Below are 112,354 nucleotides of genomic sequence, written 5' to 3'. Positions count from 1 at the left end.
GAATATGGTCAGCCGCCGGGCGCCGTAGACGCGCGCCATTTCGAGCAGCTTCGGATCGACCTCCTTGACGCCGCTGATCGTGTTGAGCAGCAGCGGAAACAGCGTCGCCCAGAAGATGACGAACACTTTGGAGGCTTCGCCTAGCCCCAGAAGCAGGATGAAGACGGGATAGAGCGCCAGGGCCGAGGTCTGCCGGAACAGTTGCAGGATCGGATCGAGCGCCGTCTCGACGCTGCGGACCTGACCCATGACGAGGCCGAGCGGGATGGCGACTGTAGCCGCCGCGGCGAAGGCGAGGCCGGCGCGCTGCAGGCTGATGGCGATGTCGCCGAGCAGGCTGCCCCCGGCGAGGCCCTTCCAGAGCGCTACGACGATCATGTCGATCGGCGGCAACACCGCGGCATTGACCCAGCCGCCGCTCGCCGCTGCCTGCCAGAACGCCAGGAAACCCAGAAGCACGCCATAGCGCGACAGCAGACGCGCCAGGGTTCGGCCAGCCAGGCTCAGAATATCGGCACCGAGCCCGTTGCCGTTTTCATGCGCGCCGATGCCGGTCGGCCGTTCAATGTGCTGCAAAGTCATCGTCATGCCTTTCGCTTCAACGCATCATTCGGCGGCGAGCACGGTCGAACGGGCAACCGTCCAGGGGTTCTGCGGCCGCTTGAGGCCAAGATTCTCGCGCAGCGTCCTGCCCTCGTAAGCGGTACGAAACAGGCCGCGCCGCTGTAATTCGGGGACCACCAGGTCGACGAAATCGTCTAGCGCGCCGGGCAGCCATGGCGGCAGGATGTTGAACCCGTCGGCGGCTTCGTTGCTGAACCATTCCTCCAGTTGGTCGGCGACCTGAATGGCGCTGCCGATCACGGTGTAGTGGCCTCGTGCGGTCGCGACCCATTGATAGAGCTGGCGGATGGAGAAGTTGTGCTCGTCTGCGATCTGGCGGATCAGCGCCTGGCGGCTTTTCATGCCTTCGGTTTCGCGGCTCGGCGGCAGCGGTCCGTCGAGCGGATAGCCCCTGAGATCGAGCGTTTGTCCGGCAAGCCCGTTGAGCAGTGCGACGCCGTCCTCGGGCAGGATCAGGTCGTTCAATTGCTGATACTTGGCTCGCGCCTCTTCTTCGGTGCGGCCGACAAAGGGCGCCACGCCCGGCATGATCAGCACCTGTTCGGGATCACGGCCGGCTAGCGCCACGCGGGCCTTGATGTCGCGATAGAATTCCTGCGCAGAAGCAAGGTTCTGATGCGCGGTGAAGATGACCTCGGCCGAGGCTGCCGCGAGCTTGCGCCCATCCTCGGACTGGCCCGCCTGCACGACCACGGGGTGGCCCTGCACCGGACGCGGCACGTTGAGCGGCCCTTTGACACTGAAATGCTCACCCTTGTGGTCGATGTCGTGAAGCTTGTCTTTGTCGTAGAAGCGGCCCGTTTTCTTGTCGCGGATAAAGGCGTCGTCCTCCCAGCTGTCCCACAGCGCCTTCACCGTCTCGACATGCTCATGCGCTCGTGCGTAGCGCTCGGCATGGTTGGGCTGGATGTCGCGGTTGAAGTTGCGCGCCGTGTCGTCGCCCGCCGAGGTGACGACGTTCCAGCCGGCCCGGCCATTCGACAAGAGGTCGAGCGAGGCGAATTTGCGGGCAAGCGTGTAGGGCTCCTCATAGGTGGTCGAGGCCGTGGCGATGAATCCGAGATGCGTCGTCAGCGGCGCCAGCGCCGCAAACAACGTCACCGGTTCGAAACCCGCGATCTTGGCGTTGCCGCCTTCGCGGGCGCCAAGCCCGACCGTCAGGTTGTCGGCGAGGAAATAGGCATCGAACAGGCCCCGTTCGGCGGTCAGCGCGAGCTGCTTGTGAAACTCGAAATTGGTCGCGCCGTCGGCCGGAGCGTCGGGGTGGCGCCAGGCGGCGACATGCTGGCCGCCACCGGGTAGAAAGGCGCCGAGCTTGATCTGTCTTGATTTGATGGTCATGGCTGGGTCCCTCTGTTCGAAAACCATTGGAGTTCAGGCGGCGAGGCCGACGCTGCGTGCCGTCCCGACGACGCGGGAAACCTCGGCAACCGCCTGCCGGGCGCGGGCATGGATGGCCTCCGACACCAGGACGCCGTCGGCGAAATCCTTGTCCGATGCGTAGATCGCGGTCGGCACGGTCAGCGCCTCGAAAAAACCGAACAGCGGCCGCAGCTGATGTTCGACGATCAGCGAGTGGCGTTCGCCGCCGCCCGTCGCGGCAAGGATGACCGGTTTCCCGCGCAACGACGACGGATCGAGCAGATCGAACAAATGCTTGAAGAGCCCGGTATAGCTGCCTTTGAAGGTCGGCGACCCCGCGACCAGCACATCGGCGCCGACCAGCTGTTCGATGATGGCGCGGGCCGCAGGATCGAGATCGCCGAGGTGCCGTGCCGCCGGCAGCGACGGACCGAGATTTTCAATATCGTATATAGCCGAGGTCGCCCCGATGCGGTTCGCCGTCTCGCCGGCGATATGGCTGATAAAGGCCTTGGTCTTCGATGGGCGGGTCAGGTTACCGGATATTCCCACCACCAGCTTGTTCGTCATCGGGCTCTCCTCGCGGTCCTTATTCATTAAGACTACCGATTTTGTAGAATTAAATGAGCGAGAAGATTTCAAAACTGGCGCAATCGGGAGATTGAGTTTGCGCCGCAGCGCCCTTCAGTGGTTCGGCAGATGCGCGGTTCCGGCTAAGGGGTGTCGCCATTCTCGGACGCCAGGCCGACCAGCGACAGGTCCAGGTCGACCTCGCCGCCGCCGGCCGCAAGCTGCCCGTCCACTGCAACGGCCCGAATGAGACCCCGACCGAACGCTCGGGCATGACGCTGGCTGAACTCGATGCCCTGAACCGAGAGATCCAGGCGCTGTCCGCGGCGTTGACGAGCGATCGTCAGCCACACCTGCGCCTGGCAGCCGTTCCGACCGATGGATTGTCCGGGGCGCCAGGATCAAATCGACGGCCCGCCGTGCGGGTCGGCGGGACCTGAGCCAAGCCTGATCAGGCGGATTTCAGCACAGTGAATGGGCGTTTGACAGTCCGCTTTGCCTGGAAACTCCCGGCCGGAGCGGGCCGGCCGACATGAAAGCCCTGGACCTTGTCAATGCCGAATTCGCGCATGAGAGCCATCTGCTCGTCCGTTTCCACCCCTTCGACCAGAATTTTGTGGCCACGGTTTCGGACCAGCGCGACGATGTCCTGGAGCATTGCCTTGCCGTTCGGGGTGGCGCAGTCATGAAGGAAGGAGCGGTCGATCTTCACCGTATCGAAATCGATCAGCCGAAGCCATGAGAGGCCCGCGAAGCCGGTGCCGAAATCATCAAGCCAGATCTTGATCCCCAGCAGCTTCAGGTCGCTGATGCAGCGAAGAATGTCCGAATGCATCTCCATCTCCAGCCCCTCGGTGATCTCGAAGGCCAGCCTGTTGCCGGTTACGCCGGTCTCGCCCAGGATGGTTGCGACCGACGCCGCGAAGCCGGGCGTCTTGAGCTGGATCGGAGAGACGTTGACGCTGACCACGCGCACATGATCGTGCGCCAGGAGCTCGGCGCACACAGTCCTGATGGCCCAGCGCCCGAGTTCCAGGATGGCGCCGGTTCGCTCCGCTACGGGGATGAACAGGCTCGGCGGAACCGATGTGCCGTCCAGCATTTTGAGGCGCATCAGGGCCTCCACCGCTTCAACCCGGTCCGTCGCGACATCCTGGATCGGTTGATAGACCAGTGAAACGAGAGCCTGGCCGATCGCGATCTTCAGCAAAGCCGCAATGTTCTCGCTCTCGTCGCTGCTCTGGGGATCGGTTGGATCGAACAGCCGGGCACAGTTTCGACCGCCTGCCTTTGCCAGATAGAGTGCGCGGTCGGCCTCGTGGATGATCTTCTCCAGCTTGGCACCGGTCTGCGTCCTGGTGAATGCAGCCCCAACGCTTACCGTCACAACCGAGATACCGTCACGCCGCAGTTCGTGGGTAAGCGCCAGGTTCTCGACGGTGCGGCAAATGGCTTCCGCGATATCTATGATCTGATCCTTGTTCTCCATGCGGGCCAGGACGATGAATTCTTCACCGCCGTAGCGGCCGATCGAGCCATTGTATTCCCTGATCATATCCCGGAGGGCATTGGCGACATGGATGAGGCAACGGTCGCCTTCCTGGTGGCCGTAGCAGTCATTGAACTTCTTGAAGAAGTCCACGTCGATGAGCATCGCCACGAAACTGGTGCCGACCCGTTGCCACTCCCCCCAGTAGTCCCTGAGCTTTTCATCGATCGCCCGTCGATTCTCCAGACCCGTAAGCGGATCGGTCCGCGACAGCCGCAGCAGCGCCTTGCCGCGTTCGGTGGCTTCCTTGTGCTGGATTTTGGCTTCCAGCGCGTTCAGGAAGACGTTGTAGCGCTCCTCGTTCAGCTTCCAGTTCACATAGGACGTGAATGTGAAGCACGAAACGTAGAAGGCGCCAAATACCATCTTGTATGTTACCGTGGCAGGCACAAAGTAATTCACAGCATACAAGACACACATGATGATGGTCGATGTCACGATCGATAGATTGAAACTGAATGTAAAGAATAGATTTGCACTCATCATGAAAATGGTGCCGAATACCATATAGTAGGCGACGCTTTCCTTGTCCGCGCTCATGAAGGCCGGGAACAACCAGCCGATATAGCCGAAAATGATGGCCCCGGCGCAAGTCACGTCGAGCCATTCCGTGGCCACTCCCCGGCGAAGTTGCGCCTCCAGGATCGACAGCGCGGTCACACCGACGGCGAAGCGCGCCATGATCGTATAGGCCGCCACGTCCGGGATCAGCAGCAGATCCGTTGCCGAAAACAGGAGATAGATGGCCACGGCGATCCAAAGCCCAGGCCGGGCTTCCAGTCTTCGCTTCGCCTGGGCTTCCCTTCGATAAAGGACGCGGAGCTCGTCGGCCCCCGGCTCGTAGCGGGCTTCGTACGGCTCTACATGCGCCATGTCGGCCAGTCTGGATGACACGCGTTCGCTCTCGACAAATCCTGGTTGAAGGGGATTTTGCGTTCCAAGTTCTTTCTGGCTTCTGCCCCCACGCGGGCCAACTCCTTGGACGCGACGGCGACTGCGCACCTCGCACGACAATGCAACGGCGCGAAACAAATTTCGGTTAACTCGGGCCGGGAATCCAATGCGGCGGGTTTTAACGCGCGAACATGGTTGGCGGGAAATTAAGCATACCGTTAAAATGCGTTCGGGACGACATTGGCAAATCGGGCATTGTACGTAATAAGTTAACTGACTGTTAACTATGGAGTGCTCGAGTGCAAAGTGTCTTTGATGGCAAAAGCCTGATTACTGCCGAGATGATTGCCGGCAGTTTTCCTCGAAAAAAGCCCGAGCATCACGGCGAGGCGTTCGAAACCGCCCGCGCCGAGCTAGCGCTCATTCTCCACGCCACACACCAGCAGGTCGAGGAAGGCAAAGACCCTGCCGAGATCGTTCGTCGCCTGCTGTCCTACCTCAACGCCCTGCGGTCCAAGGTTCATCCCGACGTTTGGCAGTCGTTGATCCCTGTGGCGCAGAACCACCCGATCCTGGACTACTTTCTCCAGGACCCGCTCACCCGGTGGTCATTCACCAAGCCGAGGGGCTACTCCGGCGACGCGCAGTTGCTCGACTACATCTATTGTGATCCGCACGTGGCCGAAAGCGTGGCGAGCGCCTCGGACACCGGAAAAGCACTCTACAGCCATACCAAGGACGTACCGTCCTGCGTGGCGGCGCGGGAACGGCGCGATCTCTTGACCCGGTATGTCGACGAGACGGCGGACAAGAGCGGACCGCAAGCCGAGGTCCTGGCGATCGCCGCCGGTCATTTGCGCGAGGCCAATCGTTCGACCGCCTTGGCCGAGGGCCGCCTCAAGCGCTGGGTTGCGCTCGATCAGGACCCCCAGAGCGTTGGATTGATCGCGCGCGACTTCCAGGGCACCGCGATCGAGGCCGTCGACGGTTCGGTGCGGACCGTGCTCACCAGGGGCCACAAGCTGGGCAAGTTCGACCTCATCTACGCCTCCGGCCTTTACGACTACCTCCAGCACAACGTCGCCGTGAAACTCACGAAGACTTGCCTGCAGATGCTGAAGCCGAACGGCAGGTTCCTGTTTGCGAACTACGCCGAGGGCAATCCCGACGCCGGCTATCGGGAAACGTTCATGGACTGGGTGCTGCTGCTGCGTTCCGAGGTCGACATGTGGAACATCATCAATGCCAGCGTCGACCGCAACACGGTCGAGGCGCAGGTTTTCTTTGGCGAGAACCGCAACGTGCTGTATGGCGTCATCGAAAAGCGCGGATAGGGCAATTCCAGGAAAAATGCGCGGCGGTTTTCCCGGAGAAAGAGCATAGCGCCTTCCCCGGGCAATTGCGTACAGACAAAGAACTGGAGCGGGTCGGTGACCCTATCGACGCTGAACCGCTCCAGTGACAACCGTGGACCGGCGCCGGCGTGAGGCCTCGAGCGCTTTCGGCCGGGCTAATCGTCCCGCCCCGGACCATCGCCTTTGGATGACTGCCTTTGGCTTGCACCTCCCGCCGCCTTCCGCTATAGAGCCGCCACCCGCGTAGACACCCTTGGAGGCAACGCGGCGGAAGGCCGCCTCACCCGGCGGCTTTCGACGTTTACGGTCAAGGCCCATTGCCAACCGCAAACGCTCCAGAACAACGCGAAAGGAAGTGCCATGAGCCACGATACTTACGAGCTCAAGGCCGAAGCGCGCGAACAGGTCGGTAAGGGGTCCGCCCGTGCAGTTCGCCGCAACGGTAAAGTGCCTGCAGTAATTTACGGTGACAAGCAGCCTCCCCTGGCGATCGCTCTCACCTACAAGGACATCTACTACAAGATCCACGGCGGCGGGTTCCTGACCACGATCGCCACGATCGACGTCGACGGCAAGAAGATCCAGGTCCTGCCGAAGGACTTCCAGCTCGACCCGGTCAAGGATTTCCCTGTCCATGTCGACTTCCTGCGCATCGGCAAGGACACCGAGGTCAATGTCGACGTGCCTGTCCACTTCATCAACGAGGACAAGTCGCCCGGCATCAAGCGCGGCGGCGTGCTCAACATCGTGCGTCACGAGGTCGAGTTCCACTGCCCGGCCAATGCGATCCCGGAATTCATCACCGTCGATCTCACCGGCGCCGACATTGGCGATTCGATCCATATCTCGTCGGTCAAGCTGCCGGCCGGCGTCAAGCCCGTCATCTCCGACCGCGACTTCACCATCGCGACCGTCGCCGGTTCGTCGGCAATGAAGCCGGAGACGGAAGAGACGGTCGAGGCTGCACCTGAGGCGGCTCCCGCCGCCGAAGAGAAGTAACTTTTCACGCCCGGAGCTGACGATGCCGCTTGTCTTTGCAGGCCTCGGCAATCCGGGCGCGAAATACATGAACAACCGGCACAATGTCGGCTTCATGGCGGCGGACGCGATCGCCCGCCGCCACTCCTTTTCGCCCTGGTCTAAGAAATTCCAGGGATTGATCGCCGAGGGCACGCTCGGCGGCGAAAAGATCATCCTGATCAAGCCGCAGACCTTCATGAACCTGTCCGGCCAGTCGGTCGGCGAAGCGCTGCGCTTCTACAAGCTCGGCCCCGGGGCGCTGACCGTCTTCTACGACGAGATCGACCTTGCGGCCGGCAAGGTCAGGGTCAAGGTGGGCGGCGGCTCGGGCGGCCACAACGGCATCCGCTCACTCGACCAGCATGTCGGCAATGCCTATCGCCGGGTACGGATCGGTGTCGGCCATCCCGGCGTCAAGGAGATGGTGCACGGCCATGTGCTCGGCGATTTCGCCAAGGCCGACCGCGAATGGCTGGACGTGCTGCTCGACGTGATCGCCGACGACGCTGGCTTGCTCGCCAAGGGCGACGACAATTCCTTCATGAACCGCATCACGCTGGCGCTGCGCGACAAGCTCGTGCCGACCGGCGATGACGACCGGCCGCCACCCAAGGCGCCGAAACAGCAAAGCCACGTCCGGCAGGCACGCCCGCAGCAGGCGCCCGTCAAGCTGCCGGAGAGCGGCCCGATGGCCGCCATGCTGAAGAAGCTGTTCGGCAACAAGGACTGAGCTTGGGTCCATGGGCGTTACAGGGCTTGACGTTCATCACCCCTATCGCCCATAGCCCTCACCAAATCTCGAATTCCCGATAGGACCGGACAAAATGGGTTTCAAATGCGGCATCGTTGGCTTGCCCAATGTCGGCAAGTCGACGCTTTTCAACGCGCTGACGAGGACGGCCGCCGCGCAGGCCGCCAACTACCCGTTCTGCACCATCGAACCGAACACCGGCGAAGTGGCGGTGCCCGATCCGCGCCTGCAGAAGATCGCCGCGATCGGCAAGTCGAAGGAGATCATCCCGACCCGCATCTCCTTTGTCGACATCGCCGGCCTTGTGCGCGGCGCCTCGAAGGGCGAAGGCCTGGGCAACCAGTTCCTCGCCAACATCCGCGAGGTCGATGCCATCGTGCATGTGCTGCGCTGCTTCGAGGATGACGACATCACCCATGTCGAGGGCCGCATCGACCCGGTCGCCGACGCGGAGACTGTCGAGACCGAACTGATGCTCGCCGACCTCGAGAGCCTCGAACGCCGCATCGCGCAATTCCGCAAGCGCGCGTCCGGCAAGGACAAGGAAGCCTTGACCGTGCTGCCGATGATGGAGGCAGCGCTTGAGCTTCTGCAGGCAGGCAAGCCGACCCGCATCCTGCTCGACGGCATCTCGGCGGAAGATCTGCGCATCCTGCAGGGCTTGAACCTTCTGACCTCGCATCCCGTGCTCTACGTCTGCAACGTCGCCGAGGCGGATGCTGCCACCGGCAACGAGCACACCAGGGCCGTGGAGCAGATGGCCGCCGCGCAGGGCGCCCGCACCGTCGTTATTTCGGCCGCGATCGAAGCCGAGGTTGCGCAGCTCTCCGACGAGGAAGAGATGGAATTTCTGTCCTCGCTCGGCCTCGACGAGCCCGGCCTGAACAAGGTAATCCGCGCCGGCTACGAACTGTTGCAGCTCATCACCTATTTCACCGTTGGGCCGAAGGAGACGCGCGCCTGGACTGTGCACAAGGGCGCCAAGGCGCCGCAGGCGGCCGGCGTCATCCACACCGATTTCGAGCGTGGCTTCATCCGCGCCCAGACCATCGCCTATAATGATTTCGTCACGCTGGGCGGCGAAGTAGCGGCCAAGGAAGCCGGCAAGGCGCGCGACGAAGGCAAGGAATATGTCGTCCAGGACGGCGACATCATGCTGTTCAAGTTCAACACGTGATCCCTCGGTCATATCCGCAGGGATCCTAGGCCGAAGTGTGAACGGGCCAAGCCGCGTCGCATTCCCGACAGGGTGAGGCCGTGCACGGGCTGCCCTCGCTAGGCCTTTCCGCTATTGGCTCAGTGAACGCGGAAGGGACCATATGAATAGGACGATCCCAACCCTGATCGGTTTCTCGGCCATCCTGACGTGGTCGTTCCTCGCGCTGCTGTCGACCGCCGCCGGGCCCGTCCCGCCTTTTCAACTGGCCGCGATGACCTTTCTGCTGGGAGGCTCAGTCGGAGCGGCCAGCTGGATGGTCCGCCCGTCGGCGCTCAAGTCGCTACGGCAGCCATGGCAGGTCTGGGCGATCGGCACGGCAGGGCTGTGCATCTATCACTGCGCGTACTTTTTCGCCATCCAGTCCGCGCCGCCCGTCGAGGTGAGCCTGATTGCTTATCTCTGGCCATTGCTGATCGTCGTCTTCGCCGCTTTCCTGCCGGGAGAGCGGCTGAGGTCTCACCACATAGCCGGTGTGATGCTCGGCCTGGCGGGTGCCATCGTCGTCATCACCAAGGGCGGCAGCGTGGGGCTTGCCGACGGCGTGAAGCCGGGCCACGTCATTGCCCTGTTCTGCGCCTTCGTCTGGTCCGGTTATTCCGTCCTGTCGCGCCGTTTCGGCCAAGTGCCGACCGATGTGGTGGCGGTGTACTGCCTGATCACCGCGGCCGTCGCCTTCACTCTCCATCTCGCGCTCGAGATCACTGTCTGGCCGCAGACGATGACGCAATGGAGCGCTATCGTCACTCTAGGCGTGATACCGCTCGGCGCCGGCTTCTATGCATGGGACTATGGCTGCAAGCATGGAGACATCATGATCCTGGGCGCGCTTTCCTATGCCGCGCCGCTGTTCTCGGTGATCGTGCTGCTGCTGGCCGGATTCGGCGTCTTCCACTGGTCTGTTGCGCTCGCTTGCGTCCTGATCACGGTCGGCGCGGTGATCGCCGCCAAGGACATGTTGCTGAAGGCGCAAAAACAACCTCTTGCCGAGGAACCGTCGCGTGCATAGGCCCGATCTGCGACTGCGACGTGGCTACTGCCCGGCCACCGTCCTTCCGCTCACCCACACCGCGGCGATGTTGGCGCGTGCCGCGTTGAGCACGATCTTCTGGAAGACATCGTCGAGCATATCGTCCGCCGGGATGATGTGGATGTTCGAGGCCTTCGCCGTCGTGTCGATCAGCAGCGCGTCGAATTCATGCCCGACGCGAAAGCTGCCCGTCGGCAGGTCAAGCGCTTCGGCACCGCCGGCGGTGGCCAGCCAGAACGCCTCCTGATGCGTGATCGGCGCGCCGGGTGCGCCGCGCTGCGCCGCGTCCAGGCCGGCATGGACACCGCTCTGCAGCGTCCTCGAGGCTGACAGCGCATGCCGGCAGCCGTCGAAGAGCGACGGGCTGTAGCCGCCGGAAATGTCCGTCCCGAGCCCGACATGCATGTGCCGGTCCAGCGCGCCGCGCAGCGGAAACATTCTGGGCTCGTCCATCGCCTTCGGCGCCGTCTGGGCCATCGTGCTGCACCAGATCCTGCCGAGCGCCCGATAGGGACATTCGCAGGCCGGCCCCCGCGGGTCCGGCCTGCTCTCCACGATAAGCCCGAACCGCGGTCGATGACCCGACCCGTCGAAGCTTTCATACTGCCGGCTGCTCTACGAGTTTTCTGAGCGTCCCTGGTGTCGGCCCCTAGTCCGGCTTGTCTTGATTTTGTCATGCCGCAAGTCTAAGCGGCGGGCACAGGCTCGGCGCACGAAGGGTAGTGCGATCCGATACGACGCAGCAATCCGAACGCGCTTTCCGGCAGGGAGATCTGGCGATGATCAAGGCTTTCGTCGTGGACAATGATCGCCTGCGTCTCACGGACGATCTCCTGGCCAATGGCGACAAGGTCGTCTGGGCAGATCTCTTCAATCCGACCAAGGACGAAGAGGCAACAATCGAGAATTGGCTCGGCATCGCCATTCCGACCCGCGAGGAGATGGAGGAGATCGAGATTTCCAGCCGCCTCTATATCGAGGACGGCGCCTACTTCATGACCGCCACCTTGCCCGCCCAGACCGACGTCGACGATCCACTGATCTCGCCGGTCACCTTCGCGCTAGCCGGCAACAGGCTGGTCACCGTGCGCTATCACGAACCGAAAGCGTTCAAGACCTTCCCCTTGCGCGCCGAGAAGGTGGCGACCGGCTGCACCAGCGGCGACACCATCCTGATCGGCCTGCTGGAAGCGATCGTCGACCGGCTCGCCGACATCCTCGAGCGCGCCGGCCGTGACGTCGAAGCGATCTCGCGCGACATTTTCGAGGCGCGATCGACCAAGGTGTCGAAGCGCAACCGTGATTTCCAGGAACTCTTGAAGGGCATCGGCCGCAAGGAGGACATCGCTTCCTCCGTGCGCGACAGCCTGATCTCCTTGCAGCGGCTGGCCGGCTTCCTCGCCCATGTCGCGACCCAGGCCAAGATGAGCAAGGACGTCCGCGCCCGCATCAAGACCTTGTCGCGTGACGTGCTTTCTCTTGCCGACCACGCCACCTTCCTGTCGCAGAAGATCTCCTTCCTGCTCGACGCCACGCTCGGCATGATCTCTATCGAGCAGAACGCCATCATCAAGATCTTCTCGGTCGCCGCCGTCATCTTCCTGCCGCCGACGCTGGTCGCCTCGATCTACGGCATGAATTTCGACGTCATCCCCGAGCTCAAATGGGAGCTCGGCTATCCGTTCGCGATCGCCATGATGGTTCTGTCGGCGATCCTGCCCTTCTGGTATTTCCGCCGCCGCGGCTGGTTATGATCGCAACGGCCGGCCGGGCGCCCGCGGCTGGCTCACCAGAAAGGGCTTGACCAAACGCCGTCCGGCCTGCATCCGGGTTTGCCGATCCATGTGGATCGCACGTTCTGCAACCGGATTCCACGCCATGACTGGAAAGACATGGGCCTATGAGGACTTCGTTGAAGGAGCCTCGTTCGACCTCGGCACCAAACAGGTGAGCGCGGCCGAGATCATCGAGTTCGCCAGTGAATTCGATGCCCAGCCGATGCATCTCGACGAAGAGGCCGGCAAGGCAAGCATCCTGGGCGGCCTCTCGGCCTCGGGCTGGCATACCTGTGCCATGTTCATGCGCATGCTATGCGATGCCTTCCTGCTGGACTCGACCTGCCAGGGCGCGCCCGGCGTCGATCAGGTCAAATGGAAGAAGCCGGTGCTGGCCGGCGACACGCTCAAGGGCAGCCTCGTCGTCCTCGCCAAGCGTCCTTCGAAATCGAAACCGCAGCTCGGCTTCGTGACCATGCGCAGCGAGCTAGTCAACCAACGCGGGGAAAGCGTCTTCGAGCTCGAGAATTCCGTCATGTTCCTCACGCGCAATGCCGCAGGGAGCCTTGCATGATGCTGGACGAATTCTTCCGCGTCGGCACCACCGTCACGCTGGGCTCGCATACGTTCGAAGCCGAGGCGATCAAGGCCTTCGCCCGCAAATACGACCCCCAGGTCTTCCACGTCGATGAGGATGCCGCGAAGAAGAGCGTTCTGGGCGGGCTGTGTGCGTCCGGCTGGCATACCGCCGCCACCTGGATGAAGCTCAACCTCGAAACCCGCATGGATGCCGAGTGGACCGGCCCTGGCCCGACGCCCGAATTTGGCCCCTCGCCTGGCTTCAAGAACCTGAAATGGCTGAAGCCGGTCTATGCCGGGCAGACCGTGACCTTCACCCGCACCGCCCTTTCCCACCGCCCGATCGCCTCACGTCCGGGCTGGCGGGTGCTGACCTTGCGCTCGGAAGCCTTCGATTCGACCGGCGACAAGGTACTGGAGTTCGAAAGCGCCGTGCTGGTCAAGGTGGAGTAGTGGCGGCGCTTTTCCCTTCTCCTCTTGTGGGAGAAGGTGGATCGGCGCGCAGCGCCGAGACGGTTGAGGGGTGCTCCAGCGGAGTGAGACGTTGGCGTTCCCTGGAACACCCCTCATCCGACCTCGCTTCGCGAGGTCACCTTCTCCCACAGGGGAGAAGGAAAACCGCCCCCTATCAGTGTCCCTCGAACCCGATCAGCGTCCGCACCGGCACGCCGAGCGCTTCCAGCTTGGCGCGGCCGCCGAGATCCGGCAGGTCGATGACGAAGCAGGCGGCGAGGATGTCGGCGCCGATCTGGCGCAGGAGATTCACCGCCGCCTCCGCCGTGCCGCCGGTGGCGATCAGGTCGTCGACCAGAATCACCTTCTCGCCCGGCGACACGCCGTCCTTGTGCATCTCCATCTCGTCCAGCCCGTATTCCAGGCTGTAGGCGACGCGCACCGTTTCATAGGGCAGCTTGCCCTTCTTGCGGATCGGCACGAAGCCGGCAGAGAGCTGATGGGCGACGGCGCCGCCGAGGATGAAGCCGCGCGCTTCGATGCCGGCGATCTTGTCGATCTTCTCGCCAGCGTAGGGATGCACCAGCTCATCGATGGCGCGGCGGAAAGCGCGCGCATTGCCGAGCAGGGTGGTGATGTCGCGGAACAATATGCCGGGCTTGGGATAGTCCGGGATGGTGCGGATCGCCGCCAGCAGCGTGTCTTCGAGCGAAGGTCTCATGAGGCGGCTCCGGGTGGTCCAGTTTCGGCGGAAAGGCGTGAAATGGCGCAGCGCCAAATCCTAACCCGGCGCGACCGACAACGGCTAGCGCGATGTGGCGGCCGAGACAAGCGCATCCGGCGAAAGCAGCACATACGTCCAAAGGCATGCCTCTGTCGGCGCTGCGATCTTTCGCATCGAAGCGATGGCGATCACCGAAACCGCAAATTCTCGCGGGTCAACTGTTCGATCGAGCTGCACCCCATCAGCTTCATGCCGCGTTCGATCTCGATGCGCATCTGTTCGAGTGCCCGTTCGACGCCAGGCTGGCCCGCCGCCGCCAGCGGAAACAGATAGTAGCGTCCGACGCCGACGGCCTTGGCGCCGAGCGACAGCGCCTTGAGCACATGCGTGCCGCGCTGCACGCCGCCATCCATGATGACATCGATCTTGTCGCCGACCGCATCGACGATTTCGGCGAGCTGGTCGAAAGCCGCCCGCGAACCGTCCAGCTGCCGGCCGCCATGGTTCGACAGCACGATGCCCTTGCAGCCGATCTCGACGGCGCGCTTGGCATCCTCCACCGACATGACGCCCTTGAGGCAGAACGGTCCCGGCCAGAGCCTCACCATCTCGGCGACGTCGTCCCACGTCATCGACGGATCGAGCATTTCGGTGAAGTAGCGGCTGATCGACATCGTGCCGCCGCCCATGTCGACATGCTCGTCCAGCTGCGGCAGCTTGAACGCCTCATGCGTGAAATAGTTGATCGCCCAGGCAGGCTTCAGCGCGAACTGGGTCATTCCCGCCAGGTTGAGCTTGAAGGGAATCGCAAAACCGGTGCGCTTGTCGCGCTCGCGGTTTCCCCCGGTGATGCTGTCGACGGTCAGCATCATCACTTCGACCCCGATCTCCCGTGCCCGCTGCATCATCGCCCGGTTGAGGCCCCGATCGCGATGAAAGTAGAACTGATAGACCTGTGGTCCACTGCTGATTTTTCGCACTTCCTCGAGGCTGACGGTGCCGAGCGAAGAGACGCCGAACATGGTGCCGTATTTTGCAGCGGCCCTGGCGACCGCCCGTTCGCCCTGATGGTGGAACAGCCGCTGGAGGGCGGTCGGCGAACAGTAGAACGGCATCGCCAGCTTCTGGCCCATGACGGTCACCGACATGTCGGTCTCGCTCACCCCGCGCAGCACGTTGGGAACGAGGTCGCAGGTCTCGAAGCTCTCGGTGTTGCGGCGGTAGGTGACCTCGTCGTCCGCCGCGCCGTCGATATAGTTGAAGATCGGCCCCGGCAGCCGCCGCTGCGCCATGCGGCGGAAATCCGAAAAGTTGTGACAGTCGTTGAGCCGCATCATGGAACCCCAAACGCCCTATAGGCGGCAAAGCTTTCGCCGCCGTCGGGGCGTCGAATAGCAATCGCCTGCCGCGCTGCCAACCGGCTTGTTGGACAAGAAAGCGACCACCTCACGCGCCAGCCGCTTCGGCAAGCAAAAAGGGCGCTTCGCGGGCGCCCTTTCCTCAATCTCCGGCCGCGCGGCTTAGTGCGCGACGGCTTCCCAAACCTTGCGCTTGGTCATGTAGACCAGTGCGCCGAACAGGAGCAGAAACACCAGCACCCGGAAGCCGGTTTTCTTGCGGGCTTCCATATGCGGCTCGGCCGCCCACGCCAGGAAAGCGGCGACGTCGCGGGAGTACTGGTCGACGGTCTGCGGCGCGCCGTCGTCATAGGTCACCTGGCCGTCGGAAAGCGGCTTGGGCATCTTCAGCGACACGCCGGACATGAAATACGGATTGTAGTGCGTGCCTTCCGGGATGACCATTCCAGCCGGAGGCGTCTGGTCGTAGCCGGTCAGCAGCGAGTGGATGTAGTCGGGGCCGCCTGCATCATACTGGGTGAAGATGTCGAAGACGAACTGCGGAAAGCCGCGCTCCACGCCGCGCGCCTTGGCCAGCAGCGACATGTCGGGCGGGGCTGCGCCGCCGTTGGAGGCGGCCGCGGCTTCCTCATTGGCGAACGGTGCCGGGAAATGGTCGGACGGCTTGCCGGGACGGTCGAACATGTCGCCGGCATCGTTGGGGCCGTCATGGATGGTGTACTCGGCGGCCAGCGTCTTGATCTGCGCATCGGAATAACCGAGGTCCGAAAGCGTGCGGAATGCCACCAGGTTCATCGAATGGCAGGCCGAGCAGACTTCCTTGTAAACCTTGAGGCCGCGCTGCAGCTGCGCCTTGTCATAGGTGCCGAACGGGCCGGTGAAGCTCCAGTCCATTTCCTTCGGTTCGTTGATCGGGAAATGCGTCGGCGCCGCCGCGTTGTGCGCCTCTTCGGCCGCGATCGCCCAGGTGCCCGCGGCCCCAATGCCGGCGGCCACAAGGCCGACCAGCGCAAGCGAGGTGAGAATCTTTTTCATGCCAAATCCCCTTAGATTCTCTACCGCTCAGCCCTTGGTCTCAGGTGCGGCCGTGGCGCCCGCCGGATGCCCGCTGCCGCCCTTGTTCTTCTCGAGCACCGCCTCGGTGATCGAGTTCGGCAGCCTGCGTGGCGTCTCGATCAGGCCGAGCACCGGCATGATGATCAGGAAGAAGGCGAAGTAGAACAGCGTCGCCATCTGCGCCATGAACACATAGCTGCCTTCCGCCGGCTGCGAGCCCAGCCAGCCAAGCAGGATGGCATCGGCCACGAACAGCCAGAAGAACAGCTTGTACCAGGGCCGGTAGACCGCCGAGCGCACCTTGGAGGTGTCGAGCCACGGCACCAGGAACAGCATGGCGATGGCGCCGAACATGCACAGCACGCCGCCGAGCTTGGAGTTGATCGGCCCTATGTTGAAGGTGATGGCGCGCAGGATCGCGTAGAACGGCAGGAAGTACCATTCCGGAACGATATGGGCCGGCGTCTTCAGCGGGTTGGCGACCGTGTAGTTGTCGGGGTGGCCGAGATAGTTCGGCAGGTAGAAGACGAAATAGGCGAAGAAGAACAGGAACACGATCATGCCGAACGCGTCCTTGATGGTCGCGTAAGGGGTGAAGGCGACGGTGTCGGTCTTCGACTTGACCTCGATGCCGGTCGGGTTCGACTGGCCCACGACATGCAGCGCCCAGATGTGCAGCACCACGACGCCGGCGATCATGAACGGCAGCAGGTAATGCAGTGCGAAGAAGCGATTGAGGGTCGGATTGTCGACCGCGAAACCGCCGAGCAAAAGCTGCTGGATCCAGTCGCCGACCAGCGGGATCGCGCTGAAGAAGCCGGTGATGACGGTGGCGCCCCAGAAGCTCATCTGGCCCCACGGCAGCACGTAGCCCATGAAGCCGGTCGCCATCATCAGGAGGTAGATGATGCAGCCGAGGATCCACAGCAGCTCGCGCGGCGCCTTGTAGGAACCGTAATAGAGGCCGCGGAAGATATGGATGTAGACGGCGACGAAGAAGAACGACGCGCCATTGGCATGCATGTAGCGCAGCAGCCAGCCGGAATTCACGTCGCGCATGATCTTTTCGACCGAATCGAAAGCGAGATTGGTGTCGGACGTGTAGTGCATGGCGAGCACGATGCCGGTCAGGATCTGCGCCACCAGCATGATCGACAGGATGCCGCCGAAGGTCCAGGCATAGTTGAGGTTGCGCGGCACCGGATAGGCGACGAAGCTGTCATAGATCAGCCGCGGCAGAGGCATGCGCGCGTCGAACCAGCGCTCGATACCGGTCTTGGGCGTATAGGTCGAGTGTCCCTCGCTCATCGAAATATCCCCTGCCTCAACCGATAAGGATCTTGGTATCGGAAATGAACTTGAATACCGGCACAGCCATGTTCTCGGGCGCCGGGCCTTTGCGGATGCGGCCGGCGGTGTCGTATTGCGAACCGTGGCATGGGCAGAACCAGCCGCCGAAATCGCCTTCCTGGCCGAGCGGAATGCAGCCCAGATGCGTGCAGACCTGAACCATCACCATCCAGGCTTCCTTGCCGGGCGTGGTGCGGTTGGCATCGGTCGCCGGGGCGTCTGCCGGCAGGTTGGCGTTGCGGGCGATCGGATCCTTGAGATCGGCGAGATTGACTGCCTCGCCGTCCTTCATCTCCTGTTCGGTGCGGTTGCGCACCACGACCGGCTTGCCGCGCCACTTGACGATCAGCGACATGCCCGGCGTCAGTGAGGAGACATCGACCTCGACCGACGCGAGCGCCAGCGTCGAGGCATCGGGGCGCATCTGGTCGATGAACGGCCAGGCGACGGCGCCCGCGCCGACCACGGCGGCCATGCCGGTGGCGACGTAGAGAAAATCTCGACGGTTGGGATCCTGGGTGTCGGTTGCGCTCACGGGTACCTGATCCTTTCGCCTCTTCCGTGCCGGTGGCCGAGCCTTGTTCCCCGCCCATTCACGCCAACCCGACAGCGCATGGCGAACAGGCTAGCGAATTCCTCCGGCATTTGGGCTTCGGTTTATGCGTGAAGTCCGTTTTTGTCCAGACGGGTGAAGGCACAAGGGCAGATTGTCGCGGGGGCAGAATCCGCCATCGCCCGACAAGACGGCGAATGGCTGTGAAACACCGCCAAACAACCGGGAAACAACGGCTAATCCGGCGTCCAGCTTCGCCTCGACACCTGGCCCCGGGATGGTCTATCCTGCACCATGGCACATGTCATAGACCGCGAGGAATGGGCTGTTCGCCCCGACCGCTGGAAGGGCGAGTTGCAATGCGCCCCCTACGGCTCCAACTCCTGCCTGATCTTCAATTATCTGCCGGAGACCGGCGGCGGACCGCGCCTGCATTCCCATCCCTACGCCGAGATCTTCATCATCCGCCAGGGCACCGGCCTGTTCACGGTCGGCGATGAGGAGATCGAGGCCTCCGCCGGCCAGATCGTCATCGTGCCGCCCGGCACGCCGCACAAATTCACCAATCTCGGCCCCGGCCCGCTGGAAACGACCGACATCCACGAGAACGGCACTTTCCTCACCCAGTGGCTGGAGTGATCCCGGCCCAGGTGATTCCTGGAAAAGCGCAATTCCTGGAAAAGTGTGAAACGCTTTCCTACCGCAACCGCGTCAAAACAATCCAGCTCTGTCGGTTTTCCGATCGCCGCCTAGATCTATGGCATAGGCAGCCGGCAGGGCCAGGACATGCAAACCTCTGAAATCGAAATCGAAGGGCTGAGCATAGCGATCCGCGAGGCAGGCCCGGCTGAAGCGCCTGCATTCCTGCTGCTGCATGGCTGGCCGCAAAGCTCCTATGCGTTCGAAGGGGTGATCGGCCGGCTGGCTGCCGACTACCGGGTCGTCGCACCTGACCTGCCCTGCATCGGCGGCTCGCAAGGCATGCCTGAGGCCGGCGACAAGAGAACCCTGGCGAGGCTGATGAGAGGCGTTGCCGAGGCTTGCGGGCTGCGGCACCTCGTGGCGGCCGGTCATGATGTCGGCGGCCAGATCGTGTTCGCCCTGCTGCGCGACCATCCTGAGATCCTTTCCGGCGCGGCGATCATGGATGTCGCCGTTCCAGGTGTCGCGCCATGGGAAGAGGTCATTCGCAATCCGCGGATCTGGCACTTTGCCTTCCATGCCGTCCCGGCGCTGCCGGAAACGCTGGTGAGCGGCCACCAAAGCACCTATTTCGACTTCTTCTTCAATGTGCTTTCGAAGGATCGGGCGTCGATCCCCGCGCAGGCCAGGGAAATCTATGCGAGAGCCTATTCCCGGCCTGAAAGCCTCCAGGCCGGTTTCGATTGGTATCGCGCCTTCCCCGAAGATGCCAAAGCCAATGCCGCGCAGCCCGCGACGCCGATAGCGATTCCGGTGCTGTATCTCAGGGGTTCGGCCGAGTCCGGCGACATCGGCGACTATGTCGAAGGCCTTAGGGCCGCCGGGCTTTCCAATGTCGAAGGCGACATTATCGCGGACAGCGGGCACTTCGTCGCCGACGAGAACCCCGAAGCGCTCGCCATCCGCCTGGCGAGATTCCACAGGGAGATCGGCGCGACAAACGCCGACCCTACATGGCGCCGAGCCTGACCAGGACCGCCTTCGGGATGTCGTATTCGCGAATGACGGCATCGTGCTTTCGAAGGCCACAGAGCTCGCGCTGGATGAAGTAGCCGTGCACCGCCACCGCCGCCTCCTTGAGCAGCCCGGGACGCAACTGCTCGTCGCCATTGTTGCGCAGCCGGGCCAGCGTTTCTTCGACGCGTTGTCCAGCGCGGCCGAGCGCCGCCGCCTTCTCGGCGAGGACTTCATGGCCAAGCGCGTCGAAGGCGGCTTCAGCGGCCGAGGCGCTGGTCAGACGGGACGGCGGGCGCAGGGACATTTCAACCTCCTTTCTCGAAAATCATCCGGTGCGTGACGAATTCTTCGCCCGCCACCGGCGCGAAGCCAAGCCGCTCATAGAAGCCGAAGGCTTCCTGAGGCGCACGGGTGTTGAGCACGGCGAAATAGCGGCGCGCCCTGTCGACAACGGTTTCGACCAGCATGCGGCCCAGGCCCGTGCGCCGATGGCGCGTGCCGACGAACAGATGCCGGACCCGGCCGTGGTCCCTTCCCTCGAAATAGGGATCGATGTTCAACCCGCACACGCCGGCGAGTTCGCCGCCGTGCCACGCTCCGAACAGCGCCTCGCCCTGTTTCAGGAACTTGTTGCGGCCGCTTGCCCAGCCGTCGCGAAGCCGCACCAGCATCCAGTAGCCTTCCCGTCGGCTCTCTTCCATCAGCGCATCGAAGGCCGGTGTCGTCGGCCGCAGCCGTTTCAGCAGATAGCCGGTCTCCTGCGTCGCGCCCATGCCGCTACTCCGCCGGCCGCGTCTCTTCCAGCACGGCTTCCTCGTGATAGAGGAAGCCGCCGGACTGACGCTTCCACAGCCGCGCGTAGAGCCCGTCGAGCGCCACCAGTTCGTCATGCGTGCCTTGTTCGACAATGCGGCCGCCGTCGAGCACGACGAGACGGTCAAGCGCGGCGATGGTCGACAGCCTGTGGGCGATAGCTATGACCGTCTTGCCTTCCATCAGCCGCGTCAGGTTTTCCTGGATCGCCGCCTCGATGTCGGAATCGAGTGCCGAGGTCGCCTCGTCCAGGATCAGGATCGGTGCATCCTTGAGGAAGACACGGGCGATTGCCACGCGCTGGCGCTGGCCGCCCGACAGTTTGACGCCGCGCTCGCCGACATAGGCTTCGTAGCCCTGGCGGTCGCGATTGTCGCGCAAGGTCAGGATGAAATCATGCGCCTCGGCTTTCCTGGCCGCCGCGATCACCTGCGCGTCGGTGGCGTCGGGCATGCCGAGTTTGATATTGTCGCGTAGCGAACGGTGAAAAAGCGCCGTGTCCTGACTGACGACGCCGATATTGGCGCGCAGCGAATTTTGCGTCACCCGGGAGACATCCTGGCCGTCGATGGCGATCTTTCCGCCTTCGAGTTGGTACAGCCGCAGGATAAGGTTGGCGAGCGTGGTCTTGCCGGCGCCGGACGGCCCGACCAACCCGACCTTCTCGCCCGGCCGCACCACGAGATCGATGCCGTTGAGCACGCCGAACCCCTTGCCGTAGTGGAACTCGACATTCTTCACCTCGATCCGCCCGCCGGCCACGACCAGTTCCCGGGCGTCGGGAGCGTCGACCAGACCGAGCGGCTGCGAGATCAGCGCCTTGGAATTCTCCAGCACGCCGAGATTGCGCAGGATGCTGTTGAGCTGCATCATCAGCCGGCCAAGCAGCATGTTGAGCCGCAGCACCAACGACAGTGTGAAGGCGACCGCGCCGACGGTGATCGAGCCCTCGACCCAGAGATAGACGGCAAAGCAGCCGATCGCCGTGATCATGATGCCCGACAGCGTCGTCAGCGCCATGCGCACGCCGGTCAGCCGGCGCGTGAACGGGCGCAACGCGTCGAGATAGATGTCGAAGCCGCTCCTGATGTAGCGGTCGTCGCCGTCGGCGGAGAACAGTTTCAGCGTCTGCACGTTGGAGTAGGAATCGACGATGCGGCCGGTGATCATCGACCCCGCCTCGGCGGTCGCCTCGGCATGTTTGCGGATTGCCGGCAGATAGAGCCTGGCCAGAAAGCCGAAGGCCGCGATCCAGATCACCACCAGCACTGCGAGCCTGATATCGAGCCCCGCGACCAGCGCCAGCGTCGTCACCGTATAGACGATCATGAACCAGACGACCTCGATGAAGCTTTCCATCAGGTCGCCGGTCGCTTGCCCGGCCTGCCAGACTTTTGTCGCGATGCGGCCGGCAAAATCGTTCTGGAAGAAGGAGTAGGACTGGCGCGACACGTGCCGGTGCGCCTGCCAGCGCACCAGATTGTAGAAGCCGGGCGTGATTGTCTGCTCGTCGACCAGGGCCGACAGGCCGACGACGATGGTGCGGACGACCAGCACCACGACGATCATGAACACAAGTTCCGGCCCGGCGGCCGTCCACAGCGCATGCCAGCTGCGTTCGCCGGGAAGCTGGTCGAGGATGTCGACCAACCGCCCGACAAAGTAGAACAGCCCGGCCTCGACCAGCGGCGCGATGCCGCCGATGACCAGCATGGCGAAGAAGGCGAACTTGGCCTGGCCGACATAGTGCCAGAGAAAACCGGCGACGCCGGACGGCGGCCGGAGATTCGTGGGCTCCCTGAACGGATAGACCCAGTTCTCGAACCAGCGATAGACGGCTGTCATCATGCGGCGGCGGCCATCATTCAGCGGCTTGTCCCTTTGCGCCAACGTCGTTTGCGACATCGATCGGGCCGTCATCGAGCAGGAAACCGCCCGACTGGCGCTGCCAGAGCTGCGCGTAGAGCCCGCCCTTGGCCACCAATTCCTCGTGCGAACCTTCCTCGATGACACGGCCCTGGTCCATCACCACAAGCCTGTCCATCGCCGCGATGGTCGACAGCCGGTGGGCGATGGCGATGACGGTCTTGCCTTGCATGAGCTTGTAGAGGTTCTCCTGGATGGCCGCTTCCGCCTCGGAATCCAGCGCCGACGTCGCCTCGTCAAGGATGAGTATGGGCGCGTCTTTCAACATAACGCGAGCAATGGCGATGCGTTGCCGCTGGCCGCCGGACAGTTTGACGCCGCGGTCGCCCACATAGGCGTCGAATCCCTTGCGGCCGCTATGGTCCGAAAGCCCGGCGATGAAGTCCAGCGCCTCGGCGCGCCGCGCAGCCTCGACAAGCATGTCGTCGCTGGCGTCGGGCCGGCCATAGAGGATGTTTTCGCGCACCGAACGATGCAGCAACGAAGTGTCCTGCGTGACCATGCCGATCTGGGCGCGCAGCGAATCCTGTTTCACCGCTGCGATCTCCTGGCCGTCGATCAGGATACGGCCGGCTTCGAGGTCGTAGAACCGCAGCAGAAGATTCACCAGCGTTGACTTGCCGGCGCCGGAGCGGCCGACAATGCCAACCTTCTCGCCCGGCTTCACCGCCAGCGAAAGGTTCTCGATGACGCCCTTCTGCTTGCCATAGTGGAAGCGGATGTCCTCGAAGCGGATCTCGCCTTTGGAGACCGTGATCTCCTTCGCACCGGGCCTGTCCTCGACAAGGCGCGGCAGCGAAATCGAGGCGATGCCGTCCTGCACCGTGCCGATATTCTCGAACAGGCCCGACATTTCCCACATGATCCACTGCGACATGCCCCACATCCGCAGAACCAGGCCGATGACCACGGCGACCGCGCCGATCGTCACCGCCTGGCCCAGCCACAGCCACAACGAGATGGCGGTAACCGAGAACAGGAGAAGCGCATTCAGGATGTAGAGCGAGCCGAACAGCACCGTCACCAGCCGCATCGACCGGTAGACCGTGTCGAGGAAGCCCATCATGCCCTCCTTGGCGAAGGAGGCCTCGCGACGGGCATGGCTGAACAGCTTGACCGTCTGGATGTTGGAGTAGCTGTCGACAACGCGGCCCGTCATGACCGAGCGCGCATTGGCCTGTTCCTCGCCGACCTTGCCCAGCCGAGGAATGAAATAGCGCAGCAGAAGGATGTAGCCGACCATCCAGACGCCGAGCGGTGCGGCCAGCCGCCAGTCGGCCGAGCCGACGATGAGCAGCATGCCGAGGAAATACACGATGACGTAGTTCAGGACGTCGATCACCTTGATCACGCATTCGCGCACGGCGAGTGCCGTCTGCATCAGCTTGGTGGCGATGCGGCCGGCGAATTCGTCCTGGTAGAAGCTCATCGACTGCTTGAGCAGATAGCGATGCACCTGCCAGCGGATACGCATGGGGTAGTTGCCCATCAGCGTCTGCTGGTTGAGCAGCGAATGCAGCCATACCGTGCCAGGCAGCGCGAACAGCACGACAAAGGCCATGCTGGCGAGCTTCCAGCCCTCCGTCTGCAGGAAGGTTTCGCGGTTCTGCCCCGAAAGCCAGTCGACGATGCGGCCTAGGAAGCCGAACATCCACACTTCCGCGATGGCAATTGCCGCCACCAGCACCGCATCGACCAGGATATAGGGCCATGCGCCGCGCGTGTAATGCAGGCAGAAGGCAACCAGCGTCTTGGGCGGCTCGACTGGCTCTGCGCCCGGGAACGGATCGAGCCTTTTTTCAAACCAGCTAAACAACAACATAGGTCATGCTCATGAAATCTGTTTCCGCTCACGCGGCGCGTGAACGTACGAAGTCCTCGGACCGCAGGGCGCCGAGGGCCGACGGTCCGGAATCATCCGGACCGTCGGCCCTGCTTCGCGCTATATAGGGGTTCGCAGGCTTTTCGCCGACAGGCTCTTTTGTTGATCCTGACGGTGCGGTGTCGACAAGGCGGATCTTCGCGCCCGGCCGGATCGCCCGGATGATACGGCGCACCAACGAGGGCCGGCTCGGGTCGGGAACCGCGCGCGAGAAATCGACGTCCGGCAGCATGCCGCGATGCGGGCGGCGGCGAACCTCGGCGTGGACCGCCGACGAATAGGTTTCGCCGATCAGCAGCGCCCAGGTCGGCAGCCGGTGGATATGCAGGCTCCTCGAGCCAGGTATTCTGTAGGGATCGAACATCGGTCCGTCCTCCGTGTGAAAATAGAGATAAAAAGGGTGTTCGACGTCCTGCCGCGGGATCGGCGGCTGATCAGTCGAGACGCGTTGGGGCGGGGCCATCGGCCCCTTCGGCAGCTTGAAAAACATCGCAGGATTCCTTCGAAGACCAGGGAATGGTTTCGGCGGAAATCGGTGCGGAAGCGTCTAAGAGATCAGGAGAACCGTCGTACCGAAACCGCCAGCGGGCATGTAAGCCCACGGAGAGGGTGCTGGATGTGCATGGTCATCATGAATTACCCCTCCTTCGGTTCGGGTTGACAATGTACGCTGTATACCCGACTTCGCAGAAAATGGCCACCCGCAGGTCCAGCAATTTCCAAAACCGCGAAGCCGCTGTGGCCGATTTGCCACTTAATAGAAGGATGCGGAAATGAACGACCGTCTCCGCATCGCCCTTTACCAGCCTGACATCGCCGGCAACACCGGCACAATCCTGCGCTTCGCCGCCTGCCTCGGGATCGGCGTCGACATCATCGAACCGGCCGGTTTTCCGCTCTCCGATAAAACGCTCAGGCGCGCCGGCATGGATTACCTCGAAATGGCTGCCCTGACCCGGCATGTCGACTGGCACGCCTTCGAGGAGTGGCGCAAGGCCAGCACGCACCGGCTGGTCCTGCTGTCGACCAAAGCCGCGACCCCATACACCAGCTTCAACTTCGCCACTGGCGACATCCTTTTGTTCGGTCGCGAATCCGCAGGCGTGCCGGATCCGGTCCATCAGGCGGCGGACGCGCGTCTGACGATTCCGATGCAGGCCGGCGCGCGCAGCATCAATGTCGCGCTCTCCGTCGCCATGGTTGCCGGCGAAGCCATGCGGCAATTGGGCCAGAATGCCATCTGCTGAAGCGGCGGCCACGGTCCCGCCGGCGGCGGCGACACGGCCCTCGCCCGTCATTCTCACCCAAGCGCACATCGCCATCTCCTGTCGTTTGCATGTCGATGGCTTCTTCGCTACAAGCTCAACTTAACTTGAGGTCAAGCGGAAAGTGCGAGATGGCGCCAGCAGCGGAATTAACGGTGGGCCAAGTGGCCGCGCGCAGCGGTGTCGCGGTGTCGGCGCTGCATTTCTACGAAGCTCGCGGCCTGATCCGCAGCCACCGCACGTCAGGCAACCAGCGCCGCTACGGCCGCGACGTGCTGAGGCGCGTGGCCATCATCAAGATCGCGCAGGAGGTCGGCATTTCGCTGGCAGAGATAGCGACGGCGCTTCAATCCCTGCCCGAGGGCCGCACCCCGACGCGCGACGACTGGAGCCTGCTGTCGACCGCCTGGCGCGACGGGCTCGACCGCAAGATCGGTCAATTGAAGAAATTGCGCGACGGGCTGACCGACTGTATCGGCTGCGGCTGCATGTCGATCGACAAATGTCCGCTCCGCAACAAGGATGACCGGCTGGCCAGGGAAGGAACAGGGGCGAGAAGGCTGGTTCTTCCTTCTCTCGGTTCACGGAGAGAAGGTGCCTGAGCGTAGTGAAGGCGGACACAAGGGGCGGTGCCTGTATTGGGTTGTTCCCGTAAACAGGCGAGGAAATCCTAATCCGCCGCCGGCAGGCGCCTTATGGTGAATTCGATCAAATCGCCCGGCCGTTCGAACCAGCTTTCGATCTCGGTCCAGTAAGCCTGCTTGGGGAAGCGCTCGAACCATTCCTTTGCCTTCAGGCGAGCGTCCGAACGCGGCAGGACGAAGGTTTCGCGCAAAAATCCGTCGCGCGGCATGCGCGCGCGTTCAGCCCGGCTTTGATCGAGCCTTTTCTTCAGGCCATCCAACGGCGGTCTTGCCGGGGTGCGCACGAAGGTCTCCTTGCTCCGATCAGATCAGACTTGACCCTTTCCCCTAAGAGATTAGGGATCGCGCCGGCAAAAGACGAGTCATTTGTAGGGGCCGGCCGCCCCGAAACCGGAGACAGCACTTGGAACGACCTGAAATACCGGCTGGCCTGCCCGCCGACATCGAAGAAAAGAAGATGAAGGCACGCCTGTGGTTCGAGGCATTGCGCGAACGCATCTGCGGTGCTTTCGAGCAGATCGAGCAGGATCTCCAGGGCCCGCTCGCTTCATGGTCGCCGGGTCGGTTCGAAAGGACGCCGTGGGAGCGTGACTCCGGCAAGGGCGGTGGCGGAACCATGTCGATGATGCACGGCCGAGTCTTCGAGAAGGTTGGCGTCCACACCTCGACCGTTTACGGCGAGTTCTCGCCCGAATTCAGGAAGCAGATGCCCGGCGCCGAGGAGGACCCGCGCTTCTGGGCATCCGGCATTTCGCTGATCGCGCACCCCTGGAACCCCAACGTTCCGGCCGTGCACATGAATACGCGCATGGTCGTCACCTCGCGCCATTGGTTCGGCGGCGGCGCCGACCTTACCCCCGTGCTCGACCGGCGCCGCACGCAGGACGACCCCGACACAATGGCCTTCCACCGCGCCATGCAGTTCGCCTGCGAGAAGAATGCCGGTGTCGCCGACCATGCGAAATTCAAGGCCTGGTGCGACGAGTATTTCTTCCTTCCGCATCGCAACGAGCCGCGCGGCACCGGCGGCATCTTTTTCGACTGGCTGCATTCGGGGCAGGACAAGGGCGGCTGGAATGCCGATTTCAACTTCGTCCAGGATGTCGGGCGCGCTTTTCTTGTCGTCTATGGCCATCTCGTGCGGGGCAATTTCAACGAGAACTGGACCGATGGCGACCGCGACGAACAGCTCATCCGCCGCGGCCGTTATGTCGAGTTCAATCTGCTTCATGATCGCGGCACCATTTTCGGCCTGAAAACCGGCGGCAATGTCGCCTCGATCCTCTCCAGCCTGCCGCCGGAGGCCCGCTGGCCGTAAAAAGATAGTGAGCGCGCCGTGAGCCGCATTGATGTCCCATTCGCCTCGAAAGGGGCATCGAATGTGGCGCGGGAGCCCTCGCAAAGTTTCTTTTTCGTCTAATAGGCTTCGGAAAAGACTGGGCTATTTGTCGGGACGGGTCGGGAAACGCCGGCGGTTCGCCTGCGCAATTCCAGGAGTGCAGAGCGGTTCTCCGTCCGGAATTGCGTCAGAACGAAGCGGATCGCGACTCGACGCAACCGGACGGCCCAGGACGATGCGGGACACCTTCGCCAAAAGGGGTGCCCGCGCTTTCCAGGAGTACTTCGCAATGCGCAAGATCATTGTTTCGGCCGCAGCGGCTGCCCTTCTCGCTTCCGGTTCGGTGGCATTGGCCGCCGTCAAGCACACCACCGGCACGATCAAGACCTTTGATACGGCGGCCAAAAGCCTGGTTCTCGACAATGGATCGTCTTTTACGCTCCCCCGGACCTTCAAGGATCCTGGCCTGAAGGTCGGCGAGAAGGTCAGAGTTTCATGGGACATGAGCGGCAAGGATAAAGTTGCCGAGGCAGTCAAGATCATGAAGTGATGACCTGCCCACAGGGCTGGCGTAAGAGGGCGGAGCAGCGCTGCTCCGCCTTTTTGCCGTTGACGGCAATCAATGCCACCCCATCTGTGTTATGGTTTCACCCGCTCGCGGTCCAGCCGGTCTCAAGGTCGGACAACGCGCCAAGAAGATGTGGAGTCCCTGCCGCCTTTTGCAGGACGGCCGACCGGACTCCATGGAGGAAAAGGAGAAATCCCATGAAGGAATTCCACTGCGGCTCGCTCGTTCCAGGTTGTGAATGGCACACGCGCGCCGAGGAGGAAGCCGAGGTCATGCGCCGTGCCGTCGAACATATGCGCGAGACGCATGGCGAGACGATCATCCGCGAAACGATGATCGAAGCGATCCGCTCGCGCATTGAGAAGGTCCGCGACGCCGCCTGATTTGGAGCAAGTTCCGGGAAATCGCAGCGATTTCCGCCCGGATTGCGTTGACGAATGCTTTATCCGGCCTTCAGGGCCTGCGCGGCGCGCTTGAGCAGCGCGTCGCGATCGGGCCCGAAACCTGCATCGACCCATTCCACTTCGAGATTCCTGAGGATCGCGCCGAGTTTTGGCCCGGGCATCCCCCCGATCGCCGTCAGATCGGCGCCCTTGAGTGGAAACACGGGCCTTTCCCATCTCAGCGCGAAGGCGAGAAGTCGGGAAAAGCCGCCGGCCTCGATGAGCGCATCGGTCTGGTCCACCGCGCGCACCCGTGCCGCTGCGAGTGACAGGCGAAGCCGGTCGACGACCCCCTGCCGGTCGCCGCGGTAGAGCGTCTTGGCCAGTTCACCTTCGGTGGTTTTCGGCTCGATTCCCGGCGTAAGCGCCCAGTGGCGCAAACGGTTTGCTTCCGCAGTCGACAGTCTCAGCCGCTCGGCCAGCGTCTTCATGCGCGCCGCATCCGGCGGCACGATCGCCTCCAGCCTGAGCATCGGCTCCGCCGTCCAGCCCAGATCCTTCTCGGCTCTGGCCAGGCCGTGGATCGCATCGATGCCCCATTTCTCGCTTTCCGGCAGCACGCTGGTCAAAACGCTCGCCTGCCGCATCCACAACAGCGCGCGGGACGGATCGGCCGCCGACAACAGCTTCTTGAGTTCGGACCAGACGCGCTCGGCCGAGAGCTGCACGAGCCCTCCCTTCAGCCGGGCGCAAGCCTTCAGCCCCTCGGCGTCCGGCCGGCCTTCGCCATACCAGGCGAAGAAGCGGAAAAAGCGCAGGATACGCAGATAGTCCTCGCGGATACGCGCTTCCGGATCGCCGATGAAGCGCAGCCGGCGCCCCTCTATGTCGGCGACGCCGCCGACCAGATCGACGACCGTGCCGTCGGCTTCCGCGTAGAGCGCGTTGATGGTGAAGTCGCGCCGCTCGGCATCAAGCTTCCAGTCTCGCCCGAACGACACTTTGGCGCGGCGGCCGTCGGTCTCGATATCCGCGCGCAGCGTGGTAATTTCATAAGACTTCCCGCCGGCAATCACGGTGATCGTGCCGTGCTCGATGCCGGTGGGAACGGTCTTGAACCTCGCCGCCTCGGCGCGGCGGATTGTCTCCTGCGGCAGGCAGGTGGTGGCGATGTCGATATCGGCGACGGGCTGGCCGATCAGCGTGTTGCGCACCGCGCCGCCGGCGACCCGCGCTGCCTCGCCGCCGCTCGCCAGAATGGCAAGCAGGCGCTGCAGATGCTTGTCGCCGAGCCAGTCGGCCCTGTCAGCGATCGAGACCTTCACGCATAGAGCCTTTCATAAAGCGTGCGGATGATGCCGGCGGTGACGCCCCAGATGCGCCGGTCGCCATAGGGCATGTCGTAGAAGAACCATTCGAGATCGTTCCAAATGCGGCTGTCCCTGATGTGGTTGGCCGGATCCATGAGGAAGCGCAGCGGCACTTCGAAGGCCAGGTCGACTTCCTCGGCATTGAGCGCCAGCTGGAAAGGCGGCCGCACGATGCCCAGCACCGGCGCGATCCTGTAACCGCTGCCCGCGACGTAATCGGGCATGCGGCCGATGACCTCGATATGATCCCGGCGAAGGCCGATCTCCTCGAAGGTCTCGCGCAGCGCCGCCGCTTCCGGACTGGCGTCGGTCGCATCGATCGTTCCGCCGGGAAAGGCCACCTGCCCCGAATGGTTGCGCAGCGTCTCGGCCCGCTTGGTCAAAAGAACCGTGGCATCGCCCTGGTGATCGACGATCGGGATCAGCACCGCCGCATCGCGCAGCGGTTTCGCCCGGTGGAGGCGCGGATGGCCTGGATTGAAGCGATGATCGCCATAGTCGTCGCCGGCATGCGCCTGCGGCTGCGCGGCAAAGCGCGCGCGCAGATCGGCAATGGAAAAGGGCGTCGGCGTCACCTGGTCCATCATGAACTGTCCGTCACGCGCTCAGCTGCCTCAGCCTGTCGGCCGGCATGATCGGATAGGCCTGGCCTTTCGAGCGAACGGCAAACATCAACCTGCCGTCGATCTCGATTTCCTCGCCATGCTCGACCAGTTCGTACATCACCGGCCGCGCCACCAGCGCCTCCAGCCGCCCGCGCACCAGCACATAAGGCTTCAGCCCGCCGGTCTCGTGTTCGTCGACGAAGCGCAGCGGCCGCTCCGGCCCGGCCTCGACGACGTCGCCGACATTGGTGCGAAACGTGATGATCTGGCTCTCGCCACTGCCCGAGACATCCAACTCGACGGCGATGAAGGGTGCGTCGGCGACGCGGATGCCGACCTTTTCCACCGGCGTCACCAGATAGGTCCTGCCGTCCGCGTCCTTGCGCAGCACCGAGGAAAAAAGCTGCACCAGCGGCATGCGGCCGATCGGAGTGCCGAGATAGAACCACGTGCCGTCAGCCTTAATTTCCATATCCAAATCGCCGCAGAAGTCGGGATTCCAGCGCTCCACCGGGGCCGGCCCCTTGCCGGCGCGGGCCGCGCGCGAGATCAGCGCCTCAAGGCCGCGCGCCTCGGTCGCGGCCGCCAGGCTTTGCTGTCTTTGTTCGGAGCCCTCTGCCATCGTCACGAAATAGTCACTGTTGTTGCGCTTGTCAGCCTAACTCTGTGATTTAAATTTGACGGCAGGCGCCAGACGGAGCCGAATCGCGGCATTCTGCGTCAAGCTGGTATTTCCAACCACAAGGATCGATGCTGCATGAGCGTGATGGTCAAGGAAAGCCCGATCAGCGAAAAAGACATGATCGCCGAGGTCGAGAAGGCGCTGGCCGACATTTCCAGGGTCCGCGACGGGGTCGGTCGCATCATCTTCGGCCAGGAAAGTGTCGTCGAACGCGCTTTGGTGGCGCTTCTGGCCGGCGGCCACGCGCTGCTGGTCGGCGTGCCCGGCCTCGCCAAGACCAAGCTGGTCGAGACGCTGGGCATCGTGCTCGGCCTCGATTCGCGTCGCATCCAGTTCACCCCCGACCTGATGCCCTCGGACATTCTCGGCTCCGAGGTGATGGAGCAGGACGAATTCGGCAAGCGCTCCTTCCGCTTCATTTCGGGGCCGATCTTCGCGCAGTTGCTGATGGCCGACGAGATCAACCGCGCCTCGCCGCGCACCCAGTCGGCGCTGCTGCAGGCCATGCAGGAGTATCACGTCACCATCGCCGGTGCCCGCCACGACCTGCCCTCGCCTTTCCATGTGCTCGCGACGCAGAACCCGCTGGAGCAGGAAGGCACTTATCCGCTGCCCGAGGCACAGCTCGACCGTTTCCTGATGCAGGTCGACATCCTCTATCCCGAACTCGAGGCCGAGCGCCGCATCCTTTTGGAAACCACCGGCGTCGAGGACGCGAGGGCGCAGAATGTGCTGCAGCCGGCACGGCTGAGGGATATCCAGACGCTGATCCGCCGCATGCCGGTGCCTGAAAGCGTGGTCGAGGCGATCCTGGCCCTGGTGCGTTCGGCGCGCCCCGGCCAGGGCAATGCCGAGACCGACAGGCATGTCGCCTGGGGCCCGGGTCCCCGGGCCAGTCAGGCACTGATGCTGTGCACGAGGGCGCGCGCGCTCTATGATGGGCGGCTGGCGCCGTCAATCGACGATGTGCGTGCTCTGGCCGAGCCGGTGCTCCAGCACCGCATGGCGCTGACCTTCGCCGCCCGCGCCGAAGGCACCAGCGTGCGCGACGTGGTGGCCAAGCTCGTGAAAGGTATTTGATGGCGCGCATCGGCGAGCTCCAGGCTCCGGCAGCGACGCGCGACGCGCTCGCCCGCGGCCGGTTGCGGGCTTCGCTCGTGCCCGACCTGCTGGTCGAGGCGCGCCGCATCGTCAACACCGTGATCGCGGGCTGGCATGGCCGCCGCAAGCGCGGCATCGGTGAGAATTTCTGGCAGTTCCGGCCCTATGTCGAAGGCGATTCCTCGCGCATCGACTGGCGCCGCTCGGCCCGCGACGACCACACCTATGTGCGCGACCGCGAATGGGAAGCGGCCCATACGGTGTGGCTGTGGGCCGACCCCTCGCCGTCCATGCTCTACAAGTCGTCCGGTGCCGCCGTTTCCAAGCAATCGCGCGGCCTGGTGCTGGCGCTGGCCATGGCCGAGCTGTTGTCGCGCAGCGGCGAGCGCATCGCCTGGCCCGGCCTTACCGATCCGTTCACCGCCCGCAATGGCGCGGAGCGCATCGCCGCCCAGCTCATGCATGCCGGCGAGTTGCCGGCCAAACCCGATCTCTCCGGCATCCGCCGCTTCTGCGACATCGTCATCGCCAGTGATTTCCTCGACCCGGTGGAGGAGACCATGGCCTGGCTCGACGTGCTCGCCCGCCACGGCGTGCGCGCACATCTGATCGAGGTCGCCGATCCGGCCGAGGAGACATTCCCCTATGCCGGCCGCACCGAATTCACCGACCCGGAGAGTGGCGACAAGCTGACCGCCGGACGCGCCGAGATGCTGGCCGATGAATATCGCCTGCTCTATGGCGCCCGACGCCAGGAACTGGCCAGCTGGTGCAAGCGGCTCGGCTGGAGCTTCACCGTCAACCACACCGATCGACTGGCTTCCGACGCCCTGGTACGCCTGCACATGGCGATGACCGATGGCGGTCAGTCCAGGCTGACCGCTGTTGGCCACGCCGGCATGATCGCCGGTGGCGATCAGCTTGGAAAGGCCGTCGCATGAGCTGGCTGCCGCTCTCCTTTGGCGCGCCCATGCTGTTGTGGGGTCTTTTGGCACTGCCGGTGATCTGGTGGCTGCTCAGGCTGACTCCGCCCAGGCCGCAGACCGAGGTGTTTCCGCCGTTGAAGATCCTGGCGCGCGTGCTGAAGCGCGAGGAAACCCCGCAGCAGAGCCCCTGGTGGCTGACACTGCTCAGGCTGCTGATGGCGGCGCTCATCGTCGCCGCCCTTGCCGAACCGGTCTTCAATCCGCGCGAGAAATTGCCGGCCGAGGGCGCGGCCTTGGCGCTGGTCGTCGACAATGGCTGGGCAAGCGCCGCCGACTGGAACAAGCGCATCGCAACCGCCGAGCGGCTGATCGCCGACGCCGGTTCGAACGGCGTGCCGATCATCATCGCCTTCACCGCCGAAAAACCCAATGCCGAGATCGGCCCGTTCGATGCTGCCGCAGCGCTCGACCGGCTGCGCGCGGCAAAGCCGCGGCCGATCCCGACCGACCGGCCGGCGGTCTACGCCCGCGTCGCCGCCGCGCTGGAGCGCCTGCCGGGCGCCAGCGTCGCCGTGCTGGCCGACGGCCTGGCGGCGAAGGGCGATGACGCCGCCTTCAACACGCTCCTGTCCAAAAACGCCGCCCGGGTCGTGTGGGCCGTTGCCGACCGGATGTCGCTGACCGGCCTGACGGGCGCCGAGAACGAGGTCGACGGTTTTGCCCTCACCGCCATCCGGCCGCCCGGCGATGCGGCCCCGGCGCAAGTCACCGCCGGCGCATTCGACGACAAGGGCCGCCGCATCGCCGATGCGACGCTGACTTTCGCACCCGGCCAATCCACCGCCACCGGCACCATGGCGGTGCCGTTCGAGCTGCGCAACGATTTCGCCTCGATCGCGCTCGATGGCGAGCGTCAGGCGGGCGCGGTGCGCGTGCTGGACGAAAGCTCCAAGCGCCGCCGCGTCGGACTCCTGTCGCAGGCCGAGGCCGACCAGGCGCAGCCGCTGCTGTCGCCGCTCTACTATATCAGGCGCGCGCTGCAGCCCTTCGCCGACCTGGTCGAACCCTCCAGCGCCGACCTGGCCGACGCCATTCCGCAGATCCTCGACCAGAAGCCCGCGATGATCGTCATGGCCGATATCGGCACCATTCCCGCACAGATCAGGCCAAGGCTCGTCGACTGGGTTGAAAAGGGCGGCACCCTGGTGCGTTTCGCCGGGTCGCGACTGGCCGCCGCCGGCAATGACGACGACCTTCTGCCGGTGCGTCTGCGCACCGGCGAACGCTCGCTCGGCGGCGCACTGTCATGGACCACGCCGCAACCGGTCACCGAATTCCCCAAGGCTGGCCCCTTCGCCGATCTGGCGCCGCCGACCGAGGTGACCGTTTCCAGGCAGGTGCTGGCAGAACCGACGCCCGATATCGTCGAGCGCACCTGGGCAGCGCTTGCCGACGGTACGCCGCTGGTCACCGGGCTGAAGAAGGGCAAGGGCACGCTGGTGCTGTTCCACGTCACGCCCGAAGCGACCTGGTCGAACCTGCCGATCTCCGGCAGCTTCGTCGAGATGCTGCGCCGCATCGTGCAGTTGTCGCGCAACCAGGGCGCCGCCATCGCCAATGCCGAAGCCGCCGCCACCTCGCTGGCGCCCTACCGCATGATAGCGGCCGACGGAATGCTGGTGCCGCCGACGCCGGATGCGCGCCCGCTGGTGCCGGGCGCCGGCGCTCTGCCGGTGACGTTCGAGAACCCGCCCGGCCTCTATGGCTCGGAGGCCGGCGTCTTCGCCCACAATCTGCTCGATGCGACAAGTACGCTCGCGCCGCTGGCGCGCCCGCAAATCACCGTCCCGGTTACCACGATCCAGTACGCCTTTGACGAATCGCGCAATTTGAAAGGCGCGCTGGTGGCCGCCGCGCTGGCGCTGATGGTGCTCGATACGCTGGCGGTGTTCTGGATGGGTGGCCTGTTCTCACGAAAGCCGCGCCGCGCCGGCGCCGTGGCCACCACGGCGGCCATTCTGATCGGGCTCGGCGCGCTGTTCGGCCAGGTCGGCGCCGCGCGCGCCGACGATGCCAAGCCTGGCGACACCGCCGCCATAGAGGACATCTCCAAGACCCGCATCGCCTATGTGCTGACCGGCGTGCCCGGCGACGATTCGATCAGCCGCGCCGGGCTCGAGGGCCTGACCCGCTTCCTCATCGAGAAGACCGCGCTCGAGCCGGGCGCGCCGGCCGGCGTCGACATCTCCAAGGACGAGCTGTCGTTCTTTCCCCTCATATATTGGCCGATCGATCCGGCCGCAGCCATGCCCAGCCAGGCCGCGATTGCCCGTATCGATGCCTATATGCAGCAGGGCGGCACCGTGCTGTTCGACACGCGCGACCAGTTCGCCAACGGCATCGGCGCCGACTCGACCAGCCCCGCCACCGAGCGGCTGCGCGACATCCTCGGCAACCTCAACGTGCCGCCGCTGGAGCCGGTGCCGTCGGATCATGTTCTGACCAAATCCTTCTTTATCCTGCCCGAATTCCCTGGCCGCTTCGGCGGCAGCCCGCTCTGGGTCGAGGCATCGCTCGACGCCAGCAATGCCGAAAACCGGCCGGTGCGTACCGGTGACGGCGTCTCGCCGATCATGATCACCGCCAATGATTTCGCCGGCGCCTGGGCCGTCGACGAGAATGGCGACCCGCTGCTGCCTACCGTGCCCAACGATCCGATGCAGCGCATCTATGCGCTGCGCGCCGGGGTCAACATTATGATGTACATGCTGACCGGCAACTACAAATCCGACCAGGTGCACGTGCCCATATTGCTTGAACGGTTGGGGCAGTAAGATGAAGCTCTTTCTTGTGCCCGCCCCGCGGATCTGCCCTCCCCTGCAAAGCGGAGGGTAAGACGTGAACTGGTCTATCTCCTTCGAACCGCTGATCTCCTGGCCGCTTTTGGCCCTGGTGCTGGTGCCGCTGGCCCTGCTCGCGGCCGTCGGCCTGTGGTTTCGCCAGCGCGGCGCGGTTCTGCGCCTCGTCGCCTTGCTGGCGCTCGCCGCCGCTCTCTTCAATCCGGTGTTCCTCAACGAGGAGCGCGAGCCGCAGCAAAGCGTGGTCGCCCTGATCGTCGACCGCAGCCAGAGCCAGGACATCGGTGAACGGACCAAACAGACCGACGAGGCGCTGGCCGGGCTTGAGCAGCGCCTCGGCCGCTTCAAGCAGTTTGACGTCCGTGTCGTCGAGGCCGGCAAGTCGGAAGCCGCCGAGGAACGCACGGAAACGCGGCTGTTCGGCGCGCTCGAAAACGCCTTCCGCGATGTGCCGCCCTCGCGCATCGGCGGCGCCGTCATGATCACCGATGGCGAAGTGCATGACGCACCCGCCGGCGCGCCTGATTTCAATGCCCCGCTGCACGCCTTGATCACCGGCAACGACCACGAGAAGGATCGCCGCATACGTTTCGAGAACGCGCCGCGCTTCGCCCTCGTCGGCAAGCCGCTCGATATGACCTATCGCGTCATTTCAACCAGCAACGAGACCGGGCCGGTCGATGTGCGCGTTTCGGTCAATGGCGAGCAGATCGCGGTCGAGCATGCCACCGTCGGCCAGGCCATGCCGCTGCAGGTGACCATTCCCAGCGCCGGGCGCAACATCATCGAACTCGCCATCGATCGCGAGCCCGGCGAGCTCACCGACACCAACAACCGCGCCATCGCGCTGGTAGACGGCATTCGCGAGAACCTGCGCGTGCTGCTCGTCTCCGGCGAACCGCATGCGGGCGAGCGCACCTGGCGCAATCTGTTGAAATCCGACGCCTCGGTCGATCTCGTCCATTTCACCATCCTGCGGCCGCCGGAAAAGCAGGACGGCACGCCGATCAACGAATTGTCGCTGATCGCCTTCCCGACGCGGGAACTGTTCGTCGAGAAGATCAAGGATTTCGACCTGATCATCTTCGACCGCTACCAGCACCGCGACGTGCTGCCGATCCTCTACTACGACTACATCTCCGAATATGTCGAAAAGGGCGGCGCGCTGCTGATTGCGGCCGGACCCGAATATGCCGGTGAAAGCTCGATCGCGCGCACGCCGCTGATGTCGGCGCTGCCGGCGATGCCGACCGGCGAGGTCGTCGACAAGGCGTTCTATCCACGCCTCACCGACATCGGCCAGCGCCATCCGGTGACGCGCGGTCTCGACGGTTCTGCCAGCGAGCCGCCGCACTGGAGCCGCTGGTTCCGCACCATCGGCGTGCAGAATCCCGAAGGCGAGGTGGTGATGAAGGGAGCCGACAACCGGCCGCTGCTCCTGCTCGACCGCAAGGGAGAAGGCCGCGTCGGCATGCTTCTGTCCGACCAGGGCTGGCTGTGGGCGCGCGGCTTCGAAGGCGGCGGCCCGCATGTCCAGCTCTACCGCCGTATCGCCCACTGGCTGATGAAGGAGCCAGAGCTCGAGGAGGAACGGCTGACCGCCGACGGGCGCGGCATGGTGCTGGAGATCCGTCGCCAGACCATGGCCGACGACCCCGGCCCGGCCCAGATCATCACGCCCTCCGGCAAGACCATCACCGTCAAGCTCGAAAAATCCGAACCCGGTGTCTTCCTGGGTAGCGCCCAGACTTCCGAGATCGGCCTTTACCAGGTCGGCAATGGCGACCTTACCGCGCTCGCCCATGTCGGGCCGGTTAACGCACCCGAATTCGCCGACGTCGTTTCCACGCAGGACCGGCTGAAGGCTCCCGCCGAAGCCACCGGCGGCAGCGTTCGCAGGCTTGCGGGATCGCCCCTTGGAGGCGGCGACGTGACCTTGCCCTCGATCGTCCCCGTACGGTCCTCGGGAGAAGCGTCCGGCGCCGACTGGATCGGCCTGCGCACCACCGACGACAGCGTGCTCAAGGCGGTCTCGCGCGTGCCGCTGTTCGGCGGCTTCCTCGGTCTCGGCCTGCTGCTGCTGGCGATGGGTTCGATGTGGTACCGCGAAGGGCGGTAGCTTCCTTCTCCCCGTATAGTGACGGGGAAAAGACGCTGTCGCGGATGGTTTCGCCAATTATCGGCGTTGCGAAGGGAGCCAAGGCTATGAAGGAGCCCTGCTCTACTCCTCAGGCTCCGTTGTGAACATCAGCGGATAGCCCTTGGCCTTGCCGGCGTCGGTGGCCCGTGTCGCCTTGGTCTCCGCGACGTCCTTGGTGAAGACGGCGACGACGCAGACGCCGCGCCGATGCGCCGTGATCATCACCCGATGCGCCTGGTCTTCGCTGAGCTTGAACTCGCCCTTCAGCACCGTCACCACGAATTCACGCGGCGTGAAATCGTCGTTGAGCAGGATGACCTTGTAAAGCTTCGGCCGCTCTGTCTTGGGCAGGGTCTGCGTACGGGGTTTTGTCGTGATTTCAGGCATGGGAGCCGACAATTGCGCGAGCCTCGGTTTCGCCCTTATTTCGCACGGGCGAAAGCGAGCGTCCAATCACAGAGCTATGTGGGAAGTGTCGGCCGCAGTTCAACGGCCCTGGCGGCCGAGGCCGCGCCGGGAAGGCGGCAGGTTCCCGGCCGCATCCGACCGGCGTTCCATCCAGGACGCGACCGGCCAGGCAACGACGCAGATCAGCGTCACGCTGGCAAGGGCAATGAGCAGCCAGGTCTGCGCGGGCGTGATGTAATCCCAGTCGGTGGAAATGACGGGCGCGAACAGCGACGGCTCGGTACGGCCGCTGGCAGGATCCGGCACGGGGCTGGCGGTGAACAGGATCAGCAGCCGGGCGGCGCCGGTGGCAACCAGGCCACCAAGCACGATCGAGCGCAGAATGGACGAAAGCCGCTTCATGCGGATTTCCTACAGGGCCGGCCTTGCAATCGGGTTAAGGGTCGGTCGAGGCGAAAGCCGCCGGCACCGGCTTCGGGTACATCGTTGGGGTCTGTCCGTCCGCTTCACGCCGATACGCGGCCTTCCGCTTTGTCGGACAGGAAGAAGGCCGCTCCAGCCAAAACGCAACTGGAGCGGCCTTGTCACAAGGCAGGCAGTGGTGCCCGACCTGGATTAAGCCTTCGGAGCGACCTTCTTGTCGGTCTTCTTGACAGTCTTCTTGGCGGCCTTCTTGTGCTTCTTGGCAGCGACCTTCTTCACCGGAGGCTTGGCGGTCGTGGTCGCCGGAGCGGTGGTCGTCGAGGAAGCAGCCGGAGCGGCGGTCGTGGTGGCAGCGGCGTTGCCGAGAGCCGGCATGGCGAAGGCGAGAGCAACGGCGAGACCGGTGGCGGAGAGGATGGACTTTTTCATGGCTTCATTTCCTTTTCATGCGGGTCGGGTTTCGAGTGTCACTGAACCGGGTCGTTCGGTGTCACCCCCAGCAGCTTCAGAGCGTTGGCGAGCATCCGGATGCCCTGTGCCTGTTTCTTGGCGGCGCAGTACCGGTTGCCCTTTCTCTGAAGTGCCTTTGCCGCGGTGACCTGCGTTGCCGTGGCATGGGTTTCGAGGGCTTCGTCGAATTGGTGGCTGAGATTGGCACACCGCTCGGTCCGGGTGGTGAGCGTCACTTTTGCATCCGATTGTCCAGCAGCGGCTGTGACGAGCGAAATGCCCATCAACGCACCCAGCAAACTGATCGACAACCTTGGCATCGGTTAATCCGTGAACCCGGAGACTTGCGTCGCGGCCAAATGACATGACCGCCACGGCACCGTTATGCCGGCCTAGTTTTTCAGGAGTTTTTCCCGATTATAGAATTTTGTTTCTGGATTGTGTCTGTGCGCCCCGGGCGGGAAGGCCTCCAGGGCATTCGGTGTGGAGATTGCCAGATTTACCTTGCCTTGAAATCCAAGGCACTGGCCAACATATGGCCCGAATTCTATCGTGTGGGTGGCCGCCTGCCGGCTTGGCAGGTCAACGAAGACAGGATCCCCGTGAAATCCGACGCACACATACTGATCGTCGACGACGACAAGGGCATTCGCGACCTGCTGCAGGAGTTCTTCCAGAAGCGCGGCCTGCACACATCGGTTGCCGCCGACGGCACCGAGATGGAAACGATCCTGCGCCGTGCACAGGTCGATCTCATCGTGCTCGACGTCATGCTGCCCGGCAGGAGCGGGCTGGAACTGTGCCGTGACATCCGGGCCCAGTATTCGACGCCGATCATCATGTTGACCGCCGTGACCGAGACGACAGACCGCGTGGTTGGCCTCGAGATGGGCGCCGACGACTATGTGCCCAAACCTTTCGACCCCCGCGAATTGCTGGCCCGCATACGCGCCGTGCTGCGGCGCAACGGCGCCTCCGAGCCCAAGCGCGCCACATCGAAGCAGATCTATCGCTTCGCCGGCTGGACGATGGATTGTTCGCGGCGCCGGCTGACCGCGCCCGACGACGTCAGGGTCGAACTGACCATGGCGGAGTTCAACCTGTTGCAGACCTTCGTCAAGAGCGCACAGCGCGTGCTGACCCGCGACCAACTCATCGAACTCTCCGGCGGTGATAGCGATTATTCCTTCGACCGCAGCATCGACATCCTGGTCAGCCGGCTGCGGCGCAAGATGGAAGATGACCCCAAGACGCCCAAGCTGATCCTGACGGTGCGCAGCGGCGGCTATCAGTTCCTCCCCGAAACGACTTCCGAATGAGACGTTTCCTGCCGCAGACCCTGCCTGTGTGGGTGCTGCTGATCGTCATTGCCGGCCTGTTGATCAGTCAGGTCGCGACGCTCTACATCGTGTCGCGCGACCGCGCGGCCGCCAATGACGTGGTCGATCTCTACCGCCTCAACGACCGCGCCTATTCGCTGGTGCAGCTGATGCATGCCGCCACGCCCGAGGAACGCAAGGCGACCGCATCCGGCCTGTTCAACGCTACCTATGCTCTCACGGTTTCAGACACCCCCGCGGTCACCTCGTCGATCGCCGGCGACGATGAACTCGCCGAGCTGGAAGACATTCTCGTTGGACGGCTGTCGAAGTTCGGCGTCACCGACGCGCGCGTCCGGCGCGATCCGGCGACGCAGGAATCCGACAGCCCCGGCGGCGAGGTCATGAACAGGGACGTCGGCCAGGTGGAACGCGACCTCCTGGTGCTGGCGGCGAACTTCGCCCAGAGCGACAAGCTGACCGCCTCGCTGCGCTTCGCCGACGGCCAATGGCTGAACTTCACCGAGCCGATCACGCCGGTCGGCCCGATCCTGAGCTTCGACAGCCTGCCGCTCTATTCGCTGATAGCGGGGCTGGTGGTGATCATGTCGATCTGGTCGCTGCGCCGGCTGACCGCGCCCTACCGGATGATGGAAACCGCCGTGAACCGGATCGGCAATGACCTCAAGAGCCCGCCGATCGCCGAAAGCGGCAGCCGCGAGGTGCGCGCTGCCGCCAAGGCGATCAACGCCATGCAGGCGAGACTGCGTGAATATGTCGAGGACCGTGAGCACCTGGCCGCAGCGCTGGCGCACGACCTGCGCACGCCGATGACCAGAATGCGGCTGCGCCTGGAGCTGTTGCGCAAATCCGCGGTTCGCGAGGCATTGGCGCACGATCTCGCCGATGTCGAGAGCATCGCCAGCTCGGTTATCGACTTCGCCACTTTCGAGGTGAACGAAGAAAAGAGCGAGCGCATCGACTTCTGGTCGCTGGTGGAATCGATCGCCGACGGCTACGCCGAGGTCTCCTTCGACAATGATGATACGCGCTCGCGCGGCCTGATCTGCATGGCGCGGCCGGTCGCGCTCAAGCGCTGCGTCACCAATCTTGTGCAAAATGCCGTCACCTACGGCAAGAAGGCGCATCTCGGCCTGTACCGGTCGGGCGACATGATCACGCTGGCCATACGTGATGAGGGGCCGGGCATTCCGCAAGCCCAGATCGACGCCGTGTTCGGATCTTTCGTGCGCCTGGAACAGTCCCGCAACCGCCAGACCGGCGGCCTTGGCCTCGGCCTCACCATCGCTCGCAACATCGCGCGCGCCGCCGGCGGCGAGATCCGCCTGTCCAACCATCCGGACGGCGGCCTGCTGACGGAGCTACGCCTGCCGCTGGCGACTTGAGACGCGACTGAGGGATTACCGCCGCAGCACCGCGCTCAGCACGTCCCTGATGCCGATCGCGCCGACGAAGCGCGACTGGTCATCGAACAGCGCCACGGGCGCGGTCTGCGACCGGTGCATGGCGAGCATCACCGTCTTCAGCGACGTTCCGGGATTGGCCCAGAACACCTGAGCCGCTTCCTCGGACTGGCCTTCGACGTCGGCGCACGACACCCATACCGCCGGCTTGCCGTCACGTTCAGCCGCCGCCACGAGGCCATGATCGTCGATCTTGAAGCGCGTCGTCTTGCGCCGGTCGAGCCACACCCAGCCGTCCTTGCCTTGTTCGAGGTCGCGGCGGTCGCGCATCACGTTCCAGGCGGTGAGCACCGACAGCGGATTCACATTGGCGATAAAGTCGCGGACATAATCGTTGGCGGGCTTGAGCACGATGTCCTCCGCCGCACCAGTCTGCACGATGCGTCCGCCCTCCATGATTGTGATGTGGCTGCCGATCTTCAGCGCTTCCTCGAGGTCGTGGCTGACGAAGATGATGGTCTTCTTCAGTTCGGCCTGCAGCTGAAGCAATTCGTCTTGCAGCTTGGTGCGGATCAGCGGATCGAGCGCGGAGAACGGCTCGTCCATCAAAAGGATCGGCGCCTCGGTGGCGAAGGCGCGCGCCAGCCCGACGCGCTGCTGCATGCCACCCGAAAGCTCATGCGCGTATTTCTTCGACCACTGCTCGAGATTGACCAGCTTGAGCTGCCTGTGCACGCGCTCCTTGCGCTCGGCGTCCGGCACGCCGGCAAGTTCGAGGCCAAGCCCGACATTCTCTTCCACCGTCCGCCACGGCAGCAGGCCGAACTGCTGGAACACCATGGCAACCTGCTTCTGCCGCAGGCGCCGCAAGGTGGCCTCGTCGCAGGTGACGACATCGACGGTGCGGTCGCCATCCTTGACCAGAACCTGGCCGCGCGAGACGACGTTCAGGCGATTGACCGCTCTCAGCAGTGTCGACTTGCCCGAGCCGGACAGACCCATGAGGACGGAAATCTCGCCCTCATGCACGGTGAGGCTGGCGCCGGCGCAGCCGAGCACATTGCCGGTCTGCTCGAGGATCTCGGCGCGCGTCGCACCCTTGTCGATCAGCGCCAGCGAACCCGCCTGGTCGGCGCCGAAGACGATATCGACGTTCCTGAAATCGACGGCGACGGTCATTTCTTGCCTCCAACGCCAATGCGGGTCATGCGGTCGAGCACGATGGCGAGCACGACGATGGCGAGCCCGGCCTCGAGGCCGAGATCGATGCGGCGCGAACCGAGCGCGCGGTTGATCTCGGTGCCGAGCCCGCCGGCGCCGATCAGTGCTGCGAACACCACCATTGACAGCGACAGCATGATCGACTGGGTCAGGCCCGCCATGATGGTGGGCAGCGCCGAGGGCAGTTCAACCTTCCACAGCAGCTGGCTCCTGGTGGCGCCGAAGGCCTCGCCGGCTTCGATGATCGATTTGGGCACCGAGACGACGCCGAGATGCGTGAGCCGGACCGCGGTCGGGATGACGAAGATGATGGTGACGATAAGGCCGGGCGCGTTGCCGAGGCCGAACAGCGTCAGCACCGGGATCAGATAGACGAACGTCGGCAGCGTCTGCATCAGGTCGAGCACCGGCAGCATGAAGCGATAGACCTTCGGCTTGTGCGCCGCCCAGATGCCGAGCGGCACGCCGATGGCCATCGCCATGGCGGCGGCGGCCACAACCAGCACCAGCGTCTGCACCGTCTGCTTCCACAGGTTCTGGTTGATGATGAAGATCAGGCCGAGGAAAACGCCGATGGCGAGCGGGCGCGAACGCTGCAGCAGCCAGGCGATGATGGCGATGATGAGTGCCAGCAGCACCGGCGGCACCATCAGCAGGAGGTCGACCAGGCCGTCGAGGATGAAATTCAGGCCGTTGGAGAAGGCCCTGAACACGGTGTCGAAATTGTCGGTGAGGAATCCGAAGAACGCCTTGCCCCACGGCCCGATGGGAATCTTGTAGCTGACCAGGAATTTGGAAATCGGATCCATCTTGCCCCCTCTCCTACCGGCATTCCCCTGGCGCGGCGCCCGCTGTCGTCACGTCATCTTCTCACAGCATATGAAAAAGGGCAGCCTTTTCCAGTGGCTGCCCTCGTTCCGCTCATGCCGAAATCAGTCGGCTCAGCTTCCCAGCGCTCAGCTTCCCAGCGCGGTCTTGATAGCCGCCGCCGCATCGCCGCCGTCGAAGGTGGTCACGCCGGCGATCCAAGGCGTCACGGCGTCCGGATTTTTCTTCAACCAGTCGGTCGCGACAGTCTGGGCGTCGCCGCCCTTGAGGATGGCGTCCATCAACTGGCCTTCCATATCCAGGTTGAACTTGAGGTTGGCGATCAACTTGCCGGCGTTCGGGCACTCGGTTGTATAGCCCTTGCGCACATTGGTGTAGACGGTGGCGGCGCCGAAGCCGCTGTCGCCCATGCCGTCGAGATAGGTGATCTTCATGGCCCCCATCACCGGATGCGGCGTCCAGCCGAGGAAGGCGATCCATTCATTGTTCTTCATCGACTGCTCGGCCTGCGTCAGCATGCCGGCCTCCGAGGATTCGACCAGCTCGAAGCCTTCCAGATTGTCCTTAGGGTTCTTGATCATGTCGAGGATGATGCGATTGCCGTCATTGCCGGCCTCGATGCCGTAGATCTTGCCGTTGAACTTGTCCTTGAACTTGCCGAGATCGGTCAATGTCTTGACGCCGGCATCCGCCACATAGGTAGGCACGACGATGCCGTAACCGGCACCGGTCAGGTTCGTGCTGATGGTCTCGATCGAACCGTCGGCGGTGTAGTCCTTGATGTCGTTGGTCATCGACGGCATCCAGTTGCCGAGGAAGACGTCCAGGTCCTTGTTCTTCAACGACGCCATCGTCACCGGCACCGACAGCTGGATCACCTGTGGCTCGTAGCCGAGCGCCGTGAGCAGCACCGAGGCTATGCCGGTCGTCGCCTGGATATCGGTCCAGCCGACATCGGAAAGGCGCACCGTCTTGCAGCTTGCCGGATCCCCGGCGAAGGCGGCGCTCGTCGACAAGAAAGCCGCAAGGCCGAGGCCTGCGACGAAGGAATTCATACGCGACATCTGTATTCTCCCATTTCGATTCTTTGGCGAAGCGAAGTCACGGTTTTTACGCCCGCCTTGTTCGTCAGCCAAACACCATTCTCGTGCGGTTTCAAGCATTAAGGCAATCACGATCAACGGCGCGGGCTGGCCGATCAGCGACACGTCTGCCGCTTTTTTTTCCATGCAAGCCGGCTTTTTTGGTGGAAGGCCTTCCATGGCCCCTCCCCGCGCCGGGACAAGTGGGCTTAAAAAGGGCGCCATGGCCAAACTGTATTTCCACTATGCGACGATGAATGCGGGCAAGACGACGATGCTCTTGCAGGCTTCGTACAATTACCAAGAGCGCGGCATGACGACGATGCTGTTCGTCGCCGGCCACTACCGCAAGGGCGACACCGGCTTGATTTCGTCACGCATCGGACTGGAAACGGAAGCCGAGATGTTTCGTGACGGCGACGACCTGTTCGCCCGCGTCGCCGAACATCATCAGCACGGTGCCGTGCATTGCGTCTTCGTCGACGAGGCGCAGTTCCTCGAGGAGGAGCAGGTCTGGCAGCTCGCCCGGATCGCCGACCGGCTCGACATTCCGGTCATGTGCTATGGCCTGCGCACGGATTTCCAGGGCAAGCTGTTTTCCGGCTCGCGCGCGTTGCTGGCCATAGCCGATGAGCTGCGCGAAGTGCGCACCATCTGCCGCTGCGGTCGTAAGGCGACGATGGTGGTGCGCCTCGGCCCTGACGGCAAGGTCGCAAGGCAAGGCGAGCAGGTGGCGATCGGCAAGGACGTCTATGTCTCGCTCTGCCGCCGCCACTGGGAAGAAGAAATGGGCCGCGCCGCCCCCGACGATTTCATCGGCTTTGTCGCGCCTTGACCGGGCTGTGGCATCACGGCCGCCGTTCTTGCCGCCATGGTGCAGTCCTCAGCGATCCGCCACGATGCAGCGTTTGTTAAGGCCTCGGCCCTATTTTGCGTCCTCTCGGTCCAGCCAGGAACTCGTCGGGGATAGCCATGTTTCGAGCCGCTTCGTCTGCCGCAGCCTTTCTGCTTGCCGGCGTCCTTGCCGCCCATGCCGGCGGCGATCCGGTACTGGGCAAGAGGGTCTTCAACCGATGCATGGCCTGCCATGAAGCAGCGAGCGACCGCGACAAGGTCGGCCCGCATCTGATGGGTGTCGTCGGCCGCGCCGCCGGCAGTGCCGAGAGCTTCCTCGGCCATTACTCCGAAGCGATGAAGAGTGCAGGCGCCGCTGGTCTCGTCTGGGACGAGGCCAACCTCGCCGAGTATCTGAAGGCGCCGCGGCAAAAAGTGCCCGGTAACAAGATGGCCTTCGCCGGCCTAAGCAGCGACGACGACATCGCTAATGTCATCGCTTATCTGAAGGCCGATCCCAAGCCCTGAGCCAGGATTATTCCGTCCCCGCTACGGACGCCGAGCTGCCACCGTCCTCACCGCGTTCAATGCTCTGTCGGATTTCAGGCATTCGTGGCAGCGGGGATTGAATGCCTGGCCGACATCCGCCGACGTTGAAGTTCAATGACAGTTGAACCACGCGCATTCCAAACGATCCTTTCGCCATGATCGCGGATCGATTGCGTTTCAAGGGCGCGGGCAAGGTTTTTGTTTTCGAAGCACCCCTGTCTTCACGTCTTTCAATCCCCTGAAGCCCCACATATATTCGCCGCTGTTCGCAATCAGCGACCTGATGCCGGAGCGGGAGGCCCTTATGGCGACATTGCAGAATTTCGATGCCGAAATTGCCAGAACCAAGCAGGTCGTCCAGGACATGCGCACCAAGATAGACCAGTCCGGCACCGTGCTCGACAAACTTGCCACATCAGACAAGAAGATCGGCGACGCCAATTTCGATATCGAGAACGCCCGCATCCAAGACGTGCTGAAGCAGCAGAAGGTGATGGAAGGCAACATCGCCGACCTGATCATCGGGCTGGAGGACGCCACCAACGTTTTCGGCGCCGAGTTCGAGAGCATGAAGAACTACACCGGCTGGGAAAACTTCATCGGCATCTTCTCCAGCCAACGCAAGCAGCGTCTGCGCACCGACCGCGTCCGCAACATGTCGCTGGCCGGCAACCTGCAGGAACTGCTGGCCAAGTCCGACACCATCGTCGGCATATTGAAGGCGCAGAAAGAAGTCCTCGACCAGCGCTACAAGACCTCCGAGACCAGCCTGTCGCAGGTCATCGAGCGCCGCAAGGCCACCATGTCCAACCTGGAAACCGTGCAGAAGCGCATCGAGGAGCTCAATCCGATGCTGCTCGACATCGAAAACAAGATCGCCGCCTCCACCAGCCAGAAGGAACGCACGCAACTCGAGGGCGAACGTTCCAAGCTCGCCACGGAATACAATGAGAAGCAGGCCAAGGAACAGGAATTGCTGGCCGAGAGCCAGACGCTGGAGCGCTACACCTCGATGTTCCAGACCTTCGTCGATTCGCTCAACAACCAGATCGCCGCGCAATCGACGCTGATCAACAAGCTGACCATCGACACCGAGCAGCGCATCGTCCTCTACAAGGCACTGGAAGACTCGCTGAAGACCGCCGCCCAGCAGGACGTCGCCCACAAGATCAACACGCTGGGTAGCCAGGTGGACAACACCGCCGAGGAGACCATGGCCGGCATTGGTGCCGCCTCGCAGAAGCACATTGGCGACCTGCTGGAGATGCACGAGAAGAACATGGTTGCCACCGCTGATATCCAGCGCCGCAAGAAGCTGGCCGACGACGCCTTCGCCCGCCGTTTCGACGAGGTGCTGAAGAAGCACAATTCGGCCAATTACGTGCAGCAGTGATTGTCGCACGAAAAGGTGCGGCAATCCCAGGGCAAGTAGCATGACCCCGGAAAACGACGCGGCGGTGCGGTATTTCTCGGCGATCACGGCCGCGCTCAACGGGCTGGAAGTATTCATGCGCGACGACCGTTCGCCGCTCTACCGGCACGGCATCGTTGCCAAGATCGTCGCCGAATATATCGCCCGGCTCGACAAATCCTTCTCCTGCTGGCGCAACCGGCTGGGCTTCACGGACACGTTCCGCATCTCGCGCGCCGAGAGCGGCTTCCCGGTCTTCCAGAACCTGCTCGAACTGGAAAACGACCGCCGCCAGGCGGACGCCAGGCTTGCCAACATCCCGCTGGCCGGCGAGTTGCGCGAGGAGATGGCCGACTTCATCTTGCGCCACAAGGAATTCCCCGAGGCATTGCAGAAGTCGATGGCCGAGCGGCTCTATCTCGAGGACGTCAAGAGCGAGCAGACCTTCGGCCCGTTCACGCTGGCGCAGACGGCCAAGGTTTCTGTCAATCCGAAGACGGCGCGGCCCTATTATCTCGTCCACTGGGCAACGTTCGACGGCAGCGCCAACCTGCCGCTGGTTTACATGGTGACGGTGGAGGATTCCTCGGAAAGCATGGTCCGCCAGCTTGTCGACAGAAACGGCAAGCTCAATGACAAGGTCGACATTCCATTGCCAGTCGATGGCCTGCTCAATCCCGAGCTTGCCCATCGCTTCGACGATTTCACCGAGAAGAACTCGGCCTATACGCTGTCGCCGGCAACGATCGCCGTCAATCTCGACAAGGACTTCGAGCCGCTGCACCCCAAGCAGCTGCGGCGCGTCGTGCTCGGCCCCTTCTATTCGGCCGGGATCACCGACAACAATTCTACGGTGACCGAGGTTCTGGCCAAGGTGCGCAAGCCGGAGAACGCCTGGCTGCTGACCTGGACCATCCAGGAGGTCTACTCCAAGGGCGAAAAACCCGGCCGCAGGGGGCTGTTTTCGAGCGAGAAGACGACGCAGGAGTTCTTCATCAACACCGACGACCTCGAGGCCGCGCGCCAGGGCGTGTCGAGCTATGAGAACCACGCGTTGATCCCGCACGAGGCATACCAGGCGCTCTATGCCGCGGGCGAAGCGCAGAAGATCTTTTCCGGATACAAGGTCCACATCCTGTCCAACGGACAGGTTATCTCGGACGTCTGACCGTCACACCACGGAGCAACCTTCATGGACACCGGCCTGACCACCATCCCGGAAGCGGCGATCGAGAAGCACCGCGCCACCGCGCAGAGCTTCATCACCCGCATCGTCGTACTGGAGGATCCCTCGCGCGAATCCGGAACCGCGCTCGCAGGCACCAACCGCCGCTTCGTCTCCACCGTCTCGGTCGGTTCGGTGCGCCGCACACGCGAGGTCGAGCTGGCGAAGACCGTCGGCGCCGTTCACCCCGACGACCAGTTGCTGACCATCCCGCAGCACACACTTTTGTTTCGCGCCCGGCGCGGCACGGCGCTCGCGCTCGCCATATCGGATGTTTTCGCCGAAGGCTCGGATCTCGAAAGCCTCCAGGCCAGGAACACCCGCGCTCCCCTCGAAGGCGACGAGGCCGCCACGTTCAAGAAGCTTCTGTCGGCCTCGGCTTACATTGCCGCCTTCAGCCTGTCCTCCTATCTGTTCCAGCTCATCGACAGCGACGGCGAGGCGCCCAACGACATTCCCGAGCCGGATTTCCTCTTCGACACGCCGCAGGACGCGGTGAAGTCGATCCTGGCCGGCCTCGACAAGGCGATTTCGGGCGCATCCGACGATGCCGAGCTGATGACCAGGGCGCGCGCCTTCGCCCGCGTCGCCATCGACGGGCTGCTGGCACGAAAAGGCCGCTTCGACGGCATCGGCCCGTTCGAGAACGCGCATATCCGCATCGATGCCGACGATTTCACACTCGACGGCTTCGACGTCGCGCCGGGCAAACGTTCCAAGCCGCTGGTGATGACCTTCAAGAAACCGGAAGAGGTCGTCGGCAACCACATCGCCAAGTATCAGTCGGTCAAGCTCGCCAAGATGCTGATGGCCTATGATTTCGAACGCGAGCTGAACCCGTTCGTCGAGCTCGGCGGTTTCCTGTTCACCTTCATCGGCGACGGCGCGCCCGGCACCGGCAAGACGACGCTGATCCAGATGATCGCCGGTCTGGTCAATGGTTACTGCCAGGTCGCCGGCTATCCCTTCGCCTATGAGAATTTCGGCGTCGACCAGATATCCTCCTATCAGGGCAAGTCCGGCCAGAACTGCCGCCAGTTCATCAACAATGTGTTGAACCCGCGCGTTATCGGCTTCGGCACCATCGACGACATCGACCAGGTAGCGGCGCGCCGTTCCGACGACCGCGCCTCGGCCGGCCAGCAGGAAATCACCGGCGTCCTGATGGATGCCTTCGCCGGTGCCGCCACCGTGGTGCGCGGCAACTGCTCGTTCGGCATGTTTTCCAACTATCCCGAGAATGTCGACGACGCGCTGCGCCAGCGCGCCGGCGCCCGCTGGCTGGTCGACGGGCCGCAGACGCGTGACGATTACATCGACATCTTCGTCCTGCTCGCCGGCAAGAACCACAAGATCCCGCTCGGCGACCACGAACTCTACGCCGCGCAAGAGATCCAGCGCGCCGTGGCCGAAGCTTATGAAGAACACGAGAAGCCGCAGGAGGACGGGCTGATGCGGGTCCATGAGCGCTACATGAAGGAGAACGGCGCGCCCAAGACCATGGCCGACATCGGCACCTACCTGCACCTGATCAAGCAGGCCGAGCCGCGCTTCACCGGCCGCGCCATCAAGAACGTCACCGACGCCATCAAGATGCGCGCCATGGACATCGAGCTTCCCGACGACTGGTTCGAGAAGCCAGAAGCGTTCATGCACAGGAGCTATGACGAGAAGAAAGCGATGATCGAGGAACTGCGCGGCCCGTTCTCGATGGACATGGTCATGCAGGAGATCAACCGCTACGCCGATTCCGAATTCCGCTATTCCGACAAGTCCGACGATTCCGCGGTGGAAAAGCTGCTGCGCGACGCGCGGCTGCGCGAACGGGCGGCGCGTGAGATGGAGGAGATGAAGAAGAAGGGGCTGTGGAATGCGTGATGCGCTCCGGCCTTTCCTTCTCCCCTTGTGGGAGAAGGTGTCGCCGAAGGCGACGGATGTGGGGTGTTCCAGGGAACGCCAAGGTCTCACTCCGCTGGAACACCCCTCATCCGTCTCGGCGCGATCGCGCCGATCCACCTTCTCCCACAAGGGGAGAAGGAAAGATCGTGCCCCTCATCCGCCCTTCGGGCACCTTCTCCCCGTAAATGGGGAGAAGGAATAATGGCCCGCAAGCCCGACCTTCTGCGCGACAACGAACTCATCTATGGCCGGCTGCTCGTCGTCGACGAGCCGCATCTTATCCAGCGTTACAACAAGGCGCTTGCCGCCTTCGGCCTCAAGCCCACCAAGCTGAACAGCTTCCAGATCGACCGCACCGGCTTTTCGCCCGAAGTGGCGGAGGAATGCGGCGACTACGGCTATCTCGATCCCAATGAGGTCAATCGCCGCTTCATCATCCTGACGCCGTCGCAGATCGATCTGCCGGTAGTGCACACCGCCTTCTCCAACACCTCGCAACTGATGTTCGAGTTCATGTCCAGGAACCAGCGCGCCATAGACGCGCTGACCATCAAGGACGTCATCTACGGCGAGATCGAGGATTCCATCCCCAAGGTCAACGATATCGAGGATCTGCTGTCGATCAACCAGGTCGAGTTCAAGGTGCTGTCGGCCGAGGATGTGCTAGGCAAGGCCGCCGAGCTCGGCAAGCTCGTCGATCGCCTGAAGCAGGAGCCTGACGCCTGGCGCGACAACGCCATGCTCAGCCGCATGGTGGAACTGGCCAAGGTCTGCGGCGACATCCGCGAGAACGCGCTGGTGCCCGACCAGGTAATCTTCCGCCACAACGCCTACTGGACCAGCCATTTCGGCGGGCTCTACGTGTTCGTCGACCCCGACATGACGACCGTCATCAGCGATCCGGCGGCCCCCGGTTTCCGCCGCTCGCGGCCGTGGCAGGTAAGCTATCTCTCGATCAAGGACGCCGACAAGGTGTTCAAGTTCCTCGCCGCCACCGGCCGCATCGAACTGCCGCGCGCCTCCTGGATCGAGGCCTCGGGCTATCTCGAGCACCGCGCCGAGATGGTGGTGCGCGCGCTGATCCGCGACGCCGAGCCGGATCGCAACCTGACCGACGTCGACAAGGTCTGGCTGCAGACCTGGATCCAGGGCCATGCCGACCTGATCACCAGGGACGGCAATTTCCCCTTCCTCAACGCCGCCAAGCGCGAGATTGCCCAGCTCGGCCATCTCAAGATCGAGGATGTGTTCCCGCAGCAGCGCTTCCTGGTGGTCCGCGCCAAGCCCGACCATCCCGACGCCTGGCTGACAAACCGGCTGATCTCGGATTTCGTGCCGTCGGACTTCGTCTCGCGCTACGTCTTCAACAAGCAGGGCTTCTACAAGGACTATGAGGGCTTCAGCGACGCCTGGCGATCGCATGTTGTGGACGTTCTGAAAACCACATATCTGAAGGACAAGGTGGCGTTCCGCACGCGCCTCTACGGCCTGACTGACTAGAACGAAATCGGCCGTGATTTCGTTCTAACTTCTTGTTTTGGCGCATGATGTTATCCAAAAAGTCCGCAACGTTTTGACATTATGCTTTGAGGGGGTGACACAACCATGCTCGATCCGATCGTGAACTTCTTCGTCAGGATTTTCCAATGGATCGGCCGCGGCATCGGCCTCCTGATCGGCGTCATCTTGTGGCCGTTCATGTGGGCCGGCCGCTGGTATGCGCAACGCGGTTGGATCCTCAAGGCCGTGCTCGGCCTCGCCCTGTTCGTGCTACTCGGCCTCTATGCCAATTTCTTCTACGCCACCCAGTGGTGGAACAATTTCAACCCGAGCTATCCCGACACCTACACGTTCGAGAAGCGCAACATCTCGGCGGGCGAACAGGTAGCCGCCGGTGCCGGTGCCGACACTGCCAGGACCTGCGGCAACTCCGGCATCGCCCAGATTGCCGCCGATTTGACCGACTTCAACGTCAACCAAAATGCCTGGATCTCGTCGATGATCCTCTACAAGCTCGGCCTGTTCGGCATCAGCTGGGACAACACGCCGTGGATGGACAACAAGGCCTCGTTCCAGCGCGGCATCAACCAGGCGGTGCGCCGCACCGCGACCGAACTCGCCGACAATCTCGGCCGTGTGCGCACGACATCGCAGATCGACGCCGACCTGCAGGATGCGCGCGGCAATCTGCAGTTCGACGAGTACACCTGGTATTTTGGTGTAAGCCCGTTCGGCCCGAAGACGCCGACCCCGAGCTACTATCGCGACGCCGTGCGCAAGCTGCGCTCCTTCAACGCCCGCCTCGCCACCTGCCAGGCCACCTTCGATGCCCGCGCCGACAATCTGAAGCAATATATCGACCGTATCGCCAGCGATATCGGTTCGACCTCGGCCATCCTCAAGGAACGGGCCGAAAACCATAACAATGGCTGGTTCGACTTCCGCGCCGACGACCGCTACTGGTTCGCCTATGGCCAGCTCTACGCCTATTACGGACTGATGAAGGGCGCGCAGGCCGACTTCGAGGACGTCATCAAGGAAAAGCACCTGCAGAGCCTGTGGGATACGATGGACGCGCAGTTCGTCTCGGCGCTGCGCATCCAGCCCTTCATCATCGCCAATGGCCGCGAGGACGGCTGGCTCCTGCCCACGCATCTGACGACCATGGGTTTCTATGTGCTCAGGGTGCGTTCCAACATGGTCGAAATCAGCAACGTGCTGACGCAGTAGGGCTGGTCGGCCCAATGCATGTGGCCCAAAAGTGGTCCGGCCTGGGGAGAACGGCATGCATGGAAACAAATGCCTGAAGCGCGATGCGCTTTAGGCCGGCGATGGCGGATTCGCGCCGCCTTGTCTGTCGCATTCCGTGCATTGCGCGGCTGTTTTGAGACGGCGGACGCGTCCCCGCTCTGGCTTCTATACGGCGCGGCAAGCGGAGCCAGAAAGAACCGGAGGCAGGTCGGCCCGCCGCAGAGGAATTTTCTTCATAGGAAACATAGTTGCATGAAAGTTGACGCCACGGCAGCGAGAGGGCTAGAACATGCCCTTGCCCGCGCGGCGTATCGAACATGCACCAGTGATCAACCCGTCCCCTCCACCGTCCAATCCAGAGGAAAGCCGTCATGGCAGAAGTGAAGTCCGACATCGAGATCGCCCGCGGTGCGAAGAAAAAACAGATCCAGGAGATCGGCGCCAAGATCGGCATCCCGACCGAACACCTTTTGCCCTATGGCCATGACAAGGCGAAGGTCTCCGCCGAATTCATCAAATCGGCGAAGGGCAACAAGGACGGCAAGCTGATCCTGGTCACCGCCATCAACCCGACCCCGGCCGGCGAAGGCAAGACGACCACCACAGTCGGCCTCGGCGACGGCCTGAACCGCATCGGCAAGAAAGCGATCATCTGCATCCGCGAAGCCTCGCTCGGTCCGAATTTCGGCGTCAAGGGCGGTGCGGCCGGCGGCGGCTACGCGCAGGTCGTGCCGATGGAGGACATGAATCTCCATTTCACCGGTGACTTCCATGCCATCACCACCGCGCACAACCTCCTGTCGGCGTTGATCGACAATCACATCTACTGGGGCAACGAGCTCGGCATCGACACCCGCCGCGTCGCCTGGCGTCGCGTCATGGACATGAACGACCGGGCGTTGCGCGAGATCATCTGCTCGCTCGGCGGCGTCGCCAACGGCTATCCGCGCGAGGCCGGGTTCGACATCACCGTCGCCTCGGAGGTCATGGCCATCCTGTGCCTCGCCACCGACCTGAAGGACCTGGAGAAGCGCCTGGGCGACATCATCGTCGCCTATCGCCGCGACAAGTCGCCTGTCTATGCCCGCGACCTCAAGGCCGACGGCGCCATGGCCGTGCTGCTCAAGGACGCCATGCAGCCGAATCTGGTGCAGACGCTGGAGAACAATCCGGCCTTCGTGCATGGCGGCCCGTTCGCCAACATCGCGCATGGCTGCAACTCGGTGGTCGCCACCACGACGGCGCTCAAGCTTGCCGACTACGTCGTCACGGAAGCCGGCTTCGGCGCCGACCTCGGTGCGGAAAAATTCTTCGACATCAAGTGCCGCAAGGCCGGGCTGAAGCCGGCGGCGGCGGTCATCGTCGCCACCGTACGCGCCATGAAAATGAATGGCGGCGTCAAGAAGGAAGACCTCGGCAAGGAAAACATCGAGGCGGTGAAGAAGGGCTGCGCCAATCTCGGCCGCCACATCGAGAACATCAGGCAGTTCGGCGTGCCGGCGGTAGTCGCCATCAACCACTTCTACTCCGACACGGATGGAGAAATCCAGGCGATGAAGGATTATGTCGCCTCGATGGGCGAAGAGGCGATCCTGTGCAAGCACTGGGCCAACGGCTCGGCCGGCATCGAGGATCTCGCCAAGAAAGTGGTGGCGCTGGCCGAATCCGGTGCCTCGCAGTTCGCGCCGCTCTATCCCGACGCCATGCCGCTGTTCGAGAAGATCAACACCATCGTCCAGCGCATCTATCGCGGCTCGGAAGCGATCGCCGACAAGTCGGTGCGCGACCAGTTGCACGCCTGGGAGCAGGCCGGCTACGGCCACTTGCCGGTCTGCATGGCCAAGACGCAGTATTCCTTCTCGACCGACCCGAACCTGCGCGGGGCGCCGACCGGTCACACCGTACCCGTGCGCGAGGTCAGGCTTTCGGCGGGTGCCGGCTTCGTCGTCATTATCTGCGGCGAGGTCATGACCATGCCCGGCCTGCCCAGGGCACCGTCGTCGGAAAAGATTTTCCTCAACGAAGCCGGCCAGATCGAAGGCCTGTTCTAGAAATCCTCAATTCCAAAAAGTGCAAAGGGCGCCGCAGCGATGCGGGGCCCTTTGTATTCCGCAGACGACTACGCAGCGTTGCGAGCCAGCGCCCGCTGGTTGGAGCCGAAGATCGTATCGCGTTCCGGCAAGGTGCCGGTCTTCAGGCACTCGATCCATTCGGCGGTCTTGAGCACCGCGGCGAAGCGCGACTGCAGGATGATTGTCACCACGCGGTGGATCTCCTCGGCCGAGGCATAGCCGGCGCTATTGGCGTAAGGCACCGAGCCGGTCGCGTCGGACAGGAACTCGACGGCAAAGCCCATATGCACGGCGTGAATGATGGTCGACAGGTCGCAATTATGCGTCATGTAGCCGACCACCACGATCGTATCGACAGCGTTGGCGCGCAGCCACTCTTCGAGATTGGTGCCGGTGAAGGCGGAAGGCAGCGTCTTCTCGACATAGTGGTCGCGTGGCCGCCTCGATATCTCGGGATGCAATTCCGCGCCATGGCCGCCCTTGGCGAAGATTGGTGACGTCTCCGGCGCCATCTGCTTGACGACCACCACCTTGATGCCGGCCGCGGCTGCCGCGTCCATGGCGTGCGCCACGTTGACGACGCTGTCGCGGAACGGCGGATGCTGGATGGCGAGATTCCCGCCGTCATAGTCATTCTGGACGTCGACGACGATGAGCGCGCGGCGCGGCGTCTTGCTGGCTGGTTTGGACATGATGCATTCCTTTCAGGCTTGATGTGATGCCCGAGCATAGGTCCGCCACCATCGGACGAAAGTGGCCCGATTGACATCATTCGAAAGAATTGGGACAATCCGCCATAACCCGCGCAGAAATCCCTGGCACAGACATGACCCACCCGATCGTCGCCGTCCTCGCCTTCGACGGCATCAGCCCGTTCCATCTCTCCGTCCCTTGCCTGGTGTTCGGCGAAGATCGCACATCGTTTGGCCTGCCGCGCTTCGACTTCCGCATCTGCGCGATCGAGGCCGATCCCGTCCACACCGAGGCCGGGCTGAGCGTCGCCGCGCCGCATGGGCTTGAGGGGCTCGATGGCGCCGACATCGTCATCGTGCCGAGCTGGCGGGATCTCGAAGACCCGCTGCCGGAACTGCTGACGCAGGCATTGCGGCGGGCCCACCGCAATGGTGCCCTGATCGTCGGCCTTTGCCTGGGAACATTCGCAGTCGCTGCTGCCGGACTGCTTGGCGGTCGGCGTGCGGCCACGCATTGGGCCTATGCCGAGCGGCTTCAGAAGCTTCATCCCGACATCGCGGTGGATGCCGAGGTGCTCTATGTCGACAATAGCGACGTGGTGACGTCGGCCGGCGTCGCGGCCGGACTCGACTGCTGCCTCCATATCGTTCGCGCCCGCTACGGCGCCGAGGCAGCACTGCGGCTCGCGCGGCAGATCGTGCTCTCCCCGCACCGGCAAGGCGGACAGGCGCAGTTCATCGAGCGTCCGCTGGCGAGGAGCGCCGATACCGACAAGTTCACACAAGCACTCGACGCGGTGCGTGCGACACTCGGCGAAGCGCACAGCCTGGATCGCGTCGCCGAAGCCGCCGGCCTGACCCGGCGCACCTTCACCCGCCGCTTCCAGAAATTGATCGGCACCAGTTTCGGCGATTGGCTGATCGAGCAACGGCTTGAACTGGCCCAGCGCCTGCTCGAGGCGACGGAAAAATCGATGGACATGGTGGCCTTCGAGGCCGGCTTCGGCAGCGCCGCCTCGCTACGCCAGCATTTTTCGGCGCGTCTCAGGACCTCACCGACGCAATACCGGCGTGAATTTTCCAGGCGGGCCGACCAAGGCGAGCGGTCGCCGCACGCGCTTTCGCACTGAGCGCCGCCGGGCACTCAACCGCGTTTGACCGCCCGCGCCGGATTGCCGACCACCGTTGTGTTCGCGGGCACGTCGCGCGTCACCACGGCGCCGGCGCCGACGATAGAGCCCTCGCCGATGCTGATCCCACCGAGGATGACCGCGCTGCCGCCGATCCAGGCATTGGCGCCGATCTCGACCGGCCGCGCGACTTCCAGTCCGGCTTGCCGCCCGGCGACCTCCCTGTGATGCTCGGCGCAATAGATCTGCACATTGGGGCCGAGCAGCGTTCCCTTGCCGATGCGTACGCTTGCCGTGTCGAGAATGATGCAGCCGGCATTGAGAAAGACGCCGTCGCCCAGAAAGATGTTGAAGCCATAGGCACAGTGGAACGGCGCCTCGATGCGGGCGCCCTCGCCCGCGCCGCCGAGCAGATCCCGCAAGGCCGGCCCGATGTTGCCGCGCTGACGGGGCGCAAGCGAATTGTGCTCGAATACGGCGCCCGCAGCCACGCCGCGCAGCGCCTCCAATTCGTCATCCATGCACGTATACCACTCGCCCGCCGCCATTTTTGCGCGTTCGCTCTCAGCCATGCGGTACCTCCGTCATCATTGCCACGCCCGGTTGCGGCGTAAGAGAGCGCCTATGCAAGTACTGGCCAAATACCGGACCTATGGTAGCTTGCCTTTTCAGGGCTGTCCCGGCCCGGGATCGAGGGGGATCAACATGCTTTACATTCTTGCACTTCTGATCGGGGTCATTGCCGGCCTGCGCGCCATGACCGCGCCGGCCGCCGTCGCCTGGGGCGCCTGGCTCGGCTGGCTGCCGGTTGCCGGCACCTGGGCAAGCTTCATGAGCCACTGGGCCGCTGTGGGCATTTTCACGATCCTGGCCATCGTCGAGCTGGTCACCGACCAGTTGCCGTCGACGCCGAGCCGCAAGGTGCCGCAGCAATTCGGTGCCCGTATCCTGCTCGGTGCCTTCAGCGGCGCCGTGATCGGCGCCACTGGCGGCGCCACCATCGTCTGCCTGATCGCCGGCGCCATAGGGGCCGTTATCGGCACGCTCGGCGGCGCGGAGGCGCGCGGCCGGCTGGCGGCCGCTTTCGGCAAGGACCAGCCGGCGGCCTTCATCGAGGACGCGGTCGCGATCGTCGGCGGCCTCTTGATCGTGGCGGCTGTGGCATGACGGCGAAAACCTTCGATGCCATCGTCATTGGTGCCGGCCAGGCCGGCCCTTCGCTGGCCGCACGGCTGACCGCGGCCGGCATGAGCGTGGCGCTAATCGAGCGCAAGCTGGTCGGCGGCACTTGCGTCAACACCGGCTGCATGCCGACCAAGGCCATGGTCGCCAGTGCCTATGCCGCGCATCTGGCGCGGCGCGCCGCGGATTATGGCGTGACCCTCTCCGGCCCGGTCGGCGTCGACTATGCCAGGGTCAAGGCGCGCAAGGACAAGGTGTCGAACGACGCCCGCGGCAATCTGGAAACCTGGATTGCCGGCATGGACAAATGCACGCTCTATCGCGGCCATGCGCGTTTCGAATCCGCCAACACGGTGCGCGTCGGCGATGAGCTCCTGACCGCCGGCAAGATCTTTCTCAACACCGGCGGCCGCGCCTCGGTGCCGGACCTGCCCGGCATCCACGACATCGACTATCTCACCAACTCTTCGATGATGGACCTCGACGTGCTGCCGCGCCACCTCGTGGTGGTCGGCGGCAGCTACATCTCGCTCGAATTCGCGCAGATGTTCCGGCGCTTCGGCGCGGAGGTCACGATTGTCGAAAAGGGCTCCCGGCTGATCGGCCGCGAAGACGAGGATGTGTCCGACGCCATCCTGTCGATCCTCGAAAACGAAGGCATCGCGGTCCATCTCGGCGCCGACGCCATAAGCTTCGCCAGGCAGGGCGAGGATATTGCCGTGGCCTTCTCCGCCGGCAAGCCGCCGGCCGTCGGCTCACATGTGCTCCTGGCTCTGGGGCGAACGCCCAATACCGACGATCTCGGCCTCGACAAGGCCGGCATCGAGGTCGACAAACGCGGCTTCATCACCGTCGACGACCAGTTGCGCACCAGCGTGCCCGGCATCTGGGCAATGGGCGACTGCAATGGCAAGGGCGCCTTCACCCACACGTCCTACAACGATTACGAGATCGTCGCGGCCAATTTGCTCGACAATGATCCGCGCAAGGTCAGCGACCGCATCGAGGCCTACGCTCTCTACATCGATCCGCCGCTCGGCCGCTGCGGCATGACCGAGGCGTCGGTGAAGAAGTCGGGACGCCGCGCGCTGGTCGGCCAGCGGCCGATGACCCGTGTCGGCCGCGCGGTCGAGAAAGGCGAAACGCAAGGCTTCATGAAGATCCTCGTCGACGCCGACACAAGGGAAATCCTCGGCTGCTGCGTGCTTGGCCCCGGCGGCGATGAAGCCGTGCATTGCGTGCTTGACCTGATGTACGCCAAGGCGCCTGTGGACACGCTGGCGCGCGCCATGCACATCCACCCCAACGTCTCGGAACTGCTGCCCACCATCGCCCAGGAGTTGAAGCCACTGGTCTGAACTCCGGCTTCAGCCGGTTGTTTCGGCCGCTCGGCCGGGTTCGGTCAGGGTCGTTTAGGCGGCACGGCACAACCACCGCTGCCAGTGCCCTCTTTGCTCTCCGCTTTCTGCATTGCTGCATTGCGGCAATGGCGCTTGTGCGCCCTGGCGCGCTCGCGCAGTTTCCATTTGAACCGATTCAGCCTGGACCTCCCATGCCTTTGCCGATCCTTGCGCTTGCCATTGCGTCCTTCTGCATCGGCACCACCGAATTCGTCATCATGGGCCTGCTGCCGGAGGTCGCCGCCGACCTCGGCGTGACCATTCCCGCTGCCGGGCTGCTGGTCACGGGCTATGCGCTGGGCGTGGTCTTCGGCGCGCCAATCGTCGCAATGGCCACAGCGCATCTGCCGCGCAAGCCGGCACTGGTCGGACTGGCCGCACTGTTCGTCGTCGGCAACCTGCTCTGCGCCATCGCGCCCAACTACTGGATGCTGATGGGCGCGCGCGTCTTCACCGCCTTCGGCCACGGCGCCTTCTTCGGCATCGGCTCGGTCGTCGCCGCCAGCCTGGTGCCCCGCAACAAGCGCGCCAGCGCCATCGCGCTGATGTTCGCCGGCCTGACGCTGGCCAACATCCTCGGCGTTCCCGCCGGAACGGCGCTTGGCGAAGCCTTCGGCTGGCGCGCCACCTTCCTGGCGGTGGTCGGCATCGGGTTGATCTCGGTCGCGGCGATCGCCTGGCTGGTGCCGTCGGATGTCACCGAACCGAGCGGCGGCGGCTTGCGCGGCGAATTGCGCGTGCTCGGCAAGCTGCAGGTGTGGCTGGCCATGCTGATCGCGGCGCTCGCCTCAGCCAGCCTGTTTGCCGTCTTCACCTACATCAAGCCCTATCTCACCGACGTGTCCGGCCTCTCGACTTCAGCGGTCACCTGGGTGCTCTTGCTGTTCGGCGCCGGCATGACCATCGGCAACATCATCGGCGGCCGGCTGGCCGACTGGAAGCTGATGCCGACGGTCATCGGCACGCTGCTGCTGCTGGCGATCCTATTTGTCGGCTTCATGCAGTTTGGCGCCATCGCCAGTGTCGCCGTAGGCATCGTCTTCGTGTGGGGCATGCTCGTCTTCGTCGTCGTGCCGCCGCTGCAGATCCGTGTCGTGGAAGCCGCTTCCGAGGGACCGAACCTTGCCGCCACGCTGAACCAGGGCGCCTTCAACGTCGGCAACGCCAGCGGCGCCTGGATCGGCGGCGTGGCGCTCTCCTGGGGCGTTTCCTATGCCAACCTGCCGCTGGTGGGCGCGGCACTCGCTCTGCTGGCGGTTGCCGTGGCCATAGCCTCGCGGGCACTGGACCGGCGCGCTCCGGCCGTCGCTTTTCAGCCTGCCGCGCAGTAGCTGCTTGCGCCCATAGCGCGACAGTCTGGACCAATCGACAAGCGGACCGTCGAAGAGGCATGTCCTTCTCGCCTCTCGACGGAGAAAAGACCCATGCAGAAATCGATCGAACGCATAGCCGGCGACAGCGAAGGCGTTTCCTACGAATTCCCGCTGTTTCGCTTCGTTGGAACGGACAATTCCGCGCCCTCGGCCTATCTGCAGGCGGCACTCCATGCTGGCGAACTACCTGGAGTCGTCGCCATTGACGCGCTGATGCCGATGCTGGCCAGGGCCGAGGCGGAGGGGCGCATCAAGGGCGACATCACCATCGTGCCCTGGGCCAATCCGATCGGCCGCGCCCAGTATCATTTCGGCGAACATCAAGGCCGTTTTCATCTGGGCACGCGCACCAACTTCAACCGCGGTTTTCCGCTGCTCTCCGCGCCCGACGCGGCACTCTTGCCTGACACCGCGCATGGCACGCCCGACCAAAGGCTGAAGACGAGACTGGTGCAGCTTTCGCTCGGCCACGACATCGTGCTCGACCTGCACTGCGACGACGAAGGCCTTGCCTATCTCTACATCCACTCCAGCCTGTGGCCGGCAATGGCCGATTGCGCCGCCGCTATGGGCGTCGAGGCGGTGGTGTTGTGGAGTGAAGACACGGACGGCACTTTCGAAGGCGCCTCGATCATGCCCTACCAGAACGTTCCCGCCGACGTGGCGAAGCTCGACCGGCGCGTCGTCACCACGGTCGAATATCGCGGCATCCTCGATGTCGATGGCGCGTTCGCGGCGTCGGACGCCGCGGGGCTCTACCGGCTGCTGGTGGCGCGCGGCGTGGTCGCCGACCCGGCCCTGCCCGCACCCGGTGCCTTCACCGGGGTTGTCGCACCGCTCGAAAACATCGACATGATGCCGGCGCCCCGGGCGGGTGCCGTGCTTTACGACGTGGAGCCCGGCGACCGCGTGGCCAAGGACACGCGGCTTGCCGTCATCGTCCACGCACCGGGCGAGGCCGATGGCCGCACCGAGGTGTTCGCGCCGCAGGCCGGCATCGTCCTGACCCGGCGCTCGCGCCGCATCATCCGCGCCGGCGAGGATCTGTTGAAACTGGTGGGCGACAGGAAGAGCGCCGACGCAAGGTCCGGCACCCTGGAAGATTGAGCCTCCATCGAATCCAGTTGCGTGGTCGCTCAATCGCCGCTATGGGAATCGCCATGAACATGCGTTCGATCAAGACCGTTTGGTGGTGGGCCTGCTGACAGCGGCCTGTTCGAACGCGTGCGCGTGAAAAGAGAGGGTGGCCGCAGCGGAATGTCCGGGCGGCCATTTGTTTTTTCCAAGCCATTCCCGGGTCCGTTGCCCAAGAAGCTGATGGAGACGGCAATGACGATGAAGGTTCTGGACAACGGCGCAGAGAGTTTTGTGACCGGGGGTGGCATCACCATCACCCGCGAGCGCCACGACCGGCCCTATGAAGGCGCCATCGACGCCTATGTCGACGGGCTGAATGCGCGCCGGGGCGCGGTGTTCTCTTCGAACTATGAATATCCCGGCCGCTATACGCGTTGGGATACCGCCATCATCGACCCGCCCTTGGTGATCTCGGCGCGTGGCCGGTCCATGCGCATTGAGGCGCTGAACCGGCGGGGCGAGGTGCTTCTGCCGGTCATCGTCAAGACGCTCGGCGATATCGCCGAGATCACGATCGCCGAGGCGTCGAAAAAGCTGATCCGCCTCGACGTCGCCAAGCCCGGCCGCGTCTTCACCGAAGAAGAGCGCAGCCGCGTTCCTTCCGTCTTCACGGTGCTGCGCGCCATCACCGCCTTGTTTAAGACCGCCGAAGACGCCAATCTCGGCCTTTACGGCGCTTTCGGCTACGATCTCGCCTTCCAGTTCGACCCGGTCGACTACAAGCTCAAGCGCAAGCCAAGCCAGCGCGATCTCGTGCTGTTCCTGCCCGACGAGATCCTGGTCGTCGATCATTATTCGGCCAAAGCCTGGACCGATCGATATGACTACGCCGGCAAGGGTTTTTCGACCGAAGGCCTGCCGCGCGACGAGATCGCCGAGCCGTTCAAGACCGCCGACCGTATTCCGCAGCGCGGCGACCATGAACCCGGCGAATACGCCAATCTTGTGCGCCGCGCGATGGACAGCTTCAAGCGCGGTGACCTGTTCGAGGTCGTACCCGGGCAGATGTTCTACGAACGCTGCGAGACCCAACCCTCCGAGATTTCGCGCAAGCTGAAGTCGATCAACCCCTCGCCCTATTCCTTCTTCATCAATCTGGGCGAAGGCGAATACCTGATCGGCGCTTCGCCCGAAATGTTCGTGCGCGTCAACGGCCGCCGCGTCGAGACCTGCCCGATCTCAGGTACCATCAAGCGCGGCGACGACGCCATTTCGGATAGCGAGCAGATCCTGAAACTACTCAATTCGAAGAAGGACGAATCCGAGTTGACCATGTGCTCGGATGTCGACCGCAACGACAAGTCGCGCGTCTGCGAGCCGGGTTCGGTGCGCGTCATCGGCCGCCGCCAGATCGAGATGTATTCGCGGCTTATCCACACGGTTGACCATATCGAGGGCAGGCTGCGCGAAGGCATGGACGCCTTCGACGCGTTTCTCTCGCACGCCTGGGCGGTGACCGTTACCGGCGCGCCGAAACTATGGGCCATGCGCTTCATCGAGCAGAACGAGAAGAGCCCGCGCGCATGGTATGGCGGCGCCATCGGCATGGTCAATTTCAACGGCGACATGAACACCGGCCTGACACTGCGCACCATCCGCATCAAGGACGGCATTGCCGAGGTGCGTGCCGGCGCCACATTACTGTTCGACAGCATTCCCGAGGAAGAAGAAGCCGAAACCGAACTGAAGGCATCCGCCATGCTCTCCGCCATCCGCGACGCCAAGACGGGCAATGCCGCCAGCACCGAGCGCACCACCGCGCGCGTCGGCGACGGCGTCAACATCCTGCTCGTCGACCATGAAGACAGCTTCGTCCACACGCTGGCCAATTACTTCCGCCAGACCGGCGCCAACGTCTCGACCGTGCGCAGCCCGGTGCCGGAAGAAGTCTTCGACCGGCTGAAGCCGGATCTTGTCGTGCTGTCGCCCGGTCCCGGCACGCCGAAGGATTTCGATTGCGCCGCCACCATCAAAAACGCGCGCGCCCGCGAGCTGCCGATCTTCGGCGTCTGCCTCGGCCTTCAGGCGCTTGCCGAGGCCTATGGCGGCGAATTGCGGCAGCTGCATGTGCCGATGCACGGCAAGCCGTCGCGCATTCGCGTCTCCAAGCCCGGCATCATCTTCTCCGGCCTGCCCAAGGAAGTCACCGTCGGCCGTTACCATTCGATCTTCGCCGATCCGGTGCGGCTACCCGACGATTTCGTGGTCACCGCCGAGACCGAAGACGGCGTCATCATGGCCTTCGAGCACCGCAAGGAGCCGATCGCCGCAGTGCAATTCCATCCGGAATCGATCATGACGCTCGGCCACAATGCCGGCATGCGCATCATCGAGAACATCGTCGCCCACCTGCCGCGCAAGGCCAAGGAAAAGGCCGCCTGACCAATATGGCCGAAGCCGAGAACACGATGGCGATCACGGCAAAAGCTGCCGCCAGGCAAAAGGTCGCCAGGCTCGCCTTTTGGTCGATCGTCATTGCCGCTGTCGTGCTCGGCCTGAAGCTCGTCGCCTGGTATGTCACCGGCTCGGTAGCGCTCTATTCGGACGCGCTGGAATCGATCGTCAACGTCATCGCCTCGATAGCTGCCTTCTGGGCGATCCAGGTCAGCTACAAGCCGGCCGACCAGGATCACCCGTTCGGCCATCACAAGGCCGAGTATTTCTCGGCGGTGCTGGAAGGCGTGCTAATCGTGGTCGCCGCCTTGCTGATCCTCAACGAGGTCTGGCGCTCCTGGCAGGCGCCGGCGCCGCTAGAACAGCCTTGGAACGGCCTTGCCATCAACGGCATCGCCACGGTGATCAACGGCATCTGGGCGTGGCTGCTGATCCGCACCGGCCGCAGCGAGAAATCACCCGCGCTAGTCGCCGACGGCAACCACATCATGACCGATGTGGTGACCTCGGTCGGCGTCTTCGCCGGCCTGGTCGGCGCCGTACTGACCGGCTGGCAGATTCTCGACCCGGCACTGGCCGTGATCGTCGCGCTCAACATCCTGTGGCAGGGCTGGCACGTCATCGGCTCGTCGATGAACAGCCTGATGGACCGCGCCGTCGACACGGCAGAACATATGCGCATCCGCGACATCATTTCGGCCAATTGCAAGGGCGCCATGGAGGTGCACGACCTCAAGACACGCATCGCCGGCCGCGCCACCTTCATCGAATTCCATCTGGTCGTCGACGCCGACATGTCGGTCGGCGCCAGCCACGTCATCTGCGACCGGATCGAGGATGCGCTGAAGGCGGAAATCCCTTCCGTGCGCGTCACCATCCATGTCGAGCCGGACGACGAGGCCAAATTGCCGAGGGGCACGACGGCCGTGCCGTTCGCCTGAAGTCAGATCACGGCGCGCAGGCGGATTGCGGCATCGGCTGCAGCCGGTAGACCTTGTCGTCGGACGTCGTTTTGCCATCGGCCGTCTTCGAACACAGGTCGAGGATCGGCAGGCTGCTGTTGGGATTGGCCAGCATCATCGTGCCGTTGGCACCTCGCTTGAGGAAAACCTCCTTCTGCGCGATATCGCAGGAAAAATCGCTCATCTTCGAACTCGCCGCGCAGCGCCACTGGTCGGCCTCTCCCTGGCAGGAATAGGCCTGCGTAACTTTGCCCGACTTCCCTCGCGTCGTGACCGACACGGCGATGTCGGCGCCGTCAGGCCAATTGGCAGCGTCGCCGCCCGCCGCAAATGAAGCCAGTTCGACCGGGCCACGGAACACGCGGATCGATTGCGTCAATTGGTCGGGATGCGAGCCGAGATGCGCGGCGTCATAGTCGCGCCCGTAGCAGAAGGACTGGTCTGGCGTCAGGCGCTCGCGCAGCGGCGGACCCATCGCCGGGTCGATCGGGTCGATGCGGGCGAACTCCGCCTTGCAGGTCGCCGCCGGCATCGGGTCGAGGCGGAAATTGTCGTCCTCGCTGCCCAGCGCCTGCCTGTTGTATTCGGCCGTGCCGAGTTCCTCCTCCGAGCCGGCATCGAGATAGATGTCGGGCTGCAGGTTTGAAAGCATCAGTCGGCCCTTGTCGTCGACCTTCAGCGACGCCAGCGTGCGGTCGCAATCCATGCCGCAATGGATGGCGCTCGACTTGTCGTCGGGATCCTCCTTGTTGCACCAGCCGCCGGCCCATTCCGGCGCCTTGGCGCCGCGCACGGTGGTGCTGACGAAGGCATTGTAAGAGGAGTCCGAACCGGCCGCCGGCCCTTCGTTCGGGGAGCTGACCGGATCGTGGCCATAATAGAAGAAGATACGCGCCACCTTCTGCTTCGGATGTACCTGCAGATGCGCCGCATCGTAGATGCGACCGAAACAGGCGTCCGCGCCATTAGGGCTAAGTTCGGTGAGCTTGGCGGCGTTTTCGGCGTAAGCCGTTGCGCCCAACAAGCCCAACAAGGCTGCGCCCGACAGGGCGCATGCCAGTCTCCGTCTCGATGCCATGTGACCCCTCCTTGCATCGACAGGACGCGACGTCAATTTATGCTATTATTGGCGCTCCGGCCACGCAATTCGCGTTGAGCCGTCAACCGGAAGGACATAGCCATGCGTCGACGCGATATGTTCCGCGCCGTTCTGGCCGGGGCCGGTACGCTGGTTGGGTTGCGGGTGGCGCAAGCCGGCGGCAGTGAACCCGCGAGGCTGAAGGTCGCCTATCACTTGAGCGATCTCGACAAAGTCAATTTCGTGCTTGGCAACATTAAGAACCATTACGACGGCACCGGCGGCAATGTCGATATCGCGCTGGTCGTCCATGGGCCGGCTCTTGCCGGTTTCAAGTCGAAGGGCATATCGGCGGCGATCTCCGGTCGTTTCACCGGTCTCGTCCAGCAGGGGCTCGATCCGCATGCCTGCGCCAACACCATGCACGGCATGGATATTTCGCTCGCCGACCTGCTCGACGGTTTTCATGCAGCCGACAGTGGCGGCGTCGTCAAGCTCGCCGAGCTGCAAAGCCAGGGCTATGCCTATCTCAGGCCTTGAAGCTGCATGGACTGAAATGCAAGGGTAGCAAGACCCGCTAAGAACTGCGAAAATCCCGGAGAAACGACAGTGCCAGCGACAACCACTCCCCTCGGGCTTGTCATTCCCGATCTCGCCGGCAAGGCGGTGCTGGTCACCGGCGCCTCGACCGGCATCGGCGCGGCACTCGCCTTGGCCTATGCAGCGCAGAAATGTCTGGTCGCACTGCACTACAATTCCAGCCGTGACGCCGCCGAGAAGCTTGGCAAGGCCATCCGCGACAATGGCGGCGAGGTGTTTCTCGTCCAGGGCGATTTTTCCCTGGCCGCTGATGTCGAGCGTGTCGTCGAGGACAGCGCGCAGCATTTCGGCCGTCTCGACGGGCTGGTCAACAATGCCGGCGGCATGCTCGGCCGCGTGCCCTATGCCGAGCAGACCGAGGCGCATTACGACGCGGTGATGGATCTCAACGCGCGTTCGGTGCTGACCGCCTCGCGCAAGGCGATGCCGTGGCTGAAGAGACAGGGCGGCTTCATCGTCAACACCTCCTCGATCGCCGCGCGCAACGGCGCCGGCGGCGGCGCCGGGCTCTACGGCTCGGCCAAGGCTTTCGTCTCCAACGTCACGCGCGGCATGGCCAAGGAACTGATCGGCTTCGGCATCCGCGTGAACGCGGTGGCGCCCGGCACCATCCTCACGCCGTTCCACGAACGCTATTCGACCGAAGAGCAGATCAGGGGCATGATTGCCACCATTCCGCAAGGGCGCGCCGGCACGGCTGAAGATTGCGTGGGTGCTTATCTGTTTCTCTCCTCCGATCTGTTGAGTGGCTACATCACCGGCCAGGTGATCGAGGTGAATGGTGGCCAGTTGATGCCTTGAGCCGCGACCTGCATACTGGCGAACGGCATACTCTTGTCGAAAACGCTGAAGGGAGACGAAGGCATGTACGGTCTGATCGGCAAGATGCGAGCGGCTCGCGGCCAGCGCGACGCTGTCATGGACGTCCTGCGCGCCAGCACCGGCGCCCTGCCCGGCTGCCTGAGCTATATCGTTGCCACCGACCCGGCCGATGCCGATGCCATCTGGGTCACAGAAGTGTGGACTGACCAGGCAAGCCACAAAGCCTCGCTGCAGCTTCCCGAAGTCCAGGCGGCCATCGCCAAGGCGAGGCCCTTCATCGCCGGCTTCGAGTTCCAGGTGGAAACCAACCCCGTCGGCGGCTTCGGCCTGGCTGACGACAAGACGGGCTGATCCGGGTGGATGACTCGACCCAGATCGTGAACATTAGCGACCTTTCATTGTCGCCAAGGCTGGCAAGCCATTGGTCAAGGTCATTCCTATGGATCAATCGGCTCCGGCACAGTCGCGACGGGTTGGCTTTATGGCTGGTCAGTTTTCCGTGCCCGACCGTTTCCATCGCATGAGCGGTGGAGAGATCGAGCAACTGTTCGGCACAGACACCTAAGACGGTCGCTTTTCGACACGGCTGGGGTTCGCATTCCTTGCCGCTCAGTCTAAGACCAGAATATGGATTCCGAGGCCGAACAGCCATCTCCGGACCAGCCGGCGGTCGAGCGCATGGCGCGCATGCGCAAGCCTTGGCAATGGCTGGCCCTCCTCGCCATTTCCGTGCTGTTTGCCGGTGCGCTCGAACTGGCCGCGCTGCCGGCGGCGCTGCTCATCGGGCCGATGCTGGCGGCCATCGTCGCCGGCACCAACGGCGCCACGGTGCGCGTGCCGCGGCTTCTGTTCGGCTCCGCCCAGGCAATCGTCGGCTGCCTCATCGCCGCTTCGATCTCGGCCGACATTTTTCGCGTCTTCTACGCCGAATGGCCGCTGTTCCTCGGCGTCGTGACAGCCACTGTCGCGGCGTCCAGCCTGCTCGGCTGGCTGATCAGCCGCTGGCGCATCCTGCCCGGCACCACCGCCGTCTGGGGATCCTCCCCAGGCGCGGCCACCGCAATGGTGCTGATGGCCGGCGCCTTCGGCGCCGACCAGCGCCTCGTCGCCTTCATGCAGTATCTGCGCGTCATCTTCGTCTCGATGACGGCGGCGCTCGTGGCCAAGATGTGGGTTGACACGTCGGGCATCGAGGTGCCGCCCATCGTCTGGTTTCCGCCGCTCGACGCCCAGGCCTTCGCCGCAACCATCGGCATCGCGCTGGTCGGCGGGCTGGCGGGAAAGCTTTGCCGGCTGCCTTCGCCCTTCTTTCTGGGCACCTTCATCTTCGGCGCGGTGATCCACCTTGCCCTCGGCGTGCCGATGCAATTGCCGCCCTGGCTGCTGGCTGTCAGTTACGCCATGGTCGGATGGTCGATCGGGCTGAACTTCACCAGGCCGATCCTGCGCCATGCGACACGGGCCCTGCCGCAGATCGTCGCTTCGATCGTGGCTCTGATCGCCTTTTGCGGCGGCCTCGCCTTCATGATCAGCCATCTGCTCGGCATCGATCCGCTGACCGCCTATCTCGCCACCAGCCCCGGCGGCATGGACAGCGTCGCCATCATCGCCGCCGCCGCCCAGAACGTCGACATCTCCTTCATCATGGCGCTCCAGTCGGCGCGTTTCCTGATCGTGCTTCTTGTCGGCCCGAGCATCGCGCGGCTGGTAGCGCGCGCGGTGAAGGAATAGGCTGCTCCGCCCCGGCTGCCGGCATACTTATGGATCGATCCTAATCCTCGTCGTCGCCCTCGGCCTGCGCGTCGCGACGCCAATAGGCCGTTACCAGGTGCCGGTCGCGGCCCAGGCCCCACTCCTTGCGCACGATCTTGCGGATCTCCCGGAAGTCGGTGAACTCGCATCCGGCCCAGACGTAGAGGCTATCGGCAAGCGTCATGTGGCTGCGCTCGCGCAGGGCGGCCGTCAGCAGGCCGGCGGTGCCGGCCGGGCGGTCGTGCCGGTAAAGCCAGGTGATGTCGATGTTGTCGCCTTGCGCCAGCGCGATGCGGTCGTCCGGGCCGTCGACCTCGATGAGCGCCTCGACGCGGGTTGACGGCCGCAGTTCCTCCAGAATCCGGCCAATTGCCGGCAGCGCGGTGTCGTCGCCGACCAGCAGCAGGGTTTGCGCCGTCGGCGTCTCGCCGCCGCTTGGCCCGACCATGCCGATGACGTCTCCCGCCACCGCGTTCTGCGCGAACGTGGCGGCGGGCGTGTCATGGCCGGGGTGCAGCACGAAGTCGACATCGAGCCAACCGCTTGTCGGATCTACCGCTCGGATCGTGTAGATGCGCACGGTGAGCGCATCCTCACCGGCAGGCCACACAAGCAGGCCGTCGGCGCCCATCGAGGGCCAAACGGGCGGCCTGCCCCGCGGCGGCAGCAGCAGCCGGATGTGCAGGCCGCCATGGGTAAACCGGCCAAGATCATCGCCTGCAAAGCGCAGGCGCTGCATGTGCGGAGAAATCCGCGTTGAGGAGACCACCGTGATTTCGCGGAAGAAGATCGGGGTGCCGGTGTCGCGGCCATCGCCTTGCCAGCGCAGTCCGCTCGTCGTTCCGAGATGCTGCGCGACGTGGCCGGCGACCGTCATCTTCATGTAGGAGAGGCAGGTTTCGTCTATAGCCGAGACGCGGATCAGCATTGAGTCGCCCTCGAGTGCCGCGCTCAGCGAACCGTAGTACAGGCGAAGTTCCCATCGATCGGCAACACCGGTCTCGACCTCGAATTCGCTGTGCTCGGTGCGCAGCCGGTCCATCACCCACCTGATCGCCGCATTGCTGATCCGGGTTTGCGCTCGCAGTTGGTCCATCGTTCGCGTCCTTCGAAACGGTTTGAAGCAATAGGCCGCAAGACGGCCGCGCCGGCAGCGGCATGCCATAGACGTCCCGAAGTTTCCACAGAAACTTGAATTTTGAAGTCATGTTATTTTGGTGAACCGCTACGTCCCGTCGGCGCCGGTCCGGCCTTCGGCCTGTTGGAAGGGCACGCACGTCAGCGACACGTCAGGCGGAACGTAGTCCGGCACGCGCCCCGGCTGTCTCGGTACGACTTGCCTCCGGCTGGCCGCTCCTGTATGAAAACCGCCATGAACACGCGCGCCATCACCGCTTCCCGTCAGACCGGCTTTGCCGGCGAGACCGCGCGCGCGCTTGCCTCGACGCTGCTTCTTCTCGGCCTTATCGGCGATCGCCGGGTTCGCTGAGGAGCGCCCGGCGGTCGAGCCGCCGCGCAAGCGCATGCTCCTTGGCAGTCACATCAAGCGAACGAAAAACTGGTAAAAGGCGCCACTCGCCACCCATCCGCCTGAAGGCGGATTCGAGGGTCGCCGGGAGAAACGACGATGAACGCACGAGAAGAAATCCGCGTAAGCGAGGCCCCGGCGGGCCAGCAGAACGGCGGCATGCCGGACGCCGCCCGCAAGTACCAACCCTACCCGATCGTCGGCCTCACCGACCGGACCTGGCCCTCGAAAGTGATCGACAAGGCGCCCATCTGGTGCTCGGTCGACCTGCGCGACGGCAACCAGGCGCTGATCGACCCGATGGGCCACGAACGCAAGGCGCGCATGTTCGCGCTGCTGCTCGACATGGGTTTCAAGGAGATCGAGATCGGCTTCCCTTCGGCCTCGCAGACCGATTTCGACTTCGCCCGCTGGTGTATCGAAGAGGGCAGCGTACCGGCCGACGTTTCGCTTCAGGTTCTGGTGCAGTGCCGGCCCGAACTGATCACCCGCACCTTCGAAGCGCTCAGAGGCGCTACCAACCCGATCGTGCATTTCTACAATTCGACCAGCGAGCTGCAGCGCCGCGTCGTCTTCGAGAAGGACGTCGCCGGCATCAAGCGCATCGCCACCGATGCCGCCAAGATGATCACCGACATGGCAGCGAATGCCGGCGGCGGCTACCGTTTCGAATACTCGCCCGAAAGCTTCACCGGCACCGAGCTCGAAGTGGCGCTGGAGATCTGCAACGCGGTCACCGAGATCGTGAAGCCGACGCCTGACAACAAGCTCATCATCAACCTGCCGTCGACCGTCGAGATGTCGACGCCCAATATCTATGCCGACCGCATCGAGTGGATGTGCCGCAATCTCGACAGTCGCGAGAACCTGATCATTTCGCTGCACCCGCATAATGACCGTGGCACCGGCATCGCCACCACCGAGCTCGGCCTGATGGCCGGCGCCGATCGCGTCGAAGGCACGCTGTTCGGCAATGGCGAGCGCACCGGCAATGTCGACATCGTCACGCTGGCGCTCAACATGTACACGCAAGGCGTCGATCCGGAGCTGGACTGCTCCGATATCAACCGGATGAAGGATGTCTACGAATATTCGAACCAGCTGAAGATCCCCGAGCGCCATCCCTATGTGGGCGAACTCGTCTACACCGCCTTTTCCGGCTCGCACCAGGATGCCATCAACAAGGGTATGAAGGCGCTGAAGAAGGCCAACACGCCAGTGTGGGAGGTTCCCTATCTGCCGATCGACCCGGCCGACGTCGGCCGCAGCTACGAAGCCATCATCCGCATCAACTCGCAGTCCGGCAAGGGCGGCATCGCCTATGTGCTGCAGGCGGATTACGGGCTCAACCTGCCGCGCAACCTGCAGATCGAGTTCAGCCAGGCAATCCAGGCGATCACCGATGCCGAAGGCAAGGAAGTGCCGGCCAGGCGCATCTATGAGCGCTTCCTCGATACCTATGTGGACCAGCCGGGCGCCAGGCTGAAATTCCTCGATCACCACACTTATCCGGACACCGAGGTAAAGGGCCGGCGCGTTGTCGAGGCGGTCATTCTCGACAACGGCAAGGAGATGACGATATCAGGCACGGGCACAGGCCCGATCGACGGCTTCGTCGATGCGCTGTCGCGCCATGTCGGGGTCGATATGTCGGTGCTCGACTATTCCGAGCACTCGATGCAGCGCGGTTCGAACGCCTCGGCCATTTCCTATGTCGAGATGGAATATCCTGACGGCAAGCTGTTCGGCGCCGGCATCAACACCAACATCGTCGCTGCCTCGCTGGAGGCCGTGGTGTCCGCCGCCAACCGGATTATCGGCAAAAGAGCCGGTTGAATACACGCCTGGAACGGGTGTCGGGACCATCGTCATTTGGCGATCGGTCCCCACCTTTTTCGTCATTAACCACCGAGAAATTATCCGGTGTGGTACGCGATCGCATAATACGTGTATGCTTGTACGGTGGTGCGGTAACGATATGATCGCGCCTCAACCTGTGCCGACTTCGAGAGGATCGACACTTGCAGCATGCCACGCCTGCCGCCCCCGCAGTGCGCGAGACACTGGAGCGACTGCTTGCCAGCGAAACGTTCGGAAGATCCGAGCGCGCGCGCAGACTGCTTCGCTATCTCGTGGAGCGCGAGCAGGCTGGGGAAGCCGACAGGCTCAAGGGCTTTTCCATCGCCATGGATGTTTTCGGCAAGGACGGCGATTTCGATCCGTCCACCGATGCCGTCGTGCGGGTGCAGGCGAGCCGGCTGCGCGAACTGCTGCAACATTATTTCGCCAATGAAGGCATTGCCGAGCCGGTCCGCATAGCCATTCCGCGCGGCGGTTACGTCCCGGCCTACGAACTCAATGCGATCCGCTTGCCGCAAGCAGCGGAAGCCGTCAGTCAGGCAGAGCCGACAGTCATCCGGCCCGAACAGTCCGGTATCGCCGGTGATGCCGCACCCATGGCGGCCTTGCTCGGCCAGGTTCCTGCGGCGGGCCTCTCGGTGACGCGCCATCTCAGGTTCTTCTGGATCGCGATCGCCGTGGTTATCGCCATGTTGGGCGTTCTGATCCTGCGCCAGGGCGGCGGTGCCTTGCTGGCGGGAGGCGACATCCCGGCAACGTTCGAGACCGCCAGCGAAACCGGCAGCATCACGCCGTCGCCCATGGTCGAAGCGCTGCCGCTCGTCTACATCGCCCTCAAGGCCAACACTCCCAACGCCAGTCGCGTCGCCGCATCGCTGCGTGCCGGCCTGAGCGGCTTTGATACGATCGACTTCATCGGTCGCAACACCGTCAACAAGGCCGATCCGGTTGCCGATGCGACGAGTTTCATTTTCGATATCCTGCCTGGACCAGACGCGGGCGACGTTACAATCGAATTGCAAAGCTTGGCGTCCGGACGGGTGCTGTTGTCGCGCAACCTGACCGCCGCCGACAGTGCGCCAACCGTGGTCGAGGATCGCATATCCGGCATTCTCAGCGCGGCACTTCCCGCTTCTGGCACCATCTACAATTACATCGAGCAGTCCGGCGCGGAGACCGGTCTGACGCAGTGCCTGCTGCTCAACGACAAATATTATCTCGACCAGAACGCCAGGACTCACGAGACGGCCTATCGTTGCCTCGAAGCCCTTGCCAACAATGGCGCGAAATCGTCGCTGGTTTATTCGGAACTCGCCTCCTTGCATTTGGAGGCCGTGACCGACCACTATGCCTACCCACCGGACGCAACGATCGAGAAGGCGATGACGTTTGCCCATCGCGCCGTGCAGATGGGGCCGACCAGCCCGTACGCACATCGCTCCTATGGCTACATCAATTCGCGCCTTGGCAATGCCGACGAGGCCCTGCGATGGATGCGCAAGGCCCATGATCTTAACCCCTACGATCTCGCCATGGCCGCCGCCTATGGCTACGGGCTGGTTTTCGCCGGCCGGTACGCCGAAGGAACACCTCTTCTGGCGCATGCCGTGGACGCCTCGAGCGGCCACCCGACCTGGTGGGACTTTGGGCTTTTCGCCGGAGAATTAATGCTGGGCGATACCAGCAAGGCAGCGATAGCCAGCAGCGCTCTGAGAACCACTGCGGCGAAATCGCACTATCTCGCCGCCCGTCTGATCGGCGCCAAGATCAGCGGTCGGGACAACCAGGCACGCAGGCTGCTTGATGAGCTGATAACCGAGTTTCCGAAATTCGCCGCCAATCCGCGCGCAACCTTCATCGACAGAAAATATCCCGCCGATCTGACCGAGCGGCTCGTCCACGCCTTGCGTGCCGCCGGGCTCTTCAACGCGAGCTAGATGTGAGCCATTCTAGTGCCGGTTTCCCTCCCGGAGTTGCGTAAAAAGCAAAGACTTCAAGCAGACGGCGATTCCATCGAATCACGAAAGACCCTACAAACGTTTTCGCGTCGAAACGGATTCATGCGACACGCCTTAGAGCTTTTGTCTCGTGCGTGTGGTTTGCCCAAATCGAAGTCGCTTTTGGGAGCGGCATCCACCAGCAGCCGGCTCGCTGTTCGGCCAATCGCCTAATCGCGAAAATTTTACTGGCGAATGCTCTGAACTAGGAGCAATTCAGCCACATTTCCATCGCGCCTTCTTGAATAAAGCCTCAACCTTTCATGACTTCATCACTTTATGCCGACGAACGGGGTGTGGGTTCGAAGACCATCGTCCTGCTGCATGGTTTTGGCGGCAGCCACGATGTCTGGCGCGAGGTGATCTCCTTGCTGCCGCCTTCCGTACGCACATTGGCCTATGATCTGCCGGGACACGGCCTGTCGCTCGACTTTCCGTCGGCCGGACCGGCCAAGGTCGCGGCAAATGCCATCCTTGGCGACCTCTCCGCACGCGCGATCAAGCGCGTCCACCTCGTCGGCCATTCGATGGGCGGAGCGGTTGCAGCGCTGATGGCATTGGCGGAGCCGGCAAAAGTCGCCTCGCTGACGCTCCTGGCGCCGGGCGGTTTTGGCCCCGAAATCAATGTGCCCTTGTTGCGCCGCTTTGCCCGCGCACAGGACTTGGCCGAAGTCCAGGCCTGCCTCGCCGCAATGTCCGGCCCTCGAGCCGCACCCTCGCGTCGCATGGCCGAATTGCTGTGCGAAATGCGCGGCCGCCCCGGACAAACGGAAAAGCTCGTCGAGATCGCGGCCGCCATGACCAGGGGCGATCGACAGGGCGTCATCCCACGCGAGCGGCTCGATGCGCTGAACATGCCGGTGATGGTGGCGTGGGGATCGGATGACGCCGTTCTACCCTTTACCCAGGTGGATGACCCGCCGGAGCGCTTCCATGTGCACCACGTGCTGGAGGCCGGCCATATGCTGGCCGAGGAAGCGCCCGACCTGATCGCCGAAATCATTCGCCGCAACAGCAGTCGCCGCGTGGGGCCGCATCGAGTGAAACTGTCCGCCGCGGCCAGCTGACTTCTTCCGTGTGCGCCGCCAACGGCGACCCTTGATGCATTGATGCATTTTGCCGGCGGCTGTGTTAACTCCATGTTAACCAAACCGCGAGGCCACGCCCATGAAGGATGCAGGCGAAAAGATCATCGACCCGTCGAGAAAACTGTCCGATGCCATTCGCGATGTGAAGAATGCCTTTGCCGATCGCGACGACGTCGTCGTCGACATGCGCGAGGCGCACCGCATGCGGCTCGACCTTCTTGCCGCCGAACTCGCGCCCGTTTTTGCCGACGTACCCGCCGACATGGACAGTTTCGACTTCGTCGTCTCGTCCGGCCTGCAGCCGCGCCTGTGGATCGACGCCGTCAGCCATGTCGCCATGGGGCGCGACCGCCGCACCTACAGGTTCCTGAAGGACACTCGTATCGGCCGTGTGGTGCTGGCCGAATCCAGCGAGATGAAGCTGGTTGCCGATTCCGTGACGCGCTATGTCGCCGAGCGGATCGTCGAACGCCAGAGAATGATGGAGGGTGGCGTCGAGGTTGCCGTTCCCGGCATGAAGCGGCACGTGGTGCCGGAAGCCGAGCCGCCTTTGCGATCGCCGCCGCGCAGCAAGGGCTGGTCGACCGTCCTGTCCGGCCTTGGCCTGATCGCCGCAGGCGCGCTGGTGGGACTGGCGGTTTCGATCGTGCTGTTCTGGGACCGTATCGTGGCGCTGGGACTCAGCTTGCGGCCATAGCCGGTTGCGCCCCGAGTTCCAGTGTCTGCAGATCCGAAGGCGGTATCGCCGGCCCGGTCAAGCCGCGCCGCGTCAGGCGGATGCGCCAATCGCCTTTTTCACCGTCTATGTCGAACAGATTGTACTGCGCCGCCGGAGGCTTGCCGCCGGGGGCCTGGCCGGCCGCGGCGACGCCGACCACCGGGACCTTGGCGTCGCGCGGGCCGATCTGAAACAGCGACGGCAGATGTGAATGGCCATGCAGGACGAGCTCGGCACCGTGCCGGCGAATGATTTTGTGGAAGCGGGCGATGCCGAACAGCCGCTTATGCTGCGGGACGGCGCCCCGCACCGGCGGATGATGGATCATGATCGCACGGAACAAACCTTGCTTCGCCGTCGCATCGAGCATTTTGCGCAGCCGCTCGGCCTGGCCTTCCATGAAGAAGCCGTTGGCCATGAAGGGTGCCGTGGCACGCGCCGTGGTGATGCCGATCAACGCGACATTGCCGCGCACGCGCAGATAGGGAAACGAATTGCGATCGACCGGACTGTTGACGCCGTCGCCCGTCATCCATGCCGCCCAGGACCGGCACACCTTGTCGAAGGCGCCAGGCACATAGGCGTCATGATTTCCCGGGACCACCGACACGTCATGCGGCGAGCCGAGCGTCTCCAGCCAGTGCTTGGCCATCTCGATCTCGCCGTCGAGTGCCAGGTTGACGAGGTCCCCGGTGACCGCGAGGTGATCGGGCGCGCTGGCCTTGATATCGGCCACGATGGTGTCGATGACGGCATCGTGCATGTGCCGGCGGCGGTTGCGCTGCCAATTGACGTAGCCCAGCACCCGCTTGGAGGCGAGATCGCGATAGGTTACTTCAGGGAGTGGCCCCAAATGGATATCGGAAATATGCGCGAGCCTGAACATTTCTCCTTCATAGGCGACGCGCACGCGGCTTTCCACCCACGGTTTCGCGACTGATGGCGACCGATCCCGAGAGCACTTTGCGCCAGACCGGCTGGCCGGGGCTGCGAGCCGGGCTGTTCCATCTCTACTTCGTGCTGCGGCGGCCAATGACGCTTGGCGTGCGCGGGCTCATCCACGAAACGGCGTCCAACTCCCTCTTCCTTATCCGCCACACCTATGTGCCGGGCTGGCAGCTTCCCGGTGGCGGGGTCGAGATCGGCGAGACGATGGCCGAAGCGCTGGCGCGCGAACTGGCGGAAGAGGGCAATATCACGCTGACCGCTGCGCCGGTGCTGCGCTCGATGCATTTCAACCGCCGCGCCAGCCGCCGCGACCATGTCGGCCTGTACCTGATCGAAAAATTCAGCCAGACGGCCCCGAAACTGCCGGACCGCGAGATCGCTGAGGCCGGTTTCTTTCCGCTCGACCGTTTGCCCCAGGGTACGACCCCGGCAACGCTGCGGCGCATCGCCGAGGTTTTTGGCGGGAAGCCGCCGTCACCCTACTGGTAGTTCAGGCAGCCGCCTTGGCGAACCGTGCCCTGTCATGCCGCGCGCCGTAGTCAAGTTCCGGCCCCACAGGCACGATACGCGTCGGGTTGATCATTTCGTGGCTGCCGTAATAGTGCGACTTGATATGATTGAGGTTCACCGTGCCGGCTACGCCAGGCACCTGGTAAAGATCGCGCAGATAGTTCGACAGGTTCGGATAGTCAGCGATGCGGCGCCGATTGCATTTGAAATGGCCGACATAGACCGGGTCGAAGCGCACCAGCGTGGTGAACAGCCGCCAGTCGGCTTCGGTGATCCGCTCGCCGACGAGATAGCGCTGATTCGACAGCCGATGCTCCAGCGTGTCGAGCGCGGCGAATAACTCCCCGAACGCTTGCTCGTAGGCGGCCTGCGTTGTGGCGAAGCCAGCGCGATAGACGCCGTTGTTGATGGCGGGATAGACCAGCGCATTGACCGCGTCGATCTCGCCGCGTAGCGCCTGCGGATAGAAGTCGAGATTGGGGTCACCCCAAGCGTCGAAAGCTAAATTGAGCATCCGGATGATTTCGGAGGACTCGTTGGAGACGATGGTCTCATCCTTTTTATCCCACAGCACTGGCACCGTGACCCGGCCGGAATAGTTGGGGTCGGCCCTGGTGTAGATCTGGTGCAGGAAGTCCAGGCCGTAGAGCGTGTCACCTGTGGCCCCGTCCTGCGCCAGGAACGTCCAGCCATTGGCGCCCATGAAATGATGGACGACTGACACGGAGATGATGCCTTCAAGCTTCTTCAGCGCCCGGAAGATCAGCGTTCGATGCGCCCAGGGGCAGGCAAGCGAGACATAGAGGTGATAGCGACCGGGCTCCGCTTTGAAGCCGCGGCCGCGGCCTTCGGCAGGCGCCCCGTCACGAGTGATCCAGTCGCGCCATTGCGCCTGCGCCCGCACGAACTTGCCGCCGCTGCCTTTGGTGTCGTACCAGCGGTCCTGCCATTTGCCTTCGACCAGCAATCCCATCGCTTGTCCTTTCCTGTCTGGAGTGTCATGTAGGGCTCCAAGCCGTTACGTGGAATCGCCGGGCGCTGAACAGATCGTCAAGCACGTCGCGGCGCCCGTTGCTCTCTACTTGCAAACCGCCGATTGCAGCGGCGGGAAATTGATGCTAGCGGACACTCCGCATGTTCGATTTTGCTTTGATCCGGTTCGACCGACGACGAAAGGGCGCCCACGCTTGATAAAGCGCTGATTGGCGAATGCTGCCGTTTGCAGCAAACCTTTCCTCCTGTACCGGATGCAAAGACCATGAGCCTTGCCGACGTAGAATACCTGCCGGAAACTCCGGCGCATGATCCTCAGATCGAAGCCATCAATGACGAAGCCTTCGGGCCCGGCCGTTTTGTACTGGCCGCCTACAAGATCCGCGAGGCCGGCGGGCATGAACGCGCGCTGTCCTTCGTGGCCGTGGATGGCGATCTCGTGGTCGCATCGGTTCGCATGACCCGCATCGCCGCAGGCGCCGGACGCGCGCTGATGCTCGGGCCGCTCGCGGTGCGGCCGGCCTTCAAGAATCTCGGCATCGGCCGCCGGCTGGTGGCGATCGCGCTGGAAGCTGCCGCCAAGGCCCGCGCGCCCGCCGTCATGCTGGTCGGCGACGAGCCTTATTACGGACCGCTCGGCTTCAAGCGGATCCCGCGCGGCCAGATATCGATGCCACGCCCCGTCGATCTCGACAGGCTGCTGTCGCACGAGATCATGCCGGGCGCGGTTGCAAGGCTCACGGGCGAGGTCTGCCATGCCGACCAGGCCAGGGTCGCCGAGCACTTCGCCGCGATGGCTTGACCATTCGCGCCGATTGCGCGCCTGATCCACGCCTGACCCTCATGTGAAAGGATGACGCCATGAATCCGAACGGCGAGGTCGCGGTTGTTACCGGCGGCGGCTCCGGCCTTGGCGAGGCGACGGCGCGCGCGCTGGCCGCCAGGGGCGCCCGCGTCGCCATCTTGGATGTCGGTTTCGATCGGGCGGCCAAGGTGGCGGCGGAGATCGGCGGCATCGCCGTCCAATGCGATGTCGGCAGCGCCGACAGCGGTGTTGCCGCGCTTGCCGAGGTCACGGCCAAGCTGGGCGAACCGCGCATCCTGGTCAATTGCGCCGGCATTGCCATCGGGGTGAAGACGATCGGCAAGGATGGTCCCCATCCGCTCGATCAGTACCGCAAGGTGATCGAAGTCAATCTGATCGGCACTTTCAACATGATCCGCCTCGTCGCCGACCGCGCCGCAAAGCTCGAGCCGCTGCAGGGCGGCGAGCGCGGCGTCGTCGTCAACACCGCATCCGTCGCCGCCTATGACGGCCAGATCGGCCAGGCCGCCTATTCGGCATCAAAGGGCGGGGTCGTGGGCATGACGCTGCCGGTGGCGCGCGATCTTGCCCGTTCCGGCATCCGGGTCTGCACCATCGCACCCGGCATATTCAGGACGCCGATGATGGCCGGCATGCCGCAGGAGGTGCAGGATTCGCTGGGCGCCGCGGTGCCCTTCCCCTCGCGCCTCGGCGAGCCGTCGGAATATGCGGCCCTTGCCTTGCACATCATCGAGAACCAGATGCTCAACGGCGAGACCATTCGTCTCGATGGCGCCATTCGCATGGCTCCGAAGTAGCACTTGCCAGCCTGGCGCCATCGTCTGATAAGTGGAATAGACAAATCAACTTAACAGGGCGAGCATTTTGGCCGATCGAACGAAGGACGTGATCCGCGAGACCGACGCCGAGGCGATCCGGCTGGCCAAGACGCTCATGCGCCGTGCCCGCTTCGGCGCCCTGGCGGTGCTGGAGCCTCAGACGGGCTCGCCGCTGGCTAGTCGGGTCGGTGTTGCCACCGACATCGACGGCACGCCGCTGATCCTGGTGTCGCAGCTTTCGGCCCATACGCCTGCCATTCTTGCGGACCCGCGCTGTTCGCTGCTGCTCGGCGAGCCGGGCAAGGGCGACCCGCTCGCGCATCCTCGGTTGACGCTGATCTGCCGGGCAGCGCGGATCGAGCGCGGATCGGACGCGCATGCACGCGCCGAACGCCGCTATCTCAACCACAATCCGAAGGCCAGCCTCTATGCCGGCCTCGGCGACTTCTCGATCTTTCGTCTCGAACCGCAGCGCGCCAGCCTGAACGGCGGCTTCGGCAAGGCCTTCCTGCTTGATCGCACCGATCTCATCACCGACGGGCCGATCGTCGAGGAGCTGGCAGCCAGCGAGCAATCCGCGATCGACCACATGAATGCGGACCATCTCGACGCCGTCGCCCTCTACGCGCATCATTTTGCCAGGGCATCCGGCGACGGCTGGATCATCGCTGGATTCGATGCCGACGGCATGGATCTGGCGTCTGGCGACGATGCCAGCAGGGTCTTCTTTCCGCAGTCCTTGGTCACGGCGCACGAGTTGAGGCACGTCTTGGTCGACATGGCCAAGAGCGGTCGGGCGGCAACATCGACAAATAACTGCACTTAATTACGTTTGATCAAAAGCAACGCTTGAGATTTGAATGAAATGTTCTACCCTTTGGTTGTGGCGCTGACTCGTTGGCGACCATTCACAACTGAGTTTATGGATTCAGGCGCCATTGCCCCCATGGCGCCTCGATGAGCAAAGAGCATGGGGGATCGATGATCTCGACAAAGCTAATCGCCAACGCCGGATCGGCGGCCGAATTTCTGATGCTGATGGGCAATGAAAAACGGCTTTTGATCATGAGTTATCTGATCGACGGTGAAATGTCGGTCGGAGCCATCGCCGAGAAGGTGATGCTCAGCCAGTCCGCCCTGTCGCAGCATTTGGCAAAGTTGCGGGCGCTGGACCTTGTGGACACCCGCCGCGACCGCCAGATGATCTACTACTCCTGCAAATCCGACGCAGTGCGCGAACTGCTTGCCACGCTCGACGGCATTTTCGGCAGCGGCAAGGATGATCTGTCTCAGATGGCACAAAGGCTGCGCCGCGCCGGAACTTGAACGGCTGGTCGCGTAAACGTTTACGCCACCAGCGGCCTTCGGCAATGTGCGTCCATCCTGGGCGCGCAAAATACACTTTGACACTGCATCCGCGCATCGTGTTCTTGGCAACCGATTCCGATTGTCAGCCCGAGGCTCAGATGATCCTTGTCCACATCGACGATCCGCGGGATCCGCGCGTCGCCGCCTATCTCGACATCCGCGAGCGTGACCTCGCCGGTCGACAGGGCCGCTTCATTGCCGAGGGCAAGGTCGTGCTCGACATGCTACTGTCGGCCGCGCGCTTCCGCGCCGAATCGGTGCTGGTTCTGGAGAACCGGTTGGCCGGCCTCGAAGAAATCCTGCACAAGGCATCTCCTGACCTGCCGGTCTATGTCGCCGCCGGAGCTGTGATGGATGCCATTGCCGGTTTTCACATGCATCGCGGCATTCTTGCCATTGGTCGCAAGGAGGCGCCCCAGCCGGCCGAGGCCCTGCTGGACGGCTTGCCTGCCCGAGCATTGATCGTGGTGCTCGTGGGCATCGCCAACCATGACAACATGGGCTCGATTTTCCGCAACGCCGCCGCGTTCGGCGCCAACGCGATCCTTTTGGATGCGACCTGCTGCGATCCGCTCTATCGCAAGGCGATCCGCGTTTCGGTCGGCGCGGCCTTGAAGGTCCCATTCGCCTCGTTCAGCGACACCGCGCGGTTCGCCGCGACGCTCGACCGGCGTGGCTTTACCCAATTTGCGCTGTCGCCGCGCGGGACATCAGACATACGCGATGCAAAGCCGGCCGAACGCCTGGCACTCTACCTCGGGACTGAGGGCCAAGGTCTGCCCGAAAGCCTGCTCGCCCGTCTCAATACTGTTCGGATCAACATGTCGGAAGGCTTCGACAGCCTGAACGTGGCGGCGGCATCCGCCATCGCCCTGCATTATTTCTGCGCCGGCGGGGCCTGAATTCAATCTGCCGCAGCCGCCTTCTGCAACGCGCGCACGCGGTCGGCAAGGCTGGGGCCGCCGCTGTTCGGACGCGCATCCTGCTGCGCCTCCAGCGCCTTGGCGATCGGCGACCCCGGCCCTTCGAGCTTGGCTGTCAAGTTGACGACTTCCGCCGCCAGGTCATTCATCTGTTCGCGCAACATGGAACTTGCTTGGCGTGTATCGCCCTGCGGGCTGGCGGCCTCGGCGGCGGACAGATCCGCCTTCAGCCGCTTGTTCTCGCGTGCCAGCGCCGTCAGTCTGGCCTCCAGCCGCTCACGGTCGGCGTCGAGCCTGGCGATCGCCTTTTCGACGTCGTCGCGCCTGTCCGCCTGTACCTGCCCGCCGATCAACCGCAAGGCCGACGCGCCGTCCTCAGCCTTCGCTTTTTCGCGCTGCCGCGCCAGATCTTTCTCGCGGCGTTCGAGCTTCTCCTCTCGGTCGGCAAGCGTGGCGAGCAGCCGTTCGACTTTCTTGTCCAGTTCGGCGGTTTTTTTCCTCTCGGCCTTCAGCGCCTCACGCGCGGCCTTGCTTTCGGCCGCGATCTCCTGGTTGCGCCTGTCCGCCTCCTTGCGCTGGCCGCGCAGCAGCGCGATATCGCTGGCGAGCTTCTGCAACTCGGATTCGCGCGCCACGAGTTCGATCTGGCGGCTGCTGGAGGAGAAGCTGGCGTCGTCATACATGCGTTCCAGCTTCTCAAGCTCAAGCGCGCGTTTCTCCAGTTTGCGTTCGGTCTCCTTGAGCCGCTCGGACAGCCGGTGCAGTTCATCCTCGCGCTGGTGCAGCGCCGCGTTCTTGGCGGCCAGTTCATCGAGCACCTGGTTCTTGTCCATGCGCTCCACCGCCAGCCCCTTCAGGGCCTCGCGGCCGCGATTGATCTCGATGAGTTGCTCGGTCGACTTCTCGCGCAGCGCCTTGACGTTCATCTCGAGGCGGCGCGTCGCCATGGCGAACTCCGCCCGGATCCGATCCTTGTCGGCCCCGATTTCGGCTTGCGTCAGCGGGATCGAGGCTTCGATGCGTTTGCGCGTCAGGGCGACCGCCCGCCGCCAGATGGCCGGAGCCACCATCAGCGCCAGAAAGCCGGCGCAGAGAAAGCCGAGAGCAAAGAACAGGACCGACTGAACCAAGTGACTATCCGTTATCGCGCGCCGACATGCAACAATGCGAGGATCAAAAGCCGGTCGCGACCTTTGACCGTTACTCTGTTGGCATGACGGAAATCCGGCGCTGCGGCAAGGGCTCGCCGCGGCGCATATGGGTCATCGGATCTGGATTCTCATCGAAAGCGTATACACATTCCGGCCGTGACCTCGGGTCAGAACGGATTCCACGTCGCCCGTTCGGTAAGCTTCAGGTAGCCGAGATTGACGCCAAGCCGGGCGCCGACGCCGGTGCGGATCGGCACCAGCAGCACATTGTTGTTCTTCAGCACGTTGAATCCGACACCCGCCACCACATAGGCCGAGCCGGCGACGCCGCCATAACGGTTGTAGAGATTGCCGACGTCATCGAGATTATAGACGAGCATCATCACCCGCGATCCCTCGCCGCCGAAATCCCAGCCGAGCGACGGGCCTTGCCAGAACACTTTATGGTCGCCGGCATTCTTGGTGTAGAGCGTGCCTTCGCCATAGGTCAGGCCGCCGATGAGCGCGCCGGATCCTTCCTCGCCAAGCAGATAACCATTGGGCAAGCCATAGGAAGCAAAAATCTTCTCCACGACTGTGGCAAGGCCGCCCGATGTCGCGCCGAAGAACTTGTGACCGGAATCGACAATCTCCTGAGCGGTGTACTCCTGGGCCCGCAGGGCCGATGTCGAGAAGACGAGAACGCCCATCAGCGTGATCGCCATTGAGAGGACACGGAGAAAACTCCGGCCGTAGAATCGGGAAAACATGCTTCCAATCTCCGTCAGGGAGCACTTTCGCCGACGCCTCGCACCCGTACGGCTCTTTAGGCGGCCGTTAAGGATGGCTGTTAGGGGCAAACTATGCCGTAATCCTTTTTCAACCATTAAACTCGCACATGAAGATGGCGGTTCGAAGGCTGTTGGGGTCGTTCATACAGGCAAGCAGCCTGCGTGAACGCGCCATAGGCCCCAACGGCGATTTTGGGTTTGTTGCTGCACGCACGGGCGCTGTGTATTCAGAAGCCTGGGAAGAGAGCGTGATTCGTGTGGGCAGGCGACGATCGATCGCGCGGCCATGATTTATGGGATTTTGCAGGGATTTTCGCCGATGTCCGATCTTTTCACCCTTTCCGCACCCGATCTGGCGGCACTTTTGTGCAGCCGGGTCTGCCACGACATCATCTCGCCTGTCGGCGCGATCAACAACGGGCTTGAACTGCTCGATGAAGGCGGCGCCGACGAGGACGCCATGAAGCTGATCCGCCAGAGCGCCCGCAACGCCTCGGCGCGCCTGCAGTTCGCCCGCATCGCCTTCGGCGCGGCTGGTTCCGCCGGCATGCTGATCGACACCGGCGATGCCGAAGCCGTCGCTATCGCCTTCCTCAAGAACGAGAAGCCGGAACTCACCTGGAATGGAACCCGTGCACTGTTGCCCAAGAACAAGGTCAAGCTGCTGCTCAACCTGATCCTGGTCGCCAACGCCGCCATTCCACGCGGCGGCAAGCTTTCGGTGACGCTGGAGAATCTCGAGACCGAGCCTCGCTTCGCGCTTTCGGCGAGCGGCCCCATGTTGCGGGTGCCGCCGAAATTCCTCGAACTGCATTCCGGCCACAAGCCGGAAGGACCGATCGACGCGCATTCGGTGCAGCCTTACTATACGCTGCTTCTGGCGCGGGAGGCCAATATGACGATATCGATCCATGCGACCGCGGAAGAGATTGTGCTTTCGGCGGCTTGAGATTCGCGCAAACCAGCAGCGAAGTATTTCAGCGCTGTAATATTGGTTGAATGGACCTGCGGGCGAAAGATGACTTCGCCTGACAGCGCGAGCCAAAGCATCTGCAAGAAAAAGCTTGCAAACCGGCATCTTTGCAAAAATTTTACCTAATGGCTTTTCGGCTTCTTTACCAGATCGGTCTATGCTGTGCCGCAGATACCCGACGCGACCGGATTGCCACAAGGCAAAGAGGACCCGGAAATGAAACGCTGCATGTTCGTCGACGATTCTAGCGTCATCAGGAAAGTTGCGAAGCGCATCCTGGGCGGTTCCGATATGATGGTCATCGAAGCCTCCAGCGGGCTTGACGCGCTGGAGATGTGCGCCGCCGATATGCCTGATATCATCGTCGTCGACGGTGCACTGCCGGATGTACAGGCGGTCGACCTGATCCGGCGCGTGCGCGCCATGGAAAGCCCGACCAAGCCGCAGATCCTGATCTCGCTGGTCGAACTGGACATCGCCTCGATCATGCGAGCCAAGCGCGCCGGCGCCCAAGGCTATCTGTTGAAGCCGTTCAACCGCCCGCAGCTACTCGAGCGCTTTCGCACCCTGAAGATCGCTGCCTGATCCGTCGGATCGCGGTTACCACCGGTCTATGACGCAAAAACCCGGCTGACGCCGGGTTTTTGTTTGGAATTTCAATCGGGCGGCCGTCGCTCAGGCGCTGACGCGGATGTCTTCCGGTTCACGCAGCACATAGCCGCGGCCCCAGACCGTCTCGATATAATTCTGGCCGCCGGACGCGGCATCGAGCTTCTTGCGCAGCTTGCAGATGAAGACGTCGATGATCTTCAGTTCCGGCTCGTCCATGCCGCCATAGAGGTGGTTGAGGAACATTTCCTTGGTGAGCGTGGTGCCCTTGCGCAGGGAGAGCAGCTCCAGCATCTGGTATTCCTTGCCGGTAAGGTGCACGCGCTGACCGCCGACTTCGACAGTCTTGGCATCGAGATTGACCACCAGGTCGCCGGTGGTGATGACCGATTGGGCATGTCCCTTCGAACGGCGCACGATGGCGTGGATGCGCGCCACCAGCTCGTCCTTGTGGAACGGCTTGGTCATGTAATCGTCTGCGCCGAAGCCGAGGCCGCGCACCTTGTCCTCGATGCCGGCCATGCCGGAAAGGATGAGGATCGGCGTCTTGACCTTGGAAAGACGAAGCGTTCTCAAGACCTCGTAGCCGGACATATCGGGCAGGTTGAGGTCGAGAAGGATGATGTCGTAGTCGTAGAGCTTGCCCAGATCGACACCCTCTTCGCCGAGGTCGGTCGTATAGACATTGAAGCTTTCCGATTTCAGCATCAGCTCGATGCTTTGTGCGGTTGCACTGTCATCTTCTATCAGCAGAACACGCATTTCATTCCCCTTTTCTGCTGCCGGACCATCTTGCGACCCGTCCGGGACCGGAGCAGTGATTGCCTGGTGCAGAGGCTGCCATGGAATGGTTAACAAAACCTAATTCCACGTCGATGACGGTACCAGATTTTTTAACCACTTTCTACACCCTCTTGAATTTAATAATGAATCACAGGGCCAAACTGCTAATGCAACACATTAAAAACCTGGACTAAGTGACTCCAGGGACTCATCGACCTCGCTTCCATGTCGTCAGCTGGATTTTTACCCGGCCTTAAGTCCTGACCCGTATGATTAACAATGCCCGTAAACGAATGGTTACCGTCGGCAAAAAACTTTAGGGTTTTGTTTCCCATAGGGCGGGGAAAGCCGGTGGACACGGGCAGCGCTTGGGCCTTTCCAAGTGGTTTGGACGATATGTGCAGGTGTGCGTTTCCGGGAGTACCGAATCATGAAGTCACGTGAAAACCTCGTTCGGCTGAAACAGTTTCAGGTGAATGAGAAGCGGCGGCAGCTGCTGCAGCTCGACATGATGATCGCCGAATTCGAACGCATGGCCGCCGAGCTGGAGCTTCAGATCAGCGCCGAGGAAAAGAAGGCCGGTATCACCGACATCAATCATTTCGCCTATCCGACCTTCGCCAAGGCGGCCCGTTTGCGCCGCGACAACCTCAGAAATTCGCAAGGCGACCTCGCCCAGCAGCGAAGCGCCGCCGAATCATTACTCGGCGAAGCTGAAGCGGAGCTTTCCAAGGCGGAAATGCTCGAATCGCGCGACACCAAGATTCGCGAGGCCGAAACCGGCGGTCGTAGCGCGATGATCGGCTGAACCGCCCGATATCCGCATCTTTGAGCACGTCCAAGCGGGCACGCAACGCATTGGGCGAGCGCTAAACGGCCCACTCCCCTTCATTCACGGCCGCAGCCCGCGCCCGGGCCTTCTTGATGTCGGGAACGTGTTGTTCCGACCAGGATCTGATCTGGTTGAGCAATCCCGCCAGATTCTGGCCAAGTTCGATCAATTCATATTCGACCCGAGGCGGGACGACCGCAAACACCTCGCGCCGCACCAGGCCGTCGCGCTCGAGCACGCGCAACGTCTGCGTCAGCATCTTCGGCGTGACGCCTTCGAGCCTGCGGGCAAGCTCGCCATTGCGCTGCCGGCCTTTGCGCAGCGCCCGGCGCCCTCGCCCAACGCCGGCGAAGTGCTGGTTCGCATCAAGGCGGCCGGCATCAATCCGGTCGATGGCGCCGTGCGCGCCGGCTATTACCCGCTGCTCAGCGAACCACCCTTCATCCTCGGCTGGGACCTTTCAGGAACCGTCGAGGCGCGGGGGCCTGGTGTCAGCGGCCTGAATCCAGGTGACGCGGTGTTCGGCATGTCGCGCTTCCCAAAGCAGGCGGCAGCCTATGCTGAACTGGCCGCCGTGCCCGCCGATGAATCGCGCGCAAGCCCGCGCACGCCGATTACATCCAGGCAGGCGCATTGCCGCTGGCCGGGCCTCACCGCCTGGCAAGGTCTCGTGCGTCATGGCGCGCTGAAAGCCGGCCAGCGCGTGCTGGTTCACGCCGGGCCGGCGGCGTCGGCCATCTGGCGGTGCAGGTCGCCAAGGCGGGCGGTGCCTGGGTTGCCGCCACCGCCAGCACGGAAAAGTTGGATTTCGTCCGCAAGCTCGGCGCCGACGAAGTCATCGACTACACCAAGGATGATTTTACCGACGTGGCGAAGGACATCGACCTGGTGTTCGAGACGGTGGGCGGCGAGCACGCCCATCAATCGTTGAAGGTGCTCAGGAACGGCGGCGTGCTGGTGTCACTGCTCGACGTCAGCGACAAGACCAGGGCGGATGCCAAGGCGCGAAGCATCCGCGTCGAACGCATGTCCGTTGTTCCCGACCGCGAAGGCCTTCTGGAACTTGGCAGGCTCATCGATGCGGGAAAGCTTACCGTGCATGTGGCAAAGACCTTCCCGCTCGAACAGGCCGGCGCCGCGCACGCTTTCCTCGCCAGCAAGCCGGTCGGCAAGGTGGTGCTGACGGTCTGAAACGCGCAAATGCTGTCAAGAAACCAAAAGGGCGCGAATTTCGCGCCCTTTGCAGATTGTTGAGCGTCAGTGCCGGTATTGCTGGATGCGCGTCGTGCGCAGCCCGGCGAGGCCGTATTCGTCGATCGAGGCCTGCCAGGACAGGAACTCCTCGGTGGTCAGCTTGTAGCGCTGGCATGCCTCTTCGAGGCTCAAAAGCCCGCCGCGCACCGCTGCAACCACTTCCGCCTTGCGCCGGATAACCCAGCGACGTGTATTCGTCGGCGGCAGATCGGCAATTGTGAGAGGGCTGCCGTCAGGCCCGATAACATATTTGACTCGCGGTCTAACCAGATCGGTCATCGTACTCTCTACAAAAAACTCAAAGACCCAATCCCCACCACGTTACCGCCACAGCTTTAAAAATTGCCTAAGCAGACCCTAACAGCTAGGTAATGATCATGAACGCCGCGTTAGTCTTTTCGCAAACATTTGAAATATCTGCCGGGAAGTTCCGGATTCGCTCGAAAAATCTGCGCGGTCACCGGGCCGGCAGTTGCCCGCCGATCGGTCCCGCAAGCTGGCGCAGCCGCCAAGCTTGACCTATATTCGCGTCATTGGCATGCAAGCGCCGCGCAGAACGAAAGAACCATGAACAGCCTCGATCTCCCCGGACGTCCCGAAAACACCCGTATCGTCGTCGCCATGTCGGGCGGCGTCGATTCGTCCGTCGTCGCGGGTCTCTTGAAGCGCGAGGGTTATGATGTCGTCGGCGTCACCTTGCAGCTTTACGATCATGGCGCCGCGACGCACCGGGCCGGGTCCTGCTGTGCCGGGCAGGATATCGATGACGCCCGCCGCGTTTCCGAGACGCTCGGCATTCCGCATTATGTGCTCGACTACGAAGAGCGCTTCCGCAAGGCGGTCATCGATCCCTTCGCTGAGAGCTATGTCGCCGGCGAGACGCCGATCCCTTGCGTTTCCTGCAACCAGACGGTGAAGTTCGCTGATCTGCTGGCCACCGCCAAGGATCTCGGCGCCGACGCGCTGGCCACGGGCCACTACATTCGCTCCGGCGCCAATGGCGCCCATCGCGCGCTCTACAGGCCGGTCGACGCCGATCGCGACCAGAGTTATTTCCTCTTCGCCACCACGCAGGCGCAGATCGATTATCTGCGCTTTCCGCTCGGCGGCCTGCCGAAGCCGCAGGTTCGCGCCATTGCCGAGGAGATGGGCCTGACGGTAGCCGCCAAGCAGGACAGCCAGGACATCTGCTTCGTGCCCCAGGGCAAATATTCCGACATCATTGCCAAGCTGAAGCCGACGGCCGCCAATCCGGGTGACATCGTCCATATCGACGGCCGGGTGCTCGGCCGCCATGAAGGCATTCTGCGCTACACCATCGGCCAGCGCCGCGGCATCGGCGTGGCCTCCGGCGAGCCGCTCTATGTCGTCCATCTCGACGCCGAGCGCGCCCGTGTCGTGGTCGGGCCGCGCGAGGCGCTGGAGACGCACAAGATCTACCTGCGCAACATGAACTGGCTTGGTGACGGCGCGCTGGCCGACATGCCCGCGGGCGGGCTGGAACTGTTCGCCAAGGTCCGCTCGACCAGGCCGCCACGCCCGGCGATGCTGCGTCACGAGGCGGGCGTCACATCGGTCGAATTGGCCGATGGCGAGTCCGGTATCGCGCCTGGACAGGCTTGTGTGCTCTATTCCGACGACGGCAACGAGGCCCGCGTGTTCGGCGGCGGCTTCATCGAACGCTCCGAGCGCGGCGCCGAGGCCGAGGCGATGTTGAGCCGGCTTGCCGCGTCACCGGCGCAGGTTCCCGCCGAGTAGGCAACGATCTCTCCGCCGCGACGCGGCCCGGCCTTCTTCAGGGATTGGATTTGGTGTGCGTGACCGTACCCGCGGTCAGGATGCGCAGCACCCGGATCGCCTCCTCGCCGCTGGTGCGCGGTTCGGCCCGCGTTTCGATGCAATGGATGAAGTGCTCGAGTTCGCGCGTCAGCGGCATGCCTTGGCCAACCGCGACATAGGAGGGCTCATTGGTGGTGAACGCCCATTGGCCGCTGTCCTGCCAGACCGCGTGGCGATAGACGGCGAGCTTGCGCTCCCATGGTTCGACATCGTCGAAGACAGCCATCGCCTTGGTGCCGACCACGGTCAGCCGCCGTTCGCGGTAAGGGTTCAGCCGCGAGGCGAAGAGATGGCTGCGCAAACCGTTGGGAAAGCGCATGTGCAGATGCGCAAAGTCGCTGAGATTGTCGAGCAGCGCCGCCCCTTCGCCGCGCACCTCGATCGGTTCGGTGCCGGTGATGGCCAGGATCATCGACAGGTCATGCGGCGCCAGGTCCCATAGCGCATCGTTCTCGGTGTGGAATTTGCCGAGGCCGAGCCGGTGCGAATGGATGTAGCGGACCTCGCCGAGCTCGCCCTTTTCGATGAGCGCCTTCAGCGTCTCGAAGGCGGGATGGAAACGCAAGACGTGGCCGACCATGAAGACGCGGCCCTTGTCCTTCGCCGCCTGCACCGAGCGCTCGGCATCGGCAACCGTCAACGCGATCGGCTTCTCCACCAGCACGTCCTTGCCGCTTTCGGTGGCGCGCACCGCCATCTCGGCATGAAATTGCGGCGGCAGCGCCATGACGATGGCGTCGATGTCGTTGCGGACGAACAACTGGTCCGGTTCGATCGCGAGGCAGTCCTGTTCGCTGGCAAAGCCTTCGGCGCGGGCACGGTTGGCGTCGGAGACCGCGTGCAGCGCGCCGAGCGCCTTGAGGGTGCGGATGTGGTTGGAGCCCCAGTATCCGCAACCGAGGACTGCAATGCGCGGCTTCATCTGTTCTCAAACTCTAAAAACTCGTGGCCGAGACATAGCGACGTGCCTCTTCGAACTCAACCCCGGCGGCTGCAACCAATTATCGGCGCGGCAAAGCTTTTCGGCAGCGAGAATAAGCGCCCCTGCCGAGCGGTTCGAAGCTTGACAGGCTCACCCTCCCAACCTTATATCCGCGCGACCTTGGCGAACGCCTCGAAATGCCTTGCGATTTAAGGCGGATTTCGGGCCTTTCGCCGCCCTGGCGGGGTAGCTCAGTTGGTTAGAGCACGGGAATCATAATCCTGGGGTCGGGGGTTCAAGTCCCTCTCCCGCTACCATCTCTCACCTGTGTACGGCCCGGAGACATGGGTAGCAGTTTATGGGTGACAACCTCGTGCCGAACGGGTTGGACAGGCCCGCAGATGGCGGGTCGCGTTGCGAGGAACGTCTACACCTCTTCCGTCTCGAGCACGAATGTCCCAGTGGGGATGCGGTTGGTGATCATGGCGCGGATGCCGGCATCGATGGCGGGGTCATTTTCGTCGAACAGGCCGCAGGCCTGCAGCGCCTTGCGCTGGTCGACGGAGCGGCCGAGATATTCCAGAAGCACGACCGAGGCTGCGGGTCTCCGCCCCCGTAAAAGGGGCATGCCCGTCTGGATGCCGACCAGATAGGCGACGCTCGTCTGGTAGCTCGGATAGAGGATCACTTGGGTGATGCTGGTCTTGAGCAGGGTTTCGGATTCGAGCGCGAATATGCGATCGCCGAGCAGCAGCAGGGCGGCCGAATATTTCGAGGTCTTCACGCCATATTTGCCGAAATGGACGAGCCGTTCCATGCATTTCCAGAAATAGCGGCCTTCCTTTTCATAGATCACGACCAGGCATTTGATGATCTTGCCGGCATAGCCGAACGAGTAGAAATAGCGGAAATAGTAGCCGACATAGCGCCCGAGATCGCCGGAACGCTGATAGAGCTGCTCCATATGCACCAGCATGTCCGACGGCGCGTGGACGCCGAGCGGGCGGCGGCGCAGGCCGACGATCTCGGCAAAGCGCTGCTGGTCCATCAAAAGCTCGCCTTCGCTCACGCCGAAGAAATCGCAGATCTTGCGCATGTTGCGGCGGGACGGCCAGGTCTGGCCGCTCAGATATTTGTTGAACTGCTGGCGGTTGATCTGCAGGCGCCGGCACACGGCGGCGATCGACGGATAATAGCTGCACAGGAAGGCGAGGTTCTGGGGAAGCGGTTCGGTCTGCATGACCTAATGCATACTGACGCTAGAACAGTGTCAAGTCGCGAAGGGTCGCGAAATTGTGCGGCACCGCCGATTTGCCCAAAGTGGCGCTCTCCAACAGAGGCCTCGTCATGCGCACAGTGTCCAACTTCCCCCATCCGATCCGCTCGGTCGACCATTTCGAGATTCCGATGCCGGACGGCTGCCGGCTTGCGGCGCGCATGTGGCTTCCCGAGGGTGCCGAACAAAAGCCGGTGCCGGCTATCCTGGAATACATTCCCTATCGCAAGAACGATCTGACCGCCGCGCGTGATGTCGTCATGCACCCCTACGTGGCCGGCCACGGTTACGCCGTTGTGCGCGTCGACCTGCGTGGAACCGGCGATTCCGAAGGGCTGATGCTCGACGAGTACCTTCAGCAGGAGCTGGACGACGGCTGCTCGGTCATCCAATGGCTGGCCGCCCAGCCCTGGTGCGACGGCAACGTCGGCATGATCGGCATCTCCTGGGGCGGCTTCAACGGATTGCAGATCGCCGCCATGCGGCCGCCGGCGCTGAAGGCGGTGATCAGTTGCGCCTCGACGGACGACCGCTACGCCGACGATGTCCACCACATGGGTGGCACGCTGCTCATCGACAATCTCTCCTGGGCGGCGATCATGTTCGGGCGCAACACGCTGCCGCCCGACCCACACAACAAGCCGGACAATTGGCGCGCTTTGTGGCACAGCCGGCTAAAGGAAAGCGGGCTATGGCTGAAGAACTGGCTGGAGCACCAGCACCGCGACAAGTTCTGGAAACACGGTTCGGTCTGCGAGGATTTCGGCGCGATCACCTGCCCGGTCTACGCCGTCAGCGGTTGGGCCGATGGTTATTGCCGCTCGGTCTTCCGCCTGATGGAAAAGCTGCAGGGCCCGCGCAAGGGGCTGGTCGGGCCATGGGCGCACACTTATCCCCATATCGGCAAGCCTGGTCCTGCCATCGGCTTTCTGCAGGAATGCGTCCGCTGGTGGGATCAGTGGCTGAAGGGCCGTGACACCGGCATCATGGACGAGCCGATGCTGCGCTTGTTCATGCAGGATAGCGCCTCGCCGCAAACTTCCTACGAGACGCGGGGCGGACGCTGGGTCACGGAGCCGGCATGGCCATCGCCGAACATCGAGCGGCAGTCCTTCTTCCTTTCCGGCAACGGGCGCCTGTCCATGCGTCGGGCAGACGATGCGGCCGGAACGCAGACGATCCGCTCGCCCTTGTCGGTTGGCCTGCGCGGCGGCAAATGGTGCTCCTATGCCGCGCCCGGCGACCAGCCGGCTGACCAGCGCGGCGACGATGCCGGCAGTCTGGTCTATGAGACGCAAGAGCTGGCGCACGATGTTGAGATCGCCGGCGATGCAATGCTCGATCTTGTCTTCGAAAGCGACAGGCCCGTCGCCATGGTGGCCGTCCGTCTTTCGGATGTCGCCCCCGATGGCGCGACGACGCGCGTCAGCTACGGCCTTTTGAACCTGACGCATCGCGATAGCCATGAGAGGCCCGAACCGCTCGAACCGGCAAGGCGCTACCGCGCCTCTGTCCCCTTCAAGCACGTAGCACAGCGCTTCAGCGCGGGGCACCGCATACGCCTTGCCATCTCGACAAATTACTTCCCGATCGCTTGGCCTTCGCCCGAGCCGGTCACGCTCACCGTCCATCCGGCGGATTGCCGCCTTGAACTTCCGGTCCGTGTCGGAGGCGCCGGAGATCCGGCACCGGCACCTTTTGCCGAACCCGAAGGGGCGCCACCCTTACGGGTGGAGACGATCTCAAAGGCGCAAAAGGGTTGGACGATCACCGAGAATCTGGCAGTCGCTTCGACCGTCGTTGAGATCGACGAAGGCGCCGGCACCTATCGCATCGTCGACAACGACCTAACCATCACCTCGCTCGGCCGCGAACGCTATTCCTTCCGCAGCGACGATTTCGGGTCGGCCCGGGCCGAGGCGAAATGGGAGTTCGAGTTTTCGCGCGCTGATTGGCGCATGCGTTCGGTGACCGAAACGACCATGACCGCGACGCCATCGCACTTCCACGTCGAGGCGCATCTCGAGGCATGGGAAGGCGACGAGCTTGTCCACGAACAGAAATGGACCGAGGCGATAGAGCGTCGCCTGCTGTGACATTCGCGAACTGACGCTAATCTCGCTCACATCTGCGTCGGCAGCGAAATTGACCGGCCTGCCGGCTGAATTGAAGAATGCGCCGTCCGAACTCGCGGCCCATCAGGCGGCGCGGTACCAAAAAGGAGGGATCCCGGCAATCGCCGGGAAACCCGCTCAGTTGAAAGGGGAACGAAATCGTGAATGAAATGAAATTGAATCGCAGGCATTTCCTGCAGGCCGGCGCCGGCCTCGGCGCGGGGATCATCGCGTCCGGCCTGCCCTTGTCGCAAGCCGTATGGGCGGCCGAAGGCAAGGTGCTCAAGGCCCGCGCCTATTCCGATATCGACAAGCTCGATCCTGGCTTCTACCAGAACGCGTACAATGTCGACGTCATGAACTGCATCTACACCAAGCTTACGCGCTATAAACCGGGTTCGGAGTGGGGCTGGGAACTCGAAGCCGCCGAATCCGTCGAGCAGATCGATCCGACGCACATCCGCTTCCGCCTGAAGAAGGGCATCAACTTCACTGGCGGATTTGGCGAAATGACCGCCGAGGACGTGAAGTTCTCGTTCGAGCGCGTCATCCAGCACAATTCTCCGGTCAAGGGCGACTGGGGCCCGCTTGACCGCATCGAGATCGAGGACGACCATACGGGCGTGATCGTGCTCAAGACGCCGTTCGTGCCGCTCTGGAACATCACTCTTCCCTATGGTTGCGGCCACATCGTCTCGAAAAAAGCGGTGACGAGGGCAGTTGCCGACGGCGGCGATTTCGGCATGAAGCCGCCCTGCTATTCAGGTCCCTACGTGCTGTCGGACTGGAAGCCGAACCAGCTCGTCCTGTTGACCCGCAATCCCGAATGGAAAGGCCCCAGGCCGGGCTTCGACGAAATTCATATCCTGCCGATGAGCGATATCAAGACCGCCGAGCGCGCCTATCAGGCCGGCGACATCGACTTCACCGATTTCAGCCTCGATTCGCTGGCGACGTTGAAGGACAGCCCGCCCGAAAACACCAAGATCGAAGAAAAGCCTTCGCTCTACTATGTCTATATCGGCATGAACTCGGACCATCCGAAGCTGAAGGACGTTAATGTCCGCAAGGCGATTCAATGGGCCATCAATGTGCCGCAGATCATGGACGCGGCCTATTCAGGCCAGGCCCAGGTCGCCACCGGCCTCATCGCTCCGGGCTTGGTGGGACACCGGGAAAAAGCGCTGGTGCCGCCGGAGGGCGATCTCGAAAAGGCGAAGCAGTATCTGGAGAAGGCCGGCATCACCGAACTCAGCCTCACCATCGACGCGCTCAACGTGACCACCTTCTCCACGATCGCGGAAATGGTCCAGGCGCAGCTGTCGCAGATCGGCATCATGGTCGAGGTCAATGTTCAGGATTCCGGTTCGTTCTGGACCATCGGCATGGAATCGGAAGGCGAACGCTGGAAGGACATGCAGCTGATCGTGCAGCGTTTCTCGATGGTGCCGGACCCCTATTACGCCACCACCTTTTTCGTGCGCGACCAGGTCGGTGTGTGGAACTGGGAGCGCTTCCGCAGCGAGCGCTTCGACGAACTCAATGCCAAGGCGGTGACTGTCGAAGACCCGCAGGAACGGGCCAAGATGTACTATGAGATGCAGGACATCATGGAAGATTCCGGCTCCTACCGGTTCCTCACCCATGAAGGCTCGCCGATCATGTACCGGACGACGCAACTCGAGGCCGAGACCCGCCCAGACGGGCGGCCGCTCTATCTCGGCTTTGAGCCGAAATCGGCTTAGGGGCAAATTCCAGGAAAAATGCGTCCCGGTTTTCCATCCGGAACTGCAAAAAACAAAGGGTTAGAGCGGGTCGGCGATTCAATCGAACGCTGAACCGCTCTGACGCGGTCGCCGGGACAGGCTGAGTCAGAACATGTGGTTATATCTTGGCAAGCGTATCGTGCTGGCGGCGGCAATCGTCGTCGTTGCCGTTACGCTGCTGTTCCTGATGATCCAGGCCGTTCCCGGCGATCCCGCCGCGGTCCTGCTCGGGCCGCGTGCGACGCCGGAACTGAAGGCGCAATTGCACGAGGAAATGGGCCTCGACAAGCCGCTGCCCGTGCAGATCGTCTCATTCTTCGGGGGGCTGCTGCATGGTAATCTCGGCACCGATGTCTTTACCCAGCGCCCTGTCGCGGCCATCGTTTTCGAGCAATTGCCCTACACGATCGAACTGATCCTGGTTTCGATCGCCTGGGCCGTTATCGTCGGTGTGCCGCTCGGCTGCTATTCGGCGCTGCGCCGCAACTCCGTGATCGACAAGGTCGTGGGTGTATTCGCGGTCGGAACCATCGCCATCCCGTCCTTCGTCATGGCGATCTATGCGCTGTTGATCTTCTCGGTCGGCCTGCGCTGGCTGCCGGCCATCGGCGCCGGCTCAGGCTTCCGCGACGGGTTCGTCCATCTCATCCTTCCAGCCTTCGTCGTCGGGATCGGCTGGGTGGGCTACATCTCGCGCATCGTGCGCGCCTCCATGCTGGAGATTCTTGGCGAGAACCACATTCGCATGGCGCGCTCCTTCGGCCTTTCGGAGCGGCGCATCGTGGCGCGCTACGCGCTGCCGCTCGCGATCCTGCCGACAGTGACGATCATCGGCGTCGGCATGGCGCACCTGCTCTCGGCGGCCGTTTTCGTCGAGGTGGTCTTCGCCCGGCCCGGCATCGGTGCTCTGATCGTCAAGGCGGTGGATTCGCGCAACTATCCGATCGTCATGGGCACGGTCCTCGTCACCACCGTTCTGTTCGTCATCTCCACGACGCTCGCCGACCTCGTCAACGCGGCGCTCGATCCAAGAATCCGTGAGAATTTGTAGCGTGTCCGAAGTTCAACTCATTCGCGAGGCGGTCGATGAACGCAGCGGGCCGGGCGCGGCTGCCATGTTCCTGCGGCAATTGCGCAAGTCTCCGCTCGGCATGATGGGCGCCGTGCTGGTCGTGCTGATGGTGGTGACCGCGGTCTTCGCCACTTGGATCGTGCCTTACGATCCGATCAAGATAATGGTCGGGCCCCGGCTGGCGCCGCCCTCTTTGCATTTTCTTCTCGGCACCGATCAGTTGGGACGCGATGTCTTCTCGCGGGTCGTCATGGGCGGAAGGATCGCGCTGCTCGTCGCCTTCGTCTCGTTGGGCGCCTCGCTCAGCGCAGGGCTTGTGCTCGGCCTCATCGCCGCCTTCGGTCCACGCTGGCTGGACAATCTGCTGCTGCTGGTCTTCGACACGATCCGCTCCTTTCCGGTCATCATCTTCGCGTTGGCAGTGGTGACGCTGCTCGGGCCGAGCCTTGCCAGCGTCATCTTCGTCGTCGCGATCACGTCTGTGCCGATCTATGCGCGCGTGGTGCGCACGCAGGCCCACGCACTGCGCGAGAGCGAGTTCATCACTGCGGAGCGCGCCATGGGCGCCGGCATCGTGCGCATCCTTGCCGTGCACGTGCTGCCCAATGTGATCGGGCCGCTGCTGATCCTGGTCAGCATGGATGTTCCGCTGGTCATCACGCTGGAGGCCGGCATGAGCTTCCTAGGCATGGGTGTCCGTCCGCCGACGCCGGACTGGGGAACCATCCTCAGTGACGGCTATGGCTATATCCACAAAACGGTGTGGCTGGTGATCGCCGGCGGCATCCCGATCGTCATAACCACGCTGGGCTTCACTTTCCTCGGCGAGGCGCTGCGCGACATTTTCGACCCCAAGCTTCGGAAAGACCTATGAACCCCGGCGCTCAGGCAGGACATTCTCCAAACCGCGACCCGCTCCTGGCGATCCGTGGTCTGTCTCTCGATTTTGGCACGCCGCGCGGTCGCGCCCATGCACTGCGCGATATCCATATCGATGTGCCGGCGGGCGAAGTGGTCGGCATCGTCGGCGAAAGCGGTTCGGGCAAATCGACGCTCGCCTATGCCGTGATGGGGCTGCTGGCGGAAAATGCCGAGATGGTGAACGGCGCCATCCTGTTCGAGGGGCGCGACCTGCTCGGCATGGCTCCGGCGGAGCGGCGCGGCTTGCTCGGCAACCGCATGTCGATGATCTTCCAGGACCCGATGACGGCATTGAACCCGGTTCGCAGCATCGAAAGCCAGATGATCGATATCCAGCATCACGAGGGCGGGTCGCACCGGACCAAGCGCCAGCGTGCGCTGCACATGCTCCATCGGGTCGGCATTCCGGACCCGGAGAGCCGCATCGGCGGCTATCCGCACGAGTTTTCCGGCGGCATGCGCCAGCGTATCTGCATCGCCATGGCGCTGCTGGTGAAGCCGGCGCTGCTCATCGCGGACGAACCGACCACAGCGCTCGACGCGACGCTGGAGGTGCAGATCATCCATCTGTTGAAAGAGCTGCAAAAGGAGATCGGCTGCTCGATCCTGTTCGTCTCTCACCACCTCGGCGCCGTCGCCGAGCTCTGCGACCGGGTGGCGGTCATGTATGCGGGCGAGGTGGTCGAATACGGCACCGTGCGCGACATCTTCCGCCAACCGGGGCATCCCTATACGCGTGCGCTGCTCGAATGTGATCCCGGACGCATCAGGAAACGCACTCGCCAGTTGCCGACGATCCCGGGCGAGGTGCCGAGCCTCCTCGGTACCCAGGCGGGTTGCATCTTCCGTCGGCGCTGCCCGCAAGTTTTTACCCGGTGCGTGGATGACAGTCCCGTCCCGTGCGCTATCGGCGCAACGCACACCGCACGCTGCCATCGTCTCGACGACACCCTGGTGGTGCCGGCATGAGCCCCCTCCTTTCCGTCGAGGATCTTCGCGTACGCTTCCGCACCATGGGCCCGCTGAAGGCGCTCGCCAGCGGCGTTAAGAACCCGTTCGTGGATGCCGTCTGCGGTGTCTCCTTCGAGATCCGCAAGGGCGAAACGCTCGGCCTCGTCGGCGAAAGCGGTTCGGGAAAATCCACCATCGCCCGCGCCATTATGGGCCTCCGGCCGCCGATGAGCGGCACGATACGCTTCGATGGTCAGGTACTGAACGGCCTCGCCCCGACGGAGCGCAAGCCGCATCTTCGGCGCATGGCGATGATGTTCCAGGATCCGGTTGGATCGCTGTCGCCGCGGCTCACTGTACGCTCGCTGCTGATGGAGCCTTTCCGCATTCACGACGTTACCGACCGCGACCCCGCCGCCGAAGCGGAACGCCTGCTCAACATGGTCGGCCTGCCCGCCGACTTCGGGCGGCGATATCCACACCAGCTTTCCGGAGGCCAGGCGCGGCGCGTCGGCGTGGCGCGGGCCCTTGCATTGCAACCCGATCTTATCATCGCCGACGAGCCGACTGCGGGACTGGACGTGTCCGTTCAGGGTGAAGTCCTCAATCTGCTTGGACGCTTGCAGGGCGAACTCGGCATCGCCATTCTCATCATCACGCATAATCTCAATGTCGTGCGCCACATGACCGATCGCATGGCGATCATGTATCTCGGCCGCTTCATCGAGGTCGGCTCGACTGAGCGGATATTCGCGCAGCCGCGCCACCCCTATACGGAGGCGCTGCTGTCGGCCAATCCGGAACCCGACCCGGACGCCGTGCTCGACAGGGTCGAGCTCAGCGGCGAGGTGCCGAGCCTGATGACGCGCCCAACGGGCTGCGAGTTCCACACCCGCTGCCGCTATGCGCAGGGCATCTGCAAAAGCGTCTTCCCGTCCCGGGCAGCCGACCGGGAAGATCCCCGCCATGTCTTCAATTGCCACTTCCCGCTATCGGAACGTGCGCTCGCCGGAGCCACCAATGTCTCGTGAAATCCTCGATGTTCCTCTTGCCAACGGCACGCCGGGCACCCAACACAGCGTGCGCATCATCCGGTATGGTGCCGCCGACGCGCGCCCGAAAGCCTATATACATGCCGCGCTGCATGCCGACGAAGCGCCAGGGCTGCTGGTATTGCACCATCTGGTCGAGCAGCTTGACGCCGCCGACGCGCGCGGCGAAATCCGGGGCCAGATCGTCGTCGTTCCCTACGCCAACCCGCTCGGCCTGGCGCAGTTCGTCAATGGCGATCATCTGGGGCGTTACGATCTGGCCAGCGGCCGGAACTTCAACCGCAAATGGCCTGATGTCGCCGGCGAATTGACCATCCGACTTGCCGATCGGCTCGGAAGCAGCGCCGACGACAACACGGTGCTCGTCCGCAGCACGATCCGCGAAATTCTCGACGAACGCGGCGCAGGGCAGCCTGTCGATTCCCTTTACACCGCCTTGGCACGCGAGGCTTTCGATTCCGACCTTGTGCTGGATCTGCACTGCGACGACGAAGGGCTGATGCATCTGTTCGTGCGGCCCGAGATCTCGGCCGCATTGTCCGACCTTGCGCGGGAACTCGGTTGCCGGGCGGTTTTCTCACAGGGTTCGTCGGGCGGCTCAACCTTCGCCGAAGCAAGCGTCGAGCCTTGGATCAGGCTTGCGGCTGCCCTTCCCGATAAGGTGATCCCGATCGGCTGCCTCGCCGCGACGGTGGAACTGCGCGGCTTCATCGACATCAGTGATGAGATGGCGTCGGCTGACGCTTCCGCCTTGCTCAACGTGCTTCGCCGCCGCGGCTATGTCGCGGGGGAAGCGGGCCTGCCGCCCGCTGCGCTTTGCGAGATCACCGGCTTCGACGCGTGCGATGTGGTTCGCACGCCCGCTTTCGGTGTCATCGTCTACCGCGCCGAACTGGGTGAACGCGTCACTTGTGGACAGCCGATCGCGGACATCGTCATGCCTTCCTCCCTCGGTCACGACGCGCGCGTGACCGTGCGGGCGCGCACCGACGGGCTCGTGGTGACGCGAAGGCTGAAGAAACTCGTCGCCGCCAATCAGGTCATTGCCAAGGTGGTGGGCCAAAAGCCTCTGGCCCACCGGACAGGCTATCTGCTGGAGGATTAGACCAATCAGCAGGCACTTCTTGCCCGCAGATCGATCATGGCGAAACGAGGTCCGTTCGATCTGATCCTGGTCCCGGGCTCTAGGCCAGGGGCCGACCGCCGTCGACCGGAATGATAACGCCGGTCACGAAACGAAGGTGAGTTGCGGCCGCCAAAACGGCCTCGGCGACATCGTCGGGCGTGCCCAGTCGCCCCAGCGGCGTCCGGTTTGCCTGTTCGTCCCGCCAGGATTCGTCACGGCCCTTGATGAAGTCGGTGTCGACGACGCCGGGCGAGACCGACACGACCCTGATTCTCGGGGCCAGGGCACGCGCCAGCGACTTGGTCAAATTGTCGACAGCGGCTTTCGACGCGCAATAGGCGACGTTGCTTCCCATGGCGGTGACCCCTGCGATCGATGAGATGTTGACAACAACCCCGCTGCCGGTGCGGTCGAGAAGCGGCCGCATGGCCCGCGTCGCAGCAATCACACCGCGCACGTTGACGCTGAAGATGCGGTCGATCAATTCGTCGTCCAGGCTGTCGAGGTCCGGGTGTGGCACGAAGCGGGTTGTCCCGGCGCAATTGACCAGGACATCCAGCCGGCCAACGCTTTTCTCGATCTGACCGGCAAGGCGCGCGAGGCAATCGCTGTCCGTCACGGTCGCCTCGGCGACAAAGTGACCGCCGGGCGCCAGTGACGAAACCAGATCGTCGGCTGCCTGCCGCGAACGGTTGTAGCCGATGGCAACCGAAGCCCCTTCCGCAGCAAGCCTGGATACGATCCGCGCGCCGATACCGCCGGTTGCTCCGGTGACCAGGGCGACCTTGCCCGTGAGTGTGCCTGTCATGGCCGTCTCCTGAGTGTCAAATCCCGGTGCGTCGCTTATGGGAGGCCAGCGCCATGAGATTGCGGTCGCGCCAGGCGCTGCGTTCGGCGAGTTGGGATGCTGACAACTTTTCGCGGCGCGCTTCCTCGGCCTTGGCAATCAGCCCTTCCGACCAGGGGGCCGGATCGCGCCTGGCGAGGGCGATCGAATGGTAGAGCGGTCCCAGACGTCTCGCGTAGTCTGCGATCCCGCCGGGCGCATTCAGATCGATCGTCTCGAAAGGCCCCATGAAGGACCACCGGTAGCCGAGCCCACGCGACACCGTAAGATCGATATCGGCGGCACTTGCCACGCCCTCCTCGAGCAGGGCCCAGGCTTCGTTCAGCAATGCCCCCTGGAGCCGGTTGAGGACGAACCCTTCGATTTCCTTGCGCACGATGACGGCCGCCTGCCCCACGGCCTCCATTTGCACCCGCAGCCACGCAACGGCCTCCGCGTCGGTCCAGGGCGCCGGGACCAGTTCCACCAACGGGATCAAATGCGGTGGATTGACGGGATGAGCGACAAGAAAACGCCGGCGGTTGGCACAGGACCCGGTGAAGGCCGAGGCGGGAATGCCGGAACTGGAGCTGCCTACGACCGCGTCGGGCCGCATCGCTCGGTCAATCTCCAGACAGACCGCCTCCTTGATGTCGCGCACTTCCAGCACCGACTCCTGGATGTAGTCGTGGTCCGCTACCGCGCCCTCCAGCGTATCGACAACGTTCAGCCGCCGCATGACTGCATCGACGGCATCTACCAGGCCGGCCTCTTGCATGTCGGCAAGACTAGCCCGGATCTTGTCGAGCACCGCGGCGCGGATCTCGACATTGCCGTCATAGATAGTCACATCATGGCCGGCCCGGGCGAAGACGATCGCCCAGCCACGGCCGACCAGTCCGGCACCGACAATGGCGACCTTGCGGATTGCATCCATCATTGCACCCGCGACGTCTCGCCGTCCGCGAGGCAAATTTCGGTGATCCGCAGGCCATCCTGAGTGATGCGGGATGGGAACCGGTCCTTCAACCGCTCTTCGTGGATGGGAATGACCCGCCGTGCCTCGTGGCCCACCTGCTTCATCATCTCCTCGGTGGCGAGAACGAGATTGGTCTGGCTGCCGACCGCAAGCCCCACCGGAACGTAGAGCGTCTCGATGTCGACGGCAGCTCCCGAACCCTCGATGTTGTCGAAGACGTAGACCAGATCGCCAGCCAGCACCCAAGTGTCGTCCTTGCCGTTGCGTATGGTGACCCACATCGATCCGTAAGTATGGCTGTCAAAGGCGGCATGGAGATCGATGTCGGGCAGGACGTCCTGTTTCGCTCCGTCGATCGTCACCAACCGCTTCTGACGGGCCAGGTCGACGCCGCGCACGATGTCGCCGGGGTCCACGGCGACGTTCATCCAGCGCATGCGATCCGGCAGCGACATCGCCCAGACCCACTTCGCGATCTCCCTCTCCTGGATGTAGAAGGTCGCATTCGGGAAGTCCTCGACATTGCCGAAATGGTCGAAATGCGCGTGCGTGACGAAAACCGTGTCGACGCTCTTTGGTGAGAGGCCGATTTCGCCAAGAACGGCCTCGGGCGAGTGCCAGTTCTCGACGCCAAATTTGTCGGCCAGATGCTTGCCGTAGTCCTTGTTGTTGTAGCCGACATCGACCATCGCGACGCGACCGTTGCCCTTGATCAGCGCGTAGCAGTAGGGAAGCTTGACGTAACCCTGGTTGTGGGCGCCGTAGAGCACGCCGCTCTTGTGGTAGTTGCTGACATAGCTGTACTCAAGCACCCAGATCGAATATTGGCCCATTGCTTCCTCCCTGTTGTCGCCAACGCTGCGCACAGCTGCAGCAGGCGTGATTGAAATCGACCGGCGTCATACCGGCCCGCGGTTCCGACGCCGCCTGCAGCCCGGCATAGGCGCGTTTGATCCTCTCCCCGGCCCGGTCGAGCCCCTGCTGCCAGTCGCGCCGCAGTCGGGCCGAACCGAAATCGTCCAGGACCTCGCCCAGCGTTGCATGAGCGGCCCGCAGACGCGCGCAATGGCTTTCGAGCGCGTGCGGCGCCTGCAAGGCGCCCAGCCGCTGCTCCACCTCCGTCCACCGTTCGCGGGCCGCCGGGATGTCAGGCAGGTCGAGCACGTCGCGGCGTCCGCCGGCCTGAGCCAGGACCAGCAGGCCTGCGAGTTGGCCGATCAGCCGGCGCAGGCCTTCGTAGACGGGGCGGGTTGCCACGACGTAGCGGACGATGGCTTCGTCGGCCAACGCGGCATCGTTGACGGCCGCGACGGGTTCCTCGCTTCCGGTGACAGAGACATGGGGCGCCGCGACGACCTCGCAGTCATAGCGGTGGACGCTTACCGCCCGCTCGAAGAAGCGCTTTCCGGAGATATCAGCCATGGTGCCTTTTTCGCGTCGTCGCGCGCTCGATCACCGCACCGGGCGGGATTAGTTGGACGATCGGCTCCCGGCCGGAATTCGTGCTCAATTCCTTCGCCAGGCTGACCGTGGCCTCGAGCATCTGGTCTATGGGCTGCCGGACGGTCGTCAGCCCGTGTGAGGGCCAGTGGGCCATCTCGATATCGTCGAAGCCGACGATCGAAATGTCGTCCGGCACGCCGAGGGCCAGCTCTCGCCGCACGCCGTCGAGAAAGCCGATGGCGAGAATATCGTTGGCGCAGAAAACACCGTCGGGAATCTCTCTCAGGTCACGCAGCTTGCGCGCCGCTTCGTAGCCGGCATGATAGCTGAACTGGCCTGCCTCGATAACCGTCGGCGCGGCGAGGCCGCGCTCGACGGCGCGTTCGCTGAAGCCCCTGTGGCGCGCGACATTGGTGGAGGCATCGGGCAAGGCGGCGATGTAGGCCAGGCGCCGGTGGCCGGTATCGACGAGATAGTCGGCGATGCTGCGGCCGCCGCGTATGTTGTCGCAGGAAATGCCGAACGCGTGGTCGTCGGCCGAGAGCCGGTTGAAAAAGATCACCGGAGTGCCGGCCCTACGGCATTCCTGCGCGGCCGCCGAAGACAAGGTGGCCGCCAGGATGATGGCGAGATCTGGCTGGTAGTTGAGCAGCAGGCGTAGCGCCTGGTCGACGTCTCCGGACTGGTCGGCGGCGACGAGCATCACATTCATGTCGATGGCGCGAAGGGCGGTGGTCAGCCGCGTCAGCACTTCCGGATAGAACGGGTTCTTGATGTCCGCGACGACGATACCCACGATACGCGTCTTCTTGGTGATGAGGCTGCGCGCGAAAGGGTTCGGCGAATAGCCGATCTCCCTCGCACGGTTGAGCACCAGGTCCCGCGTATCCTTGGCGATCACGGCATCGGCGTGAAAGGCCCTGGATACGGTCGAAACAGACATGCCGAGATCGCGCGCCAGATCCTTCACGGTCAGGCGGGGCTTGCTGTTCTTGTTGCGGGCGATGATCGACATGAAAACTCCGTTGGCGCGCTGGCTTAGGCCTGGTTGCGACCTCCATAGCGGCGGACCCGGATGTTCGCCTGCTCGGCATGCCCGTAGAATCCCTCGAGGACACACAGGCGCGAACAGTACTCGCCTATCATGGCGCTCGCTTCGTCGGTCAGGACGCGCTGATAGGTGCAGGTCTTGATGAACTTGCCAACCCACAAACCGCCTGTGTAGCGGGCCGCCTTCTTGGTCGGCAGCGTATGGTTGGTGCCGATGACCTTGTCGCCATAGGCAACATTCGTGCGCGGTCCCAAAAACAGAGCGCCGTAATTGCGCATGTTGTCGAGGAAGTAATCCGGATCGCGCGTCATGACCTGGACGTGCTCGGATGCGATCCGGTCGGCCTCCGCGACCATCTCCTCATAGGAAGCGCAGACAATGACTTCGCCATAATCCGCCCATGCCTTGGCGGCGATCTCGGCGGTCGGCAGGATCTTCAGCTGCCGCTCGATCTCGGCCAGGGTGTCGCGCGCGAGCTTCTCCGAGTTTGTCAAAAGCACGGCGGGACTGGTCGGACCATGCTCGGCCTGGCCGAGCAGATCGGTCGCGCAGATCTCGCCGTCGACACTGTCGTCGGCAATGACCAGCGTCTCGGTCGGGCCGGCGAACAGGTCGATGCCGATGCGGCCGTACAATTGCCGCTTGGCTTCAGCGACGAAGGCATTGCCGGGACCGACGAGCATGTCGACGCGCCCGATGGTTTCGGTTCCGAGCGCCATGGCGCCGACGGCCTGCACACCGCCCAGAACGTAGATCTCGTCCGCGCCGGCCATGTGCATCGCGGCCACGATAGCCGGATGCGGACCGCCCTGGAACGGCGGCGCGCAGGCGATGATCTTCTTCACCCCGGCGACCTTGGCCGTCACCACGCTCATATGCGCGGAGGCGACCATCGGGTATTTCCCGCCCGGCACGTAACAGCCGACCGTTTCCACGGGAATGTTCTTGTGGCCGAGGACAACGCCGGGAAGCGTTTCCACTTCGAGGTCCTTGAGGCAGGCGCGCTGCTTCTCGGCGAAATTGCGAACCTGGGCCTGGGCGAAGCGAATATCCTCGATATCGCTTGCCGACACCTTGGACATCGCCTGCTTGATCTCGCTGTCGCTGAGCCGGAAGCTTGGCGGCGACCATTTGTCGAAACGCTCCGACAACTCCCGGACAGCGGTATCGCCTCGCTTTTCTATGTCGGCAAGGATCGTCTCGACGGTCGTCCGGACGGCCGCATCGCTCTGGGCGACAGCTTCGGGATCCCTGCCCCGTTTCAGAAAAGTCGGCATATTCTCATCCTTATGTTGAGTCAGGTGGGCGGCAGGATGCCGTCCACCTGTTGCATTGCTGATCGTCAGGGTTTTACCGTCGGCTCGATCTTGGTGAGCTTGTATTCGTCGGCCGGAGCCTTGCACGACGAGCAGTTGATGCCGGGCGCATCGGGCGCCTGCTTCACGTCCGCGGGCAACGCCTGAATGGTCGCTCCTGGTGTTGGCTTGCCCTCGAGCGCCGACTGCAGCGACAGTTCCGGCAGCAAATCGGGATTGAAGACCTCGGTGACGAAGGAACTCGGAACTTTGTCGGACGGGAAAACATTGCATCCGTCGGCGAAGGTATCGCCCTTGCAAGGTTTGACTTGATCCGCTGGCACCCAAGGCAGCGGGTACTCGATGTTCATCGGCTTCAGGTCGCGCTTCTTGGTCAGGATCTCCATCATCAGCTTGAAGGCATAGCCTGACGTGGCAGGCGGCGAACCGGCGGATACACCCTTGAGACCCATGCCTTGCATCTTCGGGTCTGCCAGTCCGAGACGAAAACCGTCCGAGTTCTCGCCGGTCATCGGAACCAGTTTGTTGCCCTTGTCGAGCAGCGCTTGAACGGCGCCATATTCGCCTGCCTGAGCCCAGATGCCGTCGACGTCGGGATGCGCCGCGAGAGCCTTGGCTGTCTCCTGCTGTGTGGTGCGGTCATCCCAGTAGGAGTAGTATTCCGCGACGACCTTGATGCCGGGATACTGGTTGAAAATGTGCATCGCGCCGTCGGTGTGGCGCTTATCCACCGAGTTGCCCGGGACGCCACGGCTCAGGAAGATCTTGCCCTTGCCTCCCAGGATATTGACCAAGGCCTGGGCGGTGTTCTCGCCGAAGCCTGCGGTGATATAGCTGACATTGTAGGCGCAGGGCTCGGTCACCGTGGCGTCGTACATGAAGAAGAGCACGCCCTTCTGGCAGCCGCGATGGACCGTGCGGTTCAGCGCCGTCGACGAGATCGGGAAGCTGATGATGCCGTCGGCGCCAGCCTGTATCATGCTTTCATAGGCCGAGATCTGAGCCTGGGGGTCGGTTCCCGAGATGACTTCCTTCAGCTCCACCGTCTTGTCGTAGGGCGGTGTCTGCGCCAACGCCTTGACGATGTTCGCAGCCTCCGACTGCCACGAATTGCCGCTGTAGCTCAGCGACAGATATATCTTGAACTTCTTGTCCTGCGCTTGGGCATGGTCGACAACCGTCCCAACGCCCATGGCGGTGGCAAGCGTCAGCGACGCGGCCAGTCCCAGTCTTTTTAACAGCCTCATTTCGATCAACCTCCCGTTGGAATTTGGCCCTTGCAGGTGCCGGACCAGAGCTTGTGAGAACGTTCTCACAATTGGACAAAACGCATTTCACGCACAGGCATGGTCACTTCCTCCGCGTCAGCATTCGATTTCCGAGATCGGCCAGGAATTCGCCGCGCAGCACCAGCAGGGCGGCGACAATGATTGCGCCCTCTATGACGGTGCGCCATCCTTCGTTGAGGCCGATGGCGGAGATAACGGTGCCAAGCGTCGTCAGAAGAATTGCGCCGCCGACCGTCCCGATGAAAGTTCCGCTGCCGCCGAGGATCGAGGAGCCGCCGACCACGACGGCAGCGATGGAAGGTAGCATGTAGCTGTCGCCCATCCTCAGCGTCGCCCCGTTCGAATAGCCCACCAGCATCATGCCGACGAACCCTGCGCAGGTGGCACTGATCGCGTAGGGGACGAGCTCGAGCCGATTGACAGCGATGCCGGCGATGAGGGCGGCGTTCCTGTTGGTGCCAAGGGCGTAGAGCCGGCGGCCGAGCGCAGTGAAGTTCTGCAAGAACCAGCCGAACAGGATGAAAGCGACGGTGAAATAGATGACCAGCGGCACGCCGAGGAACCATTCCTTCATCAGCCACAGCAAGACGGACGGGGAGCCGCCGCGCGGCGTCCCGCTGGTATAGCCCAGCGCCACCGACGCCACGACGATCGAGGTCGCCATGGTCATGATGAAGGGAGGAACCTTCAGCCAGACAATTCCCAGTCCGCTGATCGTGCCGACCAGCGCGCAAATGGCCAGGATGGCCGGCAGCAGGTACCAGATGCCGGCGTCGCCGCTACCAATCCAGGTCGTCGTCAACACGCCGCCGAGCGTGATGAGGGCGGGGACCGATAGGTCGAGCCCGCCGATCAGGATGACGAGCCCTTGCCCGAACGACAAGACGATCAAGAAGGACGCGAGGATAAGAACCGTCAGCACCTGATCCCAGGAACCCAGCGCCTGACTGATGAAGCGCGAGCACACCACAAGCACGATACTCAGCCCAAACACCACAAGCGTATTGACCACCTCCCGGTCGAGCCTTTGCCTGCCGCGCCGGTCGGAATTGGCCTCGAAACGCGTTGCAACGTCCTTATGCGCGTTCACCGGATCTCTTCCTTCTTGAGCAGGCGCGCCACGGCGCTGCCGAACACAATCGCAAGCACCAGCACGAAACCTTGGAATATGCCGGTGTAGAAGGACGAGACCCCACCCGAGAAAAGCACCTTCTGCAAAAGCATCAGCGTACCGGCGCCCAGGATCGAACCAACGAGGCTGCCCCGGCCGCCGCTCAACGGCGTGCCGCCGAGCGCCACCGCGGCAAAGGTGAGCATCAGGAATGGCGTGCCGGCTGTCGGATTTCCTGTCGCCGTCTGGGCGCTCAGCATGAAGCCGGCGACGCCGTAGAGGATGCCGGCGCCGACAAAGGCCGTGATGCGTACCCCTGCGACGGGCACGCCGGAGAAACGAGCCGACTGCTCATCGGCGCCGATCGCATAGAGGCCGATCCCGGTATTGGTCCGCCGGAAGGCAAGCCAAAGCGCGATGGCGGCAACCAGAAACAGCCCGGCGATCGGGATGACACCGAACAGGGTGTCGGTCAGCGTGTAGGTGACGAAGTCGGCAACCATACCGCCAGGCGCGTCCAGGATAACCAGCGCAAGTCCCTGGCAGACGATCA

The 112,354-nt window shown here is 63.4% G+C and carries 110 protein-coding genes, 1 tRNA gene and 1 pseudogene (2 of these 112 cut by a window edge); 64 read left to right on the top strand and 48 right to left on the bottom strand.

Translation table 11 applies throughout. The annotated features are described in order from the left end of the window. From LB532_RS19550 to LB532_RS19535, 4 genes are all read right to left on the bottom strand, one after another. A protein-coding gene (locus LB532_RS19550; protein ID WP_140639852.1) for an ABC transporter permease crosses the window boundary here: on the bottom strand, positions 1–582 show its 5' portion. It extends 267 nt beyond the left edge of the window; 582 of the gene's 849 nt are visible here — the first part of the coding sequence; it begins with the start codon at positions 580–582; its stop codon lies beyond the left edge, outside the window. Positions 583–606: 24 nt separating this feature from the next. Further along, complete coding sequence (locus LB532_RS19545) at positions 607–1,965, bottom strand: LLM class flavin-dependent oxidoreductase (RefSeq protein ID WP_140639726.1); 1,359 nt, start codon at positions 1,963–1,965, stop codon at positions 607–609. Between the two features lie 33 nt (positions 1,966–1,998). After that, on the bottom strand, positions 1,999–2,556 hold the full coding sequence (msuE, locus tag LB532_RS19540) for an FMN reductase (protein WP_140639727.1): 558 nt from the start codon (positions 2,554–2,556) through the stop codon (positions 1,999–2,001). A gap of 451 nt (positions 2,557–3,007) precedes the next feature. Then, the gene (locus LB532_RS19535; protein ID WP_140639853.1) at positions 3,008–4,978 is read right to left on the bottom strand and encodes a putative bifunctional diguanylate cyclase/phosphodiesterase; all 1,971 of its coding nucleotides are present in this window, start codon (positions 4,976–4,978) and stop codon (positions 3,008–3,010) included. 320 nt (positions 4,979–5,298) lie between these two features. Between LB532_RS19535 and LB532_RS19530 the strand changes: the two genes are divergently transcribed. The 5 genes from LB532_RS19530 to LB532_RS19510 all read left to right on the top strand — a co-directional run bounded on the left by LB532_RS19530 (position 5,299) and on the right by LB532_RS19510 (position 10,350). Then, positions 5,299–6,333 (top strand): class I SAM-dependent methyltransferase, encoded by a 1,035-nt coding sequence (locus LB532_RS19530; RefSeq protein ID WP_140639728.1) that lies wholly within the window; start codon positions 5,299–5,301, stop codon positions 6,331–6,333. Positions 6,334–6,714: 381 nt separating this feature from the next. Continuing rightward, positions 6,715–7,353 carry a 50S ribosomal protein L25/general stress protein Ctc gene (locus tag LB532_RS19525; protein WP_140496025.1) on the top strand — a complete coding sequence of 213 codons (639 nt, stop codon included), beginning with the start codon at positions 6,715–6,717 and terminating at the stop codon, positions 7,351–7,353. Between the two features lie 22 nt (positions 7,354–7,375). After that, positions 7,376–8,104 (top strand): aminoacyl-tRNA hydrolase, encoded by a 729-nt coding sequence (pth, locus tag LB532_RS19520; protein WP_140639729.1) that lies wholly within the window; start codon positions 7,376–7,378, stop codon positions 8,102–8,104. A gap of 94 nt (positions 8,105–8,198) precedes the next feature. Further along, complete coding sequence (gene ychF / locus LB532_RS19515; protein ID WP_140524909.1) at positions 8,199–9,302, top strand: redox-regulated ATPase YchF; 1,104 nt, start codon at positions 8,199–8,201, stop codon at positions 9,300–9,302. 142 nt (positions 9,303–9,444) lie between these two features. Then, the gene (locus tag LB532_RS19510) at positions 9,445–10,350 is read left to right on the top strand and encodes a DMT family transporter (protein ID WP_140639730.1); all 906 of its coding nucleotides are present in this window, start codon (positions 9,445–9,447) and stop codon (positions 10,348–10,350) included. Between the two features lie 24 nt (positions 10,351–10,374). On the opposite strand, the gene LB532_RS19505 is transcribed toward LB532_RS19510, so the two are convergent. Next, entirely contained in the window at positions 10,375–10,848 is a 474-nt protein-coding gene (locus LB532_RS19505; protein WP_224557081.1) for an amidohydrolase family protein, read from the bottom strand. A 302-nt stretch (positions 10,849–11,150) separates the two neighbouring features. Between LB532_RS19505 and corA the strand changes: the two genes are divergently transcribed. From corA to LB532_RS19490, 3 genes are all read left to right on the top strand, one after another. Continuing rightward, the gene (gene corA, locus LB532_RS19500; protein WP_140516906.1) at positions 11,151–12,125 is read left to right on the top strand and encodes a magnesium/cobalt transporter CorA; all 975 of its coding nucleotides are present in this window, start codon (positions 11,151–11,153) and stop codon (positions 12,123–12,125) included. Positions 12,126–12,249: 124 nt separating this feature from the next. Continuing rightward, positions 12,250–12,720 carry a MaoC family dehydratase gene (locus tag LB532_RS19495; RefSeq protein ID WP_140496031.1) on the top strand — a complete coding sequence of 157 codons (471 nt, stop codon included), beginning with the start codon at positions 12,250–12,252 and terminating at the stop codon, positions 12,718–12,720. Then, the gene (locus LB532_RS19490) at positions 12,717–13,178 is read left to right on the top strand and encodes a MaoC family dehydratase (RefSeq protein ID WP_140516910.1); all 462 of its coding nucleotides are present in this window, start codon (positions 12,717–12,719) and stop codon (positions 13,176–13,178) included. The genes LB532_RS19495 and LB532_RS19490 overlap by 4 nt, the downstream gene beginning before the upstream one ends. Before the next feature lie 175 nt (positions 13,179–13,353). Here the strand turns inward: LB532_RS19490 and LB532_RS19485 are convergent, their stop codons facing one another. The 5 genes from LB532_RS19485 to petA all read right to left on the bottom strand — a co-directional run bounded on the left by LB532_RS19485 (position 13,354) and on the right by petA (position 18,201). Further along, positions 13,354–13,899, bottom strand: coding sequence for an adenine phosphoribosyltransferase (locus LB532_RS19485; RefSeq protein ID WP_140639731.1), 546 nt, complete (start codon positions 13,897–13,899; stop codon positions 13,354–13,356). 191 nt (positions 13,900–14,090) lie between these two features. Next, on the bottom strand, positions 14,091–15,236 hold the full coding sequence (locus tag LB532_RS19480) for an alpha-hydroxy acid oxidase (protein WP_181169376.1): 1,146 nt from the start codon (positions 15,234–15,236) through the stop codon (positions 14,091–14,093). 186 nt (positions 15,237–15,422) lie between these two features. Then, the gene (locus tag LB532_RS19475) at positions 15,423–16,295 is read right to left on the bottom strand and encodes a cytochrome c1 (RefSeq protein WP_140639733.1); all 873 of its coding nucleotides are present in this window, start codon (positions 16,293–16,295) and stop codon (positions 15,423–15,425) included. A gap of 27 nt (positions 16,296–16,322) precedes the next feature. After that, complete coding sequence (locus tag LB532_RS19470; protein ID WP_140496035.1) at positions 16,323–17,624, bottom strand: cytochrome b; 1,302 nt, start codon at positions 17,622–17,624, stop codon at positions 16,323–16,325. Between the two features lie 16 nt (positions 17,625–17,640). After that, positions 17,641–18,201, bottom strand: a complete 561-nt coding sequence (gene petA / locus LB532_RS19465; protein WP_027024461.1) for a ubiquinol-cytochrome c reductase iron-sulfur subunit — start codon at positions 18,199–18,201, stop codon at positions 17,641–17,643. 312 nt (positions 18,202–18,513) lie between these two features. On the opposite strand from petA, the gene LB532_RS19460 reads away from it, so the two are divergent. Continuing rightward, on the top strand, positions 18,514–18,858 hold the full coding sequence (locus LB532_RS19460) for a cupin domain-containing protein (RefSeq protein ID WP_140639734.1): 345 nt from the start codon (positions 18,514–18,516) through the stop codon (positions 18,856–18,858). Positions 18,859–19,005: 147 nt separating this feature from the next. After that, on the top strand, positions 19,006–19,890 hold the full coding sequence (locus LB532_RS19455; protein ID WP_140639735.1) for an alpha/beta fold hydrolase: 885 nt from the start codon (positions 19,006–19,008) through the stop codon (positions 19,888–19,890). Here the strand turns inward: LB532_RS19455 and LB532_RS19450 are convergent. From LB532_RS19450 to LB532_RS19430, 5 genes are read right to left on the bottom strand one after another with little or no spacing between them, the layout of a single operon-like run. After that, positions 19,871–20,182 (bottom strand): DUF6665 family protein, encoded by a 312-nt coding sequence (locus LB532_RS19450; protein ID WP_224557078.1) that lies wholly within the window; start codon positions 20,180–20,182, stop codon positions 19,871–19,873. The genes LB532_RS19455 and LB532_RS19450 overlap by 20 nt on opposite strands. Position 20,183: 1 nt before the next feature. Next, positions 20,184–20,651 (bottom strand): GNAT family N-acetyltransferase, encoded by a 468-nt coding sequence (locus tag LB532_RS19445; RefSeq protein WP_140639737.1) that lies wholly within the window; start codon positions 20,649–20,651, stop codon positions 20,184–20,186. Positions 20,652–20,655: 4 nt separating this feature from the next. Continuing rightward, on the bottom strand, positions 20,656–22,539 hold the full coding sequence (locus LB532_RS19440) for an ABC transporter ATP-binding protein (RefSeq protein WP_140639738.1): 1,884 nt from the start codon (positions 22,537–22,539) through the stop codon (positions 20,656–20,658). Between the two features lie 13 nt (positions 22,540–22,552). Next, positions 22,553–24,439, bottom strand: coding sequence for an ABC transporter ATP-binding protein (locus tag LB532_RS19435; protein ID WP_140639739.1), 1,887 nt, complete (start codon positions 24,437–24,439; stop codon positions 22,553–22,555). 28 nt (positions 24,440–24,467) lie between these two features. Then, positions 24,468–24,989: a hypothetical protein gene (locus LB532_RS19430; RefSeq protein ID WP_181169365.1), complete on the bottom strand. Its 522-nt coding sequence runs from the start codon at positions 24,987–24,989 to the stop codon at positions 24,468–24,470. 283 nt (positions 24,990–25,272) lie between these two features. Here LB532_RS19430 and LB532_RS19425 point away from each other — a divergent pair, with 283 nt between their 5' ends. Both LB532_RS19425 and soxR read left to right on the top strand, forming a co-directional pair. Then, entirely contained in the window at positions 25,273–25,746 is a 474-nt protein-coding gene (locus LB532_RS19425) for a tRNA (cytidine(34)-2'-O)-methyltransferase (RefSeq protein WP_140639740.1), read from the top strand. A gap of 149 nt (positions 25,747–25,895) precedes the next feature. Next, positions 25,896–26,366: a redox-sensitive transcriptional activator SoxR gene (gene soxR / locus LB532_RS19420; protein WP_140496043.1), complete on the top strand. Its 471-nt coding sequence runs from the start codon at positions 25,896–25,898 to the stop codon at positions 26,364–26,366. Between the two features lie 68 nt (positions 26,367–26,434). Here the strand turns inward: soxR and LB532_RS19415 are convergent, their stop codons facing one another. Then, positions 26,435–26,692, bottom strand: coding sequence for a hypothetical protein (locus tag LB532_RS19415; RefSeq protein ID WP_023770299.1), 258 nt, complete (start codon positions 26,690–26,692; stop codon positions 26,435–26,437). Positions 26,693–26,811: 119 nt separating this feature from the next. Here LB532_RS19415 and hemF point away from each other — a divergent pair, with 119 nt between their 5' ends. The 3 genes from hemF to LB532_RS19400 all read left to right on the top strand — a co-directional run bounded on the left by hemF (position 26,812) and on the right by LB532_RS19400 (position 28,698). Continuing rightward, positions 26,812–27,726, top strand: a complete 915-nt coding sequence (hemF, locus tag LB532_RS19410) for an oxygen-dependent coproporphyrinogen oxidase (protein WP_140639741.1) — start codon at positions 26,812–26,814, stop codon at positions 27,724–27,726. A gap of 310 nt (positions 27,727–28,036) precedes the next feature. After that, complete coding sequence (locus LB532_RS19405) at positions 28,037–28,297, top strand: DUF1344 domain-containing protein (RefSeq protein WP_140639742.1); 261 nt, start codon at positions 28,037–28,039, stop codon at positions 28,295–28,297. 215 nt (positions 28,298–28,512) lie between these two features. Beyond that, entirely contained in the window at positions 28,513–28,698 is a 186-nt protein-coding gene (locus LB532_RS19400; protein WP_140496047.1) for a DUF1059 domain-containing protein, read from the top strand. A gap of 59 nt (positions 28,699–28,757) precedes the next feature. On the opposite strand, the gene LB532_RS19395 is transcribed toward LB532_RS19400, so the two are convergent. From LB532_RS19395 to LB532_RS19385, 3 genes are read right to left on the bottom strand one after another with little or no spacing between them, the layout of a single operon-like run. Next, positions 28,758–30,023, bottom strand: a complete 1,266-nt coding sequence (locus tag LB532_RS19395; RefSeq protein WP_140639743.1) for a CCA tRNA nucleotidyltransferase — start codon at positions 30,021–30,023, stop codon at positions 28,758–28,760. Next, positions 30,020–30,652 carry a CoA pyrophosphatase gene (locus LB532_RS19390; protein WP_140639855.1) on the bottom strand — a complete coding sequence of 211 codons (633 nt, stop codon included), beginning with the start codon at positions 30,650–30,652 and terminating at the stop codon, positions 30,020–30,022. Before LB532_RS19390 ends, LB532_RS19395 begins: the two co-directional genes overlap by 4 nt. Positions 30,653–30,665: 13 nt before the next feature. Then, the gene (locus LB532_RS19385) at positions 30,666–31,295 is read right to left on the bottom strand and encodes a DUF1285 domain-containing protein (RefSeq protein WP_140639856.1); all 630 of its coding nucleotides are present in this window, start codon (positions 31,293–31,295) and stop codon (positions 30,666–30,668) included. Positions 31,296–31,430: 135 nt separating this feature from the next. On the opposite strand from LB532_RS19385, the gene LB532_RS19380 reads away from it, so the two are divergent. The 4 genes from LB532_RS19380 to LB532_RS19365 all read left to right on the top strand — a co-directional run bounded on the left by LB532_RS19380 (position 31,431) and on the right by LB532_RS19365 (position 38,359). Then, positions 31,431–32,435 (top strand): AAA family ATPase, encoded by a 1,005-nt coding sequence (locus LB532_RS19380; RefSeq protein ID WP_140639744.1) that lies wholly within the window; start codon positions 31,431–31,433, stop codon positions 32,433–32,435. Next, entirely contained in the window at positions 32,435–33,397 is a 963-nt protein-coding gene (locus tag LB532_RS19375) for a DUF58 domain-containing protein (protein ID WP_140639745.1), read from the top strand. The genes LB532_RS19380 and LB532_RS19375 overlap by 1 nt, the downstream gene beginning before the upstream one ends. Next, on the top strand, positions 33,394–36,216 hold the full coding sequence (locus tag LB532_RS19370) for a DUF4159 domain-containing protein (protein WP_140639746.1): 2,823 nt from the start codon (positions 33,394–33,396) through the stop codon (positions 36,214–36,216). Before LB532_RS19375 ends, LB532_RS19370 begins: the two co-directional genes overlap by 4 nt. Positions 36,217–36,280: 64 nt before the next feature. Further along, on the top strand, positions 36,281–38,359 hold the full coding sequence (locus tag LB532_RS19365) for a hypothetical protein (RefSeq protein ID WP_140639747.1): 2,079 nt from the start codon (positions 36,281–36,283) through the stop codon (positions 38,357–38,359). Between the two features lie 102 nt (positions 38,360–38,461). On the opposite strand, the gene clpS is transcribed toward LB532_RS19365, so the two are convergent. The 4 genes from clpS to LB532_RS19345 all read right to left on the bottom strand — a co-directional run bounded on the left by clpS (position 38,462) and on the right by LB532_RS19345 (position 39,981). Then, a complete protein-coding gene (gene clpS / locus LB532_RS19360; RefSeq protein WP_140496053.1) occupies positions 38,462–38,767 on the bottom strand; it encodes an ATP-dependent Clp protease adapter ClpS in 306 nt (101 codons plus the stop codon). Positions 38,768–38,866: 99 nt separating this feature from the next. Continuing rightward, positions 38,867–39,190 carry a hypothetical protein gene (locus LB532_RS19355; protein WP_140639748.1) on the bottom strand — a complete coding sequence of 108 codons (324 nt, stop codon included), beginning with the start codon at positions 39,188–39,190 and terminating at the stop codon, positions 38,867–38,869. Positions 39,191–39,403: 213 nt separating this feature from the next. Next, positions 39,404–39,640 carry a hypothetical protein gene (locus tag LB532_RS19350; protein ID WP_140639749.1) on the bottom strand — a complete coding sequence of 79 codons (237 nt, stop codon included), beginning with the start codon at positions 39,638–39,640 and terminating at the stop codon, positions 39,404–39,406. A gap of 38 nt (positions 39,641–39,678) precedes the next feature. Beyond that, positions 39,679–39,981, bottom strand: coding sequence for a hypothetical protein (locus tag LB532_RS19345; protein ID WP_140549836.1), 303 nt, complete (start codon positions 39,979–39,981; stop codon positions 39,679–39,681). 282 nt (positions 39,982–40,263) lie between these two features. Between LB532_RS19345 and LB532_RS19340 the strand changes: the two genes are divergently transcribed. Both LB532_RS19340 and LB532_RS19335 read left to right on the top strand, forming a co-directional pair. Next, the gene (locus LB532_RS19340) at positions 40,264–40,980 is read left to right on the top strand and encodes a response regulator (RefSeq protein ID WP_140639750.1); all 717 of its coding nucleotides are present in this window, start codon (positions 40,264–40,266) and stop codon (positions 40,978–40,980) included. Further along, on the top strand, positions 40,977–42,386 hold the full coding sequence (locus LB532_RS19335; protein WP_140639751.1) for an ATP-binding protein: 1,410 nt from the start codon (positions 40,977–40,979) through the stop codon (positions 42,384–42,386). The genes LB532_RS19340 and LB532_RS19335 overlap by 4 nt, the downstream gene beginning before the upstream one ends. A 15-nt stretch (positions 42,387–42,401) precedes the next feature. Here LB532_RS19335 and choV read toward each other — a convergent pair whose 3' ends face one another. The 3 genes from choV to LB532_RS19320 all read right to left on the bottom strand — a co-directional run bounded on the left by choV (position 42,402) and on the right by LB532_RS19320 (position 45,517). Beyond that, positions 42,402–43,583: a choline ABC transporter ATP-binding protein gene (gene choV / locus LB532_RS19330; RefSeq protein WP_140516936.1), complete on the bottom strand. Its 1,182-nt coding sequence runs from the start codon at positions 43,581–43,583 to the stop codon at positions 42,402–42,404. Then, on the bottom strand, positions 43,580–44,434 hold the full coding sequence (gene choW / locus LB532_RS19325) for a choline ABC transporter permease subunit (protein WP_140639752.1): 855 nt from the start codon (positions 44,432–44,434) through the stop codon (positions 43,580–43,582). The genes choV and choW overlap by 4 nt, the downstream gene beginning before the upstream one ends. A gap of 147 nt (positions 44,435–44,581) precedes the next feature. Continuing rightward, on the bottom strand, positions 44,582–45,517 hold the full coding sequence (locus tag LB532_RS19320) for a choline ABC transporter substrate-binding protein (protein ID WP_140639753.1): 936 nt from the start codon (positions 45,515–45,517) through the stop codon (positions 44,582–44,584). 241 nt (positions 45,518–45,758) lie between these two features. Here LB532_RS19320 and LB532_RS19315 point away from each other — a divergent pair, with 241 nt between their 5' ends. The 8 genes from LB532_RS19315 to LB532_RS19280 all read left to right on the top strand — a co-directional run bounded on the left by LB532_RS19315 (position 45,759) and on the right by LB532_RS19280 (position 56,255). After that, positions 45,759–46,370 carry a thymidine kinase gene (locus tag LB532_RS19315; RefSeq protein WP_140639754.1) on the top strand — a complete coding sequence of 204 codons (612 nt, stop codon included), beginning with the start codon at positions 45,759–45,761 and terminating at the stop codon, positions 46,368–46,370. A 137-nt stretch (positions 46,371–46,507) separates the two neighbouring features. After that, positions 46,508–46,897, top strand: a complete 390-nt coding sequence (locus LB532_RS19310; RefSeq protein ID WP_140639755.1) for a c-type cytochrome — start codon at positions 46,508–46,510, stop codon at positions 46,895–46,897. Between the two features lie 325 nt (positions 46,898–47,222). Beyond that, positions 47,223–48,311 (top strand): hypothetical protein, encoded by a 1,089-nt coding sequence (locus LB532_RS19305; protein ID WP_140639756.1) that lies wholly within the window; start codon positions 47,223–47,225, stop codon positions 48,309–48,311. 40 nt (positions 48,312–48,351) lie between these two features. Continuing rightward, positions 48,352–49,497, top strand: coding sequence for a hypothetical protein (locus tag LB532_RS19300; RefSeq protein WP_140639757.1), 1,146 nt, complete (start codon positions 48,352–48,354; stop codon positions 49,495–49,497). Positions 49,498–49,521: 24 nt separating this feature from the next. Further along, the gene (locus LB532_RS19295; RefSeq protein ID WP_140639758.1) at positions 49,522–51,432 is read left to right on the top strand and encodes an AAA family ATPase; all 1,911 of its coding nucleotides are present in this window, start codon (positions 49,522–49,524) and stop codon (positions 51,430–51,432) included. Positions 51,433–51,654: 222 nt separating this feature from the next. Further along, the gene (locus tag LB532_RS19290) at positions 51,655–52,953 is read left to right on the top strand and encodes a DUF6638 family protein (RefSeq protein WP_140639759.1); all 1,299 of its coding nucleotides are present in this window, start codon (positions 51,655–51,657) and stop codon (positions 52,951–52,953) included. Between the two features lie 105 nt (positions 52,954–53,058). Continuing rightward, positions 53,059–54,183 carry a DUF2333 family protein gene (locus LB532_RS19285; protein WP_140639760.1) on the top strand — a complete coding sequence of 375 codons (1,125 nt, stop codon included), beginning with the start codon at positions 53,059–53,061 and terminating at the stop codon, positions 54,181–54,183. A gap of 392 nt (positions 54,184–54,575) precedes the next feature. After that, positions 54,576–56,255 carry a formate--tetrahydrofolate ligase gene (locus LB532_RS19280; protein ID WP_140639761.1) on the top strand — a complete coding sequence of 560 codons (1,680 nt, stop codon included), beginning with the start codon at positions 54,576–54,578 and terminating at the stop codon, positions 56,253–56,255. A 68-nt stretch (positions 56,256–56,323) separates the two neighbouring features. Here LB532_RS19280 and LB532_RS19275 read toward each other — a convergent pair whose 3' ends face one another. Next, complete coding sequence (locus LB532_RS19275) at positions 56,324–56,968, bottom strand: cysteine hydrolase family protein (protein WP_140639762.1); 645 nt, start codon at positions 56,966–56,968, stop codon at positions 56,324–56,326. Positions 56,969–57,102: 134 nt separating this feature from the next. Between LB532_RS19275 and LB532_RS19270 the strand changes: the two genes are divergently transcribed. Then, positions 57,103–58,098, top strand: coding sequence for a GlxA family transcriptional regulator (locus LB532_RS19270; RefSeq protein ID WP_140639763.1), 996 nt, complete (start codon positions 57,103–57,105; stop codon positions 58,096–58,098). Between the two features lie 14 nt (positions 58,099–58,112). On the opposite strand, the gene LB532_RS19265 is transcribed toward LB532_RS19270, so the two are convergent. Continuing rightward, complete coding sequence (locus LB532_RS19265; protein WP_140639764.1) at positions 58,113–58,670, bottom strand: sugar O-acetyltransferase; 558 nt, start codon at positions 58,668–58,670, stop codon at positions 58,113–58,115. Between the two features lie 133 nt (positions 58,671–58,803). Here LB532_RS19265 and LB532_RS19260 point away from each other — a divergent pair, with 133 nt between their 5' ends. The 6 genes from LB532_RS19260 to LB532_RS19235 all read left to right on the top strand — a co-directional run bounded on the left by LB532_RS19260 (position 58,804) and on the right by LB532_RS19235 (position 66,525). Next, a complete protein-coding gene (locus LB532_RS19260) occupies positions 58,804–59,265 on the top strand; it encodes a DUF4126 domain-containing protein (RefSeq protein WP_140516958.1) in 462 nt (153 codons plus the stop codon). Beyond that, positions 59,262–60,638 carry an FAD-containing oxidoreductase gene (locus LB532_RS19255; protein WP_140639765.1) on the top strand — a complete coding sequence of 459 codons (1,377 nt, stop codon included), beginning with the start codon at positions 59,262–59,264 and terminating at the stop codon, positions 60,636–60,638. Before LB532_RS19260 ends, LB532_RS19255 begins: the two co-directional genes overlap by 4 nt. 194 nt (positions 60,639–60,832) lie before the next feature. After that, on the top strand, positions 60,833–62,011 hold the full coding sequence (locus LB532_RS19250; protein ID WP_140639766.1) for an MFS transporter: 1,179 nt from the start codon (positions 60,833–60,835) through the stop codon (positions 62,009–62,011). A 93-nt stretch (positions 62,012–62,104) separates the two neighbouring features. Further along, a complete protein-coding gene (locus tag LB532_RS19245; protein WP_140639767.1) occupies positions 62,105–63,160 on the top strand; it encodes a succinylglutamate desuccinylase/aspartoacylase family protein in 1,056 nt (351 codons plus the stop codon). Positions 63,161–63,382: 222 nt separating this feature from the next. After that, on the top strand, positions 63,383–65,572 hold the full coding sequence (locus LB532_RS19240; protein WP_140639768.1) for an anthranilate synthase: 2,190 nt from the start codon (positions 63,383–63,385) through the stop codon (positions 65,570–65,572). A gap of 5 nt (positions 65,573–65,577) precedes the next feature. Next, positions 65,578–66,525 carry a cation diffusion facilitator family transporter gene (locus LB532_RS19235; RefSeq protein ID WP_140639769.1) on the top strand — a complete coding sequence of 316 codons (948 nt, stop codon included), beginning with the start codon at positions 65,578–65,580 and terminating at the stop codon, positions 66,523–66,525. Positions 66,526–66,532: 7 nt separating this feature from the next. On the opposite strand, the gene LB532_RS19230 is transcribed toward LB532_RS19235, so the two are convergent. Continuing rightward, the gene (locus LB532_RS19230) at positions 66,533–67,624 is read right to left on the bottom strand and encodes a hypothetical protein (protein ID WP_140639770.1); all 1,092 of its coding nucleotides are present in this window, start codon (positions 67,622–67,624) and stop codon (positions 66,533–66,535) included. Between the two features lie 102 nt (positions 67,625–67,726). On the opposite strand from LB532_RS19230, the gene LB532_RS19225 reads away from it, so the two are divergent. From LB532_RS19225 to LB532_RS19205, 4 genes are all read left to right on the top strand, one after another. Further along, positions 67,727–68,164, top strand: coding sequence for a DsrE family protein (locus LB532_RS19225; RefSeq protein WP_140639771.1), 438 nt, complete (start codon positions 67,727–67,729; stop codon positions 68,162–68,164). Positions 68,165–68,233: 69 nt separating this feature from the next. Further along, complete coding sequence (locus LB532_RS19220; RefSeq protein ID WP_140639772.1) at positions 68,234–69,025, top strand: SDR family NAD(P)-dependent oxidoreductase; 792 nt, start codon at positions 68,234–68,236, stop codon at positions 69,023–69,025. 63 nt (positions 69,026–69,088) lie between these two features. Continuing rightward, positions 69,089–69,397 carry a putative quinol monooxygenase gene (locus tag LB532_RS19215; RefSeq protein WP_140496083.1) on the top strand — a complete coding sequence of 103 codons (309 nt, stop codon included), beginning with the start codon at positions 69,089–69,091 and terminating at the stop codon, positions 69,395–69,397. 276 nt (positions 69,398–69,673) lie between these two features. After that, positions 69,674–70,777, top strand: coding sequence for an AbrB family transcriptional regulator (locus tag LB532_RS19205; protein ID WP_140639773.1), 1,104 nt, complete (start codon positions 69,674–69,676; stop codon positions 70,775–70,777). Between the two features lie 40 nt (positions 70,778–70,817). Here LB532_RS19205 and LB532_RS19200 read toward each other — a convergent pair whose 3' ends face one another. Continuing rightward, positions 70,818–71,894: a siderophore-interacting protein gene (locus LB532_RS19200; protein WP_140639774.1), complete on the bottom strand. Its 1,077-nt coding sequence runs from the start codon at positions 71,892–71,894 to the stop codon at positions 70,818–70,820. A gap of 531 nt (positions 71,895–72,425) precedes the next feature. On the opposite strand from LB532_RS19200, the gene leuA reads away from it, so the two are divergent. From leuA to LB532_RS19180, 4 genes are all read left to right on the top strand, one after another. Beyond that, complete coding sequence (leuA, locus tag LB532_RS19195) at positions 72,426–74,162, top strand: 2-isopropylmalate synthase (RefSeq protein WP_140639776.1); 1,737 nt, start codon at positions 72,426–72,428, stop codon at positions 74,160–74,162. A gap of 185 nt (positions 74,163–74,347) precedes the next feature. Next, entirely contained in the window at positions 74,348–76,123 is a 1,776-nt protein-coding gene (locus LB532_RS19190) for a tetratricopeptide repeat protein (RefSeq protein WP_140639777.1), read from the top strand. A 323-nt stretch (positions 76,124–76,446) separates the two neighbouring features. Beyond that, entirely contained in the window at positions 76,447–77,250 is an 804-nt protein-coding gene (locus LB532_RS19185) for an alpha/beta fold hydrolase (protein WP_140639778.1), read from the top strand. A 100-nt stretch (positions 77,251–77,350) separates the two neighbouring features. Then, on the top strand, positions 77,351–77,968 hold the full coding sequence (locus LB532_RS19180; protein ID WP_140639779.1) for a hypothetical protein: 618 nt from the start codon (positions 77,351–77,353) through the stop codon (positions 77,966–77,968). On the opposite strand, the gene LB532_RS19175 is transcribed toward LB532_RS19180, so the two are convergent. Further along, positions 77,952–78,875 (bottom strand): metallophosphoesterase family protein, encoded by a 924-nt coding sequence (locus LB532_RS19175; RefSeq protein WP_140639857.1) that lies wholly within the window; start codon positions 78,873–78,875, stop codon positions 77,952–77,954. The two genes, LB532_RS19180 and LB532_RS19175, sit on opposite strands and share 17 nt — an antisense overlap. 53 nt (positions 78,876–78,928) lie before the next feature. Between LB532_RS19175 and LB532_RS19170 the strand changes: the two genes are divergently transcribed. Continuing rightward, positions 78,929–79,426, top strand: coding sequence for an NUDIX domain-containing protein (locus LB532_RS19170; RefSeq protein WP_140639780.1), 498 nt, complete (start codon positions 78,929–78,931; stop codon positions 79,424–79,426). 1 nt (position 79,427) lies between these two features. Here the strand turns inward: LB532_RS19170 and LB532_RS19165 are convergent, their stop codons facing one another. After that, positions 79,428–80,420 (bottom strand): glutathione S-transferase family protein, encoded by a 993-nt coding sequence (locus tag LB532_RS19165; protein WP_140639781.1) that lies wholly within the window; start codon positions 80,418–80,420, stop codon positions 79,428–79,430. 285 nt (positions 80,421–80,705) lie between these two features. Between LB532_RS19165 and LB532_RS19160 the strand changes: the two genes are divergently transcribed. From LB532_RS19160 to LB532_RS19140, 5 genes are all read left to right on the top strand, one after another. Then, positions 80,706–81,242: a GNAT family N-acetyltransferase gene (locus tag LB532_RS19160; RefSeq protein WP_140549804.1), complete on the top strand. Its 537-nt coding sequence runs from the start codon at positions 80,706–80,708 to the stop codon at positions 81,240–81,242. Between the two features lie 59 nt (positions 81,243–81,301). After that, positions 81,302–82,063: a 3-hydroxyacyl-CoA dehydrogenase gene (locus LB532_RS19155; protein WP_140639782.1), complete on the top strand. Its 762-nt coding sequence runs from the start codon at positions 81,302–81,304 to the stop codon at positions 82,061–82,063. A 67-nt stretch (positions 82,064–82,130) separates the two neighbouring features. Next, the gene (locus LB532_RS19150) at positions 82,131–82,910 is read left to right on the top strand and encodes a HugZ family protein (protein WP_140639783.1); all 780 of its coding nucleotides are present in this window, start codon (positions 82,131–82,133) and stop codon (positions 82,908–82,910) included. A 155-nt stretch (positions 82,911–83,065) separates the two neighbouring features. Beyond that, a complete protein-coding gene (locus LB532_RS19145; protein ID WP_140496438.1) occupies positions 83,066–83,410 on the top strand; it encodes an ArsR/SmtB family transcription factor in 345 nt (114 codons plus the stop codon). Positions 83,411–83,550: 140 nt separating this feature from the next. Further along, complete coding sequence (locus LB532_RS19140) at positions 83,551–84,354, top strand: TrmH family RNA methyltransferase (protein ID WP_140639784.1); 804 nt, start codon at positions 83,551–83,553, stop codon at positions 84,352–84,354. A 2-nt stretch (positions 84,355–84,356) separates the two neighbouring features. Here LB532_RS19140 and LB532_RS19135 read toward each other — a convergent pair whose 3' ends face one another. Further along, complete coding sequence (locus LB532_RS19135) at positions 84,357–85,505, bottom strand: hypothetical protein (protein WP_140639785.1); 1,149 nt, start codon at positions 85,503–85,505, stop codon at positions 84,357–84,359. Positions 85,506–85,693: 188 nt separating this feature from the next. Beyond that, positions 85,694–86,230, bottom strand: coding sequence for a DUF1134 domain-containing protein (locus tag LB532_RS19130; protein WP_224518884.1), 537 nt, complete (start codon positions 86,228–86,230; stop codon positions 85,694–85,696). Positions 86,231–86,615: 385 nt separating this feature from the next. Between LB532_RS19130 and chpT the strand changes: the two genes are divergently transcribed. After that, entirely contained in the window at positions 86,616–87,245 is a 630-nt protein-coding gene (gene chpT, locus LB532_RS19125; protein ID WP_224557074.1) for a histidine phosphotransferase ChpT, read from the top strand. Positions 87,246–87,485: 240 nt separating this feature from the next. Then, complete coding sequence (locus LB532_RS19120; RefSeq protein WP_140639787.1) at positions 87,486–87,854, top strand: PleD family two-component system response regulator; 369 nt, start codon at positions 87,486–87,488, stop codon at positions 87,852–87,854. A gap of 90 nt (positions 87,855–87,944) precedes the next feature. On the opposite strand, the gene ctrA is transcribed toward LB532_RS19120, so the two are convergent. After that, complete coding sequence (gene ctrA / locus LB532_RS19115) at positions 87,945–88,640, bottom strand: response regulator transcription factor CtrA (RefSeq protein WP_006203583.1); 696 nt, start codon at positions 88,638–88,640, stop codon at positions 87,945–87,947. Positions 88,641–89,091: 451 nt separating this feature from the next. Between ctrA and LB532_RS19110 the strand changes: the two genes are divergently transcribed. Then, a complete protein-coding gene (locus LB532_RS19110) occupies positions 89,092–89,469 on the top strand; it encodes a flagellar export protein FliJ (RefSeq protein ID WP_140496101.1) in 378 nt (125 codons plus the stop codon). 61 nt (positions 89,470–89,530) lie between these two features. Here LB532_RS19110 and LB532_RS19105 read toward each other — a convergent pair whose 3' ends face one another. Then, positions 89,531–89,815: a winged helix-turn-helix transcriptional regulator gene (locus tag LB532_RS19105; protein WP_224557105.1), complete on the bottom strand. Its 285-nt coding sequence runs from the start codon at positions 89,813–89,815 to the stop codon at positions 89,531–89,533. Between the two features lie 30 nt (positions 89,816–89,845). Here LB532_RS19105 and LB532_RS30205 point away from each other — a divergent pair. Continuing rightward, positions 89,846–89,959 (top strand): annotated as a pseudogene (locus LB532_RS30205) (alcohol dehydrogenase catalytic domain-containing protein); the annotation flags it as partial. Between the two features lie 278 nt (positions 89,960–90,237). Further along, positions 90,238–90,684, top strand: a complete 447-nt coding sequence (locus LB532_RS19095; RefSeq protein ID WP_246674438.1) for a zinc-binding dehydrogenase — start codon at positions 90,238–90,240, stop codon at positions 90,682–90,684. A gap of 66 nt (positions 90,685–90,750) precedes the next feature. On the opposite strand, the gene LB532_RS19090 is transcribed toward LB532_RS19095, so the two are convergent. Then, a complete protein-coding gene (locus LB532_RS19090) occupies positions 90,751–91,026 on the bottom strand; it encodes a DUF1153 domain-containing protein (RefSeq protein ID WP_006203587.1) in 276 nt (91 codons plus the stop codon). A gap of 288 nt (positions 91,027–91,314) precedes the next feature. Here LB532_RS19090 and mnmA point away from each other — a divergent pair, with 288 nt between their 5' ends. Beyond that, entirely contained in the window at positions 91,315–92,505 is a 1,191-nt protein-coding gene (gene mnmA, locus LB532_RS19085; RefSeq protein ID WP_140496104.1) for a tRNA 2-thiouridine(34) synthase MnmA, read from the top strand. Between the two features lie 37 nt (positions 92,506–92,542). Here mnmA and LB532_RS19080 read toward each other — a convergent pair whose 3' ends face one another. Further along, positions 92,543–93,508: a Gfo/Idh/MocA family protein gene (locus LB532_RS19080; RefSeq protein WP_140639788.1), complete on the bottom strand. Its 966-nt coding sequence runs from the start codon at positions 93,506–93,508 to the stop codon at positions 92,543–92,545. A gap of 240 nt (positions 93,509–93,748) precedes the next feature. On the opposite strand from LB532_RS19080, the gene LB532_RS19075 reads away from it, so the two are divergent. After that, a tRNA-Met gene (locus LB532_RS19075) sits at positions 93,749–93,825 on the top strand. 110 nt (positions 93,826–93,935) lie between these two features. Here the strand turns inward: LB532_RS19075 and LB532_RS19070 are convergent. Beyond that, positions 93,936–94,748: a helix-turn-helix domain-containing protein gene (locus LB532_RS19070; protein ID WP_140639789.1), complete on the bottom strand. Its 813-nt coding sequence runs from the start codon at positions 94,746–94,748 to the stop codon at positions 93,936–93,938. A 107-nt stretch (positions 94,749–94,855) separates the two neighbouring features. Between LB532_RS19070 and LB532_RS19065 the strand changes: the two genes are divergently transcribed. From LB532_RS19065 to LB532_RS19035, 7 genes are all read left to right on the top strand, one after another. After that, on the top strand, positions 94,856–96,880 hold the full coding sequence (locus LB532_RS19065) for a CocE/NonD family hydrolase (RefSeq protein ID WP_140639790.1): 2,025 nt from the start codon (positions 94,856–94,858) through the stop codon (positions 96,878–96,880). Positions 96,881–97,068: 188 nt separating this feature from the next. Further along, a complete protein-coding gene (locus tag LB532_RS19060) occupies positions 97,069–98,643 on the top strand; it encodes an ABC transporter substrate-binding protein (RefSeq protein ID WP_140639791.1) in 1,575 nt (524 codons plus the stop codon). Positions 98,644–98,776: 133 nt separating this feature from the next. Beyond that, entirely contained in the window at positions 98,777–99,715 is a 939-nt protein-coding gene (locus LB532_RS19055; protein WP_140496109.1) for an ABC transporter permease, read from the top strand. A gap of 1 nt (position 99,716) precedes the next feature. After that, positions 99,717–100,610, top strand: coding sequence for an ABC transporter permease (locus LB532_RS19050; RefSeq protein WP_224557069.1), 894 nt, complete (start codon positions 99,717–99,719; stop codon positions 100,608–100,610). Continuing rightward, entirely contained in the window at positions 100,607–101,626 is a 1,020-nt protein-coding gene (locus LB532_RS19045; RefSeq protein ID WP_140639792.1) for an ABC transporter ATP-binding protein, read from the top strand. The genes LB532_RS19050 and LB532_RS19045 overlap by 4 nt, the downstream gene beginning before the upstream one ends. Further along, positions 101,623–102,639, top strand: a complete 1,017-nt coding sequence (locus LB532_RS19040) for an ABC transporter ATP-binding protein (RefSeq protein WP_140639793.1) — start codon at positions 101,623–101,625, stop codon at positions 102,637–102,639. Before LB532_RS19045 ends, LB532_RS19040 begins: the two co-directional genes overlap by 4 nt. Beyond that, a complete protein-coding gene (locus LB532_RS19035) occupies positions 102,629–103,765 on the top strand; it encodes a succinylglutamate desuccinylase/aspartoacylase family protein (RefSeq protein WP_181169366.1) in 1,137 nt (378 codons plus the stop codon). Before LB532_RS19040 ends, LB532_RS19035 begins: the two co-directional genes overlap by 11 nt. A gap of 79 nt (positions 103,766–103,844) precedes the next feature. Here the strand turns inward: LB532_RS19035 and LB532_RS19030 are convergent, their stop codons facing one another. The 9 genes from LB532_RS19030 to LB532_RS18990 all read right to left on the bottom strand — a co-directional run. Continuing rightward, a complete protein-coding gene (locus LB532_RS19030) occupies positions 103,845–104,594 on the bottom strand; it encodes an SDR family NAD(P)-dependent oxidoreductase (protein WP_140639795.1) in 750 nt (249 codons plus the stop codon). Between the two features lie 16 nt (positions 104,595–104,610). Continuing rightward, positions 104,611–105,552 (bottom strand): 3-hydroxyacyl-CoA dehydrogenase, encoded by a 942-nt coding sequence (locus LB532_RS19025; RefSeq protein WP_140639796.1) that lies wholly within the window; start codon positions 105,550–105,552, stop codon positions 104,611–104,613. After that, positions 105,549–106,424 (bottom strand): N-acyl homoserine lactonase family protein, encoded by an 876-nt coding sequence (locus tag LB532_RS19020; protein WP_140639797.1) that lies wholly within the window; start codon positions 106,422–106,424, stop codon positions 105,549–105,551. Before LB532_RS19020 ends, LB532_RS19025 begins: the two co-directional genes overlap by 4 nt. Then, positions 106,396–107,013 (bottom strand): hypothetical protein, encoded by a 618-nt coding sequence (locus LB532_RS19015; RefSeq protein WP_140639798.1) that lies wholly within the window; start codon positions 107,011–107,013, stop codon positions 106,396–106,398. Before LB532_RS19015 ends, LB532_RS19020 begins: the two co-directional genes overlap by 29 nt. Then, on the bottom strand, positions 107,006–108,049 hold the full coding sequence (locus tag LB532_RS19010; RefSeq protein WP_140639799.1) for a LacI family DNA-binding transcriptional regulator: 1,044 nt from the start codon (positions 108,047–108,049) through the stop codon (positions 107,006–107,008). The genes LB532_RS19015 and LB532_RS19010 overlap by 8 nt, the downstream gene beginning before the upstream one ends. A gap of 23 nt (positions 108,050–108,072) precedes the next feature. Next, complete coding sequence (hisD, locus tag LB532_RS19005; protein ID WP_140639800.1) at positions 108,073–109,362, bottom strand: histidinol dehydrogenase; 1,290 nt, start codon at positions 109,360–109,362, stop codon at positions 108,073–108,075. Positions 109,363–109,427: 65 nt separating this feature from the next. Then, entirely contained in the window at positions 109,428–110,648 is a 1,221-nt protein-coding gene (locus tag LB532_RS19000) for a sugar ABC transporter substrate-binding protein (RefSeq protein ID WP_140549760.1), read from the bottom strand. 103 nt (positions 110,649–110,751) lie between these two features. After that, positions 110,752–111,780: an ABC transporter permease gene (locus LB532_RS18995; protein ID WP_181169367.1), complete on the bottom strand. Its 1,029-nt coding sequence runs from the start codon at positions 111,778–111,780 to the stop codon at positions 110,752–110,754. After that, positions 111,777–112,354, bottom strand: the 3' portion of a protein-coding gene (locus LB532_RS18990) for an ABC transporter permease (protein WP_140639802.1). It continues 415 nt past the right edge of the window; the window shows 578 of its 993 coding nt (coding positions 416–993); the start codon falls outside the window, past its right edge; its stop codon occupies positions 111,777–111,779. The genes LB532_RS18995 and LB532_RS18990 overlap by 4 nt, the downstream gene beginning before the upstream one ends.

This window comes from Mesorhizobium sp. ESP-6-2 (assembly GCF_020164675.1).
In the GTDB taxonomy this organism is placed as follows: domain Bacteria; phylum Pseudomonadota; class Alphaproteobacteria; order Rhizobiales; family Rhizobiaceae; genus Mesorhizobium.
This window is presented reverse-complemented; position numbering and strand designations above follow the sequence as displayed.

Excerpts from the sequence above, each read along its gene's own strand:
- LB532_RS19545 (WP_140639726.1), bottom strand. The coding sequence starts at position 1,965 with ATGACCATCAAATCAAGACAGATCAAGCTCGGCGCCTTTCTACCCGGT.
- msuE (WP_140639727.1), bottom strand. The coding sequence starts at position 2,556 with ATGACGAACAAGCTGGTGGTGGGAATATCCGGTAACCTGACCCGCCCA.
- LB532_RS19535 (WP_140639853.1), bottom strand. The coding sequence starts at position 4,978 with ATGGCGCATGTAGAGCCGTACGAAGCCCGCTACGAGCCGGGGGCCGAC.
- LB532_RS19525 (WP_140496025.1), top strand. The coding sequence starts at position 6,715 with ATGAGCCACGATACTTACGAGCTCAAGGCCGAAGCGCGCGAACAGGTC.
- pth (WP_140639729.1), top strand. The coding sequence starts at position 7,376 with ATGCCGCTTGTCTTTGCAGGCCTCGGCAATCCGGGCGCGAAATACATG.
- ychF (WP_140524909.1), top strand. The coding sequence starts at position 8,199 with ATGGGTTTCAAATGCGGCATCGTTGGCTTGCCCAATGTCGGCAAGTCG.
- LB532_RS19510 (WP_140639730.1), top strand. The coding sequence starts at position 9,445 with ATGAATAGGACGATCCCAACCCTGATCGGTTTCTCGGCCATCCTGACG.
- LB532_RS19505 (WP_224557081.1), bottom strand. The coding sequence starts at position 10,848 with ATGGCCCAGACGGCGCCGAAGGCGATGGACGAGCCCAGAATGTTTCCG.
- corA (WP_140516906.1), top strand. The coding sequence starts at position 11,151 with ATGATCAAGGCTTTCGTCGTGGACAATGATCGCCTGCGTCTCACGGAC.
- LB532_RS19495 (WP_140496031.1), top strand. The coding sequence starts at position 12,250 with ATGACTGGAAAGACATGGGCCTATGAGGACTTCGTTGAAGGAGCCTCG.
- LB532_RS19490 (WP_140516910.1), top strand. The coding sequence starts at position 12,717 with ATGATGCTGGACGAATTCTTCCGCGTCGGCACCACCGTCACGCTGGGC.
- LB532_RS19485 (WP_140639731.1), bottom strand. The coding sequence starts at position 13,899 with ATGAGACCTTCGCTCGAAGACACGCTGCTGGCGGCGATCCGCACCATC.
- LB532_RS19480 (WP_181169376.1), bottom strand. The coding sequence starts at position 15,236 with ATGCGGCTCAACGACTGTCACAACTTTTCGGATTTCCGCCGCATGGCG.
- LB532_RS19475 (WP_140639733.1), bottom strand. The coding sequence starts at position 16,295 with ATGAAAAAGATTCTCACCTCGCTTGCGCTGGTCGGCCTTGTGGCCGCC.
- LB532_RS19470 (WP_140496035.1), bottom strand. The coding sequence starts at position 17,624 with ATGAGCGAGGGACACTCGACCTATACGCCCAAGACCGGTATCGAGCGC.
- LB532_RS19460 (WP_140639734.1), top strand. The coding sequence starts at position 18,514 with ATGGCACATGTCATAGACCGCGAGGAATGGGCTGTTCGCCCCGACCGC.
- LB532_RS19455 (WP_140639735.1), top strand. The coding sequence starts at position 19,006 with ATGCAAACCTCTGAAATCGAAATCGAAGGGCTGAGCATAGCGATCCGC.
- LB532_RS19450 (WP_224557078.1), bottom strand. The coding sequence starts at position 20,182 with ATGTCCCTGCGCCCGCCGTCCCGTCTGACCAGCGCCTCGGCCGCTGAA.
- LB532_RS19445 (WP_140639737.1), bottom strand. The coding sequence starts at position 20,651 with ATGGGCGCGACGCAGGAGACCGGCTATCTGCTGAAACGGCTGCGGCCG.
- LB532_RS19440 (WP_140639738.1), bottom strand. The coding sequence starts at position 22,539 with ATGATGACAGCCGTCTATCGCTGGTTCGAGAACTGGGTCTATCCGTTC.
- LB532_RS19435 (WP_140639739.1), bottom strand. The coding sequence starts at position 24,439 with ATGTTGTTGTTTAGCTGGTTTGAAAAAAGGCTCGATCCGTTCCCGGGC.
- LB532_RS19430 (WP_181169365.1), bottom strand. The coding sequence starts at position 24,989 with ATGTTTTTCAAGCTGCCGAAGGGGCCGATGGCCCCGCCCCAACGCGTC.
- LB532_RS19425 (WP_140639740.1), top strand. The coding sequence starts at position 25,273 with ATGAACGACCGTCTCCGCATCGCCCTTTACCAGCCTGACATCGCCGGC.
- soxR (WP_140496043.1), top strand. The coding sequence starts at position 25,896 with ATGGCGCCAGCAGCGGAATTAACGGTGGGCCAAGTGGCCGCGCGCAGC.
- LB532_RS19405 (WP_140639742.1), top strand. The coding sequence starts at position 28,037 with ATGCGCAAGATCATTGTTTCGGCCGCAGCGGCTGCCCTTCTCGCTTCC.
- LB532_RS19400 (WP_140496047.1), top strand. The coding sequence starts at position 28,513 with ATGAAGGAATTCCACTGCGGCTCGCTCGTTCCAGGTTGTGAATGGCAC.
- LB532_RS19390 (WP_140639855.1), bottom strand. The coding sequence starts at position 30,652 with ATGGACCAGGTGACGCCGACGCCCTTTTCCATTGCCGATCTGCGCGCG.
- LB532_RS19385 (WP_140639856.1), bottom strand. The coding sequence starts at position 31,295 with ATGGCAGAGGGCTCCGAACAAAGACAGCAAAGCCTGGCGGCCGCGACC.
- LB532_RS19380 (WP_140639744.1), top strand. The coding sequence starts at position 31,431 with ATGAGCGTGATGGTCAAGGAAAGCCCGATCAGCGAAAAAGACATGATC.
- LB532_RS19375 (WP_140639745.1), top strand. The coding sequence starts at position 32,435 with ATGGCGCGCATCGGCGAGCTCCAGGCTCCGGCAGCGACGCGCGACGCG.
- LB532_RS19370 (WP_140639746.1), top strand. The coding sequence starts at position 33,394 with ATGAGCTGGCTGCCGCTCTCCTTTGGCGCGCCCATGCTGTTGTGGGGT.
- clpS (WP_140496053.1), bottom strand. The coding sequence starts at position 38,767 with ATGCCTGAAATCACGACAAAACCCCGTACGCAGACCCTGCCCAAGACA.
- LB532_RS19355 (WP_140639748.1), bottom strand. The coding sequence starts at position 39,190 with ATGAAGCGGCTTTCGTCCATTCTGCGCTCGATCGTGCTTGGTGGCCTG.
- LB532_RS19350 (WP_140639749.1), bottom strand. The coding sequence starts at position 39,640 with ATGAAAAAGTCCATCCTCTCCGCCACCGGTCTCGCCGTTGCTCTCGCC.
- LB532_RS19345 (WP_140549836.1), bottom strand. The coding sequence starts at position 39,981 with ATGCCAAGGTTGTCGATCAGTTTGCTGGGTGCGTTGATGGGCATTTCG.
- LB532_RS19335 (WP_140639751.1), top strand. The coding sequence starts at position 40,977 with ATGAGACGTTTCCTGCCGCAGACCCTGCCTGTGTGGGTGCTGCTGATC.
- choV (WP_140516936.1), bottom strand. The coding sequence starts at position 43,583 with ATGACCGTCGCCGTCGATTTCAGGAACGTCGATATCGTCTTCGGCGCC.
- choW (WP_140639752.1), bottom strand. The coding sequence starts at position 44,434 with ATGGATCCGATTTCCAAATTCCTGGTCAGCTACAAGATTCCCATCGGG.
- LB532_RS19320 (WP_140639753.1), bottom strand. The coding sequence starts at position 45,517 with ATGTCGCGTATGAATTCCTTCGTCGCAGGCCTCGGCCTTGCGGCTTTC.
- LB532_RS19315 (WP_140639754.1), top strand. The coding sequence starts at position 45,759 with ATGGCCAAACTGTATTTCCACTATGCGACGATGAATGCGGGCAAGACG.
- LB532_RS19310 (WP_140639755.1), top strand. The coding sequence starts at position 46,508 with ATGTTTCGAGCCGCTTCGTCTGCCGCAGCCTTTCTGCTTGCCGGCGTC.
- LB532_RS19305 (WP_140639756.1), top strand. The coding sequence starts at position 47,223 with ATGGCGACATTGCAGAATTTCGATGCCGAAATTGCCAGAACCAAGCAG.
- LB532_RS19300 (WP_140639757.1), top strand. The coding sequence starts at position 48,352 with ATGACCCCGGAAAACGACGCGGCGGTGCGGTATTTCTCGGCGATCACG.
- LB532_RS19295 (WP_140639758.1), top strand. The coding sequence starts at position 49,522 with ATGGACACCGGCCTGACCACCATCCCGGAAGCGGCGATCGAGAAGCAC.
- LB532_RS19290 (WP_140639759.1), top strand. The coding sequence starts at position 51,655 with ATGGCCCGCAAGCCCGACCTTCTGCGCGACAACGAACTCATCTATGGC.
- LB532_RS19285 (WP_140639760.1), top strand. The coding sequence starts at position 53,059 with ATGCTCGATCCGATCGTGAACTTCTTCGTCAGGATTTTCCAATGGATC.
- LB532_RS19280 (WP_140639761.1), top strand. The coding sequence starts at position 54,576 with ATGGCAGAAGTGAAGTCCGACATCGAGATCGCCCGCGGTGCGAAGAAA.
- LB532_RS19275 (WP_140639762.1), bottom strand. The coding sequence starts at position 56,968 with ATGTCCAAACCAGCCAGCAAGACGCCGCGCCGCGCGCTCATCGTCGTC.
- LB532_RS19270 (WP_140639763.1), top strand. The coding sequence starts at position 57,103 with ATGACCCACCCGATCGTCGCCGTCCTCGCCTTCGACGGCATCAGCCCG.
- LB532_RS19265 (WP_140639764.1), bottom strand. The coding sequence starts at position 58,670 with ATGGCTGAGAGCGAACGCGCAAAAATGGCGGCGGGCGAGTGGTATACG.
- LB532_RS19260 (WP_140516958.1), top strand. The coding sequence starts at position 58,804 with ATGCTTTACATTCTTGCACTTCTGATCGGGGTCATTGCCGGCCTGCGC.
- LB532_RS19255 (WP_140639765.1), top strand. The coding sequence starts at position 59,262 with ATGACGGCGAAAACCTTCGATGCCATCGTCATTGGTGCCGGCCAGGCC.
- LB532_RS19250 (WP_140639766.1), top strand. The coding sequence starts at position 60,833 with ATGCCTTTGCCGATCCTTGCGCTTGCCATTGCGTCCTTCTGCATCGGC.
- LB532_RS19245 (WP_140639767.1), top strand. The coding sequence starts at position 62,105 with ATGCAGAAATCGATCGAACGCATAGCCGGCGACAGCGAAGGCGTTTCC.
- LB532_RS19240 (WP_140639768.1), top strand. The coding sequence starts at position 63,383 with ATGACGATGAAGGTTCTGGACAACGGCGCAGAGAGTTTTGTGACCGGG.
- LB532_RS19235 (WP_140639769.1), top strand. The coding sequence starts at position 65,578 with ATGGCCGAAGCCGAGAACACGATGGCGATCACGGCAAAAGCTGCCGCC.
- LB532_RS19230 (WP_140639770.1), bottom strand. The coding sequence starts at position 67,624 with ATGGCATCGAGACGGAGACTGGCATGCGCCCTGTCGGGCGCAGCCTTG.
- LB532_RS19225 (WP_140639771.1), top strand. The coding sequence starts at position 67,727 with ATGCGTCGACGCGATATGTTCCGCGCCGTTCTGGCCGGGGCCGGTACG.
- LB532_RS19215 (WP_140496083.1), top strand. The coding sequence starts at position 69,089 with ATGTACGGTCTGATCGGCAAGATGCGAGCGGCTCGCGGCCAGCGCGAC.
- LB532_RS19205 (WP_140639773.1), top strand. The coding sequence starts at position 69,674 with ATGGATTCCGAGGCCGAACAGCCATCTCCGGACCAGCCGGCGGTCGAG.
- LB532_RS19200 (WP_140639774.1), bottom strand. The coding sequence starts at position 71,894 with ATGGACCAACTGCGAGCGCAAACCCGGATCAGCAATGCGGCGATCAGG.
- leuA (WP_140639776.1), top strand. The coding sequence starts at position 72,426 with ATGAACGCACGAGAAGAAATCCGCGTAAGCGAGGCCCCGGCGGGCCAG.
- LB532_RS19185 (WP_140639778.1), top strand. The coding sequence starts at position 76,447 with ATGACTTCATCACTTTATGCCGACGAACGGGGTGTGGGTTCGAAGACC.
- LB532_RS19180 (WP_140639779.1), top strand. The coding sequence starts at position 77,351 with ATGAAGGATGCAGGCGAAAAGATCATCGACCCGTCGAGAAAACTGTCC.
- LB532_RS19175 (WP_140639857.1), bottom strand. The coding sequence starts at position 78,875 with ATGTTCAGGCTCGCGCATATTTCCGATATCCATTTGGGGCCACTCCCT.
- LB532_RS19170 (WP_140639780.1), top strand. The coding sequence starts at position 78,929 with ATGGCGACCGATCCCGAGAGCACTTTGCGCCAGACCGGCTGGCCGGGG.
- LB532_RS19165 (WP_140639781.1), bottom strand. The coding sequence starts at position 80,420 with ATGGGATTGCTGGTCGAAGGCAAATGGCAGGACCGCTGGTACGACACC.
- LB532_RS19160 (WP_140549804.1), top strand. The coding sequence starts at position 80,706 with ATGAGCCTTGCCGACGTAGAATACCTGCCGGAAACTCCGGCGCATGAT.
- LB532_RS19155 (WP_140639782.1), top strand. The coding sequence starts at position 81,302 with ATGAATCCGAACGGCGAGGTCGCGGTTGTTACCGGCGGCGGCTCCGGC.
- LB532_RS19145 (WP_140496438.1), top strand. The coding sequence starts at position 83,066 with ATGATCTCGACAAAGCTAATCGCCAACGCCGGATCGGCGGCCGAATTT.
- LB532_RS19140 (WP_140639784.1), top strand. The coding sequence starts at position 83,551 with ATGATCCTTGTCCACATCGACGATCCGCGGGATCCGCGCGTCGCCGCC.
- LB532_RS19130 (WP_224518884.1), bottom strand. The coding sequence starts at position 86,230 with ATGGCGATCACGCTGATGGGCGTTCTCGTCTTCTCGACATCGGCCCTG.
- chpT (WP_224557074.1), top strand. The coding sequence starts at position 86,616 with ATGTCCGATCTTTTCACCCTTTCCGCACCCGATCTGGCGGCACTTTTG.
- LB532_RS19120 (WP_140639787.1), top strand. The coding sequence starts at position 87,486 with ATGAAACGCTGCATGTTCGTCGACGATTCTAGCGTCATCAGGAAAGTT.
- ctrA (WP_006203583.1), bottom strand. The coding sequence starts at position 88,640 with ATGCGTGTTCTGCTGATAGAAGATGACAGTGCAACCGCACAAAGCATC.
- LB532_RS19110 (WP_140496101.1), top strand. The coding sequence starts at position 89,092 with ATGAAGTCACGTGAAAACCTCGTTCGGCTGAAACAGTTTCAGGTGAAT.
- LB532_RS19090 (WP_006203587.1), bottom strand. The coding sequence starts at position 91,026 with ATGACCGATCTGGTTAGACCGCGAGTCAAATATGTTATCGGGCCTGAC.
- mnmA (WP_140496104.1), top strand. The coding sequence starts at position 91,315 with ATGAACAGCCTCGATCTCCCCGGACGTCCCGAAAACACCCGTATCGTC.
- LB532_RS19080 (WP_140639788.1), bottom strand. The coding sequence starts at position 93,508 with ATGAAGCCGCGCATTGCAGTCCTCGGTTGCGGATACTGGGGCTCCAAC.
- LB532_RS19070 (WP_140639789.1), bottom strand. The coding sequence starts at position 94,748 with ATGCAGACCGAACCGCTTCCCCAGAACCTCGCCTTCCTGTGCAGCTAT.
- LB532_RS19065 (WP_140639790.1), top strand. The coding sequence starts at position 94,856 with ATGCGCACAGTGTCCAACTTCCCCCATCCGATCCGCTCGGTCGACCAT.
- LB532_RS19060 (WP_140639791.1), top strand. The coding sequence starts at position 97,069 with ATGAAATTGAATCGCAGGCATTTCCTGCAGGCCGGCGCCGGCCTCGGC.
- LB532_RS19055 (WP_140496109.1), top strand. The coding sequence starts at position 98,777 with ATGTGGTTATATCTTGGCAAGCGTATCGTGCTGGCGGCGGCAATCGTC.
- LB532_RS19045 (WP_140639792.1), top strand. The coding sequence starts at position 100,607 with ATGAACCCCGGCGCTCAGGCAGGACATTCTCCAAACCGCGACCCGCTC.
- LB532_RS19040 (WP_140639793.1), top strand. The coding sequence starts at position 101,623 with ATGAGCCCCCTCCTTTCCGTCGAGGATCTTCGCGTACGCTTCCGCACC.
- LB532_RS19035 (WP_181169366.1), top strand. The coding sequence starts at position 102,629 with ATGTCTCGTGAAATCCTCGATGTTCCTCTTGCCAACGGCACGCCGGGC.
- LB532_RS19030 (WP_140639795.1), bottom strand. The coding sequence starts at position 104,594 with ATGACAGGCACACTCACGGGCAAGGTCGCCCTGGTCACCGGAGCAACC.
- LB532_RS19025 (WP_140639796.1), bottom strand. The coding sequence starts at position 105,552 with ATGATGGATGCAATCCGCAAGGTCGCCATTGTCGGTGCCGGACTGGTC.
- LB532_RS19020 (WP_140639797.1), bottom strand. The coding sequence starts at position 106,424 with ATGGGCCAATATTCGATCTGGGTGCTTGAGTACAGCTATGTCAGCAAC.
- LB532_RS19015 (WP_140639798.1), bottom strand. The coding sequence starts at position 107,013 with ATGGCTGATATCTCCGGAAAGCGCTTCTTCGAGCGGGCGGTAAGCGTC.
- LB532_RS19010 (WP_140639799.1), bottom strand. The coding sequence starts at position 108,049 with ATGTCGATCATCGCCCGCAACAAGAACAGCAAGCCCCGCCTGACCGTG.
- hisD (WP_140639800.1), bottom strand. The coding sequence starts at position 109,362 with ATGCCGACTTTTCTGAAACGGGGCAGGGATCCCGAAGCTGTCGCCCAG.
- LB532_RS19000 (WP_140549760.1), bottom strand. The coding sequence starts at position 110,648 with ATGAGGCTGTTAAAAAGACTGGGACTGGCCGCGTCGCTGACGCTTGCC.